A 111,756-nucleotide genomic window follows, 5' to 3' on the forward strand; every position below is an offset into this window, starting at 1 on the left:
GGCTCTGGCAGCAATGCTAACCCGCGCTTGATTCCTCACGGCAGGCCAGCCTTTGCCCCGCGGGAGTCATACTGACTAGCGCGGCAGGCCGGCGTGGCGCCGGCCCGGACGGCGCGGCCCGGACAGCGCGGCGCGGATGTCGCCCGGTTGCGGACGAAACCCGGCCGATCGCGCGACTGCCGCCTGCCGCCGTTACCCCGCCGCTACCCACTACTCGGCGGCAGCCGTCGTCTTGCGCGGCCGACGCGCACGCGGCGCCGCCTTGCGGGCCGGCTTCTTCGGCTTGGCGGCGGCCGGTGCTTCGGCAGTCCCTTCGGGCGGTGCTTCGGCCGGCGCCACGTCGTGCGACGGTTGCGCGGCCTCGTCCCTGGCGCCGGAGGCGCGAGACGCCGGCTCGGCGGGCGCCGCCGCCGCGTGCCCCTCGTCATGCGCCGCGTCGCGATGCGGTTCGTCCGCATGCTGGCCGTGCGCGTGCGCATCGCCACCCTGCGTCGCGTCGCCCTGCGTGGCGGCGTCCGGCTTGCCGGCCGCGTGGCGACCGGCGCCCTTCGCGGCCGCGCCCTTCTTCGCGCCGGTCTTCTTTGCCGCGCTCTTGCGCGCACGCTTGCGGCCATCCTTCGCGTCACCCTGAGCGTCGGCCACGTCGGACGTGTCGCGCGTTTCGGCCGGCGCCGCGTCGGCGACCTCGGCAAGCGCCGCGTCTTCCGTGTCGACCTGCACGCTTTCGTGAACGACCGCTTCCGCCCGCTCCTCGCGCCGGCGCGCTCCGCGACCGGCCGGCGCCGGCTCCGCCGCGCGCGTGCCGCGCTGGGCGCCGTGGTACGCCGCGCCGCCCTCACCGCCTGCCGCGACGGGCTCGGCTGCAGCCGACTGGCGAGCCCGCGACACGAACGCACCCGATTTGTCGTCGCGCCCCACTTCGAGCAGGCCGCGCGCCTGCGCCTCGTCGAGCAGGTTGCCGAACGCGCGGAATCCGTAGTACGACTCGTTGAAGTCCGGCTTGCGGCGCTTGATCGCGCTCTTGAGCACCGACGCCCAGATCTTGCCGACGTCGTCGCGCTCCGACGCGAGCGCGTCGAACGTCTCGACCGCCAGCGCGATCGCCTCGGCCTTGCGCGCGTCCATGTCGTGCTTGCGCGACGGCTCGTCGGGTCGCTTCGCGCCGCCGTTGCTCGCGCGCTGCTGCTGTTCGCGCTTCGCGAGCGCACGCTGCTGCTCGCGCACCAGATCGTCGTAGAAGATGAATTCGTCGCAGTTCGCGACCAGCAGATCCGACGTCGATTTCTTCACGCCGACGCCGATCACCTTCTTCGCGTTCTCGCGCAGCTTCGACACGAGCGGCGAAAAATCCGAATCGCCGCTGATGATCACGAACGTATCGACGTGCGACTTCGTGTAGCAGAGATCGAGCGCGTCCACGACGAGCCGGATGTCGGCCGAATTCTTGCCCGACTGGCGCACGTGCGGAATCTCGATCAGCTCGAAGCTGGCTTCGTGCATCGACGCCTTGAAACCCTTGTAGCGATCCCAGTCGCAATAGGCTTTCTTCACGACGATGCTGCCTTTCAGCAGCAGCCGCTCCAGCACGGGCTTGATGTCGAATTTCTCGTACTTCGCGTCGCGCACGCCGAGCGCGACGTTCTCGAAGTCGCAGAATACGGCCATGCTCACGTTGTCCAGGGGTAATGCCATGTGTACTCCAACCGGTGGGCCGACGCGTTATTCACACGTAGCGGCGAAAAATGCATCGCGCACATGATAGCCGGTCGGCGCGTCATTCCCGCATCCGTGTGAACGAATGAACGCCGCCACCCGGGCCGGTACGCCCGCGCCGGTACGCCCGCGCCGGTACGCCCGCGCCGGTATGCCCGCGCCGGTATGCCCGCGCCGGTATGCCCCTTATTACGCGCCCGCCATCGGGCCGATTCGACATTACACTTGAGTTATCGGTCGTCCGTCCCTATCTGGGTGGATGACGCATCGAGCAAGGAGCGGTTTCATGACGACGAAGGTACTGCTGATTGGCGCGACCGGCCGGACGGGCCGGGCCTGCGCGGATCTGCTGCTCGAGCAGCCGGAGTTCGAGCTCACGGCGCTCGTGCGCCGGCACGGCTATGCGCTGCCGGGCGCGCGGGTCGTCGAGGCCGATCTGACGAACGATTTCTCGCACGCGTTCCAGGGCATCACGCACGTGATCTACGCGGCAGGCTCGGCCGAATCGGAGGGCGCGACCGAAGAGGAACAGGTCGACCGCGACGCGGTCGCCCGCGCGGCCGAGTACGCACTCGCCTACAACGCGCAGAAGCTCGTGGTGGTCAGCTCGCTGTCCGCATACCGGCCCGAGCAGGGGCCGGACGCGCTGCACCACTATTCGCAGATGAAGCGCGAAGGCGACGATCGCGTAATCGCGTCGGGCGTCGATTACGTGATCCTGCGCCCGGGCCCGCTCACGGACGACCCGGGCGTCGGCAAGATCGCGCTGACCGACACGTGGCTCGAGCCCGCGCCGCCCGTCTCGCGCCAGGACGTGGCATGGGCCGCGATCGAGGCGATCAAGCTCGGCATCTCGCGCAAGGTCGTCGGCTTCGTCGGCGGCAGCGTGCCGATCGAACAGGCCTTGCGCGCGTAACGGCCCGTTGCGCGCCGCCGGCAGGCGGCGCATGCCCGTGCTCGCGGCCCGCACGACGGGCCGTTTTCACGCGCGGGGCAGCCGCTTACTGCTTCGGATGCGCGTCGGCCCACGCCTTCACGGCGGCGAGCGTGTTCTCGACGTGCTTGTCGGGCGACAGGCTCGTGTATTCGTAGAGAATCTTCCCTTCCGGCGAAATCACATAGGACACGCGGTTCGCGCGGTCGAGCGCCGGCAGCTTCGCGTCGTATTCGCGGATGATCTTCGCATCCGGATCGGCCGCCACCGGGAACTTGCTCCGGCACTCGCTCACCGAGAACTTCGTCAGCGTGTCGATGTTGTCGGCCGATACGCCGATCACCGTCGCGCCGTAAGCCTTGTAACGGTCGACCGCGTCCGCGAACGCATGCGCCTCGATCGTGCAGCCCTTCGTGAACGCCGCCGGATAGAAATACAGCACGACCGGCCCCTGCTTCAGTGCGTCCGCGAGCGAGTACGTGTAAGTCTTGCCGCCCAGCGACGCCTGCGTCGTGAAATCGGGCGCCGCCGCGCCCGGCTTCAGTTCCGCCTGCGCCAGCAGCGCATGGCCGGCCACCAGCGCCGCCACGGCGCCCAGCAACAGTTTTCGCTTCATCTGCGTCCTCATTTCTTATAAAGTCAGCCCGATGTAGGCCACGTGAGCGTTCGCCTGCCGAACACTCGTGTCGATGATCCGGATCCGCGGCAGCGCCGCCCGCGGCCGGCCCGTTAAAGATTCCGCACAGTCTGCCGTTATTCCTTCCGGACAACCGGTTCCAGCCCTTCACGTCAGCGAGAAACATGGAAGCCAACAGGAAACAGACGTCACGCAAGGGCTCCTGGCGCAGCGCCTTGCATACGCTGCGCCGCTTCGCCCGGTCGGGCGGCGCGCTGATGCCCGCGCGCGCCGTCGCGCCGCGGCGCGACGATTCCGTGCGCAACTGGCTGGAACAGACGGTCGGCACGGTGGATTTCCTCGCCCATGTGGACCGCGAACTGCGCTTTCTGTATGTGTCCGACGCCAGCCTGCGCTTCATCGGCTACCACCGCGACTACCTGCATACGCTGACGCTGCGCGACCTGATCGCCGAACAGGATACCCCGGCGCTCGAAGGGCTGCTCGCCCGCGCCGCACGTTCCGGCCAGGTCGAGAAGGCGACGATGTGCATCGTCAAGTCGCTCACCTACCCGCTGGACGTCGAGGTTCGCGCGTTCAAGAGCCGCCACCACGGCGTCGACGGCTTCGCGATCGCGGCCTTCGACGTGTCGTCGTGGCGCGCGCTCGAGGCCCGCCTGACGTACGAAATGCACCACGATCCGATGACGGGGCTCGACAACCTGTCCGCGCTCGTGCCGGCGCTGATGCGCGCGCAACAGACCGCCGACGAGGACGGCACCTGCGCGGCGCTGCTGCTGCTCGACCTCGACGACTACCAGCGGATCAACCGCGCGCTCGGCTACGACGCGGGCGACATGCTGTTGCGCGAGACCGCGCAGCGGCTGCAGGCGCTCGTCACGCCGAACGAGCGGCTCGCGCGCGTCGCGAGCGACAAGTTCGCGGTCGTGCTGAGCGCACCGGACCGCACGCAGGCGAGCCAGACCGCCGATGCGCTCGCGCGCCGGCTGCAGGCCGCGGTGCGCGAGCCCTACGTGTACCAGGGGCAAACCGTGCACCTGTCCGCGAGCATCGGCATCGCGCTCTACCCCGACGAACGTGCCGCGCCGCATCGGGCGCAGCACCACAGCCCGCTGCTGCGCCGCGCCGACCACGCGCTCGCGCAGGCGAAGGCATCGGGCGGCAACGCGCTCGCGTTCCATGCACCCGTCGACGACCCGGCCGACGCCGAACGGCTCAAGCTCGAAGCCGACCTGTACGACGGCGTGCGCAACGGCGAGTTTTCGCTGCATTTCCAGCCGATCACGCGCAGCCAGTCGGGCGCGGTGGTCGGCGTCGAGGCGCTGATCCGCTGGCGCCATCCGGTGCACGGCCTCGTGCCGCCGGCCACCTTCATCCCGCTCGCCGAATCGATCGGCCTGATCAACTACCTCGGCAACTGGGTGCTCAAGGCCGCGTGCATGCAGCTCGTCGCGTGGGACGGCCAGGGGCTCGCGCTGCAATACGTGGCGGTCAACGTGTCGCCGCAGCAGTTCCGCGACCCGCGCTTCACGCAAAGCGTGCGCGAGGCGATCGCGCTGACCGGCATCGACCCGCGCCGTATCGTGCTCGAAATCACCGAGAGCCTGCTGATGCACGATCCCGCGCACGCGAAAATGCTGCTCGAGGAGCTGACCAGCCTCGGCATCCGCTTCGCGATCGACGATTTCGGCACCGGCTATTCGAGCCTCGCCTATCTGCAGCGCTTCCCGCTCGCGAAGCTGAAGATCGACCGCAGTTTCGTCGAGAACCTGCTGACGTCGCGCAACGACCGCGCGATCGTGTCGGCGGTGGTCGGCCTTGCGCAAACACTGGATCTCGAGCTCGTCGCCGAAGGCGTCGAGACCGAGGCGCAGCGCGAGCTGCTGACGGAGATGGGCTGCAATCACATCCAGGGCTGGCTCGTCTGCCAGGCGCTGCCGTCCGAGGAGCTCGCGCGGCGCTTCGAGGCGCAGCAGCTGCACCTGCACGCCGCCGCCTGACGCGCGCGGCGAACCGAACAGATCCGTATGTCAATCACCGAACACCTGCCCCGCACCGCGCTGCTCGACAAGCTGTGGGCCCGGATGAACGAGCGGGGCGATTTCCCGCTGCTGTCGGAATCGCTGCGCGCGACGATGGCCGCGATGAAGAACGACGACCTCGACTTCACCGCGCTCGTGCGCGTCGTGCTGTCGGACTTCGCGCTCACGCAGAAAGTGCTGCGCCTCGCGAACTCCGCGATGTACATGGCGTTCGGCGGCAACATCACCACCGTGACCCGCGCGCTGATGGTGCTCGGCATGGACGCCGTCGGCCATCTCGTCGTCGGGCTCAAGCTCGTCGACCATTTCCATCAGAGCACGCCGCGGCGCATCGACGCGAAGCTGGAGCTGAACCGCGCGCTGCTGTCCGGCTGCGTCGCGCGCAAGCTCACCGAGCGCGTCGAACTGCGCGCGGGCGAGGAAGCCGTCGTCTGCACGCTGATGCGCCAGGTCGGCAAGCTGCTGGTGGTCTGCTATCTCGACAGCGAATGGGACCGCATCCGCCGCCGCGCGGCCGAGCTGAACGGCGACGAATCGGCCGCCTGCGCCGACGTGCTCGGCGTCGGCTTCGACGAGATCGGCCTCGAGGCGGCCGCGCGGTGGCGGCTGCCCGACGTGATCCGCGCGGGGATGGCCAACGACGACGGCCACGCGACCTGTGCCGACGCATTCGACGATGACGGCGTGGGCGGCTGCTGCCCGGCGGTCGCCGCCGACGACGGCCCGGCCGATCGCGGCCCGGCCGACCGTATCCACTGGCTGCGCGCGGTGAGCCGCTGCTCGACCGACGTCGCAAGTGCGCTCGCGCTGCCGGCCGGCCCGCAGCGCGACGCGCGCGTCGCGGCGCTCGCGCAGCACTGCAGCCCGGCACTCGGCATGGAACCCGCAGCGCTCGTCGAGATCGCCGAGCGCCTCGCGCGCGAGGAAGCGAGCGACACCGTGATGCGCGAGATCGTCGAGCTGCGCGCGAACGCCGATGCGATCGCGCGCGCGCAGGCCGAGCCCGAGGCATGCCTCGAAGCCGGCCTCGCGGACCTGCGCGCGCTGCCGTCCGAGCACGTGCTGACGCCGGTGCTCGCGCTCGCGTCGGAAAGCCTGCTGGCCGGCCTCGCCTTCACGCGCACCGTGATGTTCGTGCGTCACGACGACGGCACGTTCGCCGCGCGTCTGGGCTTCGGCCCCGGCGTCGATACGGCGCTCGACCGGCTGCGCTTCGACGAGCGCTTCGAGCCGGACGTGTTTCATCTCGCGATCTCGAACTCGGTCGGGATCTTCATCGAGCAGGCGCGGGAGCCGAAGATGATGAAGCGCCTGCCCGCGTGGTATCTCGACGTGTTCGACGACACGCGCGCGTTCGTGCTGCTGCCCGTGCGCGTCGGCGCAACGAGCGTCGCGCTGCTGTACGGCGACTGGGCCGGCGGGCAGCCCGCGCGCAAGATCTCGCAGCAGGAGATGGCCGTGCTCAACGAACTCGCGCGCGAGCTCGGGCGGTTCTTTCCCGCGCCGCCCGGCTGACGCTCGGCCCCGCCGTTTGCGCTCCACCAAAGCAAACCGGCCGCATCGGCGGCCGGTTTTTTACCATCGTGCGATCGAACGAAACGCTTACTTGAGCGTGACGGGTACGCTGAAGTACTTCTTCGCGAGGTTGTCGATCGTGCCGTCGGCCTTCAATTCCTTCAGCGCCTGATCGAGCGCGGTCTTCAGCGCCGCGTCGTTCTTGCGCAGGCCGAAGCCGACGCCCGAGCCGAGAATCTCGGTGTCGCTGACCGTGCCGCCCGCGAACGCGAAGCCCTGGCCTTGCGGCTTCGTCAGGAAGCCCTTCGAGCCGGCTTCCGAATCCTGGAAGGTCGCATCGAGACGGCCCGACTTCAGGTCGGCATACGCCAGATCCTGCGTCTGGTACGGCACGACTTCAACGCCGGCCGGCGCCCACTTCTTCTTCGCGTACGCTTCCTGGATCGTGCCCTGCAGCACGCCGACGCGCTTGCCCTTCAGCGATTGCGGGGTCGGCAGCAGGCCGCTGCCCTGCTTCGCGATCAGCTGGTTCGGAATCGTGTAGATCGGGTCGGTGAACGCGATCGCGTGCTTGCGCTGGTCGGTGATCGTCATGTCCGAATTGATCGCGTCGAACTTGCGCGCCTGCAGCGCCGGGATCAGGCCGTCGAAGTCGTTCTCGACCCACACGCACTTCGTCTTCAGCTTCGCGCACACCGCGTTGCCGATATCGATGTCGAAGCCGGTCAGCTTGCCGTCGGGCGTCTTGTATTCGAACGGTGCGTACGAGGCCTCGACGCCGAACCGGAGCTCCTTCAGATCCGCGGCAAACGCGCTGCCTGCCGCCACGGCCGATGCCGCCACCACCGCATGCGCGGCCACTTTACGCCAATCCAACTTCATCAGGTGTTCTCCTCGATACTCGAATGTTCCGGAACGACGGGCGCATGCATCATCGCAGGGTCGGATGACACCGGCAATGCCGACGCCGCGTCGTGATGCGGCGCAACAGCCGCAAGGCCGCGATTGTACCAATCCGCGCGGCCCCATATGGCAAAGCGGCCACCGATACGCGATGCTGCGCTGCGTGCGCGGCGGCCGCCACGCGACCTGTCGAACTTGCAAGACGGTGTCGCAAATATGCAAGCGCGGCCCGCTCACCGTGTGCGCGGCGTACGGGCGTCGTCGCAAAAAATGAATGGACCGCAGAACGATGCGCGGGCCGCGAGCGCCGCGGTCCGCCCGATGGCGCATCGATCAGACGAGCGCGGCCAGCGTGTCGCGCGTCGTATCGACGACGAGCAGGCCCGCGCGCAACCCCGGCTTCACGGTCGGGTTCGGGAACACGATGCGTTCCTCGTCGTGCTGCACCGTATAGCGATAGTCGCCGTCCTGCGCGAGCACGGTGCCGCGCGGGAACGCGGTGAAATTCGCGACGTCGGCCGCGACGAACAGCTTGAGCGCGTCGCTCTGCTTCGTGATCTGATCGATCACAGTGAAAACGCGCGGCAGCGACGGATGGCCGCCCCCGGCATCGCCATCCGTCGGCCCCCCCGACACGAGCTTGCGCACCGCGCGATCGGCCGGCGCGAAGCGCGTCAGGTCGTTCTGGCCGAACGGCCGCACCTTGCCGAGTTCCAGCGTGCACGCAAGCGCGCCGCAATGCTCGGCCGTGAAATGCGAATACGTATTGCCTTTCGCCGTATGTAGCAGCACGGCCGCGATGCGGGCGTCGCCGAGCCATTCGACCATTGTGCGCGTGGGCGGCGTGCCCGTGTACGGCAGCAGCGCGAATTGCTCGAACACCGAGGCGCGAATCGCCGTGTGCATGTCGATGTGCCAGCGTGCGCCGGCCGCCGGCGCCGCCGCGAAGAATGCGGACGCCGCCGCTTCGAGTTGCGCGGCGCGCGGCGCTTCGCGGCTCGCGGGCGCCTGTGCGTGACGACCGCTGAACAGCCGGTTCAGGTCGTCGTCGAAATAGCGTTCGCCCGCGCGCATCGCCGGCACGTTGCCGAGCACGACGAGCAGCCGGCACGCGAGCGGCAGCGCGCCCGACGCCAGATCGCGCACCAGCATCGACAGCAACTCGATCGGCGCGGTCTCGTCGCCGTGCACGCCGGCCGACACGAGCACGCTCGCGCGCGCCGCGGCGTCGGCCGCTGCCGGCTCGAACGCGAGCAGCCCGTCGCCGAGCCATTGCCAGCGCACCGCGCCGCCCGCGCAGGCGCCGTCCTTGACGGCCGGCGCATCACCGGCCAGCGTGAACGCGAGAAAATCGTCTAGCAGCGCGACGGCCGGCATCCGTGCCTCAGCGCTGGAAGTCATACAGCGAGCCGACGCGCAGGATCTGCGTGAGCTCGTCGAGCGCCGTGCGCGACTCGTCGAGCAGCGCCGGATCCGCGAGGTCTTCCGGTGCGAGGCGATCGCGATAGTGCTTGTCGATCCACGCGTCGAGCGACGCGAACAGCGTATCGTTGATCCACACGTTCGACGTGACGGCTGCGCGCTCCGCCTCGGTCAGCACGACGCGCAGGCGCAGGCACGCGGGGCCGCCGCCGTTCTTCATGCTTTCGCGCAGGTCGAACACGAGCACGTCGCGAATCGGGCCGTTGCCGGCCGCGAGCTGGTCGAGATAGGCGGCGACCCTCGCGTTCTCGCGGCATTCCTGCGGCACGACGAGCACCTGCGCCCCATCCGCGCGCGACAGCAACTGGCTGTTGAACAGATACGACGTCACCGCGTCGTTGACGCTCACGGCCGCGTCCGGCACTTCGATTACGTTCAGGCGCGCACCGCGTGCGTCGAGCGCGGCGGTCAACGTGTCGTAGATCGCCTGCTTGTTGACGAACGCGCGCTCGTGCGTGAACAGCGTATCGCGGTTGCCGACCGAGATCACGTCGTTGTGGAACACGCCCGCATCGATCACGTCCGGATCCTGCTGCGCGTAGACCGTCGCTTCCTCGGCGAGCCCGTGACGATGCGCGACCGCGCGGCTCGCCTCGAAGGTCTGGCGTGCCGGGAAGCGCTTCGGCTCGGGGCCGCGGCGGTATTCGGCACGGCCGTACACGAAGAACTCGATACCCGGCTTGCCGTATTCGGCGCAGAAGCGCGTGTGGTTCGCCGCGCCTTCGTCGCCGAGCGCCGGCGTGCCCGTCAGCGCTTCATGCACCGCGAAGTGCGCGGGGTCCGCGAACAGCGTCGACAGCGTGCGGCGCGTCGCTTCGTGTTCGATCGCTCGGTGCAGCTTGCTGCACAGGTTCGCCGGCGTGAAGTGCACGCGGCCGTCGCTCGTATCCGCCGACGGGCTGACGGTGGCCGCGTTCGCGGTCCACATCGCCGACGCCGAACTCGCCGCGGCGAGCAGCTCGGGCGCCTGTTTCGCGGCCTTCGCGATCACGTCGGCGTCCTTGCCCGAGAAGCCGAGCTCGCGCAGCAGGCGCAGCGACGGCCGCTCCTGCGGCGGCAGCACGCCTTGCGCGAAGCCGAGATCCGCGAGCTGCTTCATCTTGCGCAGCCCTTGCTTCGCGGCGGCCTTCGGGTTCGCGGCCGACTTCTCGTTGTTCAGCGACGCCACGTTGCCGAACGACAGCCCGGCGTAGTTGTGGGTCGGGCCGACGAGCCCGTCGAAATTGGCTTCTTGTGCGTTCATCGTCGTTCCCTCGATCAGAAATGCAGGCCCGGCGACAGGCTCGCGGGCAAAGTCAGTTGCGTGCTTTCCACCGACGCCATCGGATACGCGCAATAGTCGGCCGCGTAGTACGCGCTCGGGCGATGGTTGCCCGAGCGGCCCGTGCCGCCGAACGGCGCGGCGGACGACGCACCGTTGGTCGGCCGGTTCCAGTTGACGATCCCGGCGCGGATCGTGCGGCGGAAGTGCTCCCACACCTTCGCGTCGTCGGCCAAGAGGCCCGCGGATAAGCCGAATGCCGTGTCGTTCGCACGCTCGATCGCGTCGTCGAACGTCGCATAGCGGACGATCTGCGCGAGCGGGCCGAAGTGTTCTTCGTCGGGCAGGTTCGCGACGCCCGTCACGTCGACGATCGCCGCGTTCACGAAGCCGAGGCGCGGATCGCGCTGCGTCATCGCGACGATCGGCTTCGCGCCCTGCTCGATCAGGCGCGACTGCGCGTCGACCAGCTTCGCGGCCGCACGCGCCGAGATCACCGCGCCCATGAACGGCTGCGGATCGGCGTCGAACACGTCGGCGGTGATCTTCGACGTGACGTCGGCAAAGCGCGCGAGGAAGCGGTCGCCGAACGCGCCCTGCGGCACGAAGATGCGGCGCGCGCACGTGCAGCGCTGGCCGGCCGACAGGAACGCCGACTGGATCGTATGATGCACGGCCGCGTCGATGTCCTCGACTTCGCCGATCACGAGCGGGTTGTTGCCGCCCATCTCGAGCGCGAGCACGATTTCCGGACGGCCGCCGAACTGCTTGTGCAGCAGCGTGCCGGTATCCGAGCTGCCGGTGAAGAACAGCCCGTCGATCTGCCGATGGTTCGCGAGCGCGATGCCGGTGTCCTTCTCGCCCTGCACGAGGTTCAGCACGCCGGCGGGCAGCCCGGCTTCCTTCCATACTTCGACCGTTGCGCGCGCAACGCCTGGCGCGAGTTCGGACGGCTTGAACACGACCGTGTTGCCGGCGATCAGCGCCGGCACGATATGACCGTTCGGCAAGTGGCCGGGGAAGTTGTACGGGCCGAACACCGCGACGACGCCGTGCGGCCGGTGGCGCAGCACCGCGACGCCGTCGGCCATGTCCTGGCGCTTCTCGCCGGTGCGTTCCTGGTAGGCCTGGATCGAGATGCCGACCTTCGCGGCCATCGCCGCGACTTCGGTGCGTGCTTCCCACAGCGGCTTGCCCGTTTCGCGGCCGATCGCGGTCGCGATCGCTTCCTTGCGTTCGGCAAGCAAGGCGGCGAAGCGCTTGACGATCTCGCAGCGTGCTTCGAAGTCGAGCGCCGACCAGCCGGCGAACGCGCGGCGCGCGCTCGCGACCGCACGGTCGACGTCGGCGGCCGACGCGCTTGCGCCCTGCCATGCGATCTCGTCGGTACCGGGGTTGCGCGAAGCGAAGACGGGGCCCGAGCCTGCGACCCAGGCGCCGTCGATGAAGAGTTCCGTCATGATTCGTTTATCCCTGTTTGACTTTGAGCGGCAGCACGCGGACCGGATCGCCGGCCTTCACGTCGAGCGCGGCGGCATCGTCGGCCGACAGCACGAACGAGCCGTTCGCGACCACGCCCGGCGCGACGCCGACGCGGAAATCCCCGAGCGACGTGTTCGACACGAGCGACTTCGGCGCGTCGTCACGTGCATCGGGCACGCCGATCGCGACCGGCACGACGACGCTCTCGCGCACCGTGCGCAGGTCGTTGACGTGGCATTCGAGCACGGGACCCGCATCGAAGATGTCGACGTGGTTCTGGTAACGCAGCCCTTCCGCCTCGAGCATCTTGCGGGCCGGCAGCGTGTCGCGGTGCGTGAGGCCGACCGCGTCCTGCGCGTCCTGCGGCAGCAGGTCGACGTACACGGGATAGCGTGGCATCAGTTCCGCGAGGAACGACTTGCGGCCGTGCGAGCTGAGGTAGTCGGCCGCGTTGAAATCGATCTGGTAGAAGTGCGAACCGACCGCGCGCCAGAACGGCGACGTGCCGTCCTCGTCGAAGTGGCCGCGCAGTTCCGCGCAGATGCGTTCCGGAAAGCGGTCGCGGAACTGCGCGATGAACATGAAGCGCGAGCGCGACAGCAGGCCGCCGACGCCGCCCGTGCGATAGCGCGGGCTCAGGAACAGCGAGCAGACTTCCGCGTAGCCCGTCAGGTCGTGCGAGATGTTCAGCGCGGACATCCGCGTCCACACGCCGAGCTCCTGGCTCGCGTGCACGACCGTGCTGACGCGATAGTTATAGAACGGTTGCTCGAGGCCGACCTGCGTTTCGATTCCGCACACGCCTGCGATGTCGCCCGTCTTCGAGTCTTCCATCACGAAGAAGTAGCCGGCTTCACCCGGTGCGGCCCGGCCTTCGAGCGTGCGGCGCGAGCGTTCGATGCGCGCGGCGAGCGCGTCGCGGTCGGGCTTGAACGTGGTCAGGCCCGGCCCGGTTTCCTGCGCGAGCGACACGAGCGCGTCGACGTCGCCCGTTTGTACGACCCGAACGACGATCATGCTGCGTCTCCCGTCAAATCTTCATCGCTGCGGCGATGCAGCGGCACGCAGCGCACCACATCGCCTTCCTTCACATCGAGCGCCGCGCGCACGTCGCCGGCCAGCGGCGCATCGTGCGCGTCGCCCGGCAGGTCGGCCAGCACGCAGCGGAACGATTCGCCGCTGCCCGTCGACACCATGTACGCGACGTCGCCCTGCTGATGCGCGGCCTCGCGCACGACGCGCTCCGAGCCGTGCTTCACGCACGCGGTGCGGTCGACCTGCGCGGTCAGCACCGGGCCGGCGTCGAAGATGTCGACGAAGCGATCGGGCTCGAAACCTTCCTCGAGATGGATGTCGTACGCGAGCAACGCCGTTTCGTTCGGCTCGCCGAGCACGCGCTGCGCGGCTTCCGGCAGCAGCGGCACGTAGAGCGGATAGGCCGGCATCACTTCCGCGATGAACGTGCGGCTGCGGCCGCCCGATGCGATGTCGACGTCGGTGAAGTCGCGGCCGAAGAACTTGCGGCCCACCGCTTCCCAGAACGGCGACGCGCCCGTGGCGTCGCTCACGCCGAGCAGCAGCGTGAAGACTTCCGGCGTGAAGCGGCGACGGTTAGCGGCGATGTACATCATCCGGGCGCGCGAGATCAGATGCGCGGCCGCGTCGCCGCGCAGCGACGGATCGACGTAAAAGCCCGCGAGCCGGCTCTTGCCGGTCAGCTCGTGCGACATCGTGAGCGCGTGAATCTTGCGATTCACGTGCAGCTCGCGCGACGCGTGGATCAGTGCGTCGTTGCGGAACGCGTAGAACGGTTCCGAGTAGCCGGCCGCGGCCACGATGCTCGCCGTGCCGAGCAGCTTGCCGGTCGACGAATCCTCGAGCACGAAGAGATAGAACTCCTCGCCGGCGAAGTCGACGTCCGCGCGAAACGAATCCTCGGAGAGCGCCACACGCGCTTCGAGCGCCGCGCGGTCGTGCGGCAGCGAGTGCAGGACCGGCTGCGCGGTGCGCGCCATGTGCGCGAGCGCATCGAGATCCGTGAGTTTGCCGGGGCGAACAAATAGCATCGTCGTTCCTGTCTGCGATAGGCGCGCCGATCAGCGCGCGGTGGCTTCCTGTGCGGCGAGCACTTGTTCGACCGCCTTCTCGAAGCGCTTCATGCCTTCGTCGAGCAGGTCGAACGGGATCACCAGCGACGGGACGAAGCGCAGCACGTTCGGGCCGGCGATCAGCATGATCAGGCCGTTCTCGGCGGCGGCGGTGACGAAGTCCTTCGCGCGGCCGTCGAATGCGGCGGTGAGTTCCGCGCCGACCAGCAGGCCCTTGCCGCGGACGTCCTTGAAGATGCCGAAACGCGCGTTGATGCGTTCGAGCGCGCCCTTCAGGCGCACGCTGCGTTCGCGCACGCCTTCGAGCAGGGCCGGATCGCCGATCAGTTCGACGACCTTGTCCGCGATCGCCGACGCGAGCGGGTTGCCGCCGTACGTCGTGCCGTGCACGCCGACCTTGAAGTGCGCGGCCAGTTCGTTCGTCGTCAGCATCGCGCCGATCGGGAAGCCGTTGCCGAGCGCTTTCGCGGTCGTGAGGATGTCCGGCGTGACGCCCGTGTCCATGTAAGCGTAGAACTGGCCCGTACGGCCCACGCCCGTTTGCACTTCGTCGAAGATCAGCAGTGCGTCGTTGGCGTCGCATGCTTCGCGCAGCGCCTTCAGGAACGCCGGATCGGCCGGGATCACGCCGCCCTCGCCCTGCACCGGCTCGACGATCACGGCACAGGTTTTCGGGCCGATCGCGGCCTTCGCGGCTTCGATGTCGTTGAACGGCAGGTGCTTGATGCCTTCCGGCACGGGGCCGAAGCCTTCCGAGTATTTCGGTTGGCCGCCGACGCTGACCGTGAAGAACGTGCGGCCATGGAACGACTGGACGAACGACACGATTTCGAATTTGTCGGCCCCGTGGCGATCGAATGCGACGCGGCGCGCGAGCTTCAGCGCGGCTTCGTTCGCTTCCGCGCCCGAGTTCGCGAAGAATGCGCGATCGGCGAAGGTCAGCGATTCGAGGCGCTTCGCGAGGCGCAGCACGGGCTCGTTCGTGTAGCCGTTGCCGATGTGCCAGAGCTTGCGGCTTTGCTCGTCGAGTACCTTCAGCAGTTCCGGGTGGCCGTGGCCCAGCGACGTCACCGCGATGCCGCACGCGAAATCGATGTATTCACGGCCGGCCGTGTCCCACACGCGGGAGCCCTCTGCGCGATCCGGCACGAACGGGGCGGGGGAAAATACCGGCACCATCACTTCGTCGAATGTCTGGCGGGTCACGGTCGAGGTCGTCATGGTCGTTCCTTTCGGTTTCGTAAGAGGGTTCAACAGGATCAAGTTTAGGTAAGGGTGACGCAAGCGTCTTGCGGAATTGCGACGGGTTCTATCGGAAGGTTTTGGTTTTTTGCCCTCTCGGGAAGGGGCAGCTGCCGCTTGGCGGTATTTTGGGGCTTTTGCTGGTTGGCGGGTTGCTTGCGGTTTTCGTGAAATGCCCGTGATCGTGTCGGTCCATTAGCGTCGCCCCTGCGCGGGGCAGCGGTCACTTTTCTTTGTCTTGCCAAAGAAAAGTAACCAAAAGAAAGGCGCTCGAAATCGCATGACTTCCCGGTGCCATGGCCAGCAGAGTGGTCCGCACAAAAGTGTCCGCGCCAGTCAGAACAACGGAGTGGTTCGAGCAATGGTTCTGACACCTCTCACTACCCAACAGAGCGGTATACCCTCCGCTAGCTCCATCCTCGCTACGCTCGGCTGCAAGGTACTTCAGGGCGTGCGGTTGCGTTCGCGCTTCTCCACGAACTGTCAGTGCCGGCACTCTTCCCGCTCTCGGCATTTATATGACCAGGTCATTTGACTATCGGTGTCTCCGATAGCACGTGTTTGCGGCCCCCATTTTCTCGCAAGGCTTTCCTGCGTATCGAAAATACAGTGGGTCCCTGCTGAGGACGGGCAATGTCGGCATGGTGGGGATGGACCTGTCGGCCGAGCGAAGCGAGGACGGAGCTAGCGGAGGGTATACCGCTCCGTGGGGTAGTGAGTGGTGTCAGAACCATTGCTCGAACCACTCCGTTGTCCTGACTGGCGCGGACACTTAGATGGTGGCCACTCTGCTGGCCATGGCACCGGGAGGTCATGCGATTTCGAGCGCCTTTCTTTTGGTTACTTTTCTTTGGCAAGACAAAGAAAAGTGACCGCCGCCCCGCGCAGGGGCGACGCTAATGGACCGACACGATCACGGGCATTTCACGAAAACCGCAAGCAACCCCGCGAACATCCCCCCAAAACCAAACCCCAAAAAACCACCCTCAATCCTTCCCCCGCTCAACGAGCGCCCCCCCTCGAGGCTCGCTGCCCCCGCCGGTCTGCTTCTCGAGCCAGGCTCGTCGATCTTCCCGCGGCGTGACGCCGAACCTCTCTCGATAAGCATTGGAAAAATGCGCAGCAGAAGAGAACCCACAGGCGAGCGACACTTGAACGACGGACTTACTGGTCCGCTGCAACTGCGTCCTTGCCTTGAGCAATCGAAGATTGAGGTAATACTTGGAGGGCATCGCCCCGAGATACTGCCGAAAGAGCCGCTCGAGCTGTCGGCGCGACACGCCGACCAACCCGGCGATCTCATCGGTCGTCAACGGATCCTCGACATTGGCCTCCATCAACAGCAACGCGTCGTTCAACCGAGGATGCCGCTCGCCGGGCGCGGTGACAAAAGGAATCCGCTGCCGCTCCTCGCCGCTGCGCAGCGCCCCGACCCCGAGCGCATCGGCAATCCGCTCCGCGAGGTCCGCCCCATGCTCCCGGCCAATCATGGCCAGCATGAAATCGACGGTTGCCTGCCCACCGGCACAAGTCGCCCGGTCGCGATCGATCTCGAAAATCTGCTGCGTGACGATCGACCGCTCGAACTGTTCGGCGAACTGCTGGTACGTCTCCCAGTTCACGCTTACGCGATACCCGGAGAGCTGTCCCGCCATCGCAAGCCACCACACGCCGTGGTGAATGCCGGTCACGACGGGCGTGCGCTGCCCGACCCGGGCGAGACTCGCGAGAAACAGCCGGTAATCGGCAAACTGCTGAAACCGCTCCGACACGACGATCAACCAGTCGCACGCGATCGCATCGTTGAACGCCGCATCGGCATGCCATTGCGCGCCGCCCGCGAGCGGCACCGGCCGCCCATCCCACGAACACACCTGCCAGCGGTACAAAAGCCGCCCGTCGATCTCGTTCGCGAGATTCAGCGCATCGACGATCGGACCCACACCCGACATCGACACGGGCGGCAATGCAACGATCGCCACCTGCGTCGTGCGGGTGGCGCCTGCGGGACGGGACACCGGTACCACGGTTGAAACCTGCCCCGTCGCGTTACTTGAGGCTGCCCGACAGGAACTGCTTGAGCCGCTCGCTCTGCGGGCGCACCAGCACTTCCTTAGGATCGCCCTCTTCCTCGGTCCGCCCCTGGTGCAGGAACATCACGTGGTTCGACACGTTGCGTGCGAAGCCCATCTCGTGCGTGACGACGATCATCGTGCGGCCTTCCTCGGCCAGCTTCTGCATCACCTTCAGCACTTCGCCCACGAGTTCCGGATCGAGCGCGGAGGTCGGCTCGTCGAACAGCATCACGTCCGGATGCATCGCCAGCGCCCGCGCGATCGCCACGCGCTGCTGCTGGCCGCCGGACAGATGCGACGGATACTGCTTCTCGACGCGCGGCGGCAGGCCGACCTTCTCCAGGTACTCGCGCGCACGCTCCTCGGCTTCCTTCTTCGAAATGCCGAGCACGTGCACGGGCGCTTCCATCACGTTCTCGAGCACGTTCATGTGCGCCCACAAGTTGAAGTGCTGGAACACCATCGCGAGCTTCGTGCGGATGCGCTGCAGCTGCTTGTGATCGGCCACCTCCAGCGCGCCGGTCTTGTCGGCCTTCGTGCGCACGGCCTCGCCGTCGACGACGATCTGCCCCGCATTCGGCCGCTCGAGGAAATTGATGCAGCGCAGGAACGTGCTCTTGCCCGAGCCGCTCGCGCCGATGATGCTGATGACGTCGCCCGCCTTCGCGTCCAGCGACACGCCCTTGAGCACCTCGTTGTCGCCGTAGCGCTTGTGAATGTCGACCGCGGCAAGCTTCACGGAAGCGGACGCGCTCGTTTGAGTGATCTCGGCCAACTGGCTCTCCTCGAGTGAATTCAATGACGGGCGGCCGCGAGATACGCGAGCCAGTGGCGCTCCGCGCGGCGAAACGCCGCGACGAGTGCGAACGATACCGCAAGATAGATCAGCGCGGCGATTCCGAACGACTGGAACGCCATGTAGGTCGCGGAATTGGCGTCGCGCGCGACCTTCAGGATGTCCGGCACGGTGGCCGTGAACGCGACGGTCGTCGCGTGCAGCATCAGGATCACTTCGTTGCTGTACAGCGGCAGCGCACGGCGCAGCGCCGACGGCAGGATCACGCGGCGGTACATCGTGAACGGCGTCATCCCGTACGCACGCGCCGCCTCGACCTCGCCGTGCGGGATCGCACGGATCGCGCCGGCGAAGATCTCGGTGGTGTATGCGCAGGTGTTCAGCGCGAACGCGAGGATCGCGCAGTTGAAGCCGCTGCGGAAAAACGCGTCGAGCAGCGAGTGCGAGCGCACGAACTCGAGGCTGTACATGCCCGTGTACATCAGCAGCAACTGCACGTAGAGCGGCGTACCGCGAAACACGTACGTGTAGAACCGCACGGGCATCGACACCCACTTGTTCCTCGACACGCGTGCGACCGCGAGCGGCACCGCGCACACGAAGCCGAGCGAAATCGATGCGACGAGCAGCCACAGCGTCACCGCGAGGCCGGACAGGCGCTGGCCGTCCCAGAAAAGGAACGCCTTGCCGAATTCCTGGAGGATCTCGATCATAGTTCTGCGTGCCGCACGCCCATGGAATAACGCTTCTCGAGCTGGATCAGCACGAGGTTGGAGACGGTCGTGATCGCGAGATAGATCAGCGCCGCGACGAGGATGAAGAAGAACATGTTGAAGGTGCTCTTGCCGGCGTCCTGCGCGGCCTTCACGACGTCCGCAAGACCGATGATCGACACCAGCGCGGTCGCCTTCACGAGCACCTGCCAGTTGTTGCCGATGCCCGGCAGCGCAAAGCGCATCATCTGCGGAAACATGATCCGCGCGAACACGCGCGCGCCGCTCATCCCGTAAGCCGCGCCGGCTTCGAGCTGGCCGCGCGGGACCGACAGGAACGCGCCGCGGAACGTCTCGGTGAAGTACGCGCCGTAGATGAAGCCGAGCGTCAGCACGCCGGCCACGAACGGATCGATGTCGATCTGGTTCCAGCCGACGAGGTCGGTGAACTGGTTCAGCCAGATCTGGATGCTGTAGAACAGCAGCAGCATCAGCACAAGATCGGGCACCGAGCGGATCAGCGTCGTATAGCCGGTCGCGATCGCTCGCAGCACCCGGTTGTGCGACAGCTTCGCCACCGCGCCGATCAGTCCCAATGCCACCGCAGTAGCGAGCGACAGCACCGACAGCTCGATGGTCTGCACGGTGCCGGCCCAGAGGACAGGACCAAAGCCGTAAAGGAACACGCGCGTCTCCAGAATTGAATGAATGCCGACGCGTATGCCTGTCCCGCGCCGGGCTGACGCGGATAGTCGCAAGCGAAATTGATTGCCTCAAATCACCGTGCACGCGTTTGCTGCGTCGCAGCAATTCGTCCCACCATTTGTGCGCATGACTTACGGCGCTGTTTCAAAAGGGAAAAACCCGTTTCCTGACAGTCTCATGACACGTCGGGAAGCGGGTTTTTTGCAATTTTCCGGTCGCTTTTTCGATATAGCGCCGCACTGGCCATCGAGCCGAATGGGCATGTCCGGACACACGCCACACAATCGCTCGCTCATGCCCGCGACGCGATGCAGGCCGATTCGATGTCATCCGCGGCGACGCCTCATTTTTGCATCTACAAAAACTTCTTGCCACCTCATGTTTTCGCATCCACAATTAGTCGGAATTCCGTTCGTTTTCGATGATGCCAAGGATCTGTCGAACCGACTGAAACATGGCATATCGCTGCGAATGGCCGAATTCGCCGAGTGGGACGCAGCGTGCGCGTGGCCGGACGTTCGTCGCGATTACGGCGAGACGCGCTGGGTCTGCCTGGTGCCGATCGGCGCGCGCCTTCACACGGCGATCGTCGTCCCGCGCGGCCGCGCACTGCGTGTCGTCAGCCTGCGAAAAGCCAACAACCGAGAGATGATTCGATATGAAGAAGGCGGTTAAATTCATACGCAACACGCCCGAAGAAGAAGCGGCGATCGCGCGCGGCATCGCCGCCGATCCGGACGCCCATGAACTCAGTGACGAAGAAATCGATGCGATGGAGCCATTCGTCGAGGTCGTCGCGAAGAAATTCGGGCGCCCGAAGCTCGAGCACCCGAAGGAACAAGTCAGCATCCGCTACGACGCCGACATCCTCGCCGCGTTTCGGGCGGACGGCCCCGGCTGGCAGACGCGCATGAACGACGCGCTGCGCGACTGGCTGAAGAAGCGCCGCGCGTAAACGTCACCGCCCTTTCAGGATGTCGGAGCGCGAAGTCGTATAGACGAGCCCGTCCGGGCCGAAATGGACGTTGAAGAACGCATCGGTGTTGACGCCGTCCTCGAGCCAGCGCCAGCTCCAGACCGTCTCGGGCTTCAGCGGGTATTGCGCGATGTCGCCAGGCTTGCCGAGCAGGCGTCGGACCTCGTCCTCGTTCATCCCCGGGCGCACTTTCGCAAAATTCTCGGCGGTCAGCACTTGCGTCGCGCCCGTGTAGCGCCCGTTCGCATCGAGGTCGACGAACCAGGTCTGGTTGCCCATCGGGCCGCGCGGATATTCGAGACGCTTCGAGCCGTCGGTGAACGTGCGCTCGGTCTCGGGCTTGCCCATCGTGCCGCGCACGTCGGCCTCGGTCGATTCGCCGACCTTCAGCCCCTTCAGCAGCAGCGGCGCGGGCTTGATCGCGTTGAAGAAGTCCCTGATACGTTGCACGTCGAGATGGCCTTGGTCGTCACAACCGGTTAGCGCCAGCGCAGCGGCCAGCATCGTCACGGAAAGCAGCCGGAAACGGAAAATCATCGGAAGAGTTGCGCGTGTAGGAAACACGCGGCAAGGATACCCGCGCGACGCCGAAAGCGCGAGACGGGCCGTGCGACCCGTCCCGGATTCAATGCGTCGTTTCCGTTTCGGCCCGGGTTTCGGACGCCCGATTCGCCGGCGGCGCGGTGCGCGGCACGGCCGGCGGCGCGCCCAGACGGCGGCGCGTGCGCAGCAGCTCGACGAGCTGCCACGAGCCGAGCGCGAGGCAACCGAACAGCACCTCGCGGCCGCGCTTGACCACCGCGAGCGACAGCGCCGTCTCGCGGTCGACGCCGAACATCTGCGCGAGCAGCACGACGGTCGCTTCCTGCACGCCGAGCCCGCCCGGCACCATGAAAGCCGCATGCCGCACCGCCTGCGTCATCGCCTCGATCGCGATCGCGCCGCCGATCGACACCGGGTGGCCGAGCAGCGCGAGCGCCCAGTAGATCTCGAGCGCGCCGAGCACGTAGCCGGCCAGTTGCCAGAAGAAGGCGCTGAACAGCAGGCCCGTGCGCGACATCAGCGAATCGATGTCGGCGTCGAGCCGACGGCCGTCGACGCCCTGCAGCAGCCGGTGCGAATCGCCGAGCAGGCGGCCCGCGAAACGCTCGATCGCATGGAAGATGCCACCGCGCCGCATCAGCACCACGCCGAGCACCGGCAACGGCAGCGTCAGCAACAGCGCGAGGCCGATCGTGCCGCCGCCCATGTTGTCGGTTGCCGCGAGCAGCAGCACGAGGCCGAGCGCCGCGAACGCATACTGCACGACGATCGTCACGAGCACCTCGACGATCACCGACGCAGTCACACGGCTCGCGTCGGGCACCTGCCAGCGCGCGAGCCGGATGCCGACGATCTCGCCGCCGATCCCGACCACGGGCAGCAGCCGGTTCACGGCCTCGCGCACGGTCGCGATCCACCACAGGAACGGCAGCGAGCTGCGCCGGTCGAGCAACAGGTGCCACGCGTACGCATCGAGCAGCAGCGGCAGCGCGTGGAACGGCACCAGCCACAGCAGCGCGTAGCCGGCGCGCGCGAGCATCTGCGACACGTCACCGACGCCTTCGTGCAGCCCCAGCGCGAGCAGGATGCCGATGCCGATCGGCCAGCCGAGCCACTTGATCCACTTGCTCATGACGGCTGGGCTCCCGGCGCCCGCGACGCGTGCGCGCCGCGCCGTGCCGCGGGCTCGCCGAATACGGCGGCGAAGCCGCCGGTCGCGACGCCCGCCGCCTTCAGCGCGGCCGCGACGCGCGGCGACAGCAGCGCATCCAGTTCGTCGACCGGACGGTAGCCGGCCATCGTCGGCGTGATCGGGCCGTCGCCGGCTTCGGCCGGATGGCAGTAGATCTCGCCGACACCCGGCGGCAGCTTCGCGAGCGCGTCGAGCAGCACGGCCTCGTCCATCGCGCCCGTCCGCTCGATGCCGACCACGTAGTCGTTATGCGCGAGCCCGGCCCGGTTCAGCCGCGCGCGCACCAGCGCGATCCACGGCTTGAGCCACGCGGGCGCGCCGGTTTCGTACGGCAGCCGCACCGCGCGCAGCCCGTAGTCGCGGCCGATCTCGACGATCATCGACAGCACGGTCGGATGCAGGTGGAAATGCTTGTGCGCGTTCACGTGGTCGAGCGGCAGGCCGCTCGCCGCGAACGCATCGAACTGCGCACGGATTTCGCGGCGCAGTTGCGCGCGAACGTGCGGCAGGAAGAAAAAGCGACAGCCGTCCTTCGCCATCGCGTCGCCGAATCGCCCGTCGGGGCCGACGAGTGCGGGAATGTCATGCGCGGGAAGCGTGGCCGGCCCGTCCGCGAGCACCAGATGCAGGCCGACCGCGAGCGACGGCAGCCGCCGCGCGCGTTCGATCGCATCCTGCGCCGCGGGCGCACCGACCATCAGGCTGGCGGCGTTCAGCACGCCGTCGCGATGCGCGCGCTCGACCGCCGCGTTGACGCGCGGATGCAGCCCGAAGTCGTCCGCGGTGAAAATCAGCGCCTGCGCCGCCCGCTGCGTCGCCACGGATCAGGCCTCGTGCGCGCGCAGGAAGCGGAAGAACTCGACGCCTTCGCGCAGGCGACGCTTCATCATGTCCCAGCTCGTCAGCATCTCGCGCACGATCTCCCAGATCTTCGACGGACGGAAGTAGAACTGGCGATAGAACTGCTCGAGATGGTGATAGATCTCGTCGCGCGACAGGTGCGGATAGCCGATCGCGGCGAGCTGCACGCCTTCCTTGCTCACCAGGTTGATGGTCTTGTTCTCTTCCATCCAGCCGTTTTCCACGGCCTGCTTGTAGAGCGTCGTGCCCGGATACGGCGCGGCGAGCGAGACCTGGATCGTGTGCGGGTTGATTTCCTTCGCGTACTCGATCGTCTTCTTGATGGTCTCCTGTGTCTCGCCCGGCAGGCCGAGGATGAAGGTGCCGTGGATCTTGATGCCGAGCTTCTTGCAGTCTGCGCTGAAGCGGCGCGCGAAATCGGTGCGCACGCCCTTCTTGATGTTCACGAGGATCTGGTCGTCGCCCGATTCGAAGCCGACCAGCAGCAGGCGCAGGCCGTTCTCTTTCATCACCTTCAGCGACTTGTACGGCACGTTCGCCTTCGCGTTGCACGACCAGGTCATGCCGAGCTTGCCCAGACCGATCGCGATCGCTTCGGCGCGCGGCAGGTCGTCGGTGAAGGTGTCGTCGTCGAACATCAGTTCCTTCACTTCCGGCATGTTGTCGCGGATCCACTTCGCTTCCGCGAGCACGTTCTCGACCGAGCGCGTGCGGTAGCGATGGCCGCTGACCGTCTGCGGCCACAGGCAGAACGTGCAGCGGGACTTGCAGCCGCGGCCCGTGTAGATCGACACGTACGGATAGTTCAGATAGCCGATGAAATAGTTGTCGATCTTCAGGTCGCGCTTGTAGACGGGCGCGACGAACGGCAGCTCGTCCATGTTCTCGAGGATCGGACGCGCTTCGTTGTGCTCGATCGAACCGTCCTTCGCGCGCCAGCTCAAGCCCTTGATCTCGGGGAACGGCTTGCCTTCGGCGAGTTCCTTGCAGGTGTAGTCGAACTCCTCGCGGCACACGAAGTCGATGGCGTCGCTCGCCGTGAGCGAGTTGTGCGGATCGACCATCACCTTCGCGCCGACCATGCCGACCAGCATCGACGGCTTCATCTTCTTCAGATCCTGCGCGAACATCGCGTCGGTCGGGAACGACGGCGTGCTCGTGTGGATGATCACGAGATCGTAGTCGTTGGCGATCTTCAGCGTCTCCTCGACCGACAGGCCGTCGGCCGGCGCGTCGACGACGCGGCTGCCCGGCACGAGCGCGGCCGGCTGCGCGAGCCAGGTCGGATACCAGAAGGAACGGATTTCGCGCTTCGCCTGATAGCGCGAGCCGGCTCCGCCGTCGAAGCCGTCATACGAAGGGGCCTGCAAGAACAGCGTTTTCATGAATGCTCCGGTAGCCTGCATAGTTCGTTTCGTTACAACGATTCAGTCAAAAAACCGCGGGCCGCCATGCCGGCGCCCGCCTCTCCGTCATGTCGCGCCGCGCGGCTTCGCCGTGCGACGCGTCTCGGCCCGCGGGCCGGTTCGATCGACAGCCCTAGCGGCCGTCCACTGCTTCCACGGCCGCCGTCGCGCGCTCGCCGCCGACGACCGTCATCCTTGCGCCGCGCCACACGACCTGCGTGCCGAACGCGGCCGCGAGCCACTCGAGCGCGAGCAGCGTGTCGCGCACCGCGACGAGCGGCAGGTCGCGCCAGAACGCGCGCCAGCCGTCCTCGCCGCGCGCATGCAGCACGAGCCGCCCGAATGCGCCGACCGCAGCCGCTCCGCCAGCCAGCCAGCCGGCGAAGGTGCCGTCGAGGCGCAATGCGAGCGCCGCGCCGATCGCGAGCCATGGCACGGTAAACGTAATGAACAGGAACGCGAAGCCGGCCGGGTTCAGCGAACGAATCGTGCGCAGCCAGCGCGTCTCGCGGTGCCATAGCGGCCCGAACGACGGTTCGATCACGTCGGTCGCGACCTCGACCTCCGACAGCACGGTGCGCCGCCCGAGGCGGCGCGGCAGCTCGGCCAGCCAGAAATCGTCGGCCAGCTCGTCCTTCAGCGCGAAGAGACCGCCGATCCGGTCGAGCGTGTCGCGCGTGAGCGCGAGCGTCGCGCCGAAGCCGAAACGGCTCGAGCGGCCGAGGTGCGTGATCCGCACCGACGGCGCGAACCAGGCGTCGACGAACTGCGCGCCGATCCGCGTCCAGAAGCCGCCGACGCTGCGCGCATGATACAGGCACGTGACGACCCCGACCGACGCGTCGGCGAGCGGCGCCGTCACGCGCTCCAGATAGTCGGACTGCACCGCGATGTCGCTGTCCGCGATCACGATGCGGCCGTATTTCGCGCGCTCGGCGAGATTGATCAGGTTGCTGACCTTCAGGTTCTTGCCATGCACGCGCGCGTCGATCACGAGCGTGATGTCGCACTCCGGATGATCGGCGCGCAGCCGCTCGACGATGGCGATCGCCGGATCGGCGGACGATGCGACGCCGAACAGCACCTCATAGCGCGGATGGCGCTGCGCGCAGAAAGTCGCGAGGTTTTCGTACAGGTGCGGCTCGGCGCCGCACAGCGGCTTGAGCACGCTGACCGGCTCGAAGCCGTCGCGCACCGCCGTGCGCGGCGTGCGCGGCCGCGGCGCGAAGGCCGCGACAAGCGCATAACCGGCCGCGGCCAGCGTGAACGCGATCAGGAGCCAGTCGAGCAGCGTGACGGTGGGCGTCATGCGCGACGCCTCCCGGCGGCCTGGGCGCCATGGCAAACGCTTGAGCGCGATTGAGCGTGATGCGGTTTTCCGACAACGACGAACGCGGGCACGACCCGACTCCTTGTTCCAGCAGCGTCTGTAAGGGGGAGGCACGACCCGTTGTTCGGGTTCGGCCATGCCCGGCTTCGCGTGGCGTATCCCCGCGCAGCGCCAGGACGGCATGCGGGAAGACTCGAATGGCTCCATCGGCACAACATGGGCAGGCGCCGGATTTTAGCAGTCCGCGCCCCCCCGCGCTCGGCGCTACGAGAAACGGACTAGTGCAATTCCGGCAAAGCTGAGCGGTCGACGAACCCGATCGGCCCGGCCACGTTCACATTAGCGTAAGCACTTTGCAGGCGTATTGCAGTCTTGAAAATCAAACGTTTCGTGCAAATTTGTATGTCGATGCGGTATCACTTCCAATCGCCGTAAAATTTGGTAATTAATCGACGATTAGATTGATTTTTGCAACGATCGTCGCAAGCAACCCTGCGCCCCTGTAAGGCGCATGGGTATCCGCGCGCCGCCAGCACGTTCCGGAACCCTTTGGCAAAATCCTTGGCGTTTGTTGCGTAATCGCATCACCACGCCACCCCGTTTCGAAGGTCCCCCCGATGACACCCTTTTCCGTACTCGATCTCGCCCCCATTCCGGCCGGCGCCGACGCCTCGCAAGCGTTCCGTAACACCGTCGACCTCGCGCAGCACGCAGAGCGCTGGGGCTACCGGCGCTACTGGCTGGCCGAGCATCACAACATGCCGGGGATCGCGAGTGCGGCCACCGCCGTCGTGATCGGCCACGTCGCGGGTGCCACGCAGACGATCCGGGTCGGTTCGGGCGGCATCATGCTGCCGAACCACGCGCCGCTCGTGATCGCCGAGCAGTTCGGCACGCTCGCGTCGCTGTATCCGGGGCGCATCGATCTCGGCCTCGGCCGCGCGCCGGGCACCGACCAGACCACGTCGCGCGCGCTGCGCCGCGACCTGATCGGCAGCGCGGACTCGTTTCCGGACGACGTCGCGGAGTTGCAGCGCTACTTCGCGGAGCCGGTACCCGGTCAACGCGTGCGGGCGGTGCCGGGCGCCGGGCTCGACGTTCCGGTGTGGCTGCTCGGGTCGAGCCTGTTCAGCGCGCAGCTCGCGGCGATGCTCGGGCTGCCGTTCGCGTTCGCGTCGCATTTCGCGCCGGATTATTTGATGCGGGCGCTCGAGATCTATCGCGCGCAGTACCGGCCGTCGGCCGCATGGCCGAAGCCGCATGCGATGGTCGGCGTCAACGTGTTCGCGGCCGACACCGACGACGAGGCGCGGCGCCTGTTCACGTCGCTGCAGCAGCAGTTCATCAACCTGCGGCGCGGCACGCCGGGCAAGCTGCCGCCGCCCGTCGACGTGCTCGAGGCGAACGAACTCGAACTCGCGACCGTCGCGCATTCGCTGTCGTTCGCGGCAGTCGGTTCGCGCGATACGGTGCGCGACAAGCTGCGCGACCGTATCGCGCAGACGGGCGCCGACGAGCTGATCGTCACCGCGCAGATCTACGATCATGCCGCGCGGCTGCGCTCGTTCGAGCTGACCGCCCAGATCCGCGACGAGCTCGCGAACGAGGCAAGCTGACGGCACGACCGCGCGCGGCCGGCCGCCTGCCCCGCATCACTGCGGGTGCACGGCCTCCAGCCCGTCGAGCAGCGCCTTGTGGAACGCGTCCGGGTCCTGGATCTGCGGCGCGTGTCCGAGCGCCGGGAATTCGACGAGCTGCGCGCCGGGAATCGCGGCCTGCGTGCGCTTCGCGAGCTCCGGATAGCGGCCGAGCTTCGCGTGCACGTCGGGCGGCGCGACGTCCTTGCCGATCGCGGTCGTATCCTTGTCGCCGATCATCAACAGCGTCGGCACGCGGATCGCGCCGAGTTCGTAGACCACCGGCTGCGTGAGAATCATGTCGTAGATCAGCGCGGAGTTCCACGCGACCGCGTCGCGGCCGGCGCCGCGATACATCCCGGCGAGCATCTGCACCCAGCGCTCGTACGACGGCGACCACTTGCCCGCGTAGTACGTGCCCTGCTCGTAGCGGCGGATCCCGTCGGCCGTGGTCTTCTGTTCGCGCGCATACCAGTAGTCGACCGACAGCGGCGGCACGCCGAGCGCTTTCCAGTCCTCGAGGCCGATCGGGTTCACGAGCACGAGCTGCTCGGTCGCCTTCGGATACATCAGCGCGTAGCGGATCGCGAGCATCCCGCCCGTCGAGTGGCCCATGATCGTCGCCGACTTCACGCCGACCGATTCGAGCAGCGCGTGCGTGTTGCGCGCGAGTTGCTGGAAGCTGTACTGGTAGCGCTCGGGCTTCGACGACTTGCAGAAGCCGATCTGGTCCGGCGCGATCACGCGGTAGCCTGCGCGGCTCAGCACGCCGATCGTGTCCTCCCAGGTCGCCGCGCAGAAGTTCTTCCCGTGCAGCAGCACGACGGTGCGGCCGTTCGGGTGCGCAGGCTGCACGTCGAGGTACGCCATCTCGAGGGTTTCGCGCTGCGACACGAACGCGTATTCGTGCACGGGCGCCGGATACGCGAACCCTTCGAGGCGCGGGCCGTACACGGGCCCGTCGTTGGCGGCGGGTGTCGCGGCGACGGTCGCAACGGGTATCGCGCACGCGGCGGCGGCGCTCGCGCCGAGCACGGCGGCGCGCGCGACGGACAACATCTTGCAAATCGAAAGCATGGCGATCACGGTGATTGGAGACGCGCGCGGGCAGTCGGGCTGCACCCGTGCTGCATCGCGCCCCGCGATTTTACGCGGTCGCATGACGACGACGCGCAACACTCCGGGGCCGCGCGACTTCCGTGCGCACGACGAACTCGGGTATCGTGTGACGTGACCCTGAAACGCGTGCAGGCGAATTCCCATGAAAAACGTCCTCAGCATTCAGTCGCACGTCATCTACGGCCATGCCGGCAACAGTGCGGCCGTGTTCCCGATGCAGCGTCTCGGCATCAACGTCTGGCCGCTCAACACCGTCCAGTTGTCGAATCACATGCAGTACGGCCACTGGGCCGGCAGCGCGATCGATGCCGCGAAGATGGAACAGCTCGTCGACGGCGTCGCCGCCATCGGCGCGCTCAAGCGTTGCGACGCGGTGCTGTCCGGCTTTCTCGGCTCGCCGCCGCAGGCGCGCGCGGCGGCCGAGATCGTGCGCTCGGTGAAGGCGATGAATCCGAACGCATGGTACTTCTGCGATCCGGCGATGGGCCAGACGGGCGGCATCCGGCCCGAGCCCGGTGTCGAGGAATTCATCGTCCAGGAGATGCCCGCGCTGGCGGACGGCATGTCGCCGAACCACACCGAGCTGCAGAAGCTCGCCGGGCGGCGCATCGAGACCGTCGCCGAAGCCGTCGACGCCTGCCGCGCGCTGATCCGCCGCGGCCCGAAGATCATCCTCGTCAAGCACCTGCACGACCGCAACAGCCCGGCCGACCGTTTCAACATGCTCGCCGTCACCGAAACCGAAGCGTGGATCGGCCAGCGGCCGCTGTATGCGTTTCCGCGCCATCCGGTCGGCGTCGGCGACCTGACCAGCGCGATCTTCGTCGCGTGCCGGCTGCGCGGCGACTCGGTGCGCGCCGCGTTCGAGCACACGCTCGCAGCCGTGCATGCGGTCGTGAAGGCCACCTACGACGCCCGCCGCTACGAGCTCGAACTCGTCGCCGCGCAGGACGAAATCGCGCGGCCGAGCGAATGGTTCGGCGCGTGGGTGACCGACGCCTGACGCATGCGCATCGCGATCGTCGCCGCTGCCGCCCCTCTGCACCCTCTGCACCTTTGCCGCTCTCTACCGCCCTCCGCCGTCCCTCCGCCGTCCCTCTGCCGTCCCTCTGCCGTCCCTCTGCCGCCCCCGCACCCGTCCCGCCGCTCCCCACTCCTCCGGCGTGCCACGCGCCGCCCGCCTCGACCGTCGCCGCTTCCTCGCGGTTCGTACGGCGGCGTGCCGCCGCCCGCCATCCGATCCGCGCGTGCAAACGTTTCCGGACTTCACATGAATGACACCGATTCCTCGCTATGCTCGCGGCGGCACGAACCGGCGCAGCCGCATCCTGCGACCCGGCACGCGCCGTTCCCGCAGGTCCCGCCAATCGGCTCCCCCTTTTCCGCACGATAACGACCATGACCCGATCGAACCGTCGTGACTTCCTGCGTGTCGCCGCCGGCACTGCCGGCGCCGCCGCGCTGAACCTGTTCCCGCCCGTGATCCGAGATGCGCTCGCGATTCCCGCGAACCGCCGCACCGGCACGATCCGCGATATCGAACACATCGTGATCCTGATGCAGGAGAACCGTTCGTTCGACCACTACTTCGGCACGATGCGCGGTGTCCGCGGCTTCGGCGACCCGCGCCCGCTGCGCCTCGCGAACGGCAAATCGGTGTTTCACCAGCCGGTCGGCCCGGCCGAACTGCTGCCGTTCCACCCGGGTGCCGACAAGCTCGGCCTGCAGTTCCTGCAGGACCTGCCGCACGGCTGGCAGGACATGCACGCCGCCTGGAACAAGGGCCGCTACGACCAGTGGGTGCCGAACAAGGGCACCACGACGATGGCGTACCTGAAGCGCGACGACATCCCGTTCCACTACCAGCTCGCCGACGCGTTCACGATCTGCGACGCGTACCACTGCGCGATCCCGAGCTCGACCGACCCGAACCGCTACTACATGTGGACCGGTTACGTCGGCAACGACGGCACGGGCGGCGGCCCGGTGCTCGGCAACGACGAAAAGGGCTACGGCTGGACGACCTATCCGGAAGTGCTCGAACAGGCCGGCGTGTCGTGGAAGATCTACCAGGACGTCGGCACCGGGCTCGACGCGAACGGCTCGTGGGGCTGGACGCAAAACCCGTACATCGGCAACTACGGCGACAACTCGCTGCTCTACTTCAACCAGTACCGCACCGCGCTGCCCGGCACGCCGCTGTACGACAAGGCGCGCACCGGCACCAACGTCAGCGCCGGCGGCACGCTGTTCGACGTGCTGCAGCAGGACGTGAAGAACGGCACGCTGCCGCAGGTGTCGTGGATCTGCGCGCCGGAAGCGTATTCCGAGCATCCGAACTGGCCCGCCAACTACGGCGCGTGGTACATCGAGCAGGTGCTGAAGGTGCTCGTGTCGAATCCCGACGTGTGGAGCAAGACCGCGCTCTTCATCACGTACGACGAAAACGACGGCTTCTTCGATCACGTGCCGCCGCCGTTCGCGCCGCAGTCGCGCGACAACGGGCTGTCGACGGTCGCGACGACCAACGAGGTATACGCCGGCGACGCATCGCACATGGCCGGCCCGTACGGCCTGGGGCCGCGCGTGCCGATGCTGGTCGTGTCGCCGTGGACCAAGGGCGGCTGGGTCTGCTCGCAGACCTTCGATCACACGTCGCTGCTGCAATTCATCGAGGCGCGGTTCGGCGCGCAGTATCCGGTCACGGCCGCCAACGTGTCGCCGTGGCGTCGCGCGGTGTGCGGCGACCTGACGTCGGCGTTCGACTTCGCGACCGCGGACGCCGCCTGGCCGACGCTGCCCGACACGAGCGGCTACGCGCCGCCCGACCGCGCGCGCCATCCCGACTACATCCCGGTGCCGCCGGTGCTGCAGAAGCTGCCGAAACAGGAGGCCGGGCTGCGTCCGGCGCGTGCGCTGCCGTACGAGCTGTTCGTGCACGGCCGCGTCGAAGCCGCGAACGGCCAGTTCCGGCTGACCTTCGCGAACACGGGCCGGGCAGGCGCGGCGTTCCAGGTCCAGTCGCGCAATCGCGTCGACGGCCCGTGGGCGTACACGGTCGAAGCCGGCAAGCGCGTCGCCGACACGTGGAGCGCCGCCGCGTCGCTCGGCTTGTACGACCTCGACGTGTACGGCCCGAACGGCTTCTACTGCCATTTCCGCGGCCCGTTCGCGACCGGTGTCGGCAGCGCGAACGTGAACCCCGAGGTGATCTACGGCTACGACGTCGCGAACGGCAACATCACGCTGCGCCTGATGAACCGCGGCCACAAGGCCGTGCGCCTGAAGGTCACGAACGCGTACGGCCACGGTCAAGCGCGCACGTTCGACCTCGCGCCGGGCGCGCACGTCGACGATTACTGGGACCTGCGCGGCAGCCACGGCTGGTACGACCTGACCGTCAGCGACGGCCGGCTGCTCGGCTTCCTGCGCCGCTTCGCGGGTCACGTCGAAACGGGCCGCCCAAGCACCAGCGACCCGCTGATCCGCACGACCGCGTCGCACGACGACGCCGAAGCCGCATCGGACGCCTTGTCCGACTGACGTCGACCCAACGCGGCGCGGCCCCGGCGGGCCGCGCCGCTGCGTTGCCCCGCTCCGCCCCCTTCCTCCCCCGCTCATTCCGTTCGCGACGGGAAATTCCCGATACCGGCCGCCTGCGCACGCGCGGAAGCTATGCGCAAATCCGCATCGAATGCGCGACAAATTTCCAAGACCCGTGCATATCGGCGACCTATATATCGAGGCAATCGGGGCTCTTCGCGGAGCCTGACGGGAGATGTTTCCGAGAATCACGATGCCGACCTCCCCGCCCGATTCCGAGAAGCGGTCGAACCGCCCGCCCGTCGCACGCGCCGGCCCGCCGAACGCGTGCGGTACCTACTCGCAGGTGTCGAACAAGAGGAACAACATGAAATTCCGTCATTCCCTGCTGTCGGTGTCGATTGCATCCGCGCTTGCCCTCCTCTCGCAACAGGCCGCCCAGGCCGCCGACGCAACCGACGTGAAAGTCGGCTTCGCCGCGCCGCTCACGGGCGTGAACGCCGGCTACGGCAAGGATCTGCAAAACGGCGTACAACTCGCGCTCGACGATGCGGTCGCGCAGAAGGTGCAGATCGCCGGCAAGCCTGCCCGTTTCAATCTCGTCGTGCAGGACGACCAGGCCGACCCGCGCATCGGCGTGCAGGCCGCGCAGGCGCTGGTCGACCAGAACGTGTCGGTCGTGGTCGGTCACTTCAACTCGGGGACGACGATCCCGGCATCGGTGGTCTACGACAAGGCCGGCATTCCGGTGATCGACCCGGCCGCGACCAATCCGACGCTCACGTCGCGCGGGCTCGCGAACATGTTCATGGTGATCGCGACCGACGGCCAGAATGCCGGCAACGCGGGCAAGTACGCGGTCGACGTGACGAAGGCGAAGCGCATCGCGATCATCGACGACCGCACGGCGTTCGGCCAGGGCGAGGCCGACGAATTCGAGAAGGCGGTGAAAGCCGCCGGCGGCAACCTCATCGGGCGCGAGTTCACCAGCAACCAGGCGGTCGATTTCCGCGCGCAGATCACGAGCCTGAAGGCCAAGAATCCCGACCTGATCTTCTTCGGCGGCCTCGACTCGCTCGCCGCGAACTTCATCAAGCAGATGCGGCAGCTCGGGCTGAATGCGCAGTTCGTCGGCGGCGGCGGCGTGAAGGACAACGAGTTCATCAAGATCGCGGGGCCGGCCGCCGAAGGCGCGATGGCGTGGGAATACGGCCGGCCGCTCGACGAGCTGCCGCAGGGGAAGGATTTCGAGGCGCGCTTCAAGAAGCGCTTCGGCGTCGACGTGCTGTCGTACGCGCAGTTCGGCTACGACGCCGCGTGGGCGGCGATCAAGGCGATGCAGGCGGCCGGTTCGACCGACCCGAAGGCCTATCGCCCGGCGCTCAAGAAAATCGACTTCGAAGGCGTGACCGGCCGTATCTCGTTCTCGAACGACGGCTCGCTGAAGAGCGGGATGTCGACGCTGTACCAGGTGAAGAACGGCGCGTGGAAGACGATCGTGACGAAGGGGGGCTGAGCGGCGAGGGAAGCGGCCGGCGGCGGAAATGCCGCGTGGCCGCCGAGATCGAGGCGGTCATGCCGACCTTATATGACGACTGATGTTGATGCCATGCGGCGGGACACGCATCCATGCGAGTCCCGCGAGACTTGACGGTCAACCTGCCTCGGCCTCGGCTGCCTCGTGCGCGCGGCGCAGCCGCTCGCGGCTGTTCGTGAGGTGCGTGCGCATCGCGGCGCGGGCGGCTTCCGGGTCGTGGCGCGCGATCGCCTCGTAGATGTCCTCGTGCTCGTGGTTCAGCCGGCCGACGTAGCGCTCGAGGTCGTCGCCGGCAAAGCGCGCCGAATTCACGCGCGTGCGCGGGATGATCGACGTGCCGAGCTGCGTCATGATGTCGACGAAATAGCGGTTGCCGGTGGATTGGGCGATCTGCAGGTGGAACTGGAAATCGAGCTGCGCGGTGTCGCGGCCGCTGCCCGCGCCCGTCGCGATCGCGTCGAGCGCGCGCCGCAGTGCGGCGAGGTCGGTATCGTTCGCACGCTGCGCGGCGAGGCTCGCGCACTCGCTTTCGAGGCTGATGCGCAACTCCAGCACCGCGAGCACGTCGCGCAGCGTCGTGATCGTCGCGGGATCGATGCCGAGCGTCTGGCGGCGCGACGGCTCCAGCACGAAGCTGCCGATGCCGTGGCGCGTCTCGACGAGGCCGCTCGCCTGCATCCGCGAGATCGCCTCGCGCACGACCGTGCGGCTCACGCCCTGTGCCGCCATGACTTCGGTTTCGGTCGGCAGCTTGTCGCCGGGACGCAGCGTGCCGTTTTCGATCTGCGCGGTCAGCGCGTCGACGACATCTTGTGCGAGGCTGCGTGCGCGACGGCGCGGCGCTGCGGGAAGCGTAGGCACGGACATGTGGCCGGTTCCTTTTTGAATGATCGTAATGTGAGCCGAGGGTTTACGCGGGGTTTGAGCGAAAGCCGATGATTCATTATACTGCGTCACAAGTCATCCGACGACTGATGATCGGCGCATGGATCTCCTGTCGACTCAGATCGGCTGTTCAGCACATCTGGTCCCATGCGCGACGATCGACCCGCGTTCGCGTTCTGCGCTCCGCTGGCCCGGCTGTCGCTCCCACCCCGTTTCGGGTTGCGTCGGCATGCGGGCTTGCGCGCCGCGCACGTCGGTTGTCGAATGATCGCACCTCCCGCCGCGCGCGGCAAAGCTTTTGCCGCACGGCATCGCCCACTCTTTCGCCATCGCCGCCCATGAACGCCGTCACTGCCTCGCCCTCCCACGACACGCCGCGCATCGTCGACCTGCAAGCGATTCCGGTCGCCGGCCACGACAGCATGCTGCTCAACCTGAGCGGCGCGCATGGCCCGTTCTTCACCCGCAACCTCGTGATCCTGAAGGACAGCGCGGGCCGCACGGGCGTCGGCGAAGTGCCCGGTGGCGAAAGCATCCGCCGTACGCTCGACGACGCGCGCGCACTGGTCGTCGGCCAGCCGGTCGGCAACCATCAAGCGGTGCTCAACGACGTGCGGCGCACCTTCGCCGACCGCGACGCGAGCGGCCGCGGACTGCAGACCTTCGACCTGCGCACGACGATCCACGCGGTCACCGCGCTCGAAGCCGCACTGCTCGACCTGCTCGGCCAGCATCTGGGCGTGCCGGTCGCCGCGCTGCTCGGCGAGGGCCAGCAGCGCGAGCGCGTCGAAATGCTCGGCTACCTGTTCTACATCGGCGATCGCACGAAGACCGCACTGCCCTACCGCGACGGCCGCGGCGCGACCGACGACTGGACACGCGTGCGCGACGAAGCCGCGCTGACGCCCGAAGCCGTCGTGCGGCTCGCCGAAGCCGCGCATGCGCGCTACGGCTTCAACGACTTCAAGCTGAAGGGTGGCGTATTCGAGGGGGCACGCGAGATCGAAGCCGTGACGGCGCTCGCCGAGCGCTTCCCCGACGCGCGCGTGACGCTCGATCCGAACGGCGCATGGTCGCTCGACGAGGCCGTGCGGCTGTGCCGCGACCAGCATCACGTGCTCGCGTATGCGGAAGATCCTTGCGGCGCGGAGAACGGTTACTCGGGTCGCGAGGTGATGGCCGAATTCCGCCGCGCGACGGGGCTGCCGACGGCGACCAACATGATCGCGACCGACTGGCGGCAGATGGGCCATGCGGTGCAGTTGCACGCCGTCGACATCCCGCTCGCCGATCCGCACTTCTGGACGATGCAGGGGTCGGTGCGGGTCGCGCAGATGTGCCGCGACTGGGGCCTCACGTGGGGTTCGCATTCGAACAACCACTTCGACGTGTCGCTCGCGATGTTCACGCACGTCGCGGCCGCGGCGCCGGGCCAGGTCACCGCGATCGATACGCACTGGATCTGGCAGGACGGTGAACGGCTGACGCGCGAGCCGCTGAAGATCGAGAACGGGCTGGTGGAAGTGCCGAAGCGGCCGGGGCTCGGCATCGACGTCGACATGGACGCGGTCGCACGCGCACACGAGCTGTACAAGCAGCACGGCCTCGGCGCCCGCGACGACGCGGCGGCGATGCAGTATCTGATCCCGGGCTGGACGTTCGACAACAAGCGCCCCTGCCTCGTGCGCTGAGCATGGGGCAAGCCGGGCGGCGGAACCGCCCGGTCGGACGGGGATCGGCAGGCACGACGCCGTGCGTGGCCGGTCCGGCTGGCGTCGGGCTCGAAACGCCTCGCGAGTGGGACGAGATCCGGATGGCTGCCGCCGTGCCGGACAGGCGGGCCGCGCCTAGCCGGTCAGTCCTAGCCGGGTGTCCGGCCGGACGCCCCTAACCGGGCGTCCCTATCCCCCGCGCCATCCCCGACGCGGCGAAGACGATGACGATCACCAGCACCGCCTGCCAGTGGCCGATCCGCACATAAGTGCGCGCACGGCCGATATCGGGCATCTGCTGCCGCCGCGCGGCGACACGCCAGCGGATCAGCCCCAGCATCGGCGCGATCTCGAGCAGCAGGATCAGTGCGAGCGCGGTCATCTTCAGGTGAAAGAGCGGTTCGTGCAGGTAGTACGCGGTCCCTTTCTCGAAACCGCCGAACGCTCGTACAAGCCCCGTCGCGATCAGCACGAGCGCGGACAGCCCCCAGACCGCATCGGCCTTGAACACACCGGGCAAATCGGCCGCCTGCGCCGAAGCGACGAGCCGGCGCAACGCGCGGTTGCGCCCCGCGATCGCGGCGAACGCGACGCCGAACGCACTCAGGTGAATGGCGGCCAGCAACCAATGGACGATCATCGCGCCTCCTTGTCGCCCGCACCCGATGCGCGGGCCCTGTCAGACGATCTGCTTGAGCGCCGCGTCGAGCGCGAGCACCGCGACGCGGTCGCCTTCGGTCGCGAGCGGCGTGCGCATCACGGTCTGCCGGTTGTGACCGACAGCCGCCGGCGAATCCCACAGCAGCTCGACCTTCGGTCGATTGAACAGGCTGCCGCGGCGCGGTGGCACGACCGCCGGCTGCGCGCCCTGCTCGCCCGCGGCGGGCGCCGCGTGGCCGGGCCAGCGCACCGACAGTTCGCGCGCGTCGTACTGGCCGACCTTGCGACTTTCCATCCAGACGATCGCGGTACGCGTCAGCACGTCGAGCGAAATCGCATACCGGCCGACCGCGAAGCGGCGCGCGGCCACGTTGGTCCGCCACAGCGGCCGCGGCCGGCAGATCCATACGATCGCCGCGTACAGCGCCGGCGCGGCGACGAGCCAGCCGTTGGTCGCCGTCACCGCATGCAGCGCGCGGCGCCAGCCGGCCGCCCACGTGAATGCACCGATCGACCACACGGCGAACAGAAGACCGATCAGCGCGAACACGCGCAGCGCCTGGCGCAACCACTGCGGCAGCGGATGGAACGGCCGCTCGGCCCGTGCGGCGGCGCCCGGCAGCGCGAGCAGCAGGAAGATCAGGATGAGGTAGATGAATGCCCACGGCGACGACACCATCGCCGACAGCGACGAGCGATAGCCCATCTGGGACATCGAGAACAGCCAGCGCGCGAGCAGCACGAGACCGATCGCGCGCAACGCGAAGATCACGCCGGCGCCGGGGGCCGGCGCTGCGCGCGTGGTTTTCGTTCTCGCCAAGACTGCTCTCCTCTGGATATTCGTACCGGCCGGATTTCACGGCACGGCCATTATAGGGACATTACCGTCTGGACAGATGGCCGGATGGCGTGGCGGGCCGCTTCGGGGGCCGTTCGCGGCGCCGGGCGCGGCGAGAATACAACAAATCCGCGCCGCAGATGTGACAACGCCCCGCCGGCAAACCCGGACGGGGCGTCGCGACGGCCGCGCGGCGACGGCTCGCAATCAGCTCGCGTTGACTTCGCGGAGCACCGTGCGGCGCTTCTGGCGCAGCAGTTCCTCGTAGCCTTTCACGTAATTCTGCGCCATCACCTTCGACGAGAAACGGGCTTCGAACGCGGCGCGAACCTTCTCGCGCGGCAGCGTATCGAGGCGCTTGAGCGCGGCGACGGCCGACAGCTCGTCTTCGACGACGAAGCCCGACACGCCGTTGTCGATCACTTCCGGCACCGAGCCGCGCTTGAACGCGATCACCGGCGTGCCGCAGGCCATCGCCTCGATCATCACCAGGCCGAAGGGCTCCGGCCAGTCGATCGGGAACAGCAGCGCATGCGCGTTACCGAGGAATTCGGTCTTCTCGGCCTCGCTGATTTCGCCGATGTACTCGACGTGCGGCAGCGCGAACAGCGGCTTGATCTTCTCTTCGTAGTACGCGCGGTCGGCCTTGTCGAGCTTCGCGGCGATCTTGATCGGCAGGCCGGCCTGCTCGGCAATGCGGATCGCCGTGTCGACGCGCTTCTCCGGCGAGATACGGCCGAGGAACGCGAGGTAGCTCGGCTTCACGTTCGGGATCGGCGTCAGCAGGTTTTCCGGCAGGCCGTGGTAGACGGTCGACAGCCAGTTCGCCTGCGGCAGCGGGATGCGCTGGTTGTCGGAGATCGACACGACCGGCACGTCGCTGAATGCATTGAAGATCGGCTGCAATTCCGGCAGGTCGAGACGGCCGTGCATCGTCGTCAGATGCGGGACCGGCTGGCGCGAGAACAGCGAGAACGGGTAGTAGTCGATGTGGCAGTGCAGGACATCGAACTCTTCCGCGCGGCGGCGCACCTGCTCGAGGAGCAGCATGTGCGGGGCCATCACGTCGCGGATCGTCGGGTCGAGGCGCAGCGCCTGCGGCCAGCACGCTTCGAGCTTCGCGGACGTTTGCGAATCGCCGCTCGCGAAGAGCGTGACGTCGTGCCCCATCTCGACAAGTGCTTCGGTGAGGTAGGACACCACTCGCTCGGTACCACCGTACAGTTTCGGGGGCACCGCTTCATGCAACGGAGCGATTTGGGCGATTCGCATGCGTAACTCCTAAAAAATCGGCAAAAAACCAGGTATGGGTCGGCAACCTGCCGGCGGTCCGGGCTGGCTGCGCGTCGCCCGAATATCGGACGAATCGGCCTGCCGGGAGCGTCGAAACCCGCGCTGCTCAAGGAGCGTCGGCGACGCGACAGGCATAGAACGTTTGAAACGAAGACCCGTTGACAGGGGTTCGTAAAAAAACCTGGAATCGAACCCGGAGCCGATTATCTAGGGTTAATCCCGATACGGCGCACGACATTTCAAACACTTTACTTTGTTACAAAGGCGCAACACTTTGCAACCCGCGGACTCGGGCGTCCGTTCTAGAGTGGAAGGCCGTTTTGGCGATCCTTGTTAACCCGCAGCTGCCGGCAGCGCGATTCCGGCATACGACGCAGGACGGGATGCCGGATTTTATCTCAAAATCGAGCGCGAGCCCCTGGCCAAGGCAAGATTCGCGCAGCGCGAAGCGCGGCGTTGTTTACAATGCCGGATTATTCAGTCCGGGCGAACGCCGGCCTGCGACCCAGCCGCCTCGCTCACTCACCGAATCACCGCACGCATATTTTGGAATCTCTCACCCCCGCCCAGCGCAACGCCCACAACGCGAAGCTGTCGAGCTACGCGCATCGGCCGATCGCGTTCCTGTTCCGCTACATCCGCCTCCACCCCGTCGCACACCTGGTCGTGCTCTGCAGCGTGTTGGCCGCCGTGGGCTGCGCGCTCGGCTCGCAATATGCGATCAAGCACCTGATCGACGTGCTGGCGACCGGACGCCATCATCCGGGCCCGCTGTGGAGCGCGTTCGCGCTGCTCGTCGGGCTGATCGCGGCCGACAACCTGCTGTGGCGCGTCGGCGGCTGGGTCGCCGCGCACACGTTCGTCGCGGTCACGGGCGACCTGCGGCGCGACCTGTTCCAGTACCTGATCGGCCATTCGCCGACGTATTACTCGGAGAAGCAGCCGGGCACGCTCGCCAGCCGCATCACGGCCACGTCGAACGCGGTCTACACGTCGGAGAACACGATGGCGTGGAACGTGCTGCCGCCGTGCATCGCGGTGATGGGCGCGATCCTGATGATCATCGTCGTCAATCCGCTGATGGCGGCCGGCCTGCTCGGCTGCTCGGCCGTGCTGTCCGTCATCCTGTTCAAGCTCGCCGGCCGCGGCTCCGCGCGCCACCATGCGTTCGCGGCGAAGGCTGCGGCGGTCGACGGCGAGCTCGTCGACGTGATCGGCAACATGGGCCTCGTGCGCGCGTTCGGGATGACGCTGCGCGAACAGAAGCGCTTCAGCGCGACGGTGAAGGCCGAGATGGATGCGCGCCAGCAGAGCCTGCTCTATCTCGAAAAGCTGCGCCTGCTGCACGCGGTGATCACCGCGATGCTGTCCGCCGGCCTGCTCGGCTGGGCGCTGTGGCTGTGGGATCAAGGCCGCGCGACGTCGGGCGACATCGTGCTCGTCAGCTCGCTCGGCTTCACGATCCTGCACGGCACGCGCGATCTCGCGGTCGCGCTCGTCGACGTCACTCAGCACGTCGCACGCCTGTCCGAAGCCGTGAAGACGCTGCTCGAACCGCACGGCATGCCGGACCGCTCGGACGCGCAGCCGCTGTCGGCCAAGGGCGGCCGCGTCGACTTCGAGCGCGTGACGTTCGCGTACCCGCACCGCCGCGCGATCCTCGACCACTTCGACCTTCATATCGAGCCGGGCCAGCGCGTCGGCCTGATCGGCAAGTCGGGCGCCGGCAAGTCGACCGTGCTCGCGCTGCTGCAGCGCTTCTACGACACGCAGGACGGCGCGGTGAAGGTCGACGGCCAGGACGTGAAGGGCATCACGCAGGACAGCCTGCGCCACGCGATCGCGCTGGTGCCGCAGGACATCTCGCTGCTGCACCGGACGATCTACGACAACATCGCGTACGGCCGCCCCGACGCGACCCGCGACGAAGTGCTCGCCGCCGCGCGCGACGCGCGCTGCGCGGAGTTCATCGAAGCGATGCCGGAAGGCTATGACACGATCGTCGGCGACCGCGGCGTGAAGCTGTCGGGCGGCCAGCGCCAGCGCATCGCGATCGCGCGCGCGATCCTGAAGGATGCGCCGATCCTGCTGCTCGACGAAGCGACGTCGGCGCTCGACAGCGCGTCCGAGGAAGCGATCCAGAGCGCGCTCGACCGCCTGATGGTGGGCCGCACGGTGATCGCGATCGCGCACCGCCTGTCGACGCTGCGCAACTTCGACCGCATCATCGTGATGAACAACGGCAAGGTGATCGACGACGGCCCGCCCGACGTGCTGCGCAGCCGCCCCGGCCTGTATCGCGACCTGCTCGCGAAGCAGCACGGCCGCCATCATGCGGCCCCCGACGGCAACACGCCGACCGGCGAACGCGTGGCCTGACGCGCCGGCATCGCGCCGACGAAAAAGCCGCCGTGCTTCCCGCACGGCAGCTTTTTCATTTGCGCCGACAGCAACGAATCGGATCAGACCTGCTGCAGATCGCGCAGGAAATTGTCCCGCCACACCGACACGTTGTTCTCGCGAAGCTGCGCGATCATGTCCGCATAGCGCGCACGCCGCTCGGCGAGCGGCATCGTCAGCGCCTGCGACAGCGCATCGGCCATTCCGTCGATATCGATCGGATTGACGATCAGCGCGCCCGTGAGCTCACGCGCGGCGCCCGCGAAGCGCGACAGCACCAGCACGCCCGGATCGTCCGGATTCTGCGCGGACACGTATTCCTTCGCGACGAGGTTCATCCCGTCGCGCAGCGGCGTCACGAAACCCACGCGCGCGAGCCGGTACAGCGCGGCCAGCACCTGACGGTCGTACTGACGGTGAATGTAGAGGATCGGCGCCCAGTCGAGCTCCGCGTAGCGCCCGTTGATACGCCCCGACTCCGCTTCAAGCTGCAGGCGGATGTCCTGGTACGCACGCAGGTCCGCACGCGTCGACGGCGCGATCTGCAGGAACGACACGCGGTTGCGGATCGACGCCTGATGCTCGAGCAGCTTCTCGAACGCACGGAATCGTTCGACGAGCCCCTTCGAATAATCGAGCCGGTCGACGCTCATGATCAGTTGCCGCCCGCGCAGCGACGTCGCGAGCGTGCGCACCGCCTTGCCGTGCTCGCCCGCCTGCGCGAGCGACGCGATCTCGTCCGGGTACACGCCGATCGGATAGGCGGCCGCGCGCAGCGTCTGGCCGAACGCGCGTACGCGCACCGTGTGCCCGTCGTGCTCGACCTCGCCGTCCGCCTCGAATTCGACGTAATCGCAGAACGCGCGCAGATCGGGCCCGGTCTGGAAGCCCAGCAGATCGAATGCGCACAGCGACTCGACGAGCTCGCGGTGCGGCGGCACGTTGACGAGCACCTGCGCGGCCGGAAACGGGATGTGCAGGAAGAAGCCGATGCGGTTCTTCACGCCGGCGTCGCGCAACGCGCGCGCGAACGGAATCAGGTGATAGTCGTGCACCCAGATCACGTCGTCGTCCTGCAGCAGCGGCACGAGCTGCTGCGCGAGCCAGACGTTGACGCGGCGATAGCCGTCGAATTCGTGGCGATCGTACTGGATCAGGTCCGCGCGGTAATGGAACGCGGGCCATAGCGTCGCGTTGGAGAACCCGCGGTAATACTGGTCGTAATCGCGGCGCGACAGCCCGACCGTCGCGAACGTCACGGGCCCGCGCTCCTCGATGCGGATCTGCGGCTGCGGTGCGCCGGACGCGACCACTTCGCCGCTCCAGCCGAACCACATGCCGCCGGTTTCCTTCAGCGCGTCATAGACGCCGATCGCGAGGCCGCCCGCCGCCGGTTCGCCTTCCGAAATCGGCGCGACGCGGTTTGAAACGATGATGAGCCGGCTCATGCGTGCGGCTGCCCCGCGCCGAGCCAGCAGGCGATCTGCTCATGCAATGCGTCGACCGAATCGAGCCGCATGCGCGCGGACGTCTCGCCCGCACCGACCTTGATCGACAGGCCGCCGCGCGCGTTGACCACCGCGAAGCCCTTCTCGTCGGTCAGATCGTCGCCCGCGAACAGCGGCACGCGGCCCGCAAAGGGCGGCTCGTCGAGGAACGCGGCCAGCGCGCGGCCCTTGTCGACGCCCTTCGGCTTGATCTCGAACACCATCTTGCCGGGTTGCAGCACGTACGCATCCGCATAGTCGGCGACGAGGCGCTCGGCCGCTTCGCGCGCCACCGCCTCGCGCTCGGGCGCATTGCGAAAGTGCAGCGCGACGGCCGCGCCCTTGATCTCGAGCAGCATGCCCGGATGGCGGTCGACGACGTCCGCGAGCTCGCGCTCGATGCGCAGCAGGCGTTCGTCGTTGAAGCCGATGCGCTGCGTGTCGCCGTTCGCATCGCGGCGCTCCGCGCCGTGCAGGCCGGCGATCGGCAGGCCGGGCATCTTCAGGAACGTGTCGAGGTTGTCGATGCCGCGCCCGGACACGATCGCGACCGCGCCGTGCGAGCGGCGCGACAACTCGTCGAGCAGCGTCAGCAACGACGGCGGAACGCGAATGCTGTCGGGCGTCGGCGCCAGTTCGACGAGCGTGCCGTCGAAGTCGAAGAAGAACGCGGTATCGGTCAGGGACAGGGAAGCCGGAACGGATTGCATCGATTCGATAGTCTGAGGGGCAGCCGGCACATGCCGGCCGCCGCTGCGCGAATGGAGTTGTGCGCATCTTACCGCGCCTGCGCCTTCAGATGGGCGAAACCGCGGGCAGCACGGACATCGCGCCGCCCGCTGCGTCAACTGCGACATATTGCCCCGCTCGCCCGCGCCGTACGGAATTCGAAAGGACGCAGGCGCGCGAATTGCGCTACAGTCGCAACCGCCTGCCGCGCGACGCCGCCATACGGGCAATTTCGGACATTCCCGTAGAATGTTTTTTAATTTGGGGTTGCCACGACAACGTCCGCTCGCCGCGTTGCGCCCCTTGCGGATACGGTCAGCGTCACGCGCCTCGCGAGCGGCCGTTCTCGTGGCAGCGCATGCGCGTTCCATATGGAAACAGTCCCTGAGATGCCGTCTGCCTGTCCCGCGCCGCGCCGGCGCTTCTCCCGCCTCATCCACACGGCCGCGGCCCTCGCCGCCGCCCTGGCGCTCGCCGCGTGCACGCACGACGAGCCACGCTGGAACCTGACCAACGTCACCGGCCACCTGCCCGACCTGTCGTTCGAGCTGACGGGCGGCGACGGCCATCCCGTCGATGCCGATGCGTTCCGCGGCCGCGTCGCGCTCGTCTACTTCGGCTACACGCACTGCCCCGACGTCTGCCCCGAAACCCTGGCGCGGCTGATGGAAGTGCTGGCGAAGCTCGGCCCGCAGGCGGACCACGTGCGCATCCTGTTCGTCTCGGTCGATCCCGCGCGCGACACGCCGCAGGCGATGCAGTCCTATGTCGCCGCGTTCGACGCCGCGCACGCGCGCGGCCTGACCGGCACCGACGGCCAGATCGAATCGCTCGCGAAGCGCTATCGCGTCGCGTACCAGATGGAAAAACGCGATCCGTCCGGCGGCTACGAAGTGACGCACAGCTCGGCCGTCTACATCTTCGACGCGACCGGCCGCGCGCGCCTGCTCGCGACCGATCGCGATTCGCCCGACGCCATCGCCGCCGATGTGCGCCGGATCATCGACCCTGCCTCCACGACCTGAATTCCGCGATGAACACGAAAACGACCCTCAAGACGTTCGCCCTCCTCGCCGCGCTGTGCGCCGGCGCCCACGCCTATGCCGCCGGCGCGATCAGCGCGCAGAACGCCTGGGTGCGCTGGCTGCCGAACAAGCTGCCCGCGGGCGGCTACGTGACGCTCGTGAACACCGGCGACAAGCCGATCGACCTCGTCGACGTCGACAGCCCCGACTACGGAATGGCCATGCTGCACCAGACGGTATCGAACGGCTCGACGCAGAAGATGGAGATGGTCGACAAGCTGACGATCCCCGCGCGCGGCAAGGTCGACATCGCGCCGGGCGGCTATCACTTCATGCTCGAGGAGCCGAAGCACGCGATCAAGCCGGGCGACACCGTGCATCTGCGCCTGAAGTTCTCCGACGGCGAAACGGTCGATGCGCCGTTCGCCGTGAAATCGCCGGCCCGGGCGAAGTGATGCACGCACGATGAACCTCCTGTACTGGCTCGATCCGTGGGAACCGTCGCCGACCGTGGTCATCGCGGTGCTGGCGGCCGCCGTGCTGTTCGCACGCGGTGCGAAGAAGGCGAAGGTGTCGCCGCTGCGGCAGTTCTCGTTCTGGTTCGGGCTGACGGCGCTCTATATCGCGCTGCATACGCGGCTCGACTACTTCTTCGAGCACGAATTCTTCATGCACCGCGCGCAGCACCTCGTGCTGCATCACCTCGGGCCGTTCTTCATCGCGCTGTCCTATCCGGGCGCGGCGATCCGCGCAGGCATTCCGTTCCGCTGGCGGCAGCGCTTCGTGCGCCCCGCGCTCACGTGGGCGCCGGTGCGCGCGACGCTCGACGTGGTATTCCATCCGGTCGTCGCGGTCGTGCTGTTCGTCGGGCTGATCTATTTCTGGCTGCTGTCGCCGATCCACTTCATCGCGATGCTCGACTGGCGTCTCTATCGCGTGATGAACTGGAGCATGGTGATCGACGGGCTGCTGTTCTGGTGGCTCGTCGTCGATCCGCGTCCCGCGCCGCCCGCGCGGCTGTCGCCGGGCCGCCGGATCCTGATCGTCGTCGCGGCGATCCCGCCGCAGATCGCGCTCGGCGCGCTGATCTTCTTCACGCCGCACGAGCTGTATCCGATCTATTCGATCTGCGGCCGCGCGTTCACGTGGCTGAGCCCGCTGCGCGACCAGCAGATCGGCGGCCTGCTGCTGTGGATTCCCGGTTCGATGATGAGCGTGATCGGCGCACTGATCGCGCTGCGGCACTGGCTACGGCTGTCCGCGCGCGGGCGCCTGATCGGCGAACGGGCCGCGCGGCGCACGGACGAACCGCGCGTCGCACGCGGCGCGCACTGACTGCCGCGCAGCGCGGCGCGCGTCATCACGCGCGCGCGCTGCTCATCCAGACGTGCGGGATGCCGTCCTCGTCATGCACGTCCGAACTCGGCGTGAAGCCGAATGCTCCGTAGAAACGTTGCAAGTGAGCCTGTGCATGCAGGCTCACCGGCGTATCCGGCCACTGCGCGCGGATATGCTCGAGCGCGCGCGACAGCAGCCCGTTGCCGAGCCCCGCGCCGCGAAACGCGGCGGTCGTCAGCACGCGGCCGATGCGCACGTCGGTGTGCTGCGCGTCCGGCAGCAGCACGCGCAGATAGCCGGCCAGACGGCCGGCCGGATCGAAGGCCGCCAGGTGCCACGCGGCCTGGTCCGCATCGTCGATGTCGCGATACACGCAGTTCTGTTCGACGACGAATACGGCGCTGCGCGCTTCGAGGATCGAATAGATTTCGCGCGCCGTCAGCGCGTCGAAGGATTTCCAGCGCCAGTCGAGATCGGCGGTGCTCGGGGATGCGGCGGGTGCGGATGCGTTCATGTGCGGTCCTGAGTCGGGCGCGCCGACCGGCGCGCGGCAACCGTCGATTATGCCTCGAAGCGCGCCTCGCGCGCGACCGCCTGCCCGCGCCCGAAAAAAAGGCCCCGCATCGCGCGGGGCCTGCTCGTCATGCCGTCATGCCGTCATGCCGGCATCTGGCCGAAGCGGCCGCTGTTGAAGTCCTCGATCGCGGTACGAATCTCCGCTTGCGAGTTCATCACGAACGGACCGTAGCCGACAACCGGCTCGTCGATCGGCTCGCCGCTCAGGATCAGCAGCTTCGCGTCGCCGTTCGCTTCGATCTCGACGTCGCTGCCGTCGCGGCCCAGTTGCACGAACTGCGCTTCGCGGGCCACCGTCTCGCCGTTCACCTGCACGGTGCCGCTCAGCACGACCACCGCGAGCGTACGCCCTTCGGCGACCGGGAACCGCGCATGACCGCCTGCGACGAGCCGCATGTCCCACACGTCGATCGGCGTGTGCGTGCGGGCCGGGCCGCGCCGCCCGTCGAGCTCACCGGCGATGATCCGCGCCCGCCCCGCGCCGTCCGGCAGCTCGACCACCGGGATATCGGCGTTCAGCAGCGTCTGATAGCCGGGCGCGCCCATCTTGTCCGCGGCGGGCAGGTTCACCCACAGCTGCACCATCTCGAGCGGGCCGCCCCGTTTCGTGAACGCCTCCGAGTGGAATTCCTCGTGCAGGATCCCGCTCGCGGCCGTCATCCACTGCACGTCGCCCGGGCCGATCGTGCCGCCCGCGCCGGTCGAGTCGCGGTGCGCGACTTCGCCGTCATAGACGATCGTCACCGTTTCGAACCCGCGGTGCGGATGCTGGCCGACACCGCGCGGCGTGCTCGTCGGTTCGAACGTCGCCGGGCCCGCGTAATCGAGCAGCAGGAACGGGCTCAGGTGCGTGCCGTGAGACTGATAGCTGAACATCGAACGCACCGGGAAACCGTCGCCGACCCAATGACCGCGCGGCGCACTGTACACACCCTGGATCTTCTTCATTGCCTTCTCCGTATTGCGGCGAAACCCGTGTTTCGCATCCATGGATGACAAATATAGAGATGGAACGATCGATCCGGTAGACTGCCAAAATCGCACTCAGCGTTCCATTTCATGAACGATAAAGCGCGGGATCTGAACGATCTCTACTACTTCGTGCAGGTCGTCGAACACGGCGGCTTCGCGCCGGCCGGGCGCGCGCTGGACATGCCGAAATCGAAGCTGAGCCGCCGCATCGCGCTGCTCGAGGCGCGGCTCGGGATGCGGCTGATCCAGCGTTCGACGCGCCGCTTCACGGTCACCGACGTCGGCCAGACCTATTACGCGCATTGCCGCGCGATGCTCGTCGAGGCCGATGCCGCCGACGAGGCGATTGCGCTGCTGCATGAGGAGCCGCGCGGCATCGTGCGCGTCAGTTGCCCGATCGTGCTGCTCGATTCGCTGGTCGGCACGATGATCGCCGCGTTCATGGCCGCGTGCCCGCGCGTCGAGATCCACCTGGAAGCCACGAATCGGCGCGTCGACGTGGTCGGCGAAGGAATCGACGTCGCGATCCGCGTGCGCCCGCCGCCGCTCGAGGACAGCGATCTCGCGCTGCGCGTGCTCGCCGAGCGCGGCCAGTGTCTCGTCGCGAGCCCCGCGCTGCTGCGCGAGCACGGCGTACCGGTCGTTCCCGCCGACCTTGCGCTCCTGCCGAGCCTCGATCACGGCGTGCCGCAGTCCACGCACGTGTGGCGGCTGCGCGGCCCCGACGGCGCGCACGCGGAAATCCATCACCAGCCGCGCTTCGTGACGGGCGGCATGCTCGCGCTGCGCGCGGCGGCCGCCGCAGGCGTCGGCGTCGTGCAATTGCCGACGATGATGGTGCGCGACGAGGTGTCGCGCGGTGAACTGGTCACGGTGCTGCCCGACTGGGCGCCCCGCCGCGAAATCGTGCACGCGGTGTTCGCGTCGCGCCGCGGGCTGCTGCCCGCGGTACGGGCGCTGCTCGACTTTCTGGCCGAACGGTTCGCCGAACTCGAACCCGACTGAGCACGCCGCATCGCGCACGACCCAGCGCTGCAGACCGCGCGCGGGTGCCGTAGACTGCGGTACGCGCAATGCGCATTTCACAACCCTTATCGCTTTCCCGCCATGTTGACGCTGTCCAACGACCCTACCGCCTCCAAGGCCGATCAATACGCGACGCTCGTCGAGCAGGCACGCGCGCTCGTCGAATCCGAACGCGACCTGACCGCGAACGCGGCGAATTTCTCCGCGCTCGTCTATCACTCGCTCGATCGCCTGAACTGGGCGGGCTTCTACTTCTTCGACGGCGCCGAGCTCGTGGTCGGCCCGTTCCAGGGCAAGCCCGCGTGCGTACGGATCGCGCTCGGCAAGGGTGTGTGCGGCACCGCCGCGCAGACGCGCGAAACGCAGGTCGTGCGCGACGTGCACGACTTCCCCGGCCATATCGCTTGCGATGCGGCGTCGGAATCGGAAATCGTCGTGCCGCTGGTGGCCGGCGACGGCACGCTGATCGGCGTATGGGACGTCGACAGCCCGGTCGCCGCGCGCTTCGACGACGAAGACCGCCGTGGCATGGAAGCGCTGTGCCGCGTGTTCGTCGAACACGCGTGGCAGAAGGCGCGCGGTTAAGCTCGGCGGCGCCGCGGCGCTGGCCGCGGCAAGCGAAACGGGCTCCGCGAAGGAGCCCGTTTCATTGCAACGCCGCGCCGCCGTATGCGGCGCACGGTCGCCGTCAGGCCGCGTGCGTGCCGGAAAGCGCCGCGAACGCCTGCGGCTTCGCATCCTCGGTCAGCACCTCGACGCCCGTGTCCGTCACCACGACCATGTGCTCCCATTGCGCGGACAGCGAATGGTCCTTCGTGACGACCGTCCAGCCGTCGGCCAGCACCTGCGTATCGCGCTTGCCCGCATTCAGCATCGGCTCGATCGTGAAGATCATCCCCGGCCGCAGCGGCAGGCCGGTGCCCGGGCGACCGTAGTGCAGCACCTGCGGTTCGTCGTGATAGACGTCGCCGATGCCATGCCCGCAATATTCGCGCACCACGCTGAACCCCTCGCGATGGGCGACCTGCTGAATCGCATAGCCGACGTCGCCGAGCGTCGCGCCGGGGCGCACCGCGCGGATGCCGGCGTGCATCGCCTCGTAGGTCGCCGCGACGAGCCGCCGCGCGAGCGCGTTCGGTTCGCCGACGAAATACATGCGGCTCGTATCGCCGAACCAGCCGTCCTTGATCACCGCGATGTCGAGGTTCACGATGTCGCCGTCGCGCATCGGCCGCGACGTCGGAATGCCGTGACAGACCACATGGTTGACCGACGTGCACAGCGTCTTCGGATAGCCGTGGTAGCCGATGTTCGCGGGAATCGCGCCCAATTCGTCGACGATGTATTCGCGGCAGCGCGCGTCCAGCTCGTCGGTGGTGACGCCCGGCTTCACGTGCTCGGTGATCATCGTCAGCACCTGCGACGCGAGCTTCGCGGCTTCGCGCGACTTGGCGATTTCTGCGGCACCGCGGATCGGGATTTCGCGTTTCGCCATTACGCCACCTGCTCGATGTGCTGCGCGACCGGTTCCGCCGGCCCCATGTCGCGGCCACGCGCCTCTGCCTCGATCAGCATCTTGCAGATGTCGCCATAGGACAGCGCCGGATTGAGTTCCGCCAGCATTCCGACGCGCAGCCAGTGTTCGGCCTGCGCGTTGATCGAACGGCTCAGCGCCGTGCTCGTCGAGCGCAGCCGTTCATGCATGTGCTCGGAAATCTTGATGATGCCCATATATCCCCAATTAAACGAAACGTAACTGTTTCGTATATTACGCCGCGCATGATGACCGGGCAAGCCGTTTGGCTTCCGCCCCTCTTCAACCCGCCTCGGGGAATGCCGTTGACATCGAATTCCATCTTGCTGGAAAATAAATCCACCATGAAAGAATCAGCGATTCCCACGGCCGACGACGCCGGTATCAACGAGCGCATTGCCCGACGCGTGCGCGACCTGCGCGCCGTTCGAGGCTACACGCTCGATGCGCTGGCCGCGCGTTCCGGCGTCAGCCGTTCGATGATCTCGCTCATCGAACGCGCGTCGGCCAGCCCGACGGCCGTCGTGCTCGACAAGCTCGCCGCCGGCCTCGGCGTGTCGCTCGCCGGGCTGTTCGGCGGCGACCGGGACGACGCGCCCGCGCAGCCGCTGGCCCGCCGCGCGCAGCAGGCCGAATGGCGCGACCCGGCGTCCGGCTATGTGCGACGCAACCTGTCGCCGGCCGGCTGGCCGTCGCCGCTCCAGCTCGTCGAGGTCGATTTCCCGCCCGGCGCGCGCGTCGCGTACGACAGCGGCGGGCGCGAAAACGCGCTGCATCAGCAGGTGTGGATCATCAGCGGCCGCGTCGACGTCACGCTGGGCGATGCGCTTCACGAGCTTCGCGAAGGCGACTGCCTGGCCATGCGGCTCGACCGGCCGCTCATCTTCAGCAATCCGTCGTCGCATGCCGCGCGCTATGTCGTCGCGATCTGCGACGCATCCGCCGCCGTGCGGAGCGCGTGATGCGCACGGCGTGTGCGCAACCGATTTAGAGCCACCAGGAAGGAATCCATATGAACTCTCCGACACAGCGCGACGACGTGCGCCTGATCGATTGCAGCGAGGCCGAACACGCAGCGGCGATTCTCGAGATCCTGAACGACGCGATCGTGAACTCGACCGCACTGTACGACTACCGGCCGCGGCCGCCGGAAGCAATGGTCGCGTGGTTCGCGACGAAGCGCGCGGGCGGCTTTCCGGTCTTCGGCGCCGTCGACGCAGCGGGCACGCTGCTCGGCTTCGCGAGCTGGGGGACGTTTCGCGCGTTCCCGGCGTTCAAGTACACGGTCGAACACAGTGTGTACGTGCGCAACGATCAGCGCGGTCGCGGGCTCGGCGAATTGCTGCTGCGCGAAGTCGTGCGCCGTGCGCGCGAAGCGCAGGTGCACGTGCTGGTCGGCTGCATCGACACGACCAATGCCGGAAGCATCGCGCTGCATACGAAACTGGGATTCGTGCACGCGGGCACGATCGCCGAGGCGGGATTCAAGTTCGGCCGCTGGCTCGATGCGGCGTTCTATCAGTTGAAGCTCGAGACGCCGGTGCAGCCGGTGGATGGGTGATTGGTTGGCGGCCGGTGCGCGCATCGTGTAGATGATCTTGCGCACACCCGGTGGAAACGCAAAGAACGGGATCGCGCGATCCCAGGCGTTGCGCCACGCGCTACTGACGGTCGGGAATTTCTGAGGCTGGCCCAATTTCCGCCGACATCGTCACTATCAAGCCGGTGGCGGGCACGTTGCACCTTGATACACCATGATATGGGTGTAATGTCTGTCCCATGACAGCGGAGCGGCTCCTATCACGCTCCACTCCGCATAGTCGCCGGAAACCGTTGTAGCAGTTGTCAATTGCCCGATTCCGACCGTCGCTAATTGCTGCGACGCACTCATTACAACGTTGCCATACCATTGGACCTGTGTTCCATTTTGGAACCAGTCGCCACTCCATGCGTGCTGCGTCGTTGAATACCAGGTGTTATTGGGTTGGATGCAGACCCCCTGCGAGGTATAGATCGCACCGGTGGAAATTTGATAGAAGGTGGCTTGCCAGTAACCAGTGGTCAATGGAGCAGCATGAACAGCTCCCGCCAAACAACAACCGAGCACCGCACTAGCCACAAATTTGGTGATTTTTTTCATTTCAACAGTCGTAGTAGGTGGATGGAAGTATAACAGCCATGCCAAACCGCCGAATTATTATCGCGGCGAGCTTTGTTCGTTATACATTAGCGCATGACAATACTCGACGATTCATCAAATTGACCAGTAAAGAGCTGCCTATTTGTGCAAATGGCATTTCAGCGATTTTGCTACATGTATCTGGCATCAATTTATAGCTCGCAACTTTCTTGGTTGATGTGATGTTGATGACGCTAGCAACGCCCGCTTTCCCGGATACCATGCACGTCGGTGCGAGAAAGCGGTCAATTCCCGAACATTCCGGCGGTCGCCCCTGTTTCTTCAGCGATGTGCACCGGTCTGGACGCGACCGGAACCGGGCCGCCCGTAACCGTGATATCCGGCGGCACGGCGAACTGCGTGAGGCGGTCCGCTTGCTTGGCAACCCATGACGACGCCCCGGAGAAGTACGCCTTCGAGCCAATCACCATCGTGATCAGCACGCCGAGCAGCGTGTCGACCGTGCTCTTCCGATGTCGAGCATCTTAATCTCGCCGATCGCCAGATAGAACTCCAGCCAGATCACGACGAACAATGCCAGCGTCTACATATGGGCAAGGTTCCGCGCTGTGTGGTCGTGTTCGGTCACAGCGTATTGGCGAGCGCTCGCGCGATCATCAGCCGCGACCTTGTCGGCCTGCACCTGCTCTCCGCGTGCACGAAGCCGGCCTGCCACATCTTCAGTTCGAAATCCGCATCGGCCCACGTCAACGCGAGCAGTTGTTCGGCGTCACCGACTGGCCGGCCACGCCGCCTTCACGGCGTCCATCGAACCGTCACCGAAGCAAGCTTGTCGCGATCATTAACGTGGCCATCGCCACGATACCGGGCACACCATCGGTCAGCGCCGTCATCGGCCACGGCGCAACAGTCTGCAGAATGTCTAGCATTCCCCCAACGCGCAGTTGAGCTGCGTCCGCCCCGCGTTGCCGCAGGAACGCAGTCAACGCCGTAATCGTCATCGGGCCGACGCCGCAGTCGACCGAAATGCCTGGGAACGTCTTTTAACGCCTGCGCATGTTCGGCGGCCAAACATTCGATCTGGAGCGTGCCGCGCTCAACATCCAACAGATCGAGGAACTGCAACCGGCCGAGAACCCGGCCAAGTCCTCCGACTCGAGATTCAGTGCCTAGTCGAGCCGGGACTCGACGCTCGCCGGCAAATCCAGCAAGCGTCATGGTACGTCGCCGCAGGTTGCCCTGATTATGAAGATCCCGAGCAAAGAGCACGACCATGACCGCCGACGAAAAAGGTCACTCGGATGAGCTGAAGAATAAACTGGCCCGGCTTGCCGAGCGCTGGACAGAATCGACGAACGCGGGGAGCAGGTCATGTATTCCCACGTTCTGGAGGGTCGTCGCTTGGTCGCCATCCGCTGGGCGAACTTGCTATACGGCTAAAAAGCCGGCTGAAGCGTGGTTACGCGTATTTCTTGAGTAGTTAGAAGCGACTTTGTACCACTCTAGACGACAAGGATGGAAATGGCGTCGAAAAAAGAGAAAAAGCCCTATTTCTCAGGGCTTTTTTCTCTTCTTACTTGGAGGCGCGAGCCGGAGTCAAACCGACCTAAACGGTTTGCAGGCCGCGACGAGTTTCTTTACTTCAATTACTTATACGGTTTAACCGCCAAGGCAGCCGCTTCCTGAATGCGAGTCTTTGCATGGCGGCTCCACCATCTTCTACGCTACCTCCGATTGCGCTCAATCCTCGGCAACTTCTGCGCCCGAAATGACTCGGTGATGAAATCCACGAACGCGCGTGTTTTGGCCGGCAAGAGCTTTTGGTTCGAAAAATACAACGACAATGGCCCAGCATCGACATGCCAATCTTCCAGCACTCGCACCAGGGCGCCGCTGGCGAGGTATGGCGCTGCATGTAGTAGCGAAACCACACCGACGCCAATACCCAGTAGAGCCGACCGACATACCGCATCGGGGTCGTTGACCAGCATCACTGGCTTTTCTGCTACGGCCATCTCGGTGCCGACCGAGTCGCGCATGACCCACGCGCGCTGACGACTGCTTAGAGGCGAACGCATCGTCACGCTTCCCAGTCTCGCGAGATCAGCGGGATCTTTCGGGGGACGTTTACCGACCATGAATGCCGGTGATGCCACCGCAATCAAATGAATCCGGCCCAACTCGCGAGCCACCATACCGGCAGGTAGCTCGAAACCGCCCCCAATTGCCACATCGAATCCTTCTCCGATGAGATCCACCGGCCGGTTATCGAAAAACCAATCCGGCCTCACCTCAGGATAGCGCTCCAGGAAAGCAGGCATCAGCGGTAACAGGTAGTCCATTCCGAAACCCGCTGGAACGCTCAGTTTCAGAACGCCCGAGGGTTTGGCGGCATTGACCATGAGATCCGCAATCGCACCCTGGATACTGTCGAGACCGCTCCGCACCGACAGCAGAAAACGGTCGCCCGCTTCGGTGGGGGTCAGGCCGCGCGTGCTACGTTGAAACAGTTGGACGCCCAGGTTGCGCTCAAGGTGCGCAACGTTGCGGCTGACCGCTGCAGGCGTAAGCGCGAGCCTGCGTGCAGCCGCCGAAAAGCTTCCTGACTCTGCGCTCCGGACGAAGCATTCCAGGTTGGCAAGGCTTTCCATGATGGGCTTCAAATATTGATTGAAACTGATTCTACTTGCATTCAACTACCTGTAAAGGCTCGACGAGCATAAAGTCCTTCTACGAAATCACTTTCAACCAGAGGGAACCAGTATGAGTATCGCAATCATTGGGGCCGGCGCCATCGGCTCGGCCATCGCGCGCAATCTCGCCCGTAGTGGCATCTCGGCTTCCATTGCCAACAGCCGTGGACCGCAATCACTACAGGCACTGTCCAATGAACTTGGCCCCTATATCAGAGCCGTGAGCGTAAAAGAGGCCGCACGCGCCGACATCGTGTTTCTCGCGGTGCCTTGGGATCAAGTGGCCACTGTCTTGAAGGATCTCGGCCCGTGGAACGCCCGCGTTCTGGTCGACGCGAACAACGCGGTCGAAGTACGAATCGGTGCCGACAACGTACCGTCGTTCCACGCTATCGATTTTGGCGGTCGCGCTTCCAGCGAGCTAGTCGCGCAGTGGGCGCCTGGAGCAAGGGTTGTGAAGGCGTTCAACCATTTGAGTGCCGGGCCGCTGGCCTCTGGCCCCAAGGTTGACGGTGGTCGACGCGTGCTGTTCTTGGCCGGACAAGATGCTGATGCAAAGAAATCCGTCAGCGACCTGATCGTTCGCCTCGGTTTCGCGCCGGTCGATCTCGGTGGTGTGGACGAAGGTCGGCTTATCCAGTTTCCGGGTGGGCCGCTCGCGGTGATTAACCTCACCCAGCTGGATCAGTAACGACGAAGCGACGCAGAAAAAAGAAAAGCCCCGCCGAAGCGGGGCTTTTTCTGGAGGCGCGAGCCGGAGTCGAACCGGCCTAAACGGCTTTGCAGGCCGCTGCATAACCGCTTTGCTATCGCGCCAAAAGCGGACTGTCCGGATGCCGTGAGGCAAGCGACAGATTTTTATTCGAGGACCGGAAGTCCATCAAATAAAAAGGGAAGCGTGGCTTCCCCGTTACCTGGAGCGGGAGACGAGTCTCGAACTCGCGACCTCAACCTTGGCAAGGTTGCGCTCTACCAACTGAGCTACTCCCGCATTGTCCTGCATCTGCAGCGCTTCGCCGTACTACACGCTGCCAGAAAAATCTGGAGCGGGAGACGAGTCTCGAACTCGCGACCTCAACCTTGGCAAGGTTGCGCTCTACCAACTGAGCTACTCCCGCATGTGTCCTGCATCCGCAGCGCTTTGCCGTACTACACGCTGCCAGAGAAAATCTGGAGCGGGAGACGAGTCTCGAACTCGCGACCTCAACCTTGGCAAGGTTGCGCTCTACCAACTGAGCTACTCCCGCGTATCGCTACGCTACTGCTTCCCCGTCACACACTTACTTCGTCGTGCAGCGGAGAAGCGAGATTATGTCGAAGGCACATTCGTGTGTCAAGGGCTTTTCCAGCCCTTTTTACAAAAACCGCCGCCCATGCGGCGCGGATCACGCACCGCCGCGCTCGCGGATCTGCGGCCATGCGAGCTTCATGTAGTACAGCATCGACCAGATGGTCAGCACCGCGGCGAGATACATCAGCCACTCGCCCCACACGCGCGTATCGATCGTCACGACGCCGAGCGGCAGCGGCCCGTAGAACAGCAGCATCGGAATCGCGACCATCTGGCATGCGGTCTTGAACTTGCCGAGTTGATTCACCGCGACGCTCTTCGACGCGCCGATCTGCGCCATCCATTCGCGCAGCGCCGAAATCGCGATCTCGCGACCGACGATCACGAGCGCGATCGCCGCGTCGACCCGCGAAATCTGCACGAGGATCAGCAGCGCGGCCGTCACCATCAGCTTGTCCGCCACCGGGTCGAGAAACGCGCCGAACGACGACGTCTGGTTCCACTTGCGAGCGAGGAAACCGTCGAACCAGTCGGTCAGCGCGGCGAGGATGAAGATCGCCGCCGCCGCGAGATTGCGGTGCGCGCCGTCCATCACCGTGTCCGGCAGATAGAACACGCCGACGACGAGCGGAATCAGCACGATCCGTACCCACGTCAGGAAAATCGGGAAATTGAACGGCATGGCATGCGGGACAGTAAAGGATTCGCAATTGTGCCGTGTCGACCGGCCTGCCACAAGAATGCTGGCAAATGCCGCCGGCCGCACGGCCGCGTCAGTGAAGCTGCTTGTAGATCTGCTCGGCGAGCGCGTGCGAAATGCCCTCGACGCTCGCCAGCTCCTCGACACTCGCGGCCACCACGCCGCGCAATCCGCCAAAACGCGCGAGCAGCCGCTGCCGGCGCTTCGCGCCGACGCCCTCGAGCTCCTCGAGCCGCGACGTCTGCCGCGCCTTCGCCCGCTTCGCCCGCATGCCGGTGATCGCGAAACGGTGCGCCTCGTCGCGGATCTGCGCGACGAGCATCAGCGCGGCGCTCTCCTTGCCGAGTTCGAGCGGCGCGCGACCGTCCGCGAACACCAGCGTCTCGAGGCCGACCTTGCGCCCCTCGCCTTTCGCGACGCCAACCAGCATCGACGTGTCGAGGCCGAGCTCGGTGAACACCTGCCGTGCGATCTCGACCTGACCCTTGCCGCCGTCGATCAGCACGATGTTCGGCAGCAGGCTCGACGCCTCGGCCTGGCGCGTCGACTCGCCGTCGATGCCGGCCGCTTCGTCGGCGGCCGCCGCCTGCGCGGCCTGTTCCACCATCTTCTCGTAGCGGCGCGTGAGCACCTGCCGCATCGCCGCGTAATCGTCGCCCGGCGTGATGCCCGTGATGTTGTAGCGGCGATATTCGCTCGATTGCATCTTGTGATGGTGATAGACGACGCACGACGCCTGCGTCGCCTCGCCCATCGTATGGCTGATGTCGAAGCATTCGATCCGCAGCGTCGCGAGATCGTCGCTGTCGTAGCTGAGCGTGTCCGCCAGCGCACGCGTGCGCGCCTGCTGCGAGCCCTGCTCGGACAGCAGCCGCGCGAGCGCGAGCCGCGCGTTCTGCTCGGCCATCGACAGCCACGCGCGCCGCTGCCCCTGTGGCTGCCGCACCAGCGACACCTTGTGGCCAGCCTGCTCGGACAGCAGCTCCAGCAGGTCGCGGCTCGCGGGCGCATGACTGACGACGAGCACGGGTGGCACGCGATTGCCGAGATAGTGCTGCGCGATGAACGCATCGAGTACCTCGGCCTCGACCGACGCCGCCGCCGTGCCGCGCGCGCTGCCGGCCTCTTCCACAGGCTGGTCAGGCACCGTGTCGAGCGGCGCATCGACCGCTTCCGCCGGCTCGGCCTCGTCACCGAGACCGCCTTCGGCGAGCGTCAGCGCACTTTCGACGTGTGTCGGAAAATACGCCTTGTCCCCGAGGTGCCGGCCACCGCGGACCATCGCGAGGTTCACGCACACGCGTCCGCCCTGCGCGACGACGGCCAGGACGTCGACGTCGCGGTCGCTGCCGACCTCGATCGCCTGCTGGTGCAGCACCGTCGCGAGCGAACTCATCTGATTACGCACGGCTGCCGCCTGCTCGAATTTCAGCTCGGCCGCGAACGCGTGCATCTTCTGCTCGAGCTCCTTCATCACTTCGGACTGCCTGCCAAGCAGGAACCGCGCGGCGTTCGACACGTCGACCGCGTAATCCTCGTCGGAGATCGCGCCGACGCACGGCGCCGTGCAGCGCCCGATCTGGTGCAGCAGGCACGGCCGCGTGCGGTTGTTGAAGACCGAATCCTCGCAGGTGCGCAACTGAAACACACGCTGCAGGATCTGGATGCTCTCGCGCACCGCCCACGCGCTCGGGAACGGCCCGAAATACTGGTTCTGCTTGTCGACCGAGCCGCGGTAGTAGGCCATCCGCGGAAAGCGGTGCGCGGTGAGCTTGAGGTACGGATACGACTTGTCGTCGCGAAACAGGATGTTGTAACGCGGCGCGAGCGCCTTGATCAGGTTGTTCTCGAGCAGCAGCGCTTCGGCTTCCGAGCGCGTGACGGTGGTTTCGATGCGCGCGATGCGCGTGACCATCATCGCGATGCGCGGCGACAGTTGCGTCTTCGTGAAATAGCTCGACACGCGCTTTTTCAGGTCGCGCGCCTTGCCGACGTAGAGGACGGCGCCCGCCGTGTCGTAATAGCGATAGACACCCGGCATGTGCGGCAACTGCGCAAGGATCTTCTTCGGTTCGAACGGGGTATCGGAGGCTTCTGGGGATGTCATGCGTGATCCGGGCGCCTTGTAACGCGGAACGGGTCTATTAGAATCGCCAGTTTAGAGCATTCACCGGCTTGCTTCGATGCCACGCTCCTCCGCTGCCCCCCTCTCCGCCGTGCCGCTCGCGCCGGGCGAACCGATCGCCTGCGACCTCTTCTGCACGGTGATCGACAATTTCGGCGACATCGGCGTGTGCTGGCGCGTCGCGCGCCAGCTCGCGCACGAGCACGGCTGGCAGGTTCGCCTGTTCGTCGACGACCTGCACACGTTCGCACGCCTGCTGCCGCAGGTCGATCCCGGCGCGACGCGGCAGACGGTCGACACGATCGTGATCGAGCACTGGCATGCGGAAGTCGGCGATGCGCTGGAAATCGCCGACGTCGTGATCGAGGCGTTCGCGTGCGAGCTGCCCGGCGCGTATCTCGCGGCGATGGCGCGGCGCGCGCGGCGCCCCGTGTGGATCAACCTCGAATACCTGAGCGCCGAGGACTGGGTCGCCGATTTCCATTTGCGGCCATCGCCGCATCCACGCTACCCGCTGCTGAAGACGTTCTTCTTCCCGGGCCTGTCGGCCGGCACGGGCGGCGTGCCGAAAGAGCGCGACCTCGACGCGCGCCGCATGGCCTTCGACACCGATCCGGCAGCACGCGCCGCGTGGTGGCAGCGCGCGACCGGCGGCGCGCCGCCGGCGCCCGGCACGACGGTCGTCAGCCTGTTCGCCTACGAAAACCCGGCCGTCGACGTGCTGCTTGCGCAATGGCGCGACGGCCCGTCGCCGGTCGTCGCGCTCGTGCCGGCCGGACGTCTGTCACCCGCCGTCGCCCATTTTTTCGGGGTCGAATCGTTCGCGGCGGGCACATGGGCGCGCAGCGGCAACCTGACCGCCCATGGTCTCGCGTTCGTTCCGCAGGCCGACTACGACCCGCTGCTGTGGGTCGCCGATTTCAATTTCGTCCGCGGCGAGGATTCGTTCGTTCGCGCACAGTGGGCGCGCAAGCCGTTTGCGTGGCACATCTACCCGCAAGCCGACGACGCGCACCTGCCGAAGCTCGACGCCGCGCTCGCGCACCTGTCGGCCGGTCTCGCCGATGCGCCGCGCGCAGCGCTCGAGCGGTTCTGGCATGCCTGGAACGGCGCCGGCATACCCGACTGGGCCGATTTATGGCAGCACCGCGCCGCACTCGACGCCAATGCAGCCCGCTGGGCCGACGCGCTCGCGACCGTCGGCGATCTCGCCGGAAAGCTGGCGGAATACGCAAAATCTCAGTTAAAATAAGCGGTTATCCGACGGCTGACCATGCAAGCGCTCGCGTTTGAGCTTTGGGGGCCCACCGGAACGCATCTGCTTGGCGCCTCACCCGTTGTGCAACGCTCAGGCACCTATTTATTCGATTGGATCAGGACAGTTTTTTATGAAGACCGCACAGGAACTCCGCGTAGGCAACGTCGTGCAGATCGGCAGCGACGCATGGGTCATCGCCAAGACGGAATACAACAAGTCGGGCCGTAACGCCGCCGTCGTCAAGATGAAGATGAAGAACCTGCTGACGAACGCAGGCCAGGAATCGGTCTACAAGGCCGACGACAAGTTCGACGTCGTCGTGCTCGATCGCAAGGAAGTGACGTACTCGTACTTCGCCGACCCGATGTACGTGTTCATGGACGCCGACTACAACCAGTACGAAGTCGAAGCCGAAATGATGGGCGAAGCGCTGAACTACCTCGAAGACGGCATGGCTTGCGAAGTCGTGTTCTACAACGAGAAGGCGATCTCGGTCGAACTGCCGACGATCCTCGTTCGCGAAATCACCTACACGGAACCGGCCGTCAAGGGCGACACGTCGTCGGGCAAGGTGCTGAAGAACGCGAAGCTGGCGACCGGCTTCGAACTGCAAGTGCCGCTGTTCTGCAACACCGGCGACAAGATCGAAATCGATACGCGCACGAACGAATACCGCAGCCGCGCGTAATCGTCAGCGATACCCGCATCGAACAAAGCGCCCTTCGGGGCGCTTTTTGTTTGTCTGGCGCCAACAGCTACCACGAGCCAGAGCCATAAGCAGCACAAAAGCCACCGGTAAAGATATTCAATTTGTATCATCGGTAACTGTTTTATAGCGCCGGAGAAATAATGCGCGTGATGCGTTCGGCGGGGCATAAAATCAATCTTTAATCCGACATGCGGCTGCGGCCCGCTGGCCGACAGCCCGCCTCTCTTGACTCGACTCGCGTCCACCATGCCACACGCCCTGATTGTCGAAGACGATCCCAACAGCCTGTCAGGCCTCACCGCACTGCTCGCCGCAGACGGCTTCTCGGTCGACACGGCCACGTCGCTCGCCGAAGCGCGCACGGCGCTCGGCCGCTCGATTCCCGACGTCGTGCTCGTCGACCTGAACCTGCCGGACGGCAGCGGGTTCGACCTGCTCCAGCACCTGCCGCAGCAACAGCCGAACGGCTCGCTGCCGGTGATCGTGCTGACGGGCAACGCGACGGTCGAGAGCGCCATCGAGGGCCTGCGCCACGGCATCTGGGACTACCTGCTGAAGCCGATCAACATTCCGCGCCTGCGCAGCCTGCTCGCGCGGATCCCCCGCCCGTACGAACTGATCGACGAAGTGCAGTCGCTGCGTGCGTCGCTGCGCCATCTCGGCCGCTTCGGCGCGCTGGTGGGCCGCAGCGATGCGATGCAGCACGTGTACGACATGATCGAGCACAACGCCCGCACCGAAACGGCCGTGCTGTTCTCGGGCGAAGCCGGCACCGGCAAGAAGCTGGCGGCGCGCACGCTGCACGAACTGAGCCGGCGCCGCAAGGGGCCGTTCGTCTCGTTCGACTGCCGCATGCTCGCGCAGGCCGGCCGGCACGGCGCGTCGCTCGACAGCGTGCTGTTCGGCCATGAACGCGGCGCGTTCGACGGCGCCGAGCGCCGCGAATCGGGCCTGTTCGAGCAGGCCGGCGGCGGCACGCTGTTCCTCGACGAAATCACCGCGCTGCCGCTCGTGCTGCAGGAAGCGCTGCTGCACGCGCTCGATTCGCAGAACTTCATGCGGATCGGCGGCACGAGCCCGATCACCAGCGATTTCCGGCTGATCGCGGCCACGCGCCGCCCGGCGCGCGAAGCGGTGGCGAACGGCACGCTGCGTGAGGATCTGTGGCTGCGCCTCGACGCGGCGTCGATCACGATGCCGCCGCTGCGCGAGCGCGACGGCGACGCGCTCACGATCGCGGACGCGCAGATCGACGAACTGAACCGCGAAGCGCGCGCAACCGGCCGCAGCACGACCGACAAGCGGGCGGCGCCGGGCTTCGTGCGCGAATGCCTGTCCTACGAATGGCCGGGCAACGTGCGCGAGTTGCAGGAACGCGTGCGCTTCGCGTACGACGCGTCGGGCGACTTCATCGAGACGCTGCGCGCGGGCGAAGCCAGCTTCTCCGCCGGCGCCGCGCTGAACGGCAGCAGCGTGCAGATCAAGGTCGGCACGCCGCTGTCCGACGTCGAGGATCTGCTGATCCGCGCGACGCTCGACGCGGTCGGCGGTACGCGCCACCGCGCGGCTACGCTGCTCGGCATCAGCCCGAAGACGCTGTACAACAAGCTGCAGCGGATGAAGGTGAACTGAGCGGGCGGCCCTGAACGCGGGCGCTGACGGGATCTGACCGTTAGTTGCTTATACGCCCGAGCTCGTCCCGGCGACTGCCCTGATCGGGCGGTCGCGACCCGCAAAAAAAGCCGCGCTATTGCGCGGCTTTCTGTTGAGGCGACCCAAACGGCGCGATGCGCCCCGTCCGTGGCCGCTTACGCCAGCGCGCTGCTCAACAGCGCCTGCGCCCGCAGATACTCGGGCTGCGCGACCAGCTTCTCCCACTTGAGCGCCTTGCCGCGCGCACGCATCCGCTTGATGCGCCGCACCGACTCGGCCGAGGCCCGCGCCTTCAATCCGTTCAGCACGACTTCGGCCGCGTCCGGCTGGTTGCAGACGAGCACCATGTCGCAACCGGCGGCGAGCGCGGCGTCGGCTGCCTGCGTGAGCGTGCCGCCTTCGCGCGCCGCCTCCATCGACAGGTCGTCGCTGAAGATCGCGCCCGTGAAGCCGAGCTTCCCGCGCAGGATGTCCTGCAACCACACGCGCGAAAACCCGGCCGGCCGCTTGTCGACCTGCGTGTAGATCACGTGCGCCGGAATCACCGCGGACAGCGACAGCCCGAGCCAGTCGTACGGCGCGACGTCCTGCTCGACGATCGCATCGAGCGTGCGATCGTCGGTCGGCAGCGCGACGTGCGAATCGGCCTCCGCGAAGCCGTGCCCGGGGAAATGCTTGCCGCAGTTCGCCATGCCGGCGAGCGACAGCCCGTGGTTCAGGCTCTTCGCGAGCAGCGTGACGACGCGCGGGTCGCGATGGAACGCACGATCGCCGATCACCTTCGAGTGCCCATAGTCGAGATCGAGCACCGGCGTGAAGCTCATGTCGATCCCGCACGCGCGCAATTCGGCAGCCAGGATGTAGCCGACAGCGGTCGCGACCTTCGTCGCGAGCAGCACGTCGCGATCCCACAGTTCGCCGAGGCGGCGCATCGCGGGCAGCACCGTGAAGCCGTCGGTGCGGAACCGCTGCACGCGCCCGCCTTCGTGATCGACCGCGATCAGGATGTCTTCGCGCACCGCGCGGATCGAATCGGTCAGCGCGGTCAGTTGCGCACGATTCTGGAAGTGCCGCGCGAACAGGATCACGCCGCCGGTATTCGGATGCGCGAGGCGCCGCGCATCGTCGCGCGACAGGGTCGTGCCGACGACGTCGAGCATGACCGGGCCGGGAGTCGTTTTCATCGAATCGGGAATTCCGTCAGGAGGGGGTTCGGGAAACAGGTCCGGGAGCAGGCGCGGCGCCCGTTTCGGCGATCACGAACGACACCGCGTAGTCGCGTTCGTCACTGACCGTCACGCGCGCCGTGATGCCGCGAGCGGCCAGCCAGTCGGCCAGCTCGCCCGAAGCGACCACGTACGGCTCGCCGCTCGGATGGTTGAGCGTCTGCAGTGCGCGCCACGTCATCGGCCAGTGCATGCCGAGTCCGATTGCCTTCGAAAACGCTTCCTTCGCGGAGAAGCGCGTCGCGAGAAACGCGATGCCGCGCGCCTCGGAGCGGGCGCGCCGCGCGTGGAACACGCGCAGCTCGTCGGGGCCGAGCACCTTCTCGGCAAACCGGCCGCCCGTGCGTTCGAGCACGGCCGCGACGCGGCTCACCTGCGCGATGTCGGTACCGATGCCGTAGATCGCCATGTCAGTCTCCGCCGGGGTGGCCCGGCGAGGCCGGGTCAAGTGCGTCGCAAACGGCGTGCGGGGCGCGGCGGCCTCGCATCTCAGCGCGCGCCACCGTGCAGCGCGGCGACGCGTGCGGCAACCATGATCGCCTTCATCTCGCGCACCGCGTTGTCCCAGCCCGCGAAGATCGCGTGCGCGACGATCGCGTGACCGATGTTCAACTCGACGATACCGTCGATCGCGGCAATCTGCTGCACGTTCGTGTAGTGCAGCCCGTGGCCCGCATTGACCTTCAGGCCGAGCTGCGCGCCGGCCTGCACGCCCGCGACGATACGCTCGTATTCGCGCTGCTGCTCGGCCTGGTCGTGCGCTTCGGCGTAGCGGCCCGTATGCAGCTCGATCACCGGCGCGCCCGCTTCGTGCGCGGCGCGGATCTGCGTGTCGTCAGGGTCGATGAACAGCGACACGCGCACGCCCACGTCGGCGAGCTGCTTGCACGCCGCGCGCACGGCCTCGAAATGGCCGGCGACATCGAGACCGCCTTCGGTCGTCAGTTCCGCGCGCTTCTCCGGTACGAGGCACGCACCGTGGGGACGCACTTCGCACGCGATGTCGAGCATCTCCGCCGTCACCGCGCATTCGAGGTTCATGCGCGTCTTCAGCAGCGGGCGCAGTTCGCGCACGTCGGCGTCGACGATGTGACGACGATCCTCGCGCAGGTGCAGCGTGATCGCGTCCGCGCCCGCCTCTTCGGCGGCGAGCGCCGCGCGGACCGGATCGGGATAGCGCGTGCCGCGCGCATTGCGCAGCGTCGCGACGTGGTCGATGTTCACGCCGAGGTCGATGGCGGTGGGCGTTGTCAGGAAGAAGCTCATAGGTTTTGCAGGTCGATCAGGATCTGACGCGTGGCGAGCGGCGTGCCGCCGAGATAGGTGTTCAGCAGGAAGCGCATCAGCGTCTTGCTTTGCGCAACCGTCTGGGCTCGATGGTAATCGTCCTGCTCCATGTCGAGCAACGTCTGTCCGGTAATGACCGGCCAGTGCGACGGCACGTCGTCGTCCGCATTGCGCACGCCGCGCTCGGGATCGAACACGTAGCGGCGCTCGGGCTCGACGGCGCGGCGCGCGACCGTGCGGTTCAGCGCCATCGCATACCCGGTCTCGCGCAGCAGCACACGCTCGAACGAGCGCAGCACCTGCACCGCGGGCTCGCCGTGCGCGAGGCGCGTGAGGGTCAGCACGTAATGATTGAACAGCGGCGGCTGGGGATCCTCGCGCGCGCAGAATTTCACGAGCAGCTCGTTCGCGTAGAAACCGCACAACAGCCCGTCGCCGCTTAGCGGCAGCATCCCGCCGACCCACTCGGCGCCCGTCAGCGTGCGCACCTCGGATTTGCCGGACCACGACAGCAGCAACGGCTGGAAGGTCTGCAATACGCCGCGCAACGCCGAGTGCGGGCGCTTCGCGCCCTTTGCGACGAGCGCGAGCCGGCCGTGGTCGCGCGTCAGCACGTCGACGATCAGGCTCGTTTCCCGATACGGATAGCTGTGCAGCACGAACGCCGGCTGCTCGGCGACGCGGAAATCGGACGTGCGAGACGCCGCGCGCCGCACCTTGCGCGGCGGTTCGGGCGGTGCCGGCAACGGCGCGTCATTCGCGCCGGCGCTCACCGCGTCTTCGGTCGACGTCAGCGCGTCATTCGTACCCATAGGCACGCAGCCCCGCCTCGTTGTCGGCCCAACCGCTCTTCACCTTCACGAAGGTTTCGAGGTAGACGGGGCCGTCGAACAGCTTCTCCATGTCCATCCGCGCCTCGGTGCTGATCTGCTTGAGCTTCTCGCCCTTCTTGCCGATCACCATCGCCTTGTGCGAATCGCGCTCGACGAGGATCGTCGCGAAGATGCGCTTCAGGCGGCCCTCTTCCTCGAACTTGTCGATCAGCACGGTGCTCGTGTACGGCAGTTCGTCGCCGGTCCAGCGGAATACCTTCTCGCGCAGGATTTCGGCCGCGAGAAAACGCGAGCTGCGGTCGGTCAGTTCGTCCTCGCCGTAGATCGGCTCGCCTTCCGGCAGGTACGGCTTGATCGTATCCAGCAGGCGCTTGATGTCTTCCGGCCGCTGCGCCGACAGCGGCACGAGCTCGGTGAATTCGCGCAGTTCGCTCACCTTCTGCATGAACGGGAACAGCGACGCCTTGTCGTTCACGCGGTCGATCTTGTTCGCGATCAACAGCGTCGGCATGCCGGGCGGGATCAGGTCGAGCACCTTCTGGTCGTCGGGCCCGAAGCGGCCGGCCTCGATCACGAACAGGATCACGTCGACCGACGTCAGCGTCGACGTGACCGCGCGGTTCAGCGAACGGTTCAGCGCGGTGCTGTGACGCGTCTGGAAGCCAGGCGTGTCGACGAACACGAATTGCGCGTCGTCGAACGTGTTGATGCCGGTGATGCGGTGACGGGTCGTCTGCGCCTTGCGCGACGTGATGCTGATCTTCTGGCCGACGAGTGCGTTCATCAACGTCGACTTGCCGACGTTCGGGCGGCCCACGATCGCGATCATGCCGCAACGGAAACCGGTAGGAGCGGGAGTGTTCATATCGTTTGGGAGACAGGTTCGGAAACGGCCGCGCGGCGCGCGGCACGATCGATGGGCAATTCAGTGGCCGGCATCGGCCACGCGCGCCTGCGCGGCAGCAAGACTCGCGCCGCCAGGCGGCGCATCGGCGTCGGGCGCCGCGGCATCGCGTGCGCGCGCCGGCGTGCGCGCGGCGGAGTCGGCACTCGCGGAAGGCTTGTCGGCCGACGACGCTGTCGAATCGGCTGCATGGCCGGCCGGCTTGTCGGCTGCGCGCGACGCGGCTTCGGCGGGTTTTTCTGCGGCCTTGTCGGGCCGCTCGGCCGGTTTGTCGGCCACCTTGTCGGTTGCCGGCTTCGCCGCCCGCTCGCCCTTGTCCGTTGCCGGCTCGACATGCGCCGCGCGAATCGCCGCCATCGGCGCGACGGCCGGCTCGCCCGTGCCCACAGCCGCAGCGGTTGCAGCCGGCGCCGCGCCGGCCGCTCTGGCCTCGCGCGCCGCCGCACGTTCCTTGCGCTCCGGCGAGCGCAGGTCGAGCGCTTCCTGCACGCCCTTCACGCCCGGCACGATCTCAGGTTCGACATGCTTGGACCCGCGTGCGTTTTTCGAGCGCTTCGGCTTCGCGGCCAGCATCGGCGCGGCCGCCATCACTTCGTCGAGCGCCTTCTTCGCGGCGGCCTGCTCGGCCGCGCGCCGGCTCGCGCCGGAACCCGATACCTTCACGTCGAGCTTCGGCACCGTGCACTCGACCTCGAACTGCTGATTGTGCGCCGCACCATGCGTCGCGACGACCGTATAGGTCGGCAGCGCGATCTTGTGCCCCTGCAAGTATTCCTGCAGCAGCGTCTTCGCGTCCTTGCCGAGCGTGCGCGGATCGATGTGGTCGAGAATCGGGATATAGAGCCGCTTGATGACCCCTTGGGCGGCTTCGAAGCCGCCATCGAGGAATACGGCCCCGATGATGGCTTCGAACGCGTCCGCGAGGATCGACGGGCGGCGGAATCCGCCGCTGCGCAGCTCGCCCTCGCCGAGCCGCAGGCCGTCCGAGATATTCAGGGCCTGAGCGATTTCGTACAACGACTGCTGCTTGACGAGGTTGGCGCGTACGCGCGACAGGTCACCTTCGTCCAGCTTGCCGAAACGCTGGAACAAAAGGGCGGCCACCGCGCAATTCAGAACGGAATCGCCGAGAAACTCGAGCCGTTCGTTGTGCGTGGCGCTGTGACTGCGATGGGTCAAAGCCTGGCGCAACAATTCCGCATTGCGAAATTCGTAGCGCAGCCGGCTTTCCAACTGGGATAGGGGCATGTGCAGGAGTATAACGCGGGCGCCCGGTCGGGCCGAAACGGCACGGCCGGACGCGAAAAGGCGTGTCGAGGCGGTGTTACCGCCGGTTCTTAAAGTAGTTCGGCAATACGCGACGCGGCCCGTGCGTCGCGTATTGCGTGTGAATCGAATGCGATCAGTTGAAGGAACCGATGCGCTTCAGGTCGCCGAAGTTCATCCAGATGAAGAACGCGCGGCCGACGATGTTCCGGTCCGGCACGAAACCCCAGTAGCGGCTGTCCGCGCTGTTGTCGCGGTTGTCGCCCATCATGAAGTAGTGACCGGGCGGCACCTTGCAGATCACGCCGCGGCTGTTGTACGTGCAGTTGTCGCGATACGGATAGTCGTATGCGCCCATCACGAACGGCGGCACGGCCGGGTTGTTGAGGATCGCGTTCTTCTTGTTGCCGATCGTTTCCTCGAACTGCTTCGCGTAATTCTGGCGCTCGTCGTCGAAGAAATCGGGCAGCGGCGTTTCGGGCACCGGCTGGCCGTTGATCGTGAGCTGCTTGTCCTGATACGCGATCGTGTCGCCCGGCAGGCCGATCACGCGCTTGATGTAATCGACCGACTCGTCCTTCGGATAGCGGAACACGACGACGTCGCCGCGCGACAGCGGGCTGCCCTGCGTGATCTTCGTGTTCGTGACCGGCAGGCGCAGCCCGTACTCGAACTTGTTGACGAGGATGAAGTCGCCGACGAGCAGCGTCGGCACCATTGAACCCGACGGAATCTTGAACGGCTCGACGACGAACGAACGCACGACGAACACGGCCAGGATCACCGGGAAGAAGCTCGCCGTGTACTCGAGCCACCACGGCTGGCGCAGCTTTTCGTCACGCAGCTTCGAACGCGTCTGCGCTGCGTTTTCGTCCGCGAAACGCTTGTCGATGCGCGACTGCTGGCGATCGAACTCCTCGATCGCCGAGTCGGCCGCCTTGCGACGCCGCGGCAGGAACACCAGTTTGTCCAGCACCCACGCTACGCCCGTCACGACGACGAGCACAAAAAGAATCAGCGCAAAATTCATAAAGGATCAGTCCTGTTATTTGTCTTCGACGCGCAAGATCGCGAGGAACGCCTCCTGCGGGATCTCGACCGAACCCACCTGCTTCATGCGTTTCTTACCTTCTTTCTGCTTCTCGAGCAGTTTCTTCTTCCGCGTGATGTCGCCGCCGTAGCACTTCGCGAGCACGTTCTTGCGGAGCGCCTTGATGTTCTCGCGCGCGACGATGTGCGCACCGATCGCGGCCTGGATCGCCACGTCGTACATCTGGCGCGGGATGATCTCGCGCATCTTCGCGGCGACTTCGCGGCCGCGATATTGCGATTGCGACCGGTGCACGATGATCGACAGCGCGTCGACCTTGTCGCCGTTGATCAGCATGTCGACCTTCACGACGTCCGACGAACGGTACTCCTTGAACTCGTAATCCATCGACGCATAGCCGCGCGATACCGACTTCAGGCGATCGAAGAAGTCGAGCACGATCTCGGCCATCGGGATCTCGTACGTGAGCTGCACCTGGCGGCCGTGATACTGCATGTTGATCTGCGAGCCGCGCTTCTGCTCGCACAGCGTGATCACCGAGCCGACGTAATCCTGCGGCATGTACAGGTTCACGGTGACGATCGGCTCGCGCACTTCGGCGATGCGGCCGGGCTCCGGCATCTTCGCCGGATTCTCGACCATGATCGTCGAGCCGTCGCTCTGCACGACCTCGTAGACGACCGTCGGCGCGGTCGTGATGAGATCCATGTCGAACTCGCGCTCGAGCCGCTCCTGTACGATTTCCATGTGCAGCAGCCCGAGGAAGCCGCAACGGAACCCGAAACCGAGCGCCTGCGACACTTCCGGCTCGTACTGCAGCGATGCGTCGTTCAGCTTGAGCTTCTCGAGCGATTCGCGCAGCGCGTCGTACTGGTTCGCCTCGACCGGATACAGCCCCGCGAACACCTGCGGCTTCACTTCCTTGAAGCCCGGCAGCGGCTCGGCAGCGGCCTTGGTCGCGTGCGTGACGGTATCGCCGACTTTCGCGGCCGTCAGTTCCTTGATGCCCGCGATGATGAAGCCCACCTGCCCGGCCGACAGCGACTCGAGATTGCGCGACTTCGGCGTGAACACGCCAACGTGCTCGACCGGATACTGCGCGCCGGTCGCCATCATCTTGATCTTGTCCTTCGGACGCAGCGTGCCGTTGACGATGCGCACGAGCATCACGACGCCGACGTAGTTGTCGAACCACGAATCGATGATCAGCGCCTGCAGCGGCGCGGCCGGATCGCCCTTCGGCGGGGGCACCTTCGCGATCAGCGACTCGAGCACGTCCTCGACGCCGAGGCCCGTCTTCGCGCTGCAGCGCGTCGCGTCGGTCGCGTCGATGCCGATCACGTCCTCGATTTCCTCGATCGCGTTCTCGGGGTTCGCGGCCGGCAGATCGATCTTGTTCAGCACGGGCACGACCTCGACGCCGAGCTCGATCGCCGTGTAGCAGTTCGCGACCGTCTGCGCCTCGACGCCTTGACTCGCGTCGACGACCAGCAGCGCGCCTTCGCACGCGGACAGCGAACGGCTGACCTCGTACGAGAAGTCGACATGCCCCGGCGTGTCGATCAGGTTCAGGTTGTAGACCTTGCCGTCGCGTGCGCGATAGGACAACGCGGCAGTCTGCGCCTTGATCGTGATGCCGCGCTCGCGCTCGATATCCATCGAGTCGAGCACCTGCGCTTCCATTTCACGGTCGGCGAGGCCGCCGCATACCTGGATGATGCGATCCGCGAGCGTCGACTTGCCATGGTCGATGTGGGCGATGATCGAGAAATTGCGAATATGATCCATTCAGTGCCGATCAAGCGAAAAAGGCGCGCTCACGACTGCGGAGCACGCCTTGTAAGTCGGTGAAAAAACGGCTTATTTTAGCCGAAAAGGCTTACGCCGGGCGGGATTTCGGACGCCCTGCCACGCGGGAGCCCGGCCGAGCCGACCGCCGGATCGTGCCCCGTGCGAAGCGGCGCCGGCCCGCGGCGGGCCCGGTTCAGCGCCGGGCCGCCAGCGCGTCGCGCACCCGCGCGTCGTCGAACCGGTGGCGGCACACTTCCGCGCCGTCCAGCAGCAGCACGGGCACGTCCTCGTCGTAACGCGCGACGAGCGCCGCATCGGTGTCGATGTCGATGTAGTCGACCGCGACGCCGAATTCGGCCGCCACCGGCGCCAGTGCGTCGCGCATGTCGTCGCACAGGTGGCACCAGCCGCGGCCGTAGAGCGTGAACATCGGCGCGTTACTTCTGGCGCGGCCGCACGGGCACGAACTGCGTGTTGTCGCCACGCCGCACGAGCACCGCGACCGCCTTCTGCGGATCGAGCTGCGCGGTCACGTCCGCGAACTGCTTCGCGCTCGTGATGTCGGTGTCGCCCACCCGCAGCACGATGTCGCCGCGCTGCAGGCCCGCACGGGCGGCCGGCCCGTCGACGCCGTCGATCTGCACGCCGTTCTTCAACTTCAGCGTCTTCATCTGCTCCGCCGTCAGGTCGCTGACCGTCAGGCCGAGCGAATTGGTCTGGCGCGGCTTCTGCGGTGCATTCTTGCGCTGCTCGGCCTTCGCCGTCGACTCGGCCGGCGTCTCGGCGATCGTGATCGGCAGATCGCGCGCCTGACCCTTGCGCCACACGCTGACCGTCGCCTTCGTGCCAGGCTTCGTGTCGCCGACCATGCGCGGCAGATCCGACGCCGCATCGACCGGACGGCCGTTGAACTTCAGGATAATGTCGCCCGGCTGGATGCCGGCCTTGTCGGCAGGGCCGCCCGGCTCGACGCTGCTGACGAGCGCGCCTTCGGCCTTCGGCAGCCCGATCGAGTCGGCTACGTCCTTCGTCACCTCGCCGATCGCCACGGCGATGCGGCCGCGCGTGACCTTGCCCGTCGCTTTCAGCTGGTCGGCCACGCGCATCGCCTCGTCGATCGGAATCGCGAACGAAATGCCCATGAAGCCGCCGGTCCGGCTGTAGATCTGCGAGTTGATGCCGATCACCTCGCCCTGCATGTTGATCAGCGGGCCGCCCGAGTTGCCGGGGTTCACGGCGACGTCGGTCTGGATGAACGGCAGGTAGTCGCCCGTGTTGCGGCTCTTCGAGCTGACGATGCCGGCCGTGACCGTGTTGTCGAGGCCGAACGGCGACCCGATCGCGACGACCCATTCGCCGACGCGCACCTTGTTCGAATCGCCGATCGCGACGACCGGCAGGTTCGACGCCTGGATCTTGACGACCGCGACGTCCGTACGGTCGTCGACGCCGATCAGCTTCGCCTTGAATTCGCGCTTGTCGGTCAGCGTCACGTAAATGGTGTCCGCATCGTCGACGACGTGCGCATTGGTCATCACGTAACCGTCGGCCGACACGATGAAGCCCGAGCCGACGCCGCGGTTCTGCTCGGTGTCGGGCGGATTGTCCGGTGCCGGCGCGTTCTTCGGGTTGCCGCCGTTGCCGCCGCCGTTACCGGGCGCCTGCGGCAGCGGAATGCCGAAGAAGCGCCGGAAGAATTCGGACATGTCGCCGTTGTCGAAGCCGGGCGGGAGCATCCCGCGCGGGCCGCTCGTCGGCACGTTGGCGGTGGTCCGGATGTTCACGACGGCCGGGCCGACCTTCTCGACCAAATCGGCAAAGTCGGGCAGGCTGGCAGCGGGAGCCGTCACAGCGAACGCGGTATGCGGCACGAGCGGCAGGCAGGCAGACAGCGCCGCCGCCGCGAGCCATTTGCGCAGCGTGAGTTTCATCATGTCGGAAGCCGTAGCGTTACTTGGAAGCCTTGTATTCTATGGCAGACGCGAACTGCTGCAACGTGGCCGGCGGCACTTCGCCGAGCACGGTGATCCAGTAGTCGCCGCGGCGCTTCACGAGAACGTGCGTCGCACCGGTGCTGCCCGCGCCTTCCTTGCGCGTATTCTTTTCGGCCGGCTCGATGAAAACCGAGATCGTCGCGAGGCCGTCGGTGAAGACGGCCTGATCGACCGGGATCGGCGGATCGCCCGCATCGCGCGCGGCCATCGGCCGGCGCACTTCACGAATCTTCTGGAAGCCGGCGACGCTCGGCGCAAGCTGCCAGCCCTGCGCCTCCATGTCGACCGCCGCGACCGGCGGGCGCACGACCGTCCAGCCGCTCAGATTGCGCATGCCGGCTGCAATCGCGGCCTTGTCGCCGCTTGCGCCGCCCGTCTGCAGTTGCGAGAACGCGATCTGTTCGAGCACGTGATCGTTCGCGTCGAGCGTCTGCGAACGCAGCAGCAGCCCGGTGCGCGCGTCGGCCCACAGCTTGTACGTGAAACGATACGCATCTTTCGGCACGAGCTCGACGACCTGCGCGTCGATCCCGGCCACACGGTCCTTGCCGAGCGACTTCGCATCGTAGACGGACATCACGTGCTCGCCGCTCGCGCCGAGCAGCGCGGGGAACGAGTCGCGCGTCTGGCGGCGTTCGACCACGCACAGCTTGCGCTCGGGCACGAACGTATACAGCTCGTCGTTGTGCCGCAGCAGCTTGCGCGGCTTGCCGTCGAGCGTCTCGATCCGCTCGAACTCGCCGTCGCGGGACGAGACGTGCGCGATGCGCGACGACTGCACGTACCCACCGCGCTGGTAGACGAACGTACCTTCGTAGCTCTGCTGCTGCGCCGCCTGCTGGACGCGGTCGAGCCAGTCAGCGGCGCCCTTGCGGGTCGCGACGGGATCGTCCGGTTGCTGGGCGCTGGCGGGAAGGGATTGAACGGACAACAGGGCGGCTGCGCAAAGCAAAAGGGCCGGCAGCCGCTTCCATCCGGAGATGGCGGGATTCAACTGCAATGTCCGCATCGGGGTTATTGGCCTGGCGTGGTGGTCACGGCAGCGCGGATCAGTGGCATCGAACCCGTGACGACGGGCTGCTGCGCGAATTGCTGGTGCGCTTCAAGGTATTGGTCGAGGCTGGCGTCGCGAATGATGTTGACGTCCTGCAGGCCCGGCTGGGTCGATGCCTGCGCAACCGTCACGCGCTGCAGGTTGCCGTTCTGCGGCGCGCCTGCCGATGCGACCTGGACGGCGCCCGGGGCGCCGGCCGTCTGCATCTGCGGGACGACGATCCACGTCAGCGTGGCGGCCGCGGCGGCCACCGCGAACGCGGGCACGACGCGGCGGCGCAGCGACAGCAGCTTGCGTGCGACCGGCGCGGCCGCCGGCGCCAGCAGGTGCGGCTCGCTTTCGAGCGCAGCCGACATGCGCGCTGTGAACGCGACGCTCAGCGCGGGCGACAGCGCGAGCTCGTCCGAGCGCAGCGCATCGCCGATCAAGTGGTACTGGGCCCATACGGCGCGATCCGCGCGGTCGAGTTCAGCCAGAAACTGCCCGTGATCCGGGCCGTCGAACATTTCGCCGTCGACCAGCGCGGAAATGCGCTCGCCGCGCGAGCACGCTTGCGATTGCGTATTGACCGACCCCATGATGCTCCCCATCTTGCACACCCCGTCGTGACTTCACGACTCTATCCGTTACTAGACCCCGACCCGCGTCGTTCCGCCCGTCGCGCTTACCAGCGCTTGCCTTCGGGCGTATCGAGCAGCGGACGCAATTTGGCAGCGATTGCTTCGCGCGCGCGGAAGATCCGCGATCGGACCGTCCCGATCGGACAGCCCATCATTTCCGCGATCTCTTCGTAGCTCAGGCCCTCGATCTCGCGCAGCGTGATTGCCTGGCGCAGTTCTTCGGGCAGCAGAGCCATTGCAGCGTTGACCGTCTCGGCAATCTGCTTGCTCATCAACATCGACTCAGGCGTGTTGATATCCCTTAGTTGGTCTGCGTCGGAGAAAGTTTCCGCTTCCTCCGCATCGGCCTCGGTCGAGGTCGGCGCCCGGCGGCCTTGCGTCGCAAGGTAGTTCTTCGCCGTGTTGACGGCAATTCGGTACAACCACGTATAGAACGCCGATTCGCCGCGGAATTGCGGCAACGCACGATACGCCTTGATGAACGCGTCCTGGGCCACATCCTCGACCTCGGCGGGATCCCGCACGAGGCGCGAGATCAGCCGAATGATCTTGCGGTGGTATTTGGAGACCAGGAGTTCGAACGCCGCCTTGTCGCCCTTCTGTACGCGCTCGACCAGAGCCTGATCGATTTCTTTTTCACTCACCTGACAAATCCGTTAACTAGGGATGCAACGCGGAGCGTTATTGTAGCGTTCCGGCGCCGGGCGCTGGTTACGGCCGGTAACCGCGCCGCCGTCATGCCCGCCCCGCCGCCCCGGCCGTCCTCGCCAGCACCGACAGCGCGCTGAACGATGCGGCGTCGAGCGCGTCGGCCGGAATCAGCAGCGGCCGGGCCCGCCGGGCACCCTGCCCGACCGACAGCACCAGCAGCAGGCTGCTCCAGTGCGCGTGGCCCGTCACGCGGCCGCGGGCCAACAACTGCCCGGTGCGGCCAAACGCCGCAATCTCCCCGAAGGCATCGATCCGCAGCTCGGCCGGCAGCCGGCGGGCGCAGGCCCGCACCGCCCATACGGCCAGCAGGGCCGCCGTCGCGGCCGACACGCCCGCGCCGGCGGCAACGCCCGCGCGCGGCGCCCAGAACAGGTACGCCGACGCGGCAGCCGACGCGACGAACGCGGCCAGCACGAGATACGACACGGCCGAGGCCCGCAGCGCAAAGCGCTGCGGACGCCCGGCCGGAGCATCGAATGGACTCGTCAAGCGATTCGACGTCAGACGCGCTTGAACACCAGCGTGCCGTTGGTACCGCCGAAGCCGAAGTTGTTCTTCACGGCCACGTCGATCTTCATGTCACGCGCGGTGTTCGCGCAGTAATCGAGATCGCACTCGGGGTCCTGGTTGAAAATGTTAATGGTCGGCGGCGACACGTTGTTGTGCAGCGCCAGCACCGTGAACACCGATTCGAGGCCGCCCGCGCCACCCAGCAGGTGGCCCGTCATCGACTTCGTCGAGTTGACCACCATCTTGTACGCGTGCTCGCCGAAGGCCGCCTTCACCGCGTCGGACTCGTTCTTGTCGCCCAGCGGCGTCGACGTGCCATGCGCGTTCAGGTACTGGACCTCGTCCGGGTTCATGCCGGCGTCGCGCAGCGCCGCGACCATGCAGCGGCGCGGGCCGTCCATGTTCGGCGCGGTCATGTGGTACGCGTCGCCCGTCATGCCGAAGCCCGCGACTTCCGCGTAGATCTTCGCGCCGCGCGCCTTCGCCGCCTCGTACTCTTCGAGCACCATCACGCCCGAGCCCTCGCCCAGCACGAAGCCGTCGCGGTCCTTGTCCCACGGACGCGACGCGGTAGCCGGATCGTCGTTGCGGGTCGACAGCGCGCGCGCTGCCGCGAAACCGCCGATGCCGAGCGGCGACACCGTCGATTCGGCGCCGCCCGCGACCATCACGTCGGCGTCGCCGGCCTGGATCAGGCGCGCGGCGAGGCCGATGCTGTGCAGGCCGGTCGTGCAGGCCGTCACGGCCGCGAGGTTCGGGCCCTTCAGGCCGAACATGATGCTCAGGTGACCGGAGATCATGTTGATGATCGAACCCGGCACGAAGAACGGCGAAATGCGGCGCGCGCCGCGATCGACGTAGGTCTGGTGCGTGTCTTCGATCATCGGCAGGCCGCCGATGCCGGAACCGACCAGCACACCGATGCGTTCCGCATTGGCTTCGGTCACTTCCAGCCCGCTGTCGCGGATGGCCTGGACGCCGGCGGCGATGCCGTAATGGATGAACGTATCCATGTTCCGGGCTTCCTTCGCCGGGATGTATTCCTCGGCGCTGAAACCCTTCACTTCGCCCGCGAAATGGCACGCGAGGTTCGACGCATCGAACTTCGTGACGGTGGCGATACCGGACTTGCCGGCGACGAGATTGGCCCAGCCGTCGGCAACATTATTGCCAACAGGCGAAATCAGCCCCAGGCCTGTAACGACAACACGACGGCGGCTCACGGTAACCTCTTTTCCATTATTGGATGACAAAAACAAAAGCCACAGTGGCCACAGGAATCAGCCCTGCGAGCCCTGTGGCTGTTAGTCCGTCCGGCGCGAAGCCGGCAGGATGGCGCGTCAATCGCGAAGATCGCGGCGACGTGGCGGACAAGCGCGAAAGGCGCTTACGCCTTGACGTTTGCGCGAGCGTAGTCGATCGCTTGCTGAACGGTCGTGATCTTCTCTGCTTCTTCGTCCGGGATTTCCATGCCGAACTCGTCTTCGAGCGCCATCACCAGTTCGACCGTGTCGAGCGAGTCGGCGCCCAGGTCGTTCACGAACGAAGCTTCGTTCTTGATCTCGGCTTCGGCGACGCCCAGTTGTTCAGCGACGATCTTCTTGACACGTTGTTCGATGTTGTCCATTACCCCTCCGAGGGAAAGTTCAGATTTACAAGTGCGCGCATTTTATCAGGTTTGCTGACGCCAAAACGCGCGTTGGCTTGATGGTCGATCAAGCGCCGATCCGCCTGAAAAACGGGATACGGCGCGGATGGTAAACGAAAACCGTTACGACATGTACATGCCGCCGTTCACGTGCAGCGTCGTGCCGGTGATGTAACCGGCCTGCGGCGATGCGAGGAACGCGACGGCATGGGCGATGTCCTCCGGGCTGCCGAGGCGGCCGAGCGGAATCTGGGTCTTGAGCGCGGCCTGCTGTTCTTCCGGCAGCGTCTTCGTCATGTCGGTGTCGATGAAGCCCGGCGCCACGCAGTTCACGGTGATGCCGCGGCTGCCGATTTCGCGCGCGAGTGCGCGCGTCATGCCCGCGACGCCGGCCTTCGCGGCCGCATAGTTGACCTGACCCGGATTGCCGGCCGAGCCGACCACCGACGTGATGTTGATGATACGACCGCCGCGCGCCTTCATCATCGGGCGCAGCACCGCACGCGACAGACGGAACACCGACTTCAGGTTGGTGTCGATCACCGCATCCCAGTCCTCGTCCTTCATCCGCATCGCGAGCTGGTCCTGCGTGATGCCCGCGTTGTTGACGAGCACGTTCAGCGCACCGAATTCCTTCACGGTCGCGTCGATCAGCGCTTCGGCAGCCGCCGCGTCGTTGACGTTCAGCACCGCGCCGCGGCCCGCGACACCTGCTTCCGCGAACGCCGCGGTGATCGCGGCGGCGCCCGATTCGCTCGTCGCCGTGCCGATCACCGTCGCGCCCAGACGCGCGAGTTCGAGCGCGATCGAACGGCCGATGCCGCGCGACGCGCCGGTCACGATCGCAACCTGTTTATCGAGAGTCTTGTCCATGGATCGAATATCCGTTGCTTGGGAAAAGGCGCCGCGTCAGGCGGTCACCAGCTTGAGCGCTTCGTCGAGCGAAGCCGGATCGAACACCGACGCCCCCGTCAGATTGCCGTCGATGCGCTTCGTCAGGCCGGCGAGCACCTTGCCCGGACCGCATTCGATCACGTGCGTGATGCCCGTGCCCGCGATGTGCCGCACGCACTCGACCCAGCGCACCGGGCCCGCGGCCTGGCGCACCAGCGCATCCTTGATCGCAGCCGGATCGCTCGTCACCGCGACGTCGATGTTGTTGACGACCGGAATCTGCGGCGCCTTCACGTCGACGTTCGCGAGATAGTCGCGCAACTGATCCGACGCCGGCTTGAGCAGCGACGAATGGAACGGCGCCGACACCGGCAGCGGCAGCGCGCGCTTCGCGCCCTTCGCCTTCGCGATTTCGCATGCCTTTTCGACCGCGGCCTTGCTGCCTGCGATCACGACCTGCGCGGGCGCATTGAAGTTCACCGCTTCGACGACGCCCGCTTCCGCGGCTTCGGCGCATACCGCACGCACCGCGTCGTCGTCGAGGCCCAGGATCGCGGCCATGCCGCCCTGGCCGACCGGCACGGCCGTCTGCATCGCCTGCGCGCGAAAGCGCACGAGCGGCACCGCGTCCTTGAACGCGATCGCGCCGGCCGCGACGAGCGCCGTGTATTCACCGAGGCTGTGGCCAGCAACGATCGACGGCGCCGGGCCGCCTGCCTGCTGCCACGCGCGGTAGCACGCGTACGCTGCGGTCAGCATCACGGGCTGCGTGTTGGTGGTCAGGTTCAGCTCTTCGGCCGGACCTTCGGCGATCAGCTTGCCGAGATCCTGATCGAGCGCGTCGGACGCTTCCTGGAGCGTCTCGCGCACGACGGCCAGATCGGCGAATGCGTTGAGCATGCCGATCGCCTGCGAGCCCTGCCCCGGAAAAACGAATGCGAATTTCATATCGTCCCCAATTGAATCGATTCGAACGGCGCGCGCGAGCGGCGCGCCGGTTGGAGATCCGCGCGCGGCTTGTCGCGCGCCGCGGATCAGAAGCGGAAGACCGACGCGCCCCAGGTGAAGCCGCCGCCGACGCCTTCGATCAGCACGTGCTGACCGCGCTGGATGCGGCCGTCGCGCACCGCGACGTCGAGCGCCAGCGGGATCGACGCGGCCGACGTGTTGCCGTGCTGGTCGACCGTCACGACCATGCGCTCCTGCGGCAGGCCGAGCTTGCGGCAGGTGCTGGTCATGATGCGGATGTTGGCCTGGTGCGGAATCAGCCAGTCGATTTGCTCGGGCGCGAGATTCGCCTTCGCGAGCGCTTCGATCGCGACTTTTTCGAGCACGTTGACCGCGAGCTTGAACACGGCCTGCCCGTCCATGTGCAGGAACGCGCTGCCGTCGATCACGCCGCGATTGACGTTGCCCGGCGTGCACAGGATGTTCGAGTAGCTGCCGTCCGCGTGCAGCGCGCTGCCGAGCACGCCCGGCTCTTCCGATGCGGACAGGATCACCGCGCCCGCGCCGTCGCCGAACAGCACGCAGGTCGTGCGGTCCTTGAAGTCGAGAATGCGCGAGAACGTCTCCGCGCCGACCACGAGCGCCGTACGGTGCTGGCCGCTGCGGATGAAGCTGTCGGCCGTCGCCATCGCGTATGCGAAGCCCGAACACACGGCCTGCACGTCGAATGCCGCGCCGCCGTTCTTGATGCCGAGCTTGTTCTGCAGCAGGCACGCGGTGCTCGGGAACACGAAATCGGGGGTCGAAGTCGCGACGATGATCAGGTCGATCGACTGCGGATCGACACCGGCCGCTTCGATCGCACGACGCGATGCCTCGAGCGCGAGATCGCTCGTCGTGACGTCGGGTGCGGCGAAATGGCGCGCATGGATGCCCGTACGCGCCACGATCCATTCATCGCTCGTCTCGATGCCTTCCTTCGCAAGACGATCGGTCAACTGCTGGTTCGTGACGCGGTCGGGCGGCAGGTAGCTGCCCGTGCCGAGCACGCGGGAATAGAGAGTCGATTGGGCCATTTATACTTTAGAGGATTGCGCAGCGGAAGGTTCGGCGTGATGGCCTGCGGCAGGGCTTGCATGGCCCGCGCCGCCCGCGTCGTGCTCGCCGTCGCCGAGCGACGCCGAATTATCCGCCATCGCGCGCGCGAGGCGCTCCAGCACCCCGTTTTTGACGGCATCATACCCGCGTTTGATCGCCCACTCAAACGCGTAGGCGTCTGCCGAGCCGTGGCTCTTGATCACGAGGCTCTTCAGCCCCAGCAACGCCGCGCCGTTGTACTGGCGGTGGTCGACGCGCTTCTTGAAACGCATCAGCACGGGCAGCGCGAGTAGCGCCATCAGCTTCGACATCAGCGAACGGCCGAACTCCTCGCGGATGATGTCCGACAGCATCTGCGCGAGCCCTTCCGACGTCTTCAGCGCGACGTTGCCGACGAAGCCATCGCAGACGATCACGTCGACGGTGCCCTTGTAGATGTCGTTGCCTTCCACGTTGCCGCGGAAATTGAGCGTGCTGGCGCGCAGCAGCTCGCCTGCGCGCTTGATCGTCTCGTTGCCCTTGATGACCTCTTCGCCGATGTTCAGCAGGCCGATCGTCGGGCGCTCCTTGCCTTCGAGCGCGGCCACCAACGCGTGCCCCATCTCCGCGAACTGCAGCAGATGCTGCGGTTCGCAGTCGACGTTCGCGCCGAGGTCCAGCATCATCGTGTAGCCGGTCGGGTTCGGCAGCGCGAACGCGATCGCGGGCCGCTCGATGCCGGGCAGCGTCTTGAGTACGTAACGGGAAACGGCCATCAACGCGCCGGTATTGCCGGCGGAAATGCAGGCCTGCGCCGCGCCTTCCTTGACGTGGTTGAGCGCGACGCGCATCGAAGAATCCTTCTTCTTGCGCAGCGCCACTTCGACAGGGTCGTCCATCGCCACGACTTCGGTGGCGGGCACGATGGTCAACGCGGGATCGTCGAGGGCTTTCAGCTTCTTCAACTGAGCGCGAATCGCGCTTTCGATGCCGACGAGCATCAGGTGCGCATCGGGATGCGCGCGGACGAACTTGACTGCCGCGGGAACGGTCACGGACGGGCCGTGGTCGCCTCCCATGCAATCGATTGTGAGCTTTACGGTCATGGAATGCGACGAATTTCAGGCACAAAAAAGCGGCAGTTGAATGCCGCCTTTTTGTTGAGCCAGGAAAGTGTCAAGCGAACCAGTTGTCACGCGAACGGCGAGCGTAGCGCGCAACGCGTGACTTGACGCTTAGTCGTTCTTCGTCTTGACGACTTTCTTGCCGCGATAGTAGCCGTTCGGGCTGACGTGGTGACGCAGGTGCACTTCACCCGTGCTCGGCTCGACTGCCAGCGGCGCTGCCGTCAGGAAATCGTGCGAACGATGCATGCCGCGCTTCGACGGCGACTTCTTGTTTTGCTGGACTGCCATGACTAACTCCTAAATAATTTTCCGGATTCTAACACAGCCCGATCCGGCGCTTAACTACCCTGGCCCAAAGCCCTACGCCTTCCCGCGCCACAACTGCTCAGTGTTTCTTGGTGCCGTCACCGTCCTTCTTCAACGCTTGCAGCGCTGCGAACGGATTCGGCCGTTTGCCTTCGTCCCCGGCTTCGTCGGACTCCTCGTCCGACTCTTCCGCGGGACCGCTCGCGCCCGACACGAGGCTTTCGTGAACTGCCGGGCAAACCTCGTGCTTGGGCACGAGCGGCAACGAAAGCAGCAATTCCTCTTCGATCAAGTCGACGAGATCGAACTGGCGTGAGCCCACGATCACATCGGCTTCATCGTCGTCGAGCGGAAATTCCTCGGCTTCTTCTTCGGTCGCGACGATCCGGTACGTCATGTCGACGTCGAACGCCTGATCGTACGGCGTCATGCAGCGCTGGCACGTGAGCCATGCATGGCCGTGCACCGCGAGGCGCAGATACGGCTGCTGCCCGTCGGCGCCGTCGTCCTGCAACTCTTTCTGCGTGAACCCTTCCGCCTGCCACGTGAAGACCGTGTCGCGATCCGGCGCGTCCGTCGGCACTTCGTTTAACATGCGCGGCAGTTGCGAGAGGCGCACTGCCCCGGCCGCCTGCCGCCCGCTGCGGGCGAACTCGAACAGGTCGACCGCATGCGGATCGAGGGCCGCTGCAGGTTTGCCAGAAGAAGTGTTCATGTGCGCTCCTGCCTACAGGCTGACTTGCGGGATCCGGCTTGGCACCGCTCGCGTACGGCTCATCGAGGGATGCCGTACTTTACTTCCGAAGACCCGGCAGGCGCCACCACAGCGAAAGCCTGCCGACGAAAAGCGGGAAAGCATACCTGTTTTACCTTTTGCGGTCAATCACTTAAGCTTGCGTCCGCGCAACGCCGCGCCACACCTGACGACTCACCGATCCAACCGACCATGCCGGATACCGTTTGCCGCCCGCCGCGGCTGATTCTTGCCTCCAGTTCCCGCTACCGCCGCGCGCTCCTCGAGCGCCTCGGCGTACCGTTCGACGTCGTGTCGCCCGACCTCGACGAAACCCCGCTCGCCGGCGAAACGCCGGCCGCGACCGCGCTGCGTCTCGCCGGCGCGAAGGCGCGCGCCGTGGCCGCGACGATCGACGCGCCGGACGGCGTGCTCGTGATCGGGTCGGACCAGGTCGCGACCTTCGACGGGCGCCAGATCGGCAAGCCCGGCACGCATGAGCGCGCGCTCGCGCAACTCGTGTCGATGCAGGGCCGCGAAGTCGAATTCCACAGCGCGCTCTGCCTGTACGACAGCCGTACGGACGACGCGCAGATCGAGGACATCGTCACGCACGTGCGCTTCCGTTCGCTGCCCGAAGCCGAACTCGACGCCTACCTGCGCGCGGAAACGCCGTACGACGTGGCCGGCAGCGCGAAATCCGAAGGGCTCGGCATCGCACTGCTCGACGCGATCGACTCGGACGACCCGACCGCGCTCGTCGGCCTGCCGCTGATCGCCCTCACGCGGATGCTGCGCGCCGCCGACTACCCGCTGTTTGCCATCACCCGAGGAGACCGCGCATGACCGCCGGCACGCTTTATCTTGTCCCCAACACGCTCGGCGAAGGCGACGAATCGATGCTCGCCGCCGTGCTGCCCGCGGCCGTGCAGGCGCGCGCCGGCACGCTCGGCTATTACATCGGCGAAAACGCGAAAACGACCCGCGCGTTCCTGAAGAAGATCGGCACGACGCGTCCGATCCAGGAAATCGAGATCAGCGAGCTGAACGTGAATACGCCGGCAGGTGCCGTCGACCGGCTGCTCGCGCCCGTGCTGGCCGGCGCGGACGCCGGCCTCGTGTCGGAGGCCGGCTGCCCGGCAGTCGCCGACCCCGGCGCGCTGCTGGTGCGCCGCGCGCACGAGCGCGGCGTGAAGGTCGTGCCGCTCGTCGGGCCGAGTTCGATCCTGCTCGCACTGATGGCGTCGGGCCTGAACGGCCAGAGTTTCGCGTTCAACGGCTACCTGCCGGTCGATGCGGCCGCGCGCGCGAAGCGCCTGCGCGAACTCGAGCAACTGTCGCGCAAGGCGCGCCAGACGCAGATCTTCATCGAAACGCCGTACCGCAATCACGCGATGCTCGACACGCTGGTCGCGACCTGCGCGCCGTCGACGCAGATTTGCGTGGCGGCCGATCTGACCCTTGCGACCGAGACGATCGCGAGCCGCACGGTGGCGGACTGGAAAAAGGCGCCCGCGCCGAATCTGCACAAGCGCCCCGCGATCTTCCTGCTGCTCGCGAACTGATGCCGCGACCGATGAAAATGAAAGGCGGGCCATCGCGGCCCGCCGATTGCTGCCGTCGGCCGGCGGCCGTCAGCGCAGGTTGACCGACGCGCCGCCGGCCGTCAGCGCCTTCATCGCGGCGCCCCCGACGGCCGCGCCGAACTTGCGCGCGACACGATTCGTCAGGCTTTCCTTCACCGTATAGTCGACCAGATCCGGCGCCTTCAGCACGTCGCGCGCGACCGTGTCGGTCGTGCCGTAGCCGTCGGCGAGCCCGAGCTCGACGCTCTTCTCGCCGGTCCAGAACAGGCCCGAGAACATGTCGGGCGTCTCGTGCAGCCGCTTGCCGCGGCCATCCTTCACGGCCTTGATGAACTGCGCATGCACCTGATCGAGCAGCGCCTGCGCGTGCGCATCCATCTTCGGCGTTTCCGGCGAGAACGGATCGTAGAAGCCCTTGTTTTCTCCCGACGTATGCAGGCGCCGTTCGACCCCGAGCTTGCCCATCAGCCCGGTGAAGCCGAACCCGTCCATCAGCACGCCGATCGACCCGACGATGCTCGCCTTGTCGACGAAGATCTTGTCGGCCGCGGACGCGATGTAATAGCCGCCCGATGCGCACATGTCGGTCACGACGACGTACAGCGGCTTGCTCGGATACTTGCCGCGCAACCGCCGGATCTCGTCGTAGACCATGCCGGCCTGCACCGGGCTGCCGCCCGGGCTGTTGATCCGCAGCACGACGCCGACCGTGCCGTCGTCGTCGAACGCGGCGTCGAGCGCCGTGTTGATGTCGTCGGCGTTCGCGTTGACGCCGGCCGCGATTTCGCCGTCGATCGTCACGAGCGCCGTATGCCGCCCGCTCGACGAAAACTTCGAATCGCTCGAGAAATCGATCAGCGCGAACGCGAGCAGCACGAACACGCCGAGAAACGCGAAGCGGAAGAAGATCTTCCAGCGCCGTGCCGCGCGCTGCTCCTTGACGGCCGCGAGCGCGATCCGCTCGAGCGCCGCGCGCTCCCAGCCTGGTTCACGGTCGTCGGGACGGGAGGAAGAATCCGGGGAATTCGGTTGGTCGGCCATGCAATGGTGTCGTCAGTCGGTCGTGGCGGGAGTGGCAGGATGCAGATCGGCATCGGGCACCCAGAATACCGCACGCCCGTCGGGCGTGTCGCGCTCGTCGACCTCGACCGGCCGCAGGCGGCCGCCGCGGCACGGGCCGCCGACGCACTTGCCGGTATCCGGCGCATAGATCGCGCCGTGCGTCGCGCACATCAGATAGAGGCCCGACGACTCGAAGAACTGCCCTTCGGCCCAGTCGAGCTCCATCGGCACATGCGCGCAGCGGTTCAGGTAGCCGTAGGCGCGGCCGTCGTAGCGCACGAAGAACACGACGGCCGGCTCGCCGCGCAGCGTCGCGTCGACGCGCACGCCGGCGCCGCCGTCGATCAGCGCGTCCGATGCGCACACGCGCACGGCGTCCGGCGCCGCGCTCATGCGTGCTCCCGCAGCCATGCGGCCAGCGCGCCGACGTCCGGCGCGACGAAGCGCGGCGCGAGCGCCGCCAGCGCGTCGGCCGTGTGCGCGCCGTACGACACCCCGACGCCTGCCGCGCCGGCGCTGGCGGCCATTTGCAGGTCGTGCGTGGTGTCGCCGATCATCACGGTGCGCGACAGGTCCTGCCCCAATTCCCGCGACAACTCGTGCAGCATCGCCGGATGCGGTTTCGAGAACGTCTCGTCGGCGCAGCGCGTCGCGTCGAACCAGCTCGTCAGCTTCGACTGGTCGAGCACGCGGTTCAGCCCTACCCGCCCCTTGCCGGTCGCGACGGCGAGCAGATAGCCCGTGTCGCGCAGTTCGGCGAGCAGCTCGCGCACGCCGGCGAACAGCTCGATGCGCTGGTCGTCGAGCAGATAGTGGTAGCGGTAGCGCTCGGCCAGCCGCGCGTAGTCGGACGGATCGAGGGTCGGAGCCGCGATCCGCAGCGCATCGCGCAGGCCAAGGCCGATCACGTAGCGGGAAGCCTCGTCGGACGGCGTGGGCAGGCCGAGATCGCGGCACGCGGCCTGGATGCTGTGCGCGATGTGCGCAGTCGAATCCATCAGCGTACCGTCCCAGTCGAAGACGATCAGGTCAAATTGCTGTCGGGCCATGCGGTTCAGGCGGTATCGCGCAATGCGCTGAGTTGGTCGAGAAAGCGCCGGCATTCGGCCGGCAGCGGCGCGTCGAACTGCAGCGCCTCGCCGGTCAGCGGATGAGCAAGCCGCAGCCGGTGCGCATGCAGGAACATCCGTTTCAACGACGGCTGCGCATTCGCGCGCGCCAGCGCCTTGTTCAGTGCGAAATCGCCATACTTGGCGTCGCCGGCGATCGGCAGGCCGAGATGCGCGAGGTGCACCCGGATCTGATGGGTCCGACCCGTTTTGAGTTCCGCTTCGACGAGCACATAGTCGGACCAGCGGTCGACGAGGTTGAACACCGTATGCGACGGCAGCCCGTCGTCCTGCACGCGCACGCGGCGCTCCCCTTCCGGGGTCGAATACTTGAACAGCGGCACCTTCACTGCGCGGCGCCGGCCCCAGTCGGGCTGCCATTCGCCGTGCGCGCACGCGAAGTAGCGCTTGTCCATCCGGTTCTCGCGGATCTGCTCGTGCAGGCCCACGAGCGCCGTGCGCTTCTTCGCGAGCATCAGGATCCCGGACGTCTCGCGGTCGAGCCGGTGCACCAGTTCGAGGAATTTCGCACGCGGGCGCGCCTGACGCATCTGCTCGATCACGCCGAACGCGACGCCGCTGCCGCCGTGGACCGCGACGCCGGCCGGTTTGTCGATGACGAGCATCGCGTCGTCCTCGTACAGCACGTCGAAATTCGCGGGCGGCACGACGGGCGTGTCGGCGCGCGCGAGATCGGCCGCGGCCACGCGCACCGGCGGCACGCGGACGAGGTCGCCGAGCGCCAGGCGGTACTGCGCGTCGATCCGGCCCTTGTTGACGCGCACTTCGCCGCTGCGCAGGATCCGGTAAATATGGCTTTTCGGCACGCCTTTACAGACGCGCAACAGGAAATTGTCGATCCGCTGACCGGCCGAGTTTTCGTCGATCTCGATCGTCGATACCTGGCCGCTTGCGACCGAATTCTGGGATATTTTGCCTAACTCATTCATACTGAATATAATTTTGCCCAGCCTGACGTTGTGGGTGGCCTGATCGGCCGGCCCCGGCTGAATTGGGCAAGGCGCAAGCGCAAACTGCTATTTTACTTGCGCCGGGGGTCCGCTGCTCGCCCCTAATCAAAGAGAAGCAGCAAGTTGCACGCACGGCGCCGCCCGTCGGCAAGGATCGCGCCCACAGGCGGATTCGGTCGGCAAGGCGCCGCGGTAACGGAAAGTTGGTTGAAAAGAATTTGATCGGCAGCCCGGCGGCGCGAAGTACGTCCGCAGGCTGCCGGTTGCGAAAATTACGGCGTTGCGCCCGATTTGGCCCCGCGAAGCGTGCGGGGCTTGGCGACGTCAAACCAGGGAAGTACACCCCAAGCGGGAAAGTCGGGCTGGATTCGATACTCCCCGCTGCGGCCAAAGCCGCAGCATCTGCCGCCCGTCGGCGCGCGCGACGCATTGTGCGCGCCCGTGGCAATGCCCGGACAGGCTTAGCGCGCTTTTGCAGCGTGCGGTGTGTGAACGCCGTGCTTTGAAGCCGTATTCGCAGGTGCCCTATGGCCGCCGGCCCCGTCTTTCGGGCCCAAGCGCCTCTTCAGGCAATTCTCCCCGCCAGCGTTCCCGCTCCAGCGTGCTCGTGACAACACAACAAGGTGCGGCCTGCCGTCGTTCCCGCCCTCGCGCCTGACAACCGCGAGGCGCCGGCAGCGGAGCCGCCTGGAGCCGTTCATGAAACGCATGCTGTTCAATGCGACGCAGCAGGAGGAGCTGCGCGTCGCCATCGTCGATGGGCAAAAGCTCATCGACATCGACATCGAAACCGCCGGGCGCGAACAGCGCAAAGGCAATATCTACAAAGGTGTCATCACCCGTATCGAGCCGTCGCTCGAAGCGTGCTTCGTCAACTACGGCGAAGACCGCCACGGCTTCCTGCCGTTCAAGGAAGTCGCCCGCCAGTACTTCAAGGACGGCATCGACATGCGCTCCGCGCGCATTCAGGATGCCCTGCGCGAAGGCCAGGAACTGATCGTCCAGGTCGAGAAGGAAGAGCGTGGCAACAAGGGCGCCGCCCTCACCACCTTCATCTCGCTCGCCGGCCGTTACCTCGTCCTGATGCCGAACAACCCGCGCGGCGGTGGCGTGTCGCGCCGGATCGAAGGCGACGAGCGCCAGGAACTGCGCGAAACGATGGCGCAACTGCAGATTCCGGACGGCATGAGCATGATCGCCCGTACCGCGGGCATCGGCCGCAGTGCCGAGGAACTGCAGTGGGACCTGAACTACCTGCTGCAACTGTGGCGCGCGATCGAGGCCGCGTCGCAAAGCGGCAACGCCGGCCAGCCGATGCTGATCTATCTGGAATCGAGCCTCGTGATCCGCGCGATCCGCGACTATTTCCAGCCGGATATCGGCGAAATCCTGATCGATACGAATGAAATCCACGATCAGGCCCGGGCATTCATGGACATCGTGATGCCGGACAACGTCGCGAAAGTGAAGCGCTACCACGACGACGTGCCGCTGTTCTCCCGCTTCCAGATCGAGCACCAGATCGAAACCGCGTACTCGCGCACGGTCCCGCTGCCGTCCGGCGGCGCGATCGTGATCGACCACACCGAAGCGCTCGTCGCGATCGACGTGAACTCGGCGCGCGCGACCAAGGGCGCGGACATCGAGGAAACGGCCACCCGCACGAACCTCGAAGCGGCCGACGAAGTCGCCCGCCAGCTGCGCCTGCGCGACCTCGGCGGCCTGATCGTGATCGATTTCATCGACATGGAATCGGCGAAGAGCCAGCGTGAAGTCGAGCAACGCCTGAAGGACGCGCTCAAGCACGACCGCGCGCGCGTCCAGATGGGCAAGATCTCCCGCTTCGGCCTGATGGAACTGTCGCGCCAGCGTCTGCGTCCGGCGCTGTCGGAAGGCAGTCACGTCACGTGCCCGCGCTGCAACGGCACCGGCCACATCCGCGACACCGAATCGTCCGCGCTGCAGGTCCTGCGGATCATTCAGGAAGAAGCGATGAAGGAAAACACCGCGGCGATCCACTGCCAGGTGCCGGTCGAGGTGACTGCCTTCCTGCTGAACGAAAAGCGTCAGGAAATCAACAAGATCGAGTCGCGCTTCAAGGTCGGCATCGTGCTGATTCCGAACAAGCACCTCGATACGCCGCACTACAAGCTCGAGCGCCTGCGTCACGACGACGCGCGCCTCGACGATCCGCGCGCGTCCTGGAAGATGGCCGAGGAAGCGGCCCGCGAGCTCGAGTCGGAAACCGGCTACAGCAAGCGTGCGGCCGAAGTGAAGCCGAAGCAGGAAGCCGCGGTGAAGGGCATCACGCCCGAGCGTCCGGCGCCGAGCCCGGCCCCGCAGCGTCCGGTCGAGCCCGTTGCGGCCCCGGCGGCGCCCGTCGCCGCGGCAAGCGGTGGCTTCATCGGCTGGCTGAAAGGGCTGTTCGGCGTGTCGCCGGCACCGGCACCCGCACCGGTCGCGCCGGCACCGGCGAAGGAGCAGGCAGCCCGTCCGGCTCGCGAGCGCACCGAAAAGACCGAGCAGCGCGGCGGCGATCGCAATCGCAACCGTCGCGGCGGCGCCCAGCAGGCGCAGGGCGGCCGCGATCAGGCAGCGGCGGGCCGTGGCCAGCCGCAACGCCAGGAACGCGAAGGCAAGGAAGTACGCGAACCGCGTGAAGGCCGTGAGCCGCGCGAGGGTCGTGAACTGCGCGAAGGCCGGGAAAACCGCGAGGGTCGCGAGGGCCGTGGCCCGCGCGAAGGTCGCGAGCCGCGCGAAGGCCGTGAGCCGCGCGAACCGCGTGAAAACCGCGAACCGCGCGAGCGTGTCGAACAGCCGGAAGGCGTCGAAGCAGCCGGCCGTGGCGAGCGACAGGAACGCGGCGAGCGTCGCGAGCGCGGCGAACGCCGTAAGCCGACCCAGCATGCGGCCACGCTCGAAACCGTCACCCGCGGCGAAAACCACCCGGAACCGGAAACCGACAAGGCCGTCGCAGAAGCCCTGCCCGGGGCGGAACCGGCAGCCGATGCGGAAGCTGGCGCACGTGACGGCGAAGAACGCCGCCGTCGCCGTCGCGGCCGCCGCGGCGGTCGTCGCGAGCGCGAGGAAGATGGCGCAGTCGACCAGGCCGAGCAAGGCGCCGAAGGCGAAGTCGCAGCGCAAGCCGTGACGCCGAACGCACCGGTCGCAGCCGAGCCGGCCCACACGGCCGCACCGGCAGTCGCCGCGGCCGTTGCAAGTGCGGTCGCCGCGGAAGCCGTCGCCGAGCAGCATGCCGCTCCGGCCGCCGTCGAAGCGCAGCCGGCACCGGCAGCCGAAGCGGCACCGGCCGCGCCGGCCGAGCCTGTCGTCGCCGTCGAGGCAGCCGAACTGGCACCGGTCGCACCGGCGGTCCCGGAAGCCGGCCCGGCGCCGGTCGCGGTGTCGCCGACCGATGCGTTCGAAGTGCCGGCAGCCGCACCGGCCGCTGTCGAAGCGCCGCAAGCCGCGCCCGTCGAGGCAGCCGCACCGGCCGTCGCGACCGAAGCCGCTCCGGTGGCGGTCGAGGCGCCGGTCGAGGCAGCACCGGCCGAGGCCATCGCTGCACCGGCACCGGCTCCCGCCCCGACACCGGCTGCCGCTCCCGCGCAACCGGCAGCCGCGCCCGCTTCGGCGAGCCTGGATGCCGTGCTGGAGCAGGCCGGTCTCGTCTGGGTGAACACGGACGCCGACAAGTTCGCGGCCGCGCAGGAAGCCGCGTCGCGACTCCCGCGCCCGGCCCGCGTGCCGCGCGAGCGCAAGGTGCTGCCGCCGGTCGATACGGCCCCGATGCAGCAGGTCGAAACGACGCACCACTGAACGGCGCATCGCACGACCAGGAAAAGCCCGCCTCCGGCGGGCTTTTTCATGTCCGCGCTGCGGGTTTCCGCCCACCGGACCCGCCGGCCGGTTGCGGCTAAAATAGCAGTCTGGTCCGCACTTCTTCCAACATGTCCCGACGCATCATTCCTCTCGCCAACGTCAGCGGGATGCCGGACGTCTCCGGCGTCGCGCATGCCCCCGACGGCACGCTGGCCGACACGTTCGCCAGGCCGCTGCGCGACCTGCGCATTTCGGTGACGGATCGCTGCAATTTCCGCTGCGTGTACTGCATGCCGCGCGCGGTCTTCGACAAGGACTACCCGTTCCTGCCGCACAGCGCGCTGCTCACGCACGAGGAAATCGAGCGCGTGGCGCGGCTCTTCGTCGCACACGGTGTCGAGAAGATCCGCATCACGGGCGGCGAGCCGCTGCTGCGCAAGAACCTCGAATTCCTGATCGAGCGGCTCGCGCGTCTGACGACGCACGCCGGCCGCCCGCTCGACCTGACGCTGACGACCAACGGCTCGCTGCTCGCCCGCAAGGCGCGCGCGCTGAAGGACGCCGGGCTCACGCGCGTCACGGTCAGCCTCGATGCGCTCGACGATACGCTGTTCAAGCGCATGAACGATGCCGAGTTCGCCAGCGCCGACGTGCTCGACGGCATCTTCGCCGCGCAGGCCGCGGGCCTCGCGCCGGTCAAGGTCAACATGGTCGTGAAGCGCGGCACCAACGACGGCGAGATCCTGCCGATGGCCGAGCGGTTCCGCGGCACCGGCGTGATCCTGCGTTTTATCGAATACATGGACGTCGGCACGTCGAACGGCTGGAACATGACCGAAGTGCTGCCGTCGGCGGACGTCGTCGCGCGTATCGCCGAACACTTCCCGCTCGTGCCGCTCGAGCCGCACACGGCGGCCGAAACCGCGCAGCGCTGGGGCTATGCGGACGGCAGCGGCGAGATCGGCGTGATCTCGAGCGTCACGCAGGCCTTCTGCGGCGACTGCACGCGCGCGCGACTGTCGACCGAAGGCAAGTTGTACCTGTGCCTGTTCGCGTCGACCGGCCACGACCTGCGTGCGCTCGTGCGCGGCGGCGCAAGCGATGCCGAGATCGCGACCGCGATCGCCCGCATCTGGCAGGCGCGCACCGACCGCTATTCGCAGCTGCGCGGCAGCGCCTCGTCAGACGCCGCGCCCGAAGGCGCCGGCAAGCGCGTCGAAATGTCGTATATCGGCGGCTGACGCACGCCGCTCTTTCCGCCCGCGCCCGATGTCCGCTCCCGCGTCCGCCTCTCCGTCGATCGCCGGCCTGCTGCTCGCAGGCGGGCGCGCGACCCGCATGGACGGCGTCGACAAGGGCCTGCAACTGCTCGACGGTACGCCGCTCGCGCTGCACGTGCTGCGCCGGCTGTCGCCGCAGGTCGACGAGACGCTGATCAGCGCGAATCGCCATGCCGATCGCTATGCCGAACTCGGTGCACCGTTCGACGCGCGCATCGTCGCCGACGAAACCTCCGACTTCCCCGGGCCGCTCGCGGGCCTGCTTGCCGGCATGCGCGCGGCGCGCGCGCCGCTGCTCGCGTGCTCGCCATGCGATACGCCCTATCTGCCCGCCGACCTCGTCGCGCGGCTGCATGCGGCTCTCGACGCGCAGCAGGCCGACATCGCGATGGCGGTTACCGTCGACGCGCAGCAGATGCGCTCGCCGCAGCCGACGTTCGCGCTGCTGCGCACGTCGCTGGCCGACGACCTGGCCGCCCGGCTCGCGGCCGGCGACCGCAAGGTGCGTGCGTGGTACGCACGCCACAAGACGGTCGAAGTCGAGTTTCGCGACGAGCGTGCGTTTTACAATGCCAACTCCTGGCAGGAACTCGCCGCGCTAGCCCGCCGCTGACGGCTCGCGCCGTTCCCGCCCGGCGCCCGCCGCACGCGAAACCCGCGCCCAGGCACCCTCCTCGCGCCACCGGCCACGAACCCGATACGCCTTGCGGCGCAGTCCGACTGATGATCACGCAATCCTCGCCCGCTTCCCGAACCGCACCCGGCCCCGATGCCCCGCTGTCGCTCGCCGACGCACAGGCGCTCGCGTGCCGCTTCGCGGCGCCGGTCGACGCATACGACACGGTGACGCTGCGCGATGCGCTCGACCGCGTGCTCGCGGCCGACGTGAGCGCACCGTTCGACATTCCCGCGTACGACAACTCGGCAATGGACGGCTATGCGTTCGACGGCAGCAGCGCAGCATTCGCATCGGCGCAGGGCGAGGTCGCGATGACGGTCGCCGGCACCGCGTTCGCCGGCCATCCGTTCGACGGCGGCGTGGCGGCCCATGCCTGCGTGCGGATCATGACGGGCGCGCCGATGCCGGCCGGATGCGACACGGTGATTCCGCAGGAACGCGTACGCGTCGATGGCGACACGATTCGCTTCGCCGCGCGCGACGTCGCGCGCGGCGCGAACTGCCGCAAGGCCGGCGAGGATCTCGCACGCGGCGCCTGCGCGCTGGCCGCCGGCCGTATCCTGCGGCCATCGGATCTCGGCCTGCTCGCGTCGTTCGGCGTCACCGACGTCACGGTGCGCCGGCGTGTGCGCGTCGCCGTGTTCTCGACCGGTGACGAGCTGCGCGAGCCCGGCGAACCGCTCGGCCGCGGCGCGCTGTACGACAGCAATCGCGGGATGCTGATCGCGATGCTCGAACGGCTGCACGTGGACACGATCGATCTCGGAATCGTCCGCGACGACCCGGCCGCGCTCGAGGCCGCATTGCGCGACGCCATCGCCGCGCAGGCCGATGCGGTCATCACGTCGGGCGGCGTGTCGGTCGGCGAAGCCGACTTCACGCGCGACGTGATGGCGCGGCTCGGCGACGTGACGTTCGCCAGTCTCGCGCTGCGGCCCGGCCGGCCGCTCGCGTGCGGCACGCTCGCACGCGAGGGCGACAGCGCCGGCCACGCGCTGTTCTTCGGGCTGCCCGGCAATCCGGTCGCCTCCGCCGTGACGTTTTACGCGATCGTGCGCCCCGCACTGCTGACGCTGGCCGGCGCGCAGACGCCGCCGCCGGCCATGTACACGGCGCTCAGTACGCAGCCGTTGAAGACGCGTCCCGGTCGCACCGAATACCTGCGCGGCATCGCGACGCGCGCCGCCGACGGCCAATGGCACGTCGCACCGGCCGGATCGCAAAGCTCCGCGTCGCTGAGCGGTCTCGCAGCCGCCAACTGTTTCATCGTCCTGGGCCACGATACCGCGGCAGTCGACGCGGGCGCCCCGGTCGACATCCTGCCGCTCGACGGCCTGGTCTGAATTCCAATCGGTATATCACTACGGGGGCAATCCGCACATGAAGAAACAAATCTCGTCGATCGCCGCGGGGCAGACCGCAAAGGCGCTGATCCTCGTCTACCTGACGTTCAGCGTGCCGATCGTGCTGCTCGGCATTCTCGTCGCGTATATCCGTTACGGGATGGTCGAGTTGAGCACGATCCTGAGCGCACTGCTGCTGAACGCGATCCTCGGTTTCGTGCTGCTGTGGATCGCGTGCCATGCGTACAACTGGGTCGCGTCGCGCTTCGGCGGCATCGAGATCGTGCTGTCCGATCCGCCGGAGGAAGCGTGAGCGGCACGCCGCTGATCCGCGCGGCCGACCCGCGCGACATCGGCGCGATCCTCGCGCTGATGCGCGAGCTGGCCGAGTTCGAGAAGCTCGCGCATCTGTTCGTCGCGGCCGAAGCCGATCTCGCCGACGCGCTGTTCGGCGAGCACCCCGCTGCCGAAGCGCTGGTGGCCGAGCGCGACGGCGCGATTGTCGCGTACGCGCTGTTCTTCCACAACTATTCGACGTTCCTCGGCCGCCGCGGACTCTATCTCGAGGATCTGTACGTGCAGCCGTCGCAGCGCGGCACGGGCCTCGGCACTGCGATGCTGCGTCATCTCGCGGCACTCGCCGTCGAGCGCCGTTGCGCGCGCTTCGAATGGTCGGTCCTCGACTGGAACCAGCCGGCGATCGATTTCTACGAAAAAATGGGGGCAACCGTGCTGCCGGAGTGGCGCATCGTGCGCGTGACGGGCGACGCGCTGGGCACGCTCGCCGCGCATTGAGCGCGAGCCGGCCGCGCCGGCCACCGCCGCCAACGAAAACGGGCGCCGCGTAAACTGAACCCCAGAAGCTGGACGGTTCAGGAATGCTAGGGCAGTTGCCGCCAACGCGCGTCACGCGTCGTCCGCATCGGCGCCTTCGGCCCCTTCCGCGCCGAGCAGACCGGCCGCCGCATCGCCCGGCAGCGCCTCGACCTGCTTCAGCTTGCGGCTCATCACACGCGTGCGCTGCTCGGCAGACTCGATCGAACGCGTGACCGTTTCGAGCTGCGCCTTCGTGCGCGCGAGCACGTCGCCGAACTTGCCGAACTCCGTCTTGACCGCACCGAGCACCTGCCACACCTCGCTCGAGCGCTGCTCGATCGCGAGTGTGCGGAACCCCATCTGCAGGCTGTTCAACAGGGCGGTGAGCGTGGTCGGCCCGGCGACCGTCACACGATAGTCGCGCTGCAGCAGGTCGGTCAGCCCCGGGCGGCGCAGGATCTCCGCATAGAGCCCCTCGGTCGGCAGGAACAGCAGCGCGAAATCGGTCGTGTGCGGCGGCGCGACGTATTTCTCGGCGATCGTGCGCGCTTCCATCCGCACCCGCGCCTCGAGCGCACGCGCCGCCTCCTCGACGGCCACCGCATCGGCGCGCTCCTGCGCGTCGATCAACCGCTCGTAGTCTTCGCGCGGGAATTTCGCGTCGATCGGCAGCCACACCGGCGGCGCGTCGCGCGTGCCGGCAGCGCGGCCCGGCAGCCGGATCGCGAATTCCACGCGCTCGGTACTCTTCGGCACCGTCGCGACGTTCTTCGCGTACTGGTCGGCCGTCAGCATCTGTTCCAGCAGCGCCTCGAGCTGCACTTCGCCCCAGGTGCCGCGCGTCTTCACGTTGGTCAGCACCTTCTTCAGGTCGCCGACGCCGGCCGCGAGCGTCTGCATCTCGCCGAGCCCGCGATGCACCTGTTCGAGCCGGTCCGACACGAGCTTGAACGATTCGCCGAGCCGCTGCTCGAGCGTCGCGTGCAGCTTCTCGTCGACGGTGCGGCGCATCTCCTCGAGCTTCGCTGCGTTGTTCGTCTCGATTTCCTTCAGCCGCTGTTCGAGCGTCGCACGCACTTCGCCGATCCGGCGGTCGTTCGCCTCGGTCAGTTGCGTGAGCTGTCGGTTCAACGTGTCGCCGAACAGCCGCAGCGCGCCCGTCTGTTCGTCGCGCGCCTGCTGGGCCTGGCGCTGCACGCTCTCGCGCATCGCATCGAACTGCTGCGCATTGCCGGCGACGAGCTTGCCGAGCTGCTGCGCGAACCCCTCGATCTGGCTGTTCTGCACGGTCGCCACGCTCGTCAGTTGCGCGGCGAGCGTCTGCTGCAACTGGGCAAAGCTGCCGGCCAGCTCGGTACGCGACCCGCGCGCATTTTCGACGATCTCGCCGCGTAATTCGCGTTCGAGCCGCTCGACCGCGCGCGCCTGCGCATGCGCGGCATCCTCGATCCGGTCGCCGAGCACGGCCGCGTCGTCGTGGCGGCCGCCGCCGCGCACGAGCGCGACGATCGCCACGACGAGCGCGACGGCCAGCACGACGACCGCCGCAAGCAACAACGTCATCGTCATGCGCGCGGCTTCCCGATCACGTCAGGGTTGATCGGATTCGGCGGCTGCCCCGCACGCGGCCCCTCGCCCAGCGCGGCGATCAGGTTGTCGGCGGCGAGATTCGCCATCGCGCGGCGCGTCCTTTCGGTCGCGCTCGCGATATGCGGCGTCAGCACGACGTTCGGCACTTCGAGCAGCGCCGGATGCACGCTCGGCTCGCCCTCGTACACGTCGAGGCCGGCCGCGGCGATCGTCCCGTCGCGCAACGCGGCGGCCAGCGCCGCATCGTCGACGATCCCGCCGCGCGCGATGTTGGTCAGCGTCGCCGTGGGTTTCATCTTCGCGAGCTCGGCCGCGCCGATCGTGTGATGGTTCTCTTTCGTGTACGGCAGCACGAGCACGACATGATCGGCGCGCGCGAGCAGCGCATCCTTCGACACGTATTCGGCATCGAGCTCGGCTTCGATCTCGGGCGCGACCCGCGACCGGTTGTGATAGATCACCTGCATCCCAAAGCCGCGCGCGCGGCGCGCGAGCGCCTGGCCGATGCGGCCCATCCCGATGACGCCGAGCGTCGAGCCGTAGATGTCGGCACCCAGGAAGCCGTCGTACGCCCACTTCTGCCAGTGACCGGCGCGCAGCCAGTGTTCGGATTCGGCGATCCGACGCGCGGCGGCCATCATCAGCGCCCAGCCGAAATCGGCGGTCGACTCGTTCAGCACGTCGGGCGTGTTGGTGCCGAGCACGTTCGCGGCGTTGAACGCGGCCATGTCGAAGTTGTTGTAGCCGACCGCCATGTTCGCCACGACGCGCAGGCGCGGCGCGACCGCGAGCGTCGCCGCGCCGATCGGGTCGCCGGCCGTCAGCGCGCCGTCCTTGTCGGCCAGACGCGCGGCGAGCGCGTCGGGCGTGAGCACGTCGCCGTCGTTCCAGTCGACTTCGAAATACTGCTCGAGCCGTTCGATCACGTCCGGAAAGATCGGACGCGCGACCAGGATCTTCTGCATCGCCATCTCCGCATGCCGCGGACGGGTCGTAGCGCCGTGCGCCGCCGGGACCGCCCGCTCGGGGTTGAAAATCGTCAGCTTACGCCGGGAAGAAAAGCCACGACGTCAGCAGGAATACCGGTATCAGCACGACGAGCGCCCAGCCGAGGTACGCAAAGAAGCTCGGCATCTTCACGCCGCGCGATTCGGCGATCGCCTTCACCATGAAGTTCGGCGCGTTGCCGATATAGCTGTTCGCGCCCATGAACACCGCGCCGGCGGAAATCGCGGCGAGCGTCGATGCGCCGGTCGTCATCAGCGTCTGCGCATCGCCGCCCGCGAGATTGAAGAACACGAGATAGGTCGGCGCATTGTCGAGGAACGACGACAGGATGCCCGTCGCCCAGAAGTACATCGCATCGATCGGCTTGCCGTCGGGCCCCGTGACGAGATGGACGATCTGCGCGAACGCGCCGTCCGCCCCCGCGCGCAGGATCACGATCACCGGCGCGATCGTCACGAAGATGCCGGCGAACAGCTTCGCGACCTCCTCGATCGGCGCCCAGTTGAACGCGTTGCCCTCGCGCGCGGAACGCGGCGTCAGCGCGAGCGACACGAGCGTCACCGCCACGAGCGCGACGTCGCGTACGAGATTCTGCAACGCGACGTGCGTGCCCCACACGTCGAACGAGATGCCCGGCTTCCACACGCCGCTCATCAGCACGAGCGCGATCACGGCCGCCAGCAGCACGAAGTTGATCTTGCCGTCGATCGACAGCGCCGCACCGTCGGGCGTCGGATCGAGCGCGGCCGGCCGCTCCTCGCCGCCCTTCCGGTAGAAGTACGTATCGAGCGCGAAGAACAGCGTCAGCAGCACCACGCAGATGAACAGCATCGGCAGCGCGAGATGCGTGGTCGTCCAGAAGAAGCTCACGCCGTTCAGGAAGCCGAGGAACAGCGGCGGATCGCCGAGCGGCGACAGCGAGCCGCCCGCGTTCGCGACGAGGAAGATGAAGAAGATCACGACGTGCACGACATGCTTGCGGTTGTCGTTGGCGCGCAGGAGCGGCCGGATCAACAGCATCGCGGCACCCGTCGTGCCCATCACGCTCGCGAGCAGCGTGCCGAGCGCGAGCATCGCGGTATTCAGCTTCGGCGAACCATGCAGATTGCCGTTCACGCAGATGCCGCCCGCGACCGTATAGAGCGCGGTGAGCAGCACGATGAACGGGATGTATTCCTCGAGCAGCGCATGCACGAGCGTGCCGAACGCGGTGCCGGCGCCGAACGCGACCGCGAACGGCGCCAGGAACACGATCGCCCAGCCGGCGGCGATCTTGCCGAAGTGGTGATGCCAGAACACGGGGGCGACGAGCGGAAACAGCGCGATGGACAGCAGGATCCCGGCGAATGGGATCCCCCAGAGCGCCGACAGCGTGGAACCGTCGAGCGTGGCGGCCGATGCGAGCGCGGGAGCGGCGCCAAGCGCGATTCCCGACGCCATGCCCGCCCAGGCGGCATGTCGTTTCATGCGGAACTTCCTTGTTCGAAATAAGGGTGAAGGCAGCGGGCGCGTCATGCGCCCCGTACGACGATCGCGTGCACGCGGTACGGACCGTGTGCACCCAGAATGATCGTTTGCTCGATGTCGCCGGTGCGCGACGGGCCCGACACGAAATTGACCGCGCGCGGCAGTTCGCCGCGCTCCGCGCGAATCAGCGCGAACGCGTCTTCATGACCGGCGACGATGCGCGACGCCGGCACGATCGCGATGTGGGTTTCCGGCAGCAGGCCAGCCGATGCGTAAGTGTCGGGGCCGGACAACAATACCAGCGACCCCGTTTCGGCGGTCGCGCAAAAGCAGCCGGTCAGGCCGACGAGATCGCCGTCACGCGGCTTGCGGCACTCGACCGACAGGCCGGCGGCGGCCCAGTCGAGATCGGCCAGCGTGCGCCATGCGATGGCCTGCGCCGGCAGGCCGTGAGCGGCAAGATAGCGGGCGGCGGCGGCAGGCACGTCGGCCGGCGTCGCGACTTCGTCGACCGTGGTCGACAGGCGCTGCGCTTCGTCGACGAAAGCGGCGACGAGGTCGGCCGGCACCGGCGGGCGCGGGCCTTGCGGATGACGGGCAAGGTAGTCGGCGACGCCGTCGCGCTCCGCTGCATCGGGTTCGGCCGCGCGCCCCTGCGCCGCGCGGATGCGCGCGAGGATCTGGCGACGGGCAGCGGAAGTGTCCATGAACGGTCCTCGTGACGTTGCGTGCAATACGTCGGATTATACCGGCCACCCCTGCTGCGACACACCCTCGGCCAAACGGCCGGCGCCTACTTCGACGCGTCTTCCTCGACCGGCTGCGCGATGCCGAACACCTGGCGCAGGTACGCGAGATACGCCTTGTCGTCGCACATGCTCTTGCCCGGCGAATCCGACAGCTTCGCGACCGGCTGGCCGTTGCAGCGAACCATCTTGATCACGATCTGCAGCGGCACGTAGCCGAGATCGTTGGTGAGGTTGGTGCCGACGCCGAACGCAAGCTTGCAGCGGCCGCGGAACCGTTCGTACAGCTGCATGACCTTCGGAATGTCGAGCGCGTCCGAGAACACGAGCACCTTGGTGCGCGGGTCGCACCGGTTCGCCTCGTAATGACGCAGCATCCGCTCGCCCCAGTCGAACGGATCGCCCGAATCGTGGCGCGCGCCGTCGAACAGCTTGCAGAAGTACATGTCGAAGTCGTTCAGGAACGCGTCCATGCCGTAGACGTCCGACAGCGCGATCCCGAGGTCGCCGCGATACTCCTTCGCCCACATCTCGAAGCCGTAGATCTGCGAATCGCGCAACCGCGGGCCGAGCGCCTGGCACGCCTGCAGGTATTCGTGCGCCATCGTGCCGAGCGGCGTGATGCCGTGCTTCATCGCGTACAGCACGTTGCTGGTGCCCGCGAACTGCGGGCCGAGCCCGTCGCGCAGCGTGAGCGCGACTTCCTCGTGCCAGACCTTCGAGAAGCGCCGGCGCGTGCCGTAGTCGGCGATCTTGCAGTCGGCGAATTCGGGCTTCGCGCCGAGCAGCTTGATCTTCTCGCGCAGCCGTTCGCGGCCTTCGCGATAGTCGGGCTCGCGCTGCGTGTTGCGGAAATAGACTTCGTTGACGATCGCGAGCACCGGGATCTCGAACAGGATCGTATGCAGCCACGGCCCCTCGATCACGATGTCGATCTCGCCGTTGCCTTTCGGCGACGGCGTGATCGAGATGTACTTCTCGTTCAGGTGGAACAGCGCGAGGAAGTCGACGAAGTCGCTCTTGATGAAGCGCATCCGCCGCAGATAGTCGAGTTCGACGTCGGAAAAGCGCAGCGAGCACAGGCCGCGCACCTCGTCGCGAATCTCGTCGATGTACGGCACGAGATCGACGCCGGGCGTGCGGCACCGGAAACGGTATTCGACGTTTGCAGCGGGAAAGTGATGCAGGACGACCTGCATCATCGTGAACTTGTAGAGATCCGTGTCGAGCAGCGAAGTGATGATCATGATGACGGCAGCGCCAATAGCGTGACCGGCCCCGACGCACCGCGCGCCGCCCGGTCTGTCGACCATGTTACCCGAATGCGTGCCGGACCATCGCGAAACCGCCCCCGCCACGCCGCATCGCGCTCGTGCCCGGCGCGCGGTTGTGTCCGCCTTGCGCCCACCATAAACTAATCACGAAACGATATAAGCCGGATAGCCGACCACGCCATGCGGGTTTTGCGCTTCAGTTACAATGCCGCTTTTGGCGCAAACGCCACCCCATATATACCGCCAAGCAGGAGCGTTTTAATGACTCACGTTGTGACCGAAGGCTGCATCAAGTGCAAATACACGGATTGCGTGGATGTGTGCCCGGTGGATTGCTTCCGTGAAGGTCCCAACTTTCTCGCCATCGATCCGGACGAGTGCATCGACTGCGCCGTGTGCGTCGCCGAATGCCCGACCAATGCGATCTATGCCGAAGAAGACGTTCCGGGCGACCAGCAGCAGTTCACCGCGCTGAACGCGGAGCTGGCGAAGAACTGGCCGTCGATCACGAAGACCAAGCCGGCGCCCGCCGATGCGGACGAGTGGAAGGACGTGCAGGACAAGCTGCACCTGCTCGAACGCTGATCGCACGACGGCGACTGAAAAAAATTTTATTCGCTGCGGCTCCAAAGTATTGACAGGTTAGCGAACACTCCATACAATCTCGTTTCTCTGCTGTTGTTGTTTGTTCCCCGATAGCTCAGTCGGTAGAGCGCCGGACTGTTAATCCGTAGGTCCCTGGTTCGAGCCCAGGTCGGGGAGCCAAAAACGCAAAGGCCCGTTGAAAGTGGACGGGTTTTTTGTTGAACGAAGCAACACGCAGATGTACCGATTTATTCCCCGATAGCTCAGTCGGTAGAGCGCCGGACTGTTAATCCGTAGGTCCCTGGTTCGAGCCCAGGTCGGGGAGCCAAATAGCGAAAGGCCCGTCATTCGACGGGCCTTTTGTTTTTCCGGCCGCCGTTCCGCCCTTCCGCTTTTCGTGGCCCGGTCACGCGCATGCTAGAGTCTCTGTCCCGCATTCGCATCCGGTTCCGTCGATGAAGCATCGCCTACTGCTCTCCGCCCCTCTCGCCCTCCTGCTCTCCGCGTTCGCTGCAGCGCCGTTCGCGCAGGCGGAGGAAGTCGGCAGCGTCAATACCCATTTCCGCGTCACGGGCTCCGATCGCGTGGTCGTCGAGGCCTATGACGATCCGGTCGTGAACGGCGTGACCTGCTACGTGTCGCGCGCCCGCACCGGCGGGATCAAGGGCACGCTCGGCGTGGCCGAGGATCCGAGCGAGGCATCGATCGCGTGCCGGCAGGTCGGCCCGATCAGCTTCAAGGAACCGCTCAAGCAGCAGACCGACGTGTTCAGCGAACGCATGTCGTTCATCTTCAAGACGCTGCACGTCGTGCGCGTGGTCGACAAGAAACGCAACACGATCGTCTACCTGACCTACAGCGACCGCATCGTCAGCGGCAGCCCGAAGAACGCCGTCACCGCGGTGCCGATGCCGGCCGGCACGACGATTCCGGTCAAGTAAGCCCGCTCCCGCCGGGCGCGCGAGCGATACACTGTCGGTTCGACCGCTCCCGCGCCCGCTCATGTCCGCCACCCGCCTTCCCGATTCCGCACGCTACTGGCGCACGCCGCTCGTGCCGGACGCGGATCTCCTCACGGCCACCTATCGCGATCACGCGTTCGCGCCTCACTGGCACGACGCATACACGATCCCCGTGATTCTCGAAGGCGCGGAACGCTTCACCTATCGCGGCACCGGCCATGTCGCCGAAACGGGCACCGTGCCCGTGATCAATCCCGGCGAAGTCCATACGGGGTCGCGTGCCGCCGACGAGGGCTGGTGCTATCGCGTCAGCTACATGCCGGTCGAATTCATCCGCGAACTCGCCAGTTCGATCGCGGGCCGCCCGCAGGATGCGCCGTGGTTTGCGCCCGACGTGATCCGCGACGCCGATCTCGCGGCCCGGCTCACGCTCGCGCACCGGATGCTGGAAGCCGGCAGCGAGCAAGCGCTGTCGTCGCATGCACCCGTGCAGTCGGCCGACGCGCCGCGCATCTACGATCCGCTCGCCGCCGAAACCGCGATGCTCGACGCGCTGTCGACGCTGATCGCGCGCCACGCCGTCGTGCGGCCGCAGCCGGCGCCGCTCGCGGCCGACGAACCGCGCGTCGACGCGATGCGCGAGCGGCTCGCCGCCGATCTGACGTGCACGGTGACGCTCGACGATGTCGCACAGGCGGCCGGCCTGTCGCCGTTTCACGCGGCGCGCCTGTTCACCCGTACGGTCGGCATGCCGCCGCATGCGTGGCGCAATCAGCTGCGGCTGCAGCGGGCGCTGGCGCCGCTGCGCGCGGGCATCCCCGTCGCCGATGTCGCGGCGGCCAGCGGCTTCGTCGACCAGAGCCATTTCACGCGGCATTTCAAACGGATGTTCGGCGTGCCGCCCGGGCGCTGGCAGGCAAGCTGACGCGCGGCTTCCCGCGGCCGTCGGCCGCGCCGCGACCCGCGCCGGCCGGCACGCGAACCGGCGCCGCTCCGGCGTGCGCAAGAACATACAAGCCGGCTCGCCACCGGCCCGCTATCCTCCCCCTCATGGAGGAGCGCTTCTTGAACAAGACACCCGCATCGCCCCCGCGCCGCCCGCTCAACGAATGGCTCGACGGCGCACGCGACACGATTCCGATGATGATCGGCGCGGCACCGTTCGGCGTGATTTTCGGCACGCTCGTCGGCGGCGGCCCGCTCGCCGCATGGCACGGCGCGCTAATGTCGCTCGCAGTGTTCGCGGGCTCCGCGCAGTTCATCGCGCTCGGCCTGATCGCCGGCAGCGCGGGTTTCGCCGTCGTGCTCGCCACGACGCTGATCGTGAACCTGCGCCACCTGCTGTACAGCGCGACGCTCGCGCCCTATGTCGCACACCTGCCGCTGCGCTGGCGCGCGACGCTTGGCGCGTTGATGACCGACGAGGTGTTCGCGGTCGCCTACGGACACTACCGGCACTACCCGCCCGGTACGATCGGCCCCCACTACTTTTTCGGCTCCGGGCTCGCGATGTACCTGAACTGGCAGGTCTGGACGCTCGCGGGCATCGGCTTCGGCACGGCATTCCCGGGCCTGCAGTCGCTCGGCCTCGATTTCGCGATGGCGGCGACCTTCATCGCGATCGTCGTCCCGCAGCTCGGCACACTGCGCTACTTCGCGGCGGCCGCCACGGCCGGCACGCTCGCGTACTTCTGGCAGGGCTGGCCGTACAAGCTCGGGCTGCTCGGCGCGGTCGCCGCCGGCGTCGCGATCGGCGTCGTGCTCACGCTGCTGCACGATCGCACGCGCGCCGGCTCCCGCCCGGAGGCTGCGTCGTGAGTTACGCGCTGCTGATCCTCGGGATGGCCGTCATCACGTATGCGATCCGTTCGACGCTGTTCCTGTTCGGCGAGCGGCTGACGTTCCCGCCGCTCGTGCGGACCGCGCTCGGCTTCGTGCCGGTCACCGTACTGACCGCGATCATCGTGCCGATGACCGTCTCGCCGCACGGCGGCACGGCCGAGCTGACCTGGCGAAACCCGCAGCTCGTCGGCGCGCTCGCGGCCGTGCTCGTATCGGCCGCGACCCGCCGCCCGCTCGTGACGATCGCCGCCGGGCTCGCGGTGTTCTTCCTGTGGCAAGGGGTCGTACTGCCGCACTGGCTGCCCGCCTGAGCGCAGGCTCCGTCGCGCACGCTCAAGTTTCCGCCCGGTGCGCCGATATAGCAGATGAAGACCCGCCACCGGCCCCGGCGCGCATCGGTCAGTCGACGCCGTGCCCCGTCCCCGGTGCACCGCGCCGGCGCCGGCTTGCGCGGGCCGCCATCGAGACGATTCATGGGCCAGATCACCCTTTCCCTCAAGGACGACACGCTCGAGTCCCTGCGCAAGGACTACGATGCGTTCGTCCGCGTGTCGCTGAAACTCGACCCGCAATTCGCGACGCCGTCGTTCGAGGATTTCCTGCGCGCCAAGCTGCTCGACAACATGGTGCCGCTGACCGAGCACGCCGTGCAGCGGATGCTGCAGGGCGGCCAGTACGCGTGGGCCAAGCGCACGCTCGACAAGGAATTTCCGGACGTCGTCGCGATCCTGATGCGGCAGGCAAGCGAATTCGGCTTCGGCTTCGCGTCGCGCTCCGAATGGACGCCCGACGAACTCGCGAAGGCATGCCGCGACTGGGCGAAGGCGATCGTCGCCGAAGCGCAGGGCGACGCGTCGCTGATCGACCCGCTCGCGTCGCAGATCAAGAGCGCGGCGCAGGACATCCAGACGCTCGAGGAACAGATGCAGACGCCTGCGTGGCGGCTCGCGGAATCGCTGCGGCAGCGGATCTACGAGGCCAAGCTCGCGTGCGAGATGAGCGTCGGCAGTACCGCGCGCGACAAGCTCGGCGAACTGCGCGGGCTGCTGCGGCTCGGGCTCGCGCACGGCTCGTTCCAGAAGCAGGAAGCGCAGCAGATCATGGAATACCTGCGGCTGCTGAAGCCGGAGATCTTCGTCGAGGAACCGTACGACGTCTTCGCGCGCCTGGCCGCGTGGCTTCGCAGCGTGTTCACGCCGGCCGCCGTACGGCCGGCCCAGGGACAGGGGCAAGGCCAGCGCCGGCCCTGAGCGCGCTCGTCCCGCGCAACGCATCACTTCACGAAAACGGCCCGGTCGCGCGAAGCGAACCGGGCCGCCTGACGATTGCCGTCGCGCCGCGCCGTTCCAGGCAAGCGTCGCGACGGCGTCGCGCACGCTTACTGCGTGGCGCCCTGGGCCGATGCACCGCCCTGCGCGCCGACCGATGCGCCGCCTTCGGTCGCCTCGTCGGCCTTCGCCTTGGCCGAGCCCGCATGGCCCTTGGCCGACTTCGCCGCATGCTTCGTGTGCTTCTTGGCCGAATGGACGGCCGACGACGTCGTATCCTTCGCGCCATCGGCCGCCGCGCCGACTGCATCGGTCGCACCGCCCGTCGCATTGCCCGACATGTTCGCGCCGGCACCGCCCTGCGCGCCCGCACCGACACCTGCCGCCGGCGTCTGCGCCTGCACGCCGGCACCGGCCGCGCCTTGCGCCGTCGTGCCCGTCTGGGCGAATGCGGCCGAAGTGGCGAACGCCGTCAGCGCGGCACCGATCAGCATCGTACGAATCTTGGACATGGCAATTCTCCTCAAGAAGTTGTGCGCCCGGGCCGCAGCGAAGCGGTCCGGCGCGTTCCCCGCCGCAACGCGCAGCAGGTACGACAGAAGACCGGCTGCCCGCGCGGCCGGTTCGCGAATCTCTCAGACTGTTACCCACCGTTTCATTTGCTGACGAATCGCTCACAGTCCTTTACATCCGCCGGCGGCCGCCCGCGCTCGCGTGCGGGCGCGCGGTGCCGTATGATGCGGAGCGTTTCCTCCCGCGCGTCGCGCACCTTCCTCGTCATGCCCAATCTGGATTTCACGCTGACCGGCGAATACGTCGAGCTGCACAACCTTCTCAAGATCACCGGCCTCGCGGACAGCGGCGGCACCGCGAAGCTGATCGTCGCGTCCGGCGCCGTGAAAGTCGACGGCGCGATCGAGCTTCGCAAGACCTGCAAGATCCGCGCGGGCCAGGTCGTACTGCTCGGCGACACGCGCATCGCGGTGCGCGAGGCCTAGCGCCCGCGCGGGTTCCCCCTGCCCGCGACATGGCCATCGGCGCGCGCGTTCGACACGGTACGAATAAAGCCGTAAGCTAGCCGTCTCTCAAAATAAATACATATAGCGCGGGCCCGCACCCGCGCGAGCGCCCATTCCATGTCGCATTCCGGTCTTACGAGGACGGCCACCGCGCCGCCGTCCCTGTCCAGTCATGCCGCCGATACCGCGCGCCTCGCCGCGCCGCTCGCGATCGCGCAACTTTCCCAGATGGCGATGAGCGTCACCGACACGGTGCTGCTCGGTTCGCTCGGCCCCGATTCGCTCGCGGCGGGCGGGCTCGGCGCGAACTTCTTCTTCGTCATCGTGACGATCCTGCAAGGCGTGCTGTCGTCGGTCAGCGTGAGCGTCGCGCATGCGCGCGGCGCCCAGGCCGAGGATCGCGTGCCGCACATCTACTGGACAGGCTTCGCGCTGTCCGTGCTGCTCGCGATTCCGGCCATCGTCGCGCTGTCGCTTGCCGAACCGATCCTGCTGATGTTCCACGAGCCACCGCTGCTCGCGCATCATGTCGGCGAATACACGGGCATCCTGCGCTTCGCGGCGCTCGGCAGCCTGATCGGCGTCGGGCTGATGCGCGCGTTCCTGCCGGCGATCGGTGCCGCGCGGCGGCTCTTGTGGGTGTCGATCGGCGGCGTCGGCGTCAACGGCGTGCTGAACTACGGGCTGATCCACGGCGCCTTCGGGTTGCCGCGCCTCGGCTTTCTCGGTTCGGCCGTCGCGACCACGATCACGATCTGGCTCACCGCGCTCGCGCTGATCTGGCTGCTGCACGGCCGGCAGCGCTTCCGCCACTTCGTGACCGCGGCGCGCCCGAAGCTGCCCGTGATGGGCGAGTTGATCGGCATCGGCTGGCCGGTCGCGATCACGTACGGGGTCGAATCGATGCTGTTCCTCGCCACCGGCCTCACGGTCGGCGTGCTGGGCGCGACGTCGCTCGCCGCGCACCAGATCGCGCTGAATGTCGCGTCGGTGTCGTTCATGGTGCCGCTCGCGATCGGCCAGGCGGCCAACGTTCGCGTCGGCTACTGGATCGGCGCGGGCTCGCCCGTCGCCGCACGGCACGCGGGCTTCGTCGCGCTCGCGCTCGGCGTCGGCTTCATGTCGCTGTCAGGCCTCGTGATGATCGTCGCGCCGCATACGATCGTCGGCCTGTACCTGCACCTCGACGACCCGGCCAACGCGGCCACGGTGTCGCTCGCCGCGTCGCTGCTCGGCATCGCCGCGGTATTCCAGATCGTCGACGGCATGCAGACCGTCGCGTCGGGGGCGCTGCGCGGCCTGAAGGACACGCGCATCCCGATGCTCGCCGCGACCTTCGGCTACTGGGGCATCGGCTTCCCGACCGGCTACTGGTTCGCATTCCACGCGGGCATGGGCGCGCGCGGCCTGTGGTGGGGGCTCGCGGCCGGGCTCGCGAGTGTCGCCGCGCTGATGGCATGGCGCTTTCACCGCAAGACCACGTCGCTCGTCGCGACGGCCCGCTAGGCGCGACACGACGCAAAATCGCAGCCGGCGCTATGCTTGTCGATCGGAACCCCTCGAGACGCCGCGCCAGCGGCGCGACTGCCTCACGATACGTCTGATTACGCCTGACGCCGCGCGACGACGCGCGGCCTTTCCCCTTTCCTGGAGGAGTGCATCATGAACGAAGCAGTTCGGATGGAACGCGACACGTTCGGCGAGATCGCCGTGCCCGCCGACCGGCTCTGGGGCGCGCAGACCGAGCGCTCGCTGCAGAATTTCCGGATCTCGACGGAGAAGCAGTCGCCCGAGCTGATCCACGCGCTTGCGATCGTCAAGCGTGCCGCGGCGGCCGTCAACCAGTCGCTCGGCGTACTCGCCGACGACAAGGCGCGCGCGATCATCGAAGCCGCCGACGAGATCATCGCCGGCCGGCATCCGCGCGAGTTCCCGCTCGCGGTGTGGCAGACGGGCTCCGGCACGCAGACCAACATGAACCTCAACGAGGTGATCGCGAACCGCGCGAGCGAGCTGATGGGCGGCGAGCGCGGCGAAGCGCGCAAGGTTCATCCGAACGACGACGTGAACCGCGGCCAGTCGTCGAACGACGTGTTCCCGACCGCGATGCACGTCGCGGCCGCGTACGCGATCGTCAATCACCTGCTGCCGGCGCTGCGCACGCTGCGCGCGACGCTCGACGCGAAGTCGAAGGCGTTCGCCGACATCGTGAAGATCGGCCGCACGCACCTGCAGGACGCCACGCCGCTCACGCTCGGCCAGGAGTTCTCCGGCTATGTCGCGCAGCTCGACCACGGCATCCGTCACGTCGAATCGTCGCTGCCGCACCTGTACGAGCTCGCGCTCGGCGGCACCGCGGTCGGCACGGGGCTGAACGCGCATCCGGAGTTCGCGGTGCGCGTGGCCGACGAGATCGGCCGGCTGACGAAGCTGCCGTTCGTGACCGCGCCGAGCAAGTTCGAGGTGATGGCCGCCGCCGACGCGCTGGTCTTCGCGCACGGCGCGCTGAAGACGGTGGCAGCCAGCCTGATGAAGATCGCGAACGACGTGCGCTGGCTCGCGAGCGGCCCGCGCTGCGGGCTCGGCGAGCTGTCGATTCCGGAAAACGAGCCGGGCAGTTCGATCATGCCGGGCAAGGTGAACCCGACACAGTCGGAAGCCGTGACGATGCTGTGCTGCCAGGTGTTCGGCAACGACGTCGCGGTCAACGTCGGCGGCGCGAGCGGCAATTTCGAGTTGAACGTGTTCCGGCCGATGATCGCGCACAACGTGCTGCAGTCGGTGCGTCTCCTCGCCGACGGCGCGCAGAGCTTCAACGATCACTGTGCGGTGGGCATCGAGCCGAACCGCGCGCGGATCGACCTGTTGCTGAACGAATCGCTGATGCTCGTGACGGCGCTCAATCCGCACATCGGCTACGACAAGTCCGCACAGATCGCGAAGAAGGCGCACAAGGAAGGCACGACGCTGAAGGCGGCCGCGCTCGCGCTCGGCTACCTGACCGAGGCGGAATTCGATGCATGGGTGCGCCCCGAGCAGATGATCGGCACGCGGTAACGGCAGGACGGCGGGCGCGGCGCGGAAGGCGCGGCGCCCGCGGCACTCAGACGGTGCCCTTCGCGACTTCTTCCGGCTTCATCTCGACGATCTTGTCGAGCGCGGCCCGCACGTCGGCCGCGTATTTCGCCAGCACCCGCTGCTCGTCGGTTTCGGGCACGAACGGCGGCACCGGCACCGGGTTGCCGTTCTCGTCGACCGCGACGAACACGACGAGGCAATCGGTCGTCTGACGCAGCACGCCGCCCTTCGGATCGCCGGCGTGCACCGACACATGGATGTGCATGCTGGTACGGCCCGTCGCGACGACGCGCGCCTTCAACTCGACCAGATTGCCGACCAGGATCGGACGCTGGAAACGGATGTTGCCGACGCTGACCGTCACGCAATAGCGGCTCGACCAGACGGCCGCGCACGCATACGCGACCTCGTCGATCCACTTCATCAGCGCGCCGCCGTGCACCTTGCCGCCGAAGTTCACGGACGAAGGCTCGGCAAGGAAGCGGAATACGGTTTCGGTGCGGTCGAGGGCAGCCGGCACGGGGGACGGTTGAGGCATTGTTCTGGCTCCAGGCGGCAGGGGCGCCGTCATCGGGCCATTATACGTTGCACTGCGGCAACGCGGCGCGGCAAGCCCCGCGTGGCGGGGCTGCGGCGACCATGCCGGCTCGCGCCGGACCAACGCCGCTCAGCGGCGTACCGTGACACCCTGGTCGATCGTTCCGTACATCTCGATACTGCCGCCGCGCTCGCCGGTCGCGCCGGTGCCGCCGGGTGCACAGGCGGCGCACACGAGCGCCGCCACCAACACACAGAAAATCGTCTTCATCGTTGCATCGCGTCTCATGCGGCGGCCCGCTGCCGCCGCGTCCGGCCATTCTACGCGCGCCCTGCAACGGGCTGCAGGCCGGGCCGCGCAGCCGCACCGTCGCTGCATCCGACATTTCATCCGAAAGCGAAACGTCGAATGCGCGCACGGACTACACTGCCCTCATCCCGCTCGACGAGACACGACGATGACCGATCAAGACGACCACCATTTTCCGGGCCTGAGCCGCATCGGCGCGCTGATCGCCGATCCCGGCCGCGCCGCGATGCTATGGGTGCTGATGGACGGCAGCGCGCGACCGGCCGGCGAATTGACGATGATCGCGGGGCTGTCGCCGTCCGCGGCCAGCGCGCACCTCGCGCGCCTGACCGAGGGCGGCCTGCTGGCCCTCGACGTGCGCGGCCGGCATCGTTACTACCGCATTGCGTCGGCCGACATCGCGGCCTCGCTCGAAGCGCTGGCGAACGTCGCCCGCGCGGCCGCGCCGCATCGCCCGGTCCCGCCGCCGTCGCGCACGGTCCCGGCCGAACTGCGCTATGCACGCACCTGCTACGACCACATGGCCGGCGAGCTCGCGGTACGGATCTTCGACGGCCTCACCGCGCGCCGCTGGCTGTTCGCGAACGGCGACGCGATCGAGACCACCGAGCTCGGCACGCAGGCGC

At 67.0% G+C, this 111,756-nt stretch carries 108 protein-coding genes and 6 tRNA genes (1 of these 114 only partly in view); 42 read left to right on the forward strand and 72 right to left on the reverse strand.

All coding sequences use genetic code 11. The annotated features are described in order from the left end of the window. Positions 1–210 precede the first annotated feature (210 nt). Complete coding sequence (locus tag WS89_RS13290) at positions 211–1,692, reverse strand: NYN domain-containing protein (protein ID WP_059791416.1); 1,482 nt, start codon at positions 1,690–1,692, stop codon at positions 211–213. A 307-nt stretch (positions 1,693–1,999) separates the two neighbouring features. Here WS89_RS13290 and WS89_RS13295 point away from each other — a divergent pair, with 307 nt between their 5' ends. Next, positions 2,000–2,629 carry an SDR family oxidoreductase gene (locus WS89_RS13295; RefSeq protein ID WP_034206834.1) on the forward strand — a complete coding sequence of 210 codons (630 nt, stop codon included), beginning with the start codon at positions 2,000–2,002 and terminating at the stop codon, positions 2,627–2,629. 85 nt (positions 2,630–2,714) lie between these two features. Here the strand turns inward: WS89_RS13295 and WS89_RS13300 are convergent, their stop codons facing one another. Beyond that, complete coding sequence (locus WS89_RS13300; protein ID WP_059791418.1) at positions 2,715–3,263, reverse strand: peroxiredoxin; 549 nt, start codon at positions 3,261–3,263, stop codon at positions 2,715–2,717. Positions 3,264–3,541: 278 nt separating this feature from the next. On the opposite strand from WS89_RS13300, the gene cdpA reads away from it, so the two are divergent. Together cdpA and WS89_RS13310 are read left to right on the forward strand one after the other, a co-directional pair. Beyond that, the gene (cdpA, locus tag WS89_RS13305) at positions 3,542–5,284 is read left to right on the forward strand and encodes a cyclic di-GMP phosphodiesterase CdpA (protein WP_218921298.1); all 1,743 of its coding nucleotides are present in this window, start codon (positions 3,542–3,544) and stop codon (positions 5,282–5,284) included. A gap of 27 nt (positions 5,285–5,311) precedes the next feature. Then, positions 5,312–6,841 carry an HDOD domain-containing protein gene (locus WS89_RS13310; protein ID WP_059791422.1) on the forward strand — a complete coding sequence of 510 codons (1,530 nt, stop codon included), beginning with the start codon at positions 5,312–5,314 and terminating at the stop codon, positions 6,839–6,841. An 87-nt stretch (positions 6,842–6,928) separates the two neighbouring features. On the opposite strand, the gene WS89_RS13315 is transcribed toward WS89_RS13310, so the two are convergent. The 11 genes from WS89_RS13315 to WS89_RS13365 form a co-directional block, all read right to left on the reverse strand. Next, a complete protein-coding gene (locus tag WS89_RS13315) occupies positions 6,929–7,723 on the reverse strand; it encodes an ABC transporter substrate-binding protein (protein WP_059791424.1) in 795 nt (264 codons plus the stop codon). Between the two features lie 354 nt (positions 7,724–8,077). Next, positions 8,078–9,121 (reverse strand): succinylglutamate desuccinylase, encoded by a 1,044-nt coding sequence (gene astE, locus WS89_RS13320; RefSeq protein WP_179949866.1) that lies wholly within the window; start codon positions 9,119–9,121, stop codon positions 8,078–8,080. A 7-nt stretch (positions 9,122–9,128) separates the two neighbouring features. Further along, a complete protein-coding gene (astB, locus tag WS89_RS13325) occupies positions 9,129–10,469 on the reverse strand; it encodes an N-succinylarginine dihydrolase (protein ID WP_059791427.1) in 1,341 nt (446 codons plus the stop codon). 14 nt (positions 10,470–10,483) lie between these two features. After that, on the reverse strand, positions 10,484–11,947 hold the full coding sequence (gene astD / locus WS89_RS13330; RefSeq protein ID WP_059501818.1) for a succinylglutamate-semialdehyde dehydrogenase: 1,464 nt from the start codon (positions 11,945–11,947) through the stop codon (positions 10,484–10,486). A gap of 7 nt (positions 11,948–11,954) precedes the next feature. Next, positions 11,955–12,986, reverse strand: a complete 1,032-nt coding sequence (gene astA, locus WS89_RS13335) for an arginine N-succinyltransferase (RefSeq protein WP_059791429.1) — start codon at positions 12,984–12,986, stop codon at positions 11,955–11,957. After that, the gene (gene aruF / locus WS89_RS13340) at positions 12,983–14,035 is read right to left on the reverse strand and encodes an arginine/ornithine succinyltransferase subunit alpha (protein WP_059791431.1); all 1,053 of its coding nucleotides are present in this window, start codon (positions 14,033–14,035) and stop codon (positions 12,983–12,985) included. Before aruF ends, astA begins: the two co-directional genes overlap by 4 nt. A gap of 30 nt (positions 14,036–14,065) precedes the next feature. Next, positions 14,066–15,298 (reverse strand): aspartate aminotransferase family protein, encoded by a 1,233-nt coding sequence (locus WS89_RS13345; RefSeq protein WP_059501812.1) that lies wholly within the window; start codon positions 15,296–15,298, stop codon positions 14,066–14,068. A gap of 1,007 nt (positions 15,299–16,305) precedes the next feature. After that, complete coding sequence (locus WS89_RS13350; RefSeq protein ID WP_059782519.1) at positions 16,306–17,346, reverse strand: GlxA family transcriptional regulator; 1,041 nt, start codon at positions 17,344–17,346, stop codon at positions 16,306–16,308. A 22-nt stretch (positions 17,347–17,368) separates the two neighbouring features. Continuing rightward, positions 17,369–18,169, reverse strand: coding sequence for an ABC transporter ATP-binding protein (locus tag WS89_RS13355; protein ID WP_034206824.1), 801 nt, complete (start codon positions 18,167–18,169; stop codon positions 17,369–17,371). Between the two features lie 20 nt (positions 18,170–18,189). Beyond that, complete coding sequence (locus WS89_RS13360; protein WP_034206823.1) at positions 18,190–18,903, reverse strand: ABC transporter permease; 714 nt, start codon at positions 18,901–18,903, stop codon at positions 18,190–18,192. Continuing rightward, entirely contained in the window at positions 18,900–19,589 is a 690-nt protein-coding gene (locus WS89_RS13365; protein ID WP_006488734.1) for an ABC transporter permease, read from the reverse strand. Before WS89_RS13365 ends, WS89_RS13360 begins: the two co-directional genes overlap by 4 nt. An 82-nt stretch (positions 19,590–19,671) precedes the next feature. On the opposite strand from WS89_RS13365, the gene WS89_RS34640 reads away from it, so the two are divergent. Continuing rightward, on the forward strand, positions 19,672–20,283 hold the full coding sequence (locus tag WS89_RS34640) for a BrnT family toxin (protein WP_257128168.1): 612 nt from the start codon (positions 19,672–19,674) through the stop codon (positions 20,281–20,283). After that, the gene (locus WS89_RS13375) at positions 20,267–20,563 is read left to right on the forward strand and encodes a BrnA antitoxin family protein (RefSeq protein WP_027783976.1); all 297 of its coding nucleotides are present in this window, start codon (positions 20,267–20,269) and stop codon (positions 20,561–20,563) included. The genes WS89_RS34640 and WS89_RS13375 overlap by 17 nt, the downstream gene beginning before the upstream one ends. A 3-nt stretch (positions 20,564–20,566) precedes the next feature. On the opposite strand, the gene WS89_RS13380 is transcribed toward WS89_RS13375, so the two are convergent. The 5 genes from WS89_RS13380 to hpnI form a co-directional block, all read right to left on the reverse strand. Further along, positions 20,567–21,121, reverse strand: a complete 555-nt coding sequence (locus WS89_RS13380) for a lipoprotein (protein WP_034206821.1) — start codon at positions 21,119–21,121, stop codon at positions 20,567–20,569. Between the two features lie 88 nt (positions 21,122–21,209). Next, positions 21,210–22,259: an HpnL family protein gene (locus tag WS89_RS13385; RefSeq protein ID WP_059791433.1), complete on the reverse strand. Its 1,050-nt coding sequence runs from the start codon at positions 22,257–22,259 to the stop codon at positions 21,210–21,212. Continuing rightward, complete coding sequence (hpnK, locus tag WS89_RS13390; RefSeq protein WP_059501528.1) at positions 22,256–23,140, reverse strand: hopanoid biosynthesis-associated protein HpnK; 885 nt, start codon at positions 23,138–23,140, stop codon at positions 22,256–22,258. Before hpnK ends, WS89_RS13385 begins: the two co-directional genes overlap by 4 nt. A 3-nt stretch (positions 23,141–23,143) precedes the next feature. Beyond that, positions 23,144–24,586, reverse strand: a complete 1,443-nt coding sequence (hpnJ, locus tag WS89_RS13395) for a hopanoid biosynthesis associated radical SAM protein HpnJ (protein ID WP_306453344.1) — start codon at positions 24,584–24,586, stop codon at positions 23,144–23,146. Between the two features lie 133 nt (positions 24,587–24,719). After that, positions 24,720–25,895, reverse strand: coding sequence for a bacteriohopanetetrol glucosamine biosynthesis glycosyltransferase HpnI (gene hpnI, locus WS89_RS13400; protein WP_059791435.1), 1,176 nt, complete (start codon positions 25,893–25,895; stop codon positions 24,720–24,722). A gap of 638 nt (positions 25,896–26,533) precedes the next feature. On the opposite strand from hpnI, the gene WS89_RS13405 reads away from it, so the two are divergent. Next, positions 26,534–27,532, forward strand: a complete 999-nt coding sequence (locus tag WS89_RS13405; protein WP_059501532.1) for an LLM class flavin-dependent oxidoreductase — start codon at positions 26,534–26,536, stop codon at positions 27,530–27,532. Positions 27,533–27,568: 36 nt separating this feature from the next. Here WS89_RS13405 and WS89_RS13410 read toward each other — a convergent pair whose 3' ends face one another. After that, the gene (locus WS89_RS13410) at positions 27,569–28,630 is read right to left on the reverse strand and encodes an alpha/beta fold hydrolase (RefSeq protein ID WP_059501534.1); all 1,062 of its coding nucleotides are present in this window, start codon (positions 28,628–28,630) and stop codon (positions 27,569–27,571) included. 184 nt (positions 28,631–28,814) lie between these two features. On the opposite strand from WS89_RS13410, the gene pdxY reads away from it, so the two are divergent. The 3 genes from pdxY to WS89_RS13425 all read left to right on the forward strand — a co-directional run bounded on the left by pdxY (position 28,815) and on the right by WS89_RS13425 (position 33,731). Next, positions 28,815–29,675 carry a pyridoxal kinase PdxY gene (gene pdxY / locus WS89_RS13415; protein WP_059501536.1) on the forward strand — a complete coding sequence of 287 codons (861 nt, stop codon included), beginning with the start codon at positions 28,815–28,817 and terminating at the stop codon, positions 29,673–29,675. Between the two features lie 395 nt (positions 29,676–30,070). Then, a complete protein-coding gene (locus tag WS89_RS13420; protein WP_059791437.1) occupies positions 30,071–32,215 on the forward strand; it encodes a phosphocholine-specific phospholipase C in 2,145 nt (714 codons plus the stop codon). A gap of 367 nt (positions 32,216–32,582) precedes the next feature. Beyond that, complete coding sequence (locus tag WS89_RS13425) at positions 32,583–33,731, forward strand: branched-chain amino acid ABC transporter substrate-binding protein (protein ID WP_059782139.1); 1,149 nt, start codon at positions 32,583–32,585, stop codon at positions 33,729–33,731. Positions 33,732–33,869: 138 nt separating this feature from the next. Here WS89_RS13425 and WS89_RS13430 read toward each other — a convergent pair whose 3' ends face one another. Beyond that, positions 33,870–34,619 (reverse strand): FadR/GntR family transcriptional regulator, encoded by a 750-nt coding sequence (locus tag WS89_RS13430; RefSeq protein WP_034206811.1) that lies wholly within the window; start codon positions 34,617–34,619, stop codon positions 33,870–33,872. 356 nt (positions 34,620–34,975) lie between these two features. Here WS89_RS13430 and gudD point away from each other — a divergent pair, with 356 nt between their 5' ends. Next, entirely contained in the window at positions 34,976–36,328 is a 1,353-nt protein-coding gene (gene gudD, locus WS89_RS13435; protein WP_059501540.1) for a glucarate dehydratase, read from the forward strand. 196 nt (positions 36,329–36,524) lie between these two features. Here gudD and WS89_RS13440 read toward each other — a convergent pair whose 3' ends face one another. The 3 genes from WS89_RS13440 to WS89_RS13450 form a co-directional block, all read right to left on the reverse strand. Then, a complete protein-coding gene (locus WS89_RS13440) occupies positions 36,525–36,989 on the reverse strand; it encodes a DUF2214 family protein (RefSeq protein ID WP_059791439.1) in 465 nt (154 codons plus the stop codon). Positions 36,990–37,028: 39 nt separating this feature from the next. Further along, positions 37,029–37,829, reverse strand: a complete 801-nt coding sequence (locus tag WS89_RS13445; RefSeq protein ID WP_059501544.1) for a hypothetical protein — start codon at positions 37,827–37,829, stop codon at positions 37,029–37,031. A gap of 225 nt (positions 37,830–38,054) precedes the next feature. After that, positions 38,055–39,119, reverse strand: a complete 1,065-nt coding sequence (locus tag WS89_RS13450; RefSeq protein ID WP_034186533.1) for a glycosyltransferase family 4 protein — start codon at positions 39,117–39,119, stop codon at positions 38,055–38,057. 567 nt (positions 39,120–39,686) lie between these two features. Between WS89_RS13450 and WS89_RS13455 the strand changes: the two genes are divergently transcribed. Continuing rightward, complete coding sequence (locus tag WS89_RS13455; RefSeq protein ID WP_034206807.1) at positions 39,687–41,519, forward strand: ABC transporter ATP-binding protein; 1,833 nt, start codon at positions 39,687–39,689, stop codon at positions 41,517–41,519. A gap of 83 nt (positions 41,520–41,602) precedes the next feature. Here WS89_RS13455 and otsA read toward each other — a convergent pair whose 3' ends face one another. Both otsA and otsB read right to left on the reverse strand, forming a co-directional pair. After that, positions 41,603–42,988, reverse strand: a complete 1,386-nt coding sequence (gene otsA / locus WS89_RS13460) for an alpha,alpha-trehalose-phosphate synthase (UDP-forming) (protein WP_059501547.1) — start codon at positions 42,986–42,988, stop codon at positions 41,603–41,605. Continuing rightward, positions 42,985–43,737: a trehalose-phosphatase gene (gene otsB, locus WS89_RS13465; RefSeq protein WP_034206805.1), complete on the reverse strand. Its 753-nt coding sequence runs from the start codon at positions 43,735–43,737 to the stop codon at positions 42,985–42,987. The genes otsA and otsB overlap by 4 nt, the downstream gene beginning before the upstream one ends. Before the next feature lie 408 nt (positions 43,738–44,145). On the opposite strand from otsB, the gene WS89_RS13470 reads away from it, so the two are divergent. From WS89_RS13470 to WS89_RS13480, 3 genes are read left to right on the forward strand one after another with little or no spacing between them, the layout of a single operon-like run. Next, the gene (locus WS89_RS13470) at positions 44,146–44,781 is read left to right on the forward strand and encodes an SCO family protein (RefSeq protein WP_059791441.1); all 636 of its coding nucleotides are present in this window, start codon (positions 44,146–44,148) and stop codon (positions 44,779–44,781) included. Between the two features lie 8 nt (positions 44,782–44,789). Next, positions 44,790–45,236, forward strand: coding sequence for a copper chaperone PCu(A)C (locus WS89_RS13475; protein ID WP_059501551.1), 447 nt, complete (start codon positions 44,790–44,792; stop codon positions 45,234–45,236). Between the two features lie 10 nt (positions 45,237–45,246). Then, positions 45,247–46,116 carry a cytochrome c oxidase assembly protein gene (locus WS89_RS13480; protein WP_059791442.1) on the forward strand — a complete coding sequence of 290 codons (870 nt, stop codon included), beginning with the start codon at positions 45,247–45,249 and terminating at the stop codon, positions 46,114–46,116. A 25-nt stretch (positions 46,117–46,141) separates the two neighbouring features. On the opposite strand, the gene WS89_RS13485 is transcribed toward WS89_RS13480, so the two are convergent. After that, positions 46,142–46,633 (reverse strand): GNAT family N-acetyltransferase, encoded by a 492-nt coding sequence (locus WS89_RS13485; protein WP_034206801.1) that lies wholly within the window; start codon positions 46,631–46,633, stop codon positions 46,142–46,144. A gap of 143 nt (positions 46,634–46,776) precedes the next feature. Then, positions 46,777–47,643: a pirin family protein gene (locus WS89_RS13490; RefSeq protein WP_059791933.1), complete on the reverse strand. Its 867-nt coding sequence runs from the start codon at positions 47,641–47,643 to the stop codon at positions 46,777–46,779. A gap of 111 nt (positions 47,644–47,754) precedes the next feature. On the opposite strand from WS89_RS13490, the gene WS89_RS13495 reads away from it, so the two are divergent. Further along, entirely contained in the window at positions 47,755–48,672 is a 918-nt protein-coding gene (locus WS89_RS13495) for a LysR family transcriptional regulator (protein WP_059791444.1), read from the forward strand. Between the two features lie 102 nt (positions 48,673–48,774). Then, positions 48,775–49,278, forward strand: a complete 504-nt coding sequence (locus WS89_RS13500; RefSeq protein WP_059791445.1) for a GAF domain-containing protein — start codon at positions 48,775–48,777, stop codon at positions 49,276–49,278. Between the two features lie 103 nt (positions 49,279–49,381). Here the strand turns inward: WS89_RS13500 and map are convergent, their stop codons facing one another. Together map and WS89_RS13510 are read right to left on the reverse strand one after the other, a co-directional pair. Continuing rightward, the gene (gene map / locus WS89_RS13505) at positions 49,382–50,188 is read right to left on the reverse strand and encodes a type I methionyl aminopeptidase (RefSeq protein WP_059501557.1); all 807 of its coding nucleotides are present in this window, start codon (positions 50,186–50,188) and stop codon (positions 49,382–49,384) included. After that, positions 50,188–50,424: a ParD-like family protein gene (locus WS89_RS13510; RefSeq protein WP_059791447.1), complete on the reverse strand. Its 237-nt coding sequence runs from the start codon at positions 50,422–50,424 to the stop codon at positions 50,188–50,190. Before WS89_RS13510 ends, map begins: the two co-directional genes overlap by 1 nt. A gap of 147 nt (positions 50,425–50,571) precedes the next feature. Here WS89_RS13510 and WS89_RS13515 point away from each other — a divergent pair, with 147 nt between their 5' ends. Both WS89_RS13515 and WS89_RS13520 read left to right on the forward strand, forming a co-directional pair. Next, entirely contained in the window at positions 50,572–51,189 is a 618-nt protein-coding gene (locus WS89_RS13515) for a helix-turn-helix domain-containing protein (protein WP_059791449.1), read from the forward strand. 50 nt (positions 51,190–51,239) lie between these two features. Continuing rightward, complete coding sequence (locus WS89_RS13520) at positions 51,240–51,788, forward strand: GNAT family N-acetyltransferase (RefSeq protein WP_059791451.1); 549 nt, start codon at positions 51,240–51,242, stop codon at positions 51,786–51,788. Between the two features lie 156 nt (positions 51,789–51,944). On the opposite strand, the gene WS89_RS33775 is transcribed toward WS89_RS13520, so the two are convergent. From WS89_RS33775 to WS89_RS13530, 3 genes are all read right to left on the reverse strand, one after another. Then, complete coding sequence (locus WS89_RS33775) at positions 51,945–52,367, reverse strand: hypothetical protein (protein WP_156440550.1); 423 nt, start codon at positions 52,365–52,367, stop codon at positions 51,945–51,947. 284 nt (positions 52,368–52,651) lie between these two features. Further along, positions 52,652–52,849 (reverse strand): hypothetical protein, encoded by a 198-nt coding sequence (locus tag WS89_RS34645; RefSeq protein WP_257128169.1) that lies wholly within the window; start codon positions 52,847–52,849, stop codon positions 52,652–52,654. A 1,242-nt stretch (positions 52,850–54,091) separates the two neighbouring features. Further along, entirely contained in the window at positions 54,092–55,018 is a 927-nt protein-coding gene (locus WS89_RS13530) for a LysR family transcriptional regulator (protein ID WP_059791454.1), read from the reverse strand. A 112-nt stretch (positions 55,019–55,130) separates the two neighbouring features. On the opposite strand from WS89_RS13530, the gene WS89_RS13535 reads away from it, so the two are divergent. Continuing rightward, complete coding sequence (locus tag WS89_RS13535; protein WP_059791456.1) at positions 55,131–55,751, forward strand: NADPH-dependent F420 reductase; 621 nt, start codon at positions 55,131–55,133, stop codon at positions 55,749–55,751. A 51-nt stretch (positions 55,752–55,802) separates the two neighbouring features. Here WS89_RS13535 and WS89_RS13540 read toward each other — a convergent pair. The 6 genes from WS89_RS13540 to uvrC all read right to left on the reverse strand — a co-directional run bounded on the left by WS89_RS13540 (position 55,803) and on the right by uvrC (position 59,158). Beyond that, a tRNA-Cys gene (locus WS89_RS13540) sits at positions 55,803–55,876 on the reverse strand. A 99-nt stretch (positions 55,877–55,975) separates the two neighbouring features. Beyond that, positions 55,976–56,051 (reverse strand) — tRNA-Gly (locus tag WS89_RS13545). Between the two features lie 51 nt (positions 56,052–56,102). Further along, positions 56,103–56,178, reverse strand: a tRNA-Gly gene (locus WS89_RS13550). A 53-nt stretch (positions 56,179–56,231) separates the two neighbouring features. Further along, positions 56,232–56,307 (reverse strand) — tRNA-Gly (locus WS89_RS13555). Positions 56,308–56,445: 138 nt separating this feature from the next. After that, entirely contained in the window at positions 56,446–57,033 is a 588-nt protein-coding gene (gene pgsA, locus WS89_RS13560) for a CDP-diacylglycerol--glycerol-3-phosphate 3-phosphatidyltransferase (RefSeq protein ID WP_059501566.1), read from the reverse strand. Positions 57,034–57,124: 91 nt separating this feature from the next. After that, positions 57,125–59,158 (reverse strand): excinuclease ABC subunit UvrC, encoded by a 2,034-nt coding sequence (gene uvrC, locus WS89_RS13565; protein WP_059501568.1) that lies wholly within the window; start codon positions 59,156–59,158, stop codon positions 57,125–57,127. Between the two features lie 76 nt (positions 59,159–59,234). On the opposite strand from uvrC, the gene earP reads away from it, so the two are divergent. The 3 genes from earP to WS89_RS13580 all read left to right on the forward strand — a co-directional run bounded on the left by earP (position 59,235) and on the right by WS89_RS13580 (position 62,775). Continuing rightward, a complete protein-coding gene (earP, locus tag WS89_RS13570; protein ID WP_059791458.1) occupies positions 59,235–60,428 on the forward strand; it encodes an elongation factor P maturation arginine rhamnosyltransferase EarP in 1,194 nt (397 codons plus the stop codon). Positions 60,429–60,564: 136 nt separating this feature from the next. After that, entirely contained in the window at positions 60,565–61,122 is a 558-nt protein-coding gene (gene efp / locus WS89_RS13575; RefSeq protein ID WP_034206788.1) for an elongation factor P, read from the forward strand. 267 nt (positions 61,123–61,389) lie between these two features. Continuing rightward, a complete protein-coding gene (locus WS89_RS13580) occupies positions 61,390–62,775 on the forward strand; it encodes a sigma-54-dependent transcriptional regulator (RefSeq protein WP_059791460.1) in 1,386 nt (461 codons plus the stop codon). A 176-nt stretch (positions 62,776–62,951) separates the two neighbouring features. On the opposite strand, the gene nagZ is transcribed toward WS89_RS13580, so the two are convergent. The 22 genes from nagZ to WS89_RS13690 all read right to left on the reverse strand — a co-directional run bounded on the left by nagZ (position 62,952) and on the right by WS89_RS13690 (position 82,758). Beyond that, positions 62,952–63,980: a beta-N-acetylhexosaminidase gene (gene nagZ, locus WS89_RS13585; RefSeq protein WP_059791462.1), complete on the reverse strand. Its 1,029-nt coding sequence runs from the start codon at positions 63,978–63,980 to the stop codon at positions 62,952–62,954. 16 nt (positions 63,981–63,996) lie between these two features. Further along, positions 63,997–64,431, reverse strand: coding sequence for a holo-ACP synthase (gene acpS, locus WS89_RS13590; protein WP_059791464.1), 435 nt, complete (start codon positions 64,429–64,431; stop codon positions 63,997–63,999). An 80-nt stretch (positions 64,432–64,511) separates the two neighbouring features. Further along, a complete protein-coding gene (gene pdxJ / locus WS89_RS13595; protein WP_059791466.1) occupies positions 64,512–65,288 on the reverse strand; it encodes a pyridoxine 5'-phosphate synthase in 777 nt (258 codons plus the stop codon). Beyond that, positions 65,285–66,121: a DNA repair protein RecO gene (recO, locus tag WS89_RS13600; RefSeq protein WP_059501578.1), complete on the reverse strand. Its 837-nt coding sequence runs from the start codon at positions 66,119–66,121 to the stop codon at positions 65,285–65,287. Before recO ends, pdxJ begins: the two co-directional genes overlap by 4 nt. Next, complete coding sequence (gene era / locus WS89_RS13605) at positions 66,108–67,007, reverse strand: GTPase Era (protein ID WP_034206782.1); 900 nt, start codon at positions 67,005–67,007, stop codon at positions 66,108–66,110. Before era ends, recO begins: the two co-directional genes overlap by 14 nt. Positions 67,008–67,067: 60 nt before the next feature. Further along, the gene (rnc, locus tag WS89_RS13610; RefSeq protein WP_059791468.1) at positions 67,068–68,294 is read right to left on the reverse strand and encodes a ribonuclease III; all 1,227 of its coding nucleotides are present in this window, start codon (positions 68,292–68,294) and stop codon (positions 67,068–67,070) included. 154 nt (positions 68,295–68,448) lie between these two features. Next, on the reverse strand, positions 68,449–69,342 hold the full coding sequence (gene lepB, locus WS89_RS13615) for a signal peptidase I (RefSeq protein WP_059501582.1): 894 nt from the start codon (positions 69,340–69,342) through the stop codon (positions 68,449–68,451). Positions 69,343–69,357: 15 nt separating this feature from the next. Beyond that, positions 69,358–71,151, reverse strand: a complete 1,794-nt coding sequence (gene lepA, locus WS89_RS13620) for a translation elongation factor 4 (RefSeq protein ID WP_059501585.1) — start codon at positions 71,149–71,151, stop codon at positions 69,358–69,360. A gap of 196 nt (positions 71,152–71,347) precedes the next feature. After that, a complete protein-coding gene (locus WS89_RS13625; RefSeq protein WP_006476497.1) occupies positions 71,348–71,584 on the reverse strand; it encodes a glutaredoxin family protein in 237 nt (78 codons plus the stop codon). A gap of 7 nt (positions 71,585–71,591) precedes the next feature. Then, entirely contained in the window at positions 71,592–73,088 is a 1,497-nt protein-coding gene (locus WS89_RS13630; protein WP_059501587.1) for a DegQ family serine endoprotease, read from the reverse strand. Between the two features lie 16 nt (positions 73,089–73,104). After that, positions 73,105–74,157, reverse strand: coding sequence for a MucB/RseB C-terminal domain-containing protein (locus WS89_RS13635; RefSeq protein ID WP_059791470.1), 1,053 nt, complete (start codon positions 74,155–74,157; stop codon positions 73,105–73,107). Between the two features lie 5 nt (positions 74,158–74,162). After that, positions 74,163–74,780, reverse strand: coding sequence for a sigma-E factor negative regulatory protein (locus WS89_RS13640; RefSeq protein ID WP_059501590.1), 618 nt, complete (start codon positions 74,778–74,780; stop codon positions 74,163–74,165). 86 nt (positions 74,781–74,866) lie between these two features. Further along, positions 74,867–75,466 carry an RNA polymerase sigma factor RpoE gene (gene rpoE, locus WS89_RS13645; protein ID WP_006490873.1) on the reverse strand — a complete coding sequence of 200 codons (600 nt, stop codon included), beginning with the start codon at positions 75,464–75,466 and terminating at the stop codon, positions 74,867–74,869. Positions 75,467–75,557: 91 nt separating this feature from the next. Beyond that, positions 75,558–76,022 (reverse strand): protein YgfX, encoded by a 465-nt coding sequence (locus tag WS89_RS13650; protein ID WP_059791472.1) that lies wholly within the window; start codon positions 76,020–76,022, stop codon positions 75,558–75,560. An 11-nt stretch (positions 76,023–76,033) separates the two neighbouring features. Beyond that, positions 76,034–77,266: a beta-ketoacyl-ACP synthase II gene (gene fabF / locus WS89_RS13655; protein WP_059501592.1), complete on the reverse strand. Its 1,233-nt coding sequence runs from the start codon at positions 77,264–77,266 to the stop codon at positions 76,034–76,036. Positions 77,267–77,430: 164 nt separating this feature from the next. Then, on the reverse strand, positions 77,431–77,670 hold the full coding sequence (gene acpP, locus WS89_RS13660) for an acyl carrier protein (protein ID WP_004197638.1): 240 nt from the start codon (positions 77,668–77,670) through the stop codon (positions 77,431–77,433). A 144-nt stretch (positions 77,671–77,814) separates the two neighbouring features. After that, positions 77,815–78,564 (reverse strand): 3-oxoacyl-ACP reductase FabG, encoded by a 750-nt coding sequence (gene fabG, locus WS89_RS13665; RefSeq protein ID WP_034206773.1) that lies wholly within the window; start codon positions 78,562–78,564, stop codon positions 77,815–77,817. 36 nt (positions 78,565–78,600) lie between these two features. Next, positions 78,601–79,533 carry an ACP S-malonyltransferase gene (gene fabD, locus WS89_RS13670; protein ID WP_059791474.1) on the reverse strand — a complete coding sequence of 311 codons (933 nt, stop codon included), beginning with the start codon at positions 79,531–79,533 and terminating at the stop codon, positions 78,601–78,603. 86 nt (positions 79,534–79,619) lie between these two features. Continuing rightward, entirely contained in the window at positions 79,620–80,609 is a 990-nt protein-coding gene (locus WS89_RS13675) for a beta-ketoacyl-ACP synthase III (RefSeq protein ID WP_059501594.1), read from the reverse strand. Continuing rightward, positions 80,610–81,716 (reverse strand): phosphate acyltransferase PlsX, encoded by a 1,107-nt coding sequence (gene plsX, locus WS89_RS13680; RefSeq protein WP_059791476.1) that lies wholly within the window; start codon positions 81,714–81,716, stop codon positions 80,610–80,612. It abuts the gene before it with no gap. Positions 81,717–81,845: 129 nt separating this feature from the next. After that, a complete protein-coding gene (gene rpmF / locus WS89_RS13685) occupies positions 81,846–82,025 on the reverse strand; it encodes a 50S ribosomal protein L32 (protein WP_006051932.1) in 180 nt (59 codons plus the stop codon). A gap of 97 nt (positions 82,026–82,122) precedes the next feature. Further along, entirely contained in the window at positions 82,123–82,758 is a 636-nt protein-coding gene (locus WS89_RS13690) for a YceD family protein (protein ID WP_034206769.1), read from the reverse strand. Between the two features lie 231 nt (positions 82,759–82,989). Between WS89_RS13690 and WS89_RS13695 the strand changes: the two genes are divergently transcribed. After that, positions 82,990–83,622, forward strand: a complete 633-nt coding sequence (locus tag WS89_RS13695; RefSeq protein ID WP_059791478.1) for a Maf-like protein — start codon at positions 82,990–82,992, stop codon at positions 83,620–83,622. Beyond that, complete coding sequence (locus WS89_RS13700) at positions 83,619–84,341, forward strand: SAM-dependent methyltransferase (RefSeq protein ID WP_059501598.1); 723 nt, start codon at positions 83,619–83,621, stop codon at positions 84,339–84,341. The genes WS89_RS13695 and WS89_RS13700 overlap by 4 nt, the downstream gene beginning before the upstream one ends. 69 nt (positions 84,342–84,410) lie before the next feature. Here the strand turns inward: WS89_RS13700 and WS89_RS13705 are convergent, their stop codons facing one another. The 4 genes from WS89_RS13705 to WS89_RS13720 are packed head-to-tail and all read right to left on the reverse strand — an operon-like array spanning position 84,411 to position 87,483. Continuing rightward, complete coding sequence (locus WS89_RS13705) at positions 84,411–85,403, reverse strand: S49 family peptidase (RefSeq protein ID WP_059501600.1); 993 nt, start codon at positions 85,401–85,403, stop codon at positions 84,411–84,413. Positions 85,404–85,415: 12 nt separating this feature from the next. Further along, positions 85,416–85,817: a Rieske (2Fe-2S) protein gene (locus tag WS89_RS13710; RefSeq protein WP_059501717.1), complete on the reverse strand. Its 402-nt coding sequence runs from the start codon at positions 85,815–85,817 to the stop codon at positions 85,416–85,418. Next, complete coding sequence (locus WS89_RS13715; protein ID WP_034206764.1) at positions 85,814–86,473, reverse strand: HAD-IA family hydrolase; 660 nt, start codon at positions 86,471–86,473, stop codon at positions 85,814–85,816. Before WS89_RS13715 ends, WS89_RS13710 begins: the two co-directional genes overlap by 4 nt. Positions 86,474–86,478: 5 nt before the next feature. Further along, positions 86,479–87,483 (reverse strand): RluA family pseudouridine synthase, encoded by a 1,005-nt coding sequence (locus WS89_RS13720; protein ID WP_059791480.1) that lies wholly within the window; start codon positions 87,481–87,483, stop codon positions 86,479–86,481. Between the two features lie 720 nt (positions 87,484–88,203). Between WS89_RS13720 and WS89_RS13725 the strand changes: the two genes are divergently transcribed. From WS89_RS13725 to WS89_RS13750, 6 genes are all read left to right on the forward strand, one after another. Then, positions 88,204–91,323 (forward strand): Rne/Rng family ribonuclease, encoded by a 3,120-nt coding sequence (locus WS89_RS13725; protein WP_059791483.1) that lies wholly within the window; start codon positions 88,204–88,206, stop codon positions 91,321–91,323. A 131-nt stretch (positions 91,324–91,454) separates the two neighbouring features. After that, positions 91,455–92,567 (forward strand): GTP 3',8-cyclase MoaA, encoded by a 1,113-nt coding sequence (gene moaA, locus WS89_RS13730; RefSeq protein WP_059791486.1) that lies wholly within the window; start codon positions 91,455–91,457, stop codon positions 92,565–92,567. A 28-nt stretch (positions 92,568–92,595) separates the two neighbouring features. Next, a complete protein-coding gene (mobA, locus tag WS89_RS13735) occupies positions 92,596–93,219 on the forward strand; it encodes a molybdenum cofactor guanylyltransferase MobA (RefSeq protein WP_059501607.1) in 624 nt (207 codons plus the stop codon). Between the two features lie 110 nt (positions 93,220–93,329). Then, positions 93,330–94,628, forward strand: coding sequence for a molybdopterin molybdotransferase MoeA (gene moeA / locus WS89_RS13740; RefSeq protein WP_059791488.1), 1,299 nt, complete (start codon positions 93,330–93,332; stop codon positions 94,626–94,628). Between the two features lie 37 nt (positions 94,629–94,665). Beyond that, positions 94,666–94,941: a hypothetical protein gene (locus WS89_RS13745; protein WP_006476519.1), complete on the forward strand. Its 276-nt coding sequence runs from the start codon at positions 94,666–94,668 to the stop codon at positions 94,939–94,941. Then, the gene (locus tag WS89_RS13750; protein ID WP_059791490.1) at positions 94,938–95,423 is read left to right on the forward strand and encodes a GNAT family N-acetyltransferase; all 486 of its coding nucleotides are present in this window, start codon (positions 94,938–94,940) and stop codon (positions 95,421–95,423) included. Before WS89_RS13745 ends, WS89_RS13750 begins: the two co-directional genes overlap by 4 nt. Before the next feature lie 111 nt (positions 95,424–95,534). Here the strand turns inward: WS89_RS13750 and rmuC are convergent, their stop codons facing one another. The 5 genes from rmuC to pncB form a co-directional block, all read right to left on the reverse strand. Further along, positions 95,535–97,013, reverse strand: a complete 1,479-nt coding sequence (gene rmuC / locus WS89_RS13755) for a DNA recombination protein RmuC (protein ID WP_059791493.1) — start codon at positions 97,011–97,013, stop codon at positions 95,535–95,537. Then, on the reverse strand, positions 97,010–97,999 hold the full coding sequence (locus tag WS89_RS13760; protein ID WP_059791935.1) for a 2-hydroxyacid dehydrogenase: 990 nt from the start codon (positions 97,997–97,999) through the stop codon (positions 97,010–97,012). Before WS89_RS13760 ends, rmuC begins: the two co-directional genes overlap by 4 nt. A gap of 79 nt (positions 98,000–98,078) precedes the next feature. Next, the gene (locus tag WS89_RS13765; protein WP_059791495.1) at positions 98,079–99,509 is read right to left on the reverse strand and encodes a sodium:proton antiporter; all 1,431 of its coding nucleotides are present in this window, start codon (positions 99,507–99,509) and stop codon (positions 98,079–98,081) included. A gap of 44 nt (positions 99,510–99,553) precedes the next feature. Then, positions 99,554–100,216, reverse strand: a complete 663-nt coding sequence (locus WS89_RS13770; protein WP_059791496.1) for a LutC/YkgG family protein — start codon at positions 100,214–100,216, stop codon at positions 99,554–99,556. 86 nt (positions 100,217–100,302) lie between these two features. Beyond that, on the reverse strand, positions 100,303–101,502 hold the full coding sequence (pncB, locus tag WS89_RS13775; RefSeq protein WP_034206754.1) for a nicotinate phosphoribosyltransferase: 1,200 nt from the start codon (positions 101,500–101,502) through the stop codon (positions 100,303–100,305). Between the two features lie 288 nt (positions 101,503–101,790). On the opposite strand from pncB, the gene fdxA reads away from it, so the two are divergent. The 8 genes from fdxA to WS89_RS13815 all read left to right on the forward strand — a co-directional run bounded on the left by fdxA (position 101,791) and on the right by WS89_RS13815 (position 106,168). Then, positions 101,791–102,114: a ferredoxin FdxA gene (fdxA, locus tag WS89_RS13780; protein WP_009688972.1), complete on the forward strand. Its 324-nt coding sequence runs from the start codon at positions 101,791–101,793 to the stop codon at positions 102,112–102,114. A gap of 104 nt (positions 102,115–102,218) precedes the next feature. Beyond that, positions 102,219–102,294: transfer RNA gene (locus WS89_RS13785), tRNA-Asn, on the forward strand. 72 nt (positions 102,295–102,366) lie between these two features. Beyond that, a tRNA-Asn gene (locus WS89_RS13790) sits at positions 102,367–102,442 on the forward strand. A 127-nt stretch (positions 102,443–102,569) separates the two neighbouring features. Further along, positions 102,570–103,055, forward strand: a complete 486-nt coding sequence (locus tag WS89_RS13795; RefSeq protein WP_059501619.1) for a CreA family protein — start codon at positions 102,570–102,572, stop codon at positions 103,053–103,055. 61 nt (positions 103,056–103,116) lie between these two features. Then, the gene (locus WS89_RS13800; protein ID WP_059791498.1) at positions 103,117–104,001 is read left to right on the forward strand and encodes an AraC family transcriptional regulator; all 885 of its coding nucleotides are present in this window, start codon (positions 103,117–103,119) and stop codon (positions 103,999–104,001) included. Between the two features lie 125 nt (positions 104,002–104,126). Next, on the forward strand, positions 104,127–104,894 hold the full coding sequence (locus WS89_RS13805) for an AzlC family ABC transporter permease (protein WP_059791500.1): 768 nt from the start codon (positions 104,127–104,129) through the stop codon (positions 104,892–104,894). Then, positions 104,891–105,229 (forward strand): AzlD domain-containing protein, encoded by a 339-nt coding sequence (locus tag WS89_RS13810; protein WP_043181927.1) that lies wholly within the window; start codon positions 104,891–104,893, stop codon positions 105,227–105,229. Before WS89_RS13805 ends, WS89_RS13810 begins: the two co-directional genes overlap by 4 nt. A gap of 162 nt (positions 105,230–105,391) precedes the next feature. Beyond that, positions 105,392–106,168 (forward strand): DUF4088 family protein, encoded by a 777-nt coding sequence (locus WS89_RS13815; RefSeq protein ID WP_059501626.1) that lies wholly within the window; start codon positions 105,392–105,394, stop codon positions 106,166–106,168. A 128-nt stretch (positions 106,169–106,296) separates the two neighbouring features. Here WS89_RS13815 and WS89_RS13820 read toward each other — a convergent pair whose 3' ends face one another. Then, the gene (locus WS89_RS13820; RefSeq protein WP_059501628.1) at positions 106,297–106,698 is read right to left on the reverse strand and encodes a hypothetical protein; all 402 of its coding nucleotides are present in this window, start codon (positions 106,696–106,698) and stop codon (positions 106,297–106,299) included. Positions 106,699–106,965: 267 nt separating this feature from the next. Between WS89_RS13820 and WS89_RS13825 the strand changes: the two genes are divergently transcribed. The 3 genes from WS89_RS13825 to fumC all read left to right on the forward strand — a co-directional run bounded on the left by WS89_RS13825 (position 106,966) and on the right by fumC (position 110,262). Continuing rightward, a complete protein-coding gene (locus WS89_RS13825) occupies positions 106,966–107,184 on the forward strand; it encodes an RNA-binding S4 domain-containing protein (protein WP_027783904.1) in 219 nt (72 codons plus the stop codon). A gap of 138 nt (positions 107,185–107,322) precedes the next feature. Further along, positions 107,323–108,711 carry a multidrug efflux MATE transporter NorM gene (gene norM / locus WS89_RS13830; RefSeq protein WP_059791501.1) on the forward strand — a complete coding sequence of 463 codons (1,389 nt, stop codon included), beginning with the start codon at positions 107,323–107,325 and terminating at the stop codon, positions 108,709–108,711. 156 nt (positions 108,712–108,867) lie between these two features. After that, positions 108,868–110,262, forward strand: coding sequence for a class II fumarate hydratase (fumC, locus tag WS89_RS13835; RefSeq protein ID WP_059501633.1), 1,395 nt, complete (start codon positions 108,868–108,870; stop codon positions 110,260–110,262). 46 nt (positions 110,263–110,308) lie between these two features. Here the strand turns inward: fumC and WS89_RS13840 are convergent, their stop codons facing one another. Next, positions 110,309–110,821 carry an acyl-CoA thioesterase gene (locus WS89_RS13840; RefSeq protein WP_023475851.1) on the reverse strand — a complete coding sequence of 171 codons (513 nt, stop codon included), beginning with the start codon at positions 110,819–110,821 and terminating at the stop codon, positions 110,309–110,311. A 129-nt stretch (positions 110,822–110,950) separates the two neighbouring features. Next, positions 110,951–111,091, reverse strand: a complete 141-nt coding sequence (locus WS89_RS34205) for a hypothetical protein (RefSeq protein ID WP_179949862.1) — start codon at positions 111,089–111,091, stop codon at positions 110,951–110,953. Positions 111,092–111,278: 187 nt separating this feature from the next. On the opposite strand from WS89_RS34205, the gene WS89_RS13845 reads away from it, so the two are divergent. Next, positions 111,279–111,756 carry the 5' portion of an ArsR/SmtB family transcription factor gene (locus WS89_RS13845; RefSeq protein ID WP_059501635.1) on the forward strand. Its footprint extends 230 nt past the window's final position, so 478 of the gene's 708 nt are visible here — the first part of the coding sequence; the start codon lies at positions 111,279–111,281; its stop codon lies off the right edge, out of view.

The organism is Burkholderia sp. MSMB1072, from assembly GCF_001524725.1.
In the GTDB taxonomy this organism is placed as follows: Bacteria; Pseudomonadota; Gammaproteobacteria; order Burkholderiales; family Burkholderiaceae; genus Burkholderia.

What these genes read in the sequence shown, in the direction of transcription:
- WS89_RS13290 (WP_059791416.1), bottom strand. Translation starts at nt 1,692, where the DNA reads ATGGCATTACCCCTGGACAACGTGAGCATGGCCGTATTCTGCGACTTC.
- WS89_RS13295 (WP_034206834.1), top strand. Translation starts at nt 2,000, where the DNA reads ATGACGACGAAGGTACTGCTGATTGGCGCGACCGGCCGGACGGGCCGG.
- WS89_RS13300 (WP_059791418.1), bottom strand. Translation starts at nt 3,263, where the DNA reads ATGAAGCGAAAACTGTTGCTGGGCGCCGTGGCGGCGCTGGTGGCCGGC.
- cdpA (WP_218921298.1), top strand. Translation starts at nt 3,542, where the DNA reads ATGCCCGCGCGCGCCGTCGCGCCGCGGCGCGACGATTCCGTGCGCAAC.
- WS89_RS13310 (WP_059791422.1), top strand. Translation starts at nt 5,312, where the DNA reads ATGTCAATCACCGAACACCTGCCCCGCACCGCGCTGCTCGACAAGCTG.
- WS89_RS13315 (WP_059791424.1), bottom strand. Translation starts at nt 7,723, where the DNA reads ATGAAGTTGGATTGGCGTAAAGTGGCCGCGCATGCGGTGGTGGCGGCA.
- astE (WP_179949866.1), bottom strand. Translation starts at nt 9,121, where the DNA reads ATGCCGGCCGTCGCGCTGCTAGACGATTTTCTCGCGTTCACGCTGGCC.
- astB (WP_059791427.1), bottom strand. Translation starts at nt 10,469, where the DNA reads ATGAACGCACAAGAAGCCAATTTCGACGGGCTCGTCGGCCCGACCCAC.
- astD (WP_059501818.1), bottom strand. Translation starts at nt 11,947, where the DNA reads ATGACGGAACTCTTCATCGACGGCGCCTGGGTCGCAGGCTCGGGCCCC.
- astA (WP_059791429.1), bottom strand. Translation starts at nt 12,986, where the DNA reads ATGATCGTCGTTCGGGTCGTACAAACGGGCGACGTCGACGCGCTCGTG.
- aruF (WP_059791431.1), bottom strand. Translation starts at nt 14,035, where the DNA reads ATGCTATTTGTTCGCCCCGGCAAACTCACGGATCTCGATGCGCTCGCG.
- WS89_RS13345 (WP_059501812.1), bottom strand. Translation starts at nt 15,298, where the DNA reads ATGACGACCTCGACCGTGACCCGCCAGACATTCGACGAAGTGATGGTG.
- WS89_RS13360 (WP_034206823.1), bottom strand. Translation starts at nt 18,903, where the DNA reads ATGATCGAGATCCTCCAGGAATTCGGCAAGGCGTTCCTTTTCTGGGAC.
- WS89_RS13375 (WP_027783976.1), top strand. Translation starts at nt 20,267, where the DNA reads ATGAAGAAGGCGGTTAAATTCATACGCAACACGCCCGAAGAAGAAGCG.
- WS89_RS13380 (WP_034206821.1), bottom strand. Translation starts at nt 21,121, where the DNA reads ATGATTTTCCGTTTCCGGCTGCTTTCCGTGACGATGCTGGCCGCTGCG.
- WS89_RS13385 (WP_059791433.1), bottom strand. Translation starts at nt 22,259, where the DNA reads ATGAGCAAGTGGATCAAGTGGCTCGGCTGGCCGATCGGCATCGGCATC.
- hpnJ (WP_306453344.1), bottom strand. Translation starts at nt 24,586, where the DNA reads ATGCAGGCTACCGGAGCATTCATGAAAACGCTGTTCTTGCAGGCCCCT.
- hpnI (WP_059791435.1), bottom strand. Translation starts at nt 25,895, where the DNA reads ATGACGCCCACCGTCACGCTGCTCGACTGGCTCCTGATCGCGTTCACG.
- WS89_RS13405 (WP_059501532.1), top strand. Translation starts at nt 26,534, where the DNA reads ATGACACCCTTTTCCGTACTCGATCTCGCCCCCATTCCGGCCGGCGCC.
- WS89_RS13410 (WP_059501534.1), bottom strand. Translation starts at nt 28,630, where the DNA reads ATGCTTTCGATTTGCAAGATGTTGTCCGTCGCGCGCGCCGCCGTGCTC.
- pdxY (WP_059501536.1), top strand. Translation starts at nt 28,815, where the DNA reads ATGAAAAACGTCCTCAGCATTCAGTCGCACGTCATCTACGGCCATGCC.
- WS89_RS13420 (WP_059791437.1), top strand. Translation starts at nt 30,071, where the DNA reads ATGACCCGATCGAACCGTCGTGACTTCCTGCGTGTCGCCGCCGGCACT.
- WS89_RS13425 (WP_059782139.1), top strand. Translation starts at nt 32,583, where the DNA reads ATGAAATTCCGTCATTCCCTGCTGTCGGTGTCGATTGCATCCGCGCTT.
- WS89_RS13430 (WP_034206811.1), bottom strand. Translation starts at nt 34,619, where the DNA reads ATGTCCGTGCCTACGCTTCCCGCAGCGCCGCGCCGTCGCGCACGCAGC.
- gudD (WP_059501540.1), top strand. Translation starts at nt 34,976, where the DNA reads ATGAACGCCGTCACTGCCTCGCCCTCCCACGACACGCCGCGCATCGTC.
- WS89_RS13440 (WP_059791439.1), bottom strand. Translation starts at nt 36,989, where the DNA reads ATGATCGTCCATTGGTTGCTGGCCGCCATTCACCTGAGTGCGTTCGGC.
- WS89_RS13450 (WP_034186533.1), bottom strand. Translation starts at nt 39,119, where the DNA reads ATGCGAATCGCCCAAATCGCTCCGTTGCATGAAGCGGTGCCCCCGAAA.
- otsA (WP_059501547.1), bottom strand. Translation starts at nt 42,988, where the DNA reads ATGAGCCGGCTCATCATCGTTTCAAACCGCGTCGCGCCGATTTCGGAA.
- otsB (WP_034206805.1), bottom strand. Translation starts at nt 43,737, where the DNA reads ATGCAATCCGTTCCGGCTTCCCTGTCCCTGACCGATACCGCGTTCTTC.
- WS89_RS13470 (WP_059791441.1), top strand. Translation starts at nt 44,146, where the DNA reads ATGCCGTCTGCCTGTCCCGCGCCGCGCCGGCGCTTCTCCCGCCTCATC.
- WS89_RS13475 (WP_059501551.1), top strand. Translation starts at nt 44,790, where the DNA reads ATGAACACGAAAACGACCCTCAAGACGTTCGCCCTCCTCGCCGCGCTG.
- WS89_RS13480 (WP_059791442.1), top strand. Translation starts at nt 45,247, where the DNA reads ATGAACCTCCTGTACTGGCTCGATCCGTGGGAACCGTCGCCGACCGTG.
- WS89_RS13485 (WP_034206801.1), bottom strand. Translation starts at nt 46,633, where the DNA reads ATGAACGCATCCGCACCCGCCGCATCCCCGAGCACCGCCGATCTCGAC.
- WS89_RS13490 (WP_059791933.1), bottom strand. Translation starts at nt 47,643, where the DNA reads ATGAAGAAGATCCAGGGTGTGTACAGTGCGCCGCGCGGTCATTGGGTC.
- WS89_RS13495 (WP_059791444.1), top strand. Translation starts at nt 47,755, where the DNA reads ATGAACGATAAAGCGCGGGATCTGAACGATCTCTACTACTTCGTGCAG.
- WS89_RS13500 (WP_059791445.1), top strand. Translation starts at nt 48,775, where the DNA reads ATGTTGACGCTGTCCAACGACCCTACCGCCTCCAAGGCCGATCAATAC.
- map (WP_059501557.1), bottom strand. Translation starts at nt 50,188, where the DNA reads ATGGCGAAACGCGAAATCCCGATCCGCGGTGCCGCAGAAATCGCCAAG.
- WS89_RS13510 (WP_059791447.1), bottom strand. Translation starts at nt 50,424, where the DNA reads ATGGGCATCATCAAGATTTCCGAGCACATGCATGAACGGCTGCGCTCG.
- WS89_RS13515 (WP_059791449.1), top strand. Translation starts at nt 50,572, where the DNA reads ATGAAAGAATCAGCGATTCCCACGGCCGACGACGCCGGTATCAACGAG.
- WS89_RS13520 (WP_059791451.1), top strand. Translation starts at nt 51,240, where the DNA reads ATGAACTCTCCGACACAGCGCGACGACGTGCGCCTGATCGATTGCAGC.
- WS89_RS33775 (WP_156440550.1), bottom strand. Translation starts at nt 52,367, where the DNA reads ATGAAAAAAATCACCAAATTTGTGGCTAGTGCGGTGCTCGGTTGTTGT.
- WS89_RS13530 (WP_059791454.1), bottom strand. Translation starts at nt 55,018, where the DNA reads ATGGAAAGCCTTGCCAACCTGGAATGCTTCGTCCGGAGCGCAGAGTCA.
- WS89_RS13535 (WP_059791456.1), top strand. Translation starts at nt 55,131, where the DNA reads ATGAGTATCGCAATCATTGGGGCCGGCGCCATCGGCTCGGCCATCGCG.
- pgsA (WP_059501566.1), bottom strand. Translation starts at nt 57,033, where the DNA reads ATGCCGTTCAATTTCCCGATTTTCCTGACGTGGGTACGGATCGTGCTG.
- uvrC (WP_059501568.1), bottom strand. Translation starts at nt 59,158, where the DNA reads ATGACATCCCCAGAAGCCTCCGATACCCCGTTCGAACCGAAGAAGATC.
- earP (WP_059791458.1), top strand. Translation starts at nt 59,235, where the DNA reads ATGCCACGCTCCTCCGCTGCCCCCCTCTCCGCCGTGCCGCTCGCGCCG.
- efp (WP_034206788.1), top strand. Translation starts at nt 60,565, where the DNA reads ATGAAGACCGCACAGGAACTCCGCGTAGGCAACGTCGTGCAGATCGGC.
- WS89_RS13580 (WP_059791460.1), top strand. Translation starts at nt 61,390, where the DNA reads ATGCCACACGCCCTGATTGTCGAAGACGATCCCAACAGCCTGTCAGGC.
- nagZ (WP_059791462.1), bottom strand. Translation starts at nt 63,980, where the DNA reads ATGAAAACGACTCCCGGCCCGGTCATGCTCGACGTCGTCGGCACGACC.
- acpS (WP_059791464.1), bottom strand. Translation starts at nt 64,431, where the DNA reads ATGGCGATCTACGGCATCGGTACCGACATCGCGCAGGTGAGCCGCGTC.
- pdxJ (WP_059791466.1), bottom strand. Translation starts at nt 65,288, where the DNA reads ATGAGCTTCTTCCTGACAACGCCCACCGCCATCGACCTCGGCGTGAAC.
- recO (WP_059501578.1), bottom strand. Translation starts at nt 66,121, where the DNA reads ATGGGTACGAATGACGCGCTGACGTCGACCGAAGACGCGGTGAGCGCC.
- era (WP_034206782.1), bottom strand. Translation starts at nt 67,007, where the DNA reads ATGAACACTCCCGCTCCTACCGGTTTCCGTTGCGGCATGATCGCGATC.
- rnc (WP_059791468.1), bottom strand. Translation starts at nt 68,294, where the DNA reads ATGCCCCTATCCCAGTTGGAAAGCCGGCTGCGCTACGAATTTCGCAAT.
- lepB (WP_059501582.1), bottom strand. Translation starts at nt 69,342, where the DNA reads ATGAATTTTGCGCTGATTCTTTTTGTGCTCGTCGTCGTGACGGGCGTA.
- lepA (WP_059501585.1), bottom strand. Translation starts at nt 71,151, where the DNA reads ATGGATCATATTCGCAATTTCTCGATCATCGCCCACATCGACCATGGC.
- WS89_RS13625 (WP_006476497.1), bottom strand. Translation starts at nt 71,584, where the DNA reads ATGTTCACGCTCTACGGCCGCGGCTGGTGCCACCTGTGCGACGACATG.
- WS89_RS13630 (WP_059501587.1), bottom strand. Translation starts at nt 73,088, where the DNA reads ATGATGAAACTCACGCTGCGCAAATGGCTCGCGGCGGCGGCGCTGTCT.
- WS89_RS13635 (WP_059791470.1), bottom strand. Translation starts at nt 74,157, where the DNA reads ATGCGGACATTGCAGTTGAATCCCGCCATCTCCGGATGGAAGCGGCTG.
- WS89_RS13640 (WP_059501590.1), bottom strand. Translation starts at nt 74,780, where the DNA reads ATGGGGTCGGTCAATACGCAATCGCAAGCGTGCTCGCGCGGCGAGCGC.
- acpP (WP_004197638.1), bottom strand. Translation starts at nt 77,670, where the DNA reads ATGGACAACATCGAACAACGTGTCAAGAAGATCGTCGCTGAACAACTG.
- fabG (WP_034206773.1), bottom strand. Translation starts at nt 78,564, where the DNA reads ATGGACAAGACTCTCGATAAACAGGTTGCGATCGTGACCGGCGCGTCG.
- fabD (WP_059791474.1), bottom strand. Translation starts at nt 79,533, where the DNA reads ATGAAATTCGCATTCGTTTTTCCGGGGCAGGGCTCGCAGGCGATCGGC.
- WS89_RS13675 (WP_059501594.1), bottom strand. Translation starts at nt 80,609, where the DNA reads ATGGCCCAATCGACTCTCTATTCCCGCGTGCTCGGCACGGGCAGCTAC.
- plsX (WP_059791476.1), bottom strand. Translation starts at nt 81,716, where the DNA reads ATGACCGTAAAGCTCACAATCGATTGCATGGGAGGCGACCACGGCCCG.
- rpmF (WP_006051932.1), bottom strand. Translation starts at nt 82,025, where the DNA reads ATGGCAGTCCAGCAAAACAAGAAGTCGCCGTCGAAGCGCGGCATGCAT.
- WS89_RS13690 (WP_034206769.1), bottom strand. Translation starts at nt 82,758, where the DNA reads ATGAACACTTCTTCTGGCAAACCTGCAGCGGCCCTCGATCCGCATGCG.
- WS89_RS13695 (WP_059791478.1), top strand. Translation starts at nt 82,990, where the DNA reads ATGCCGGATACCGTTTGCCGCCCGCCGCGGCTGATTCTTGCCTCCAGT.
- WS89_RS13700 (WP_059501598.1), top strand. Translation starts at nt 83,619, where the DNA reads ATGACCGCCGGCACGCTTTATCTTGTCCCCAACACGCTCGGCGAAGGC.
- WS89_RS13705 (WP_059501600.1), bottom strand. Translation starts at nt 85,403, where the DNA reads ATGGCCGACCAACCGAATTCCCCGGATTCTTCCTCCCGTCCCGACGAC.
- WS89_RS13710 (WP_059501717.1), bottom strand. Translation starts at nt 85,817, where the DNA reads ATGAGCGCGGCGCCGGACGCCGTGCGCGTGTGCGCATCGGACGCGCTG.
- WS89_RS13715 (WP_034206764.1), bottom strand. Translation starts at nt 86,473, where the DNA reads ATGGCCCGACAGCAATTTGACCTGATCGTCTTCGACTGGGACGGTACG.
- WS89_RS13720 (WP_059791480.1), bottom strand. Translation starts at nt 87,483, where the DNA reads ATGAATGAGTTAGGCAAAATATCCCAGAATTCGGTCGCAAGCGGCCAG.
- WS89_RS13725 (WP_059791483.1), top strand. Translation starts at nt 88,204, where the DNA reads ATGAAACGCATGCTGTTCAATGCGACGCAGCAGGAGGAGCTGCGCGTC.
- moaA (WP_059791486.1), top strand. Translation starts at nt 91,455, where the DNA reads ATGTCCCGACGCATCATTCCTCTCGCCAACGTCAGCGGGATGCCGGAC.
- mobA (WP_059501607.1), top strand. Translation starts at nt 92,596, where the DNA reads ATGTCCGCTCCCGCGTCCGCCTCTCCGTCGATCGCCGGCCTGCTGCTC.
- moeA (WP_059791488.1), top strand. Translation starts at nt 93,330, where the DNA reads ATGATCACGCAATCCTCGCCCGCTTCCCGAACCGCACCCGGCCCCGAT.
- WS89_RS13745 (WP_006476519.1), top strand. Translation starts at nt 94,666, where the DNA reads ATGAAGAAACAAATCTCGTCGATCGCCGCGGGGCAGACCGCAAAGGCG.
- rmuC (WP_059791493.1), bottom strand. Translation starts at nt 97,013, where the DNA reads ATGACGATGACGTTGTTGCTTGCGGCGGTCGTCGTGCTGGCCGTCGCG.
- WS89_RS13760 (WP_059791935.1), bottom strand. Translation starts at nt 97,999, where the DNA reads ATGCAGAAGATCCTGGTCGCGCGTCCGATCTTTCCGGACGTGATCGAA.
- WS89_RS13765 (WP_059791495.1), bottom strand. Translation starts at nt 99,509, where the DNA reads ATGAAACGACATGCCGCCTGGGCGGGCATGGCGTCGGGAATCGCGCTT.
- WS89_RS13770 (WP_059791496.1), bottom strand. Translation starts at nt 100,216, where the DNA reads ATGGACACTTCCGCTGCCCGTCGCCAGATCCTCGCGCGCATCCGCGCG.
- pncB (WP_034206754.1), bottom strand. Translation starts at nt 101,502, where the DNA reads ATGATCATCACTTCGCTGCTCGACACGGATCTCTACAAGTTCACGATG.
- fdxA (WP_009688972.1), top strand. Translation starts at nt 101,791, where the DNA reads ATGACTCACGTTGTGACCGAAGGCTGCATCAAGTGCAAATACACGGAT.
- WS89_RS13795 (WP_059501619.1), top strand. Translation starts at nt 102,570, where the DNA reads ATGAAGCATCGCCTACTGCTCTCCGCCCCTCTCGCCCTCCTGCTCTCC.
- WS89_RS13800 (WP_059791498.1), top strand. Translation starts at nt 103,117, where the DNA reads ATGTCCGCCACCCGCCTTCCCGATTCCGCACGCTACTGGCGCACGCCG.
- WS89_RS13805 (WP_059791500.1), top strand. Translation starts at nt 104,127, where the DNA reads ATGGAGGAGCGCTTCTTGAACAAGACACCCGCATCGCCCCCGCGCCGC.
- WS89_RS13815 (WP_059501626.1), top strand. Translation starts at nt 105,392, where the DNA reads ATGGGCCAGATCACCCTTTCCCTCAAGGACGACACGCTCGAGTCCCTG.
- WS89_RS13820 (WP_059501628.1), bottom strand. Translation starts at nt 106,698, where the DNA reads ATGTCCAAGATTCGTACGATGCTGATCGGTGCCGCGCTGACGGCGTTC.
- WS89_RS13825 (WP_027783904.1), top strand. Translation starts at nt 106,966, where the DNA reads ATGCCCAATCTGGATTTCACGCTGACCGGCGAATACGTCGAGCTGCAC.
- norM (WP_059791501.1), top strand. Translation starts at nt 107,323, where the DNA reads ATGTCGCATTCCGGTCTTACGAGGACGGCCACCGCGCCGCCGTCCCTG.
- fumC (WP_059501633.1), top strand. Translation starts at nt 108,868, where the DNA reads ATGAACGAAGCAGTTCGGATGGAACGCGACACGTTCGGCGAGATCGCC.
- WS89_RS13840 (WP_023475851.1), bottom strand. Translation starts at nt 110,821, where the DNA reads ATGCCTCAACCGTCCCCCGTGCCGGCTGCCCTCGACCGCACCGAAACC.
- WS89_RS34205 (WP_179949862.1), bottom strand. Translation starts at nt 111,091, where the DNA reads ATGAAGACGATTTTCTGTGTGTTGGTGGCGGCGCTCGTGTGCGCCGCC.